This is a genomic window from Nocardia sp. CA-129566 (assembly GCF_050956075.1).
Taxonomy (GTDB): Bacteria; Actinomycetota; Actinomycetes; order Mycobacteriales; family Mycobacteriaceae; genus Nocardia.
The window spans coordinates 3,732,684-3,846,891 of the sequence record NZ_CP192085.1 but is presented as its reverse complement, the minus strand read 5'-3'; the positions used below and the strand labels follow the sequence as shown (position 1 = coordinate 3,846,891).

Here is a 114,208-nt window from a genome sequence, read left to right as displayed (position 1 = left end):
TGTGAATATTCGGCGGTCCGCTAGTCGACGGTCAGTTCGATGGGAATGGCGAACACGTCCACCATCGCACCGTTGCGCAGGACGGTCACCGGCATGGAGACGCCGATGGCATCGCCGAAGAGTTGGCGTTGGATGCCCTGGGCGTCGGCCACTTCGGAGCGGGCCACGCTGAGAACGAGATCGCCGCGGCGCAGGCCCGCGTGGTCGGCGGGGCCGCCACGAACCACCTCGACGATCCGGACACCGGCGTGCTGGCCGGTGCGGTCCGCCACCGACGCGGGAAGCGGGGCGGGGACACCGACGAGGCCGAGATAGGCGCGGCGGACTCGGCCGTCCTCGAGCAACGTGCTGATGATGCGCCGGGTGGTGGCATTGATCGGAATCGCAAGGCCCAGACCGACTCCGGCGACCGCGGTATTGACGCCGACCACACGGCCCGCCGAATCCGCGAGCGCACCACCGGAATTGCCGGGGTTCAGCGCGGCGTCGGTTTGGATCACGTCCTCGATCACCCGTCCGGCACGTCGGGAGGCGACCGGAACCGCGCGGCCCAGGGCGCTCACCACGCCCGCGGTCACCGAGCCCGCCAACCCCAGCGGGCTCCCGACCGCGACCACCAACTGCCCGACCACCAACTTGTCCGCGTCGCCGAGGACAACCGCGCCCGGAGCGCCAGCGCGCGCCCGCAGCACCGCGAGATCCGATAGCGGGTCGACGCCGACGATATCGATGCGTGACTCCACACCGTCGGCGAAGACGACATCGCCGCTGCCCGCCGAGCCGACCACATGCGCGTTGGTCAGTAGGAATCCGTTATCGGTGAACACCACCGCGGATCCACTCCCCCGCCGGGTCCGCACGCTCGCCACATGCGGGGTGACCGACGCCGCCACCGCGATGACGGTGCGCGAATACGCGTCCATCGCGGACTCGTCCAGATTGTGTTGTCGGGCGGCGTCGCCCTGGCCCGACAACGGGACCGACTCGTCGTCCACGCTGACCACCATCCTGCTCATCGGGCGCGCGCTCGATCCGGGGGCGCCCTTTCCAGCATGCCCCGCCGCCACCGCCAGTGCACCGTGTTCGCCACAGGCGCAACCGGATTCATCCGACGCCGACGAACGGGTACCGATGCGTTCGAAAACAGCGCCTTCATATCAATCCGCGCGAGAGGGTTGCCCCAACCGTCTGAGACGGTATCGTACTTGTAGTACCGCATACCCACGGTACCGAGCCCAATGAGGTGCGCAATGACGGAGCAGACCGTGCGGGCAAAGGGCCGTACGACCCCCGGATATCCCAAGGCCAGACGAGTCACCTTCCGCTTCGGCGAGCCGGAGCCGATGTCCAAGTACTTCGCGGACGGCGATATGGTCTTCAGCCATTTCATCGCCGGACTGTCGGCGGGCTTCCCGCCGGGTGAGGAGTCGTTCATCAGATCGGTCCGTAAATTCGCCGATCAGATCACCGATCCGGTGCTGAAGAAGCGGGTCGCCGGATTCATCGGCCAGGAGGCGACGCACGGCCAAGAGCACCGGCGCCTCAACGAGAAGCTGGTCGATATGGGATACCGCATCGAGTGGGTGGACGCCCCGGCCGTGATCGAACGACAGAAGCGCATCGAAGCGCGGCTGCCCGACAAGCTGCATCTGGCGGCCACGGCGGCGGCCGAGCATTACACCACGGTGCTCGCGGGCCGAGTGCTGACCAAACCGGAGATCCAGGCGCTGGCCGGTGACGACGAAGTCCGAAACCTGTTGAACTGGCATGCCCTCGAAGAGGTCGAGCACAAATCGGTGGCCTTCGACGTGTACCGCAGCGTTGGCGGCACCGAGGCCATGCGCATTCTCACCATGGCAACCCTGCTGGCGCTGACCGTTCCGCTCACCGCGGTCACCATGAGCCTGTCCCTCGGTCGCGACGCGCACGCCAGGCAGCACCCGATGGCGCTCGCCCGCGAGGCATACACCCTGTTCCGCGGCCCGATCTTCAAAGGCATCGGCCGCGAGCTCACGGTATACCTGCGTCCCGGCTTCCACCCGGACGATATCGATACCCGGGAACTGTTGCGGCGCTGGCAGCAGGAACTGTTCGGCGCGGACGGCGCGCTCGTCGATCACCTGAAGTAATAGCCGAACAACCCTTGAATCAACGGAGATTCACATGACCACCAGCGCGAATTCCAATGGCGCGTATCCGAGGGTGCGCCGCATGCGGTTCCGATTCGGCGATCCCGAACCGATGCGCAAACACTATGTCGAAGACGACATAGTCATGAGTCATCTGACGGCCCTGCTGTCCTCGGTCTTTCCACCCGGCGAGGAGTCCTTCATCCGATCGGTGCGACGGGTTTCGGGCCAGGTCACCGACCCGGTGCTGAAGAAGCGGGTGGCCGTTTATCGGCCAGGAGGCCATGCACGGACAGCAGCACCGCGTGCTCAACGACAAGCTGGTCCAGATGGGCTATGTGCTGGTGCGGTTTCCGAATTTTCCCGCCGACAGCTGGCGCGAGCGGGTCGTCATCAGTGCGGAGCGGCTGATCCCCGCCCGGCTACATCTGGCTGGGACGGCTGCGGCCGAACACTACACGGCCATGCTCGCACGACGGGTTCTGAGCAGCCCCGAACTACAGGCGATTCCAGCCGATCGGCAAGTGCGCGACCTGCTCAACTGGCACGCGTTGGAGGAGCTCGAGCACAAGTCCGTCGCCTTCGATGTCTACCGGGCCGTCGGCGGCACGGAACGGATGCGAATCGGGCTGATGATCTTCCCGTATGTCGGTGCCATTCCGCTGGTTTCTGCGGTCGTGCTGTTGTCGATCCTCACCGATCCCTCGGCCTGGCGGCCGATCACGGTGACCCGGCAGAGCCTTGCGGTGCTGCGCGGTCCGCTGGTGAAGGGACTTACCGCCGAGGTACGCGAATATCTGCGGACGGGTTTTCACCCCGATGACCTCGATACCGAACCGCTGGTGCGCGAATGGCAGCGCGAACTGTTCGGCACCGACGGCGAATTGCTGGACCGGGTCAGATAGGCGGAGCGAAATCATGACCGGACAGAACTGCCCGGACCACGAGGTGGTCGTGGTCGGCGCCGGATTCGGCGGTATCGGTGCGGCCATCGCACTGCAGCACAGGGGTATTCACGATTTCATCATGGTGGACAAGTGGGATCGGGTCGGTGGCACCTGGCATGCCAATACCTATCCCGGTGTCGCCGTGGATATCCCGTCGTTCATCTACAGCTTCTCCTATGAGCAGCGTGGCGACTGGTCGCGGATCTTCGCCCCGGGCCATGAGTTACGCGACTACGCCGACGATATGGTCGACAAATACAGGCTGCGCGATAAGTTGCGGCTCAACACCACGATCGTGTCCGCGGTCTTCGACGCCGAGGACGGCATCTGGCTGCTCGGCGCCGACAGCGGGCGAACCATTACCTGCCGCTTCGTGGTGATGGCCGTCGGCGGTCTCGAACGCCCTAAGATGCCCGACATTCCAGGACTGCACGATTTCGGCGGCACCCTGATGCACACCGCGCTATGGGACGACGATGTCGCGCTCGCGGGCAAGCGGGTCGCGGTGATCGGCACCGGGGCGACGGCGCTGCAATTGGTGCCGGCGATCGTCGATCAGGTGGCGCATCTGACCGTCTTCCAGCGCACGCCGATCTGGGTATTCCCCAAATCCGATGCGGCCGTGGGACGGATCGGACGGGCGATCCTACAGCGGCCGTGGCTGCGCTCGGGCATTCGGCTGGCGGGCACCCTCGCGACCGAGGTCGGCATGGGCGGGTTGGTCGTCGGCCCGACCTGGCTCAGCGATGCGGGCAGGCGGTTGGCCGAAATACCGGTACGGCGGTGGATGCGGGCGCAGGTGCACGATCCGGTCATTCGTGAGAAGTTGATACCCCGCTACGGACTCGGTTGCAAGCGGCCATCGATGTCCAACGACTATCTGTCGACATTCAATCGCCCCGATGTCGGTCTGGTCACCGAGCCGATCGAGTGCATCGACGAATACAGTGTCGTCACCGACGACGGCAGCCACCACGATGTGGATGTGCTGATCTGCGCGACCGGATTCAAACTGTGGGAGAAGGATTCGGTACCGCCGTTCCCGGTAGTGGGCCGCGACGGCATCGACCTCGCGCAATTCTGGGACCGGCATCGATTCCAGGCCTACCACGGGGTTTCGGTGCCCGATTTTCCGAATATGTTCACCATCACCGGTCCGTACGGTTTCGTGCTCGGCTCCTATATCTGGATGATCGAGGCCACGGCAGCACATCTGAGCCGCGCCATCGCCGAGACCAAGCGGCGCGGCGCGACCGTCTGCGAGATCAGCCGGGCCGCGCACGACGCGTACTTCGCGAAATGTCTACGACGCCAGCAGAAGAATTTCCTCTTCACCCCGACCTGCGCCGGCTCGAACACCTACTACATCAACAGCCACGGCGATTCACCGTTCCGTCCCTCGACACACGGCGAGATGTACTGGCAGAACCGACATTTCGATCTCGACGACTACCACTACGGCAATGGCGTCACCACCCGCAACACCGATTCCGTGCTCGAGGAGTCCGCATGAAGCTCGATACCCGCAGGCCCGAGCTGGTGGTGGTGACCGGTGCCGGCAGCGGCATCGGCCGCGCCACCGCGATCCGATTCGCCTGTGCCGGTGCGCATGTCGTGGTCTCGGACCGGAACCTGGATACCGCACGCGCGACCGAGGCGATGATCCACGCGCGCGGACTGCGGGCGTCCTCGGCGCGGCTGGATGTCACCGATCCGGACGCGTGGGCGGCGTTCGCCCGCGACGTGCTCGCCGACCACGGTGTCCCCGATGTGCTGGTCAACAATGCGGGCATGCTGGTCAGCGGCGCGTTCGTGGATCTGACACCGGCCGACTGGGACCGCCAACTGGCCGTCAACCTGCTCGGTGTGGTGCACGGGTGCCGGGTATTCGGTCGGCAGATGATCGAGAGCGGGCGGCGCGGTCATATCGTCAATATCGCCTCGGCGGCCGCCTTCACGCCGACGCCGGTGATGTCGGCGTATTCGGTGTCCAAGGCCGGGGTGAAGATGCTCACCGAATGTCTGCGACTCGAGTTCGGTCCCAAGGGGATCGGTGTCAGTGCGATCTGTCCCGGGGTGATCAATACCGATATCGGCGAACATGCGATTACCGTTGGTGTCGATCAGGAACTCGTCGATCGTGGCAAGCAGATCGCGCGCCAAATCCAGGACGTGGTGGCGAAGCTGCCGTTCTCGCCGCTGAGTCCGGAGCTGGTGGCGCGGGCGGCGCAGCGGGCCGTGCGCTACGACCTCGCGGTGGTCCCGGTGCGCGCCGAGGCGTGGCTCGGCTATTTTCTACTGCGGATCGCGCCGGGTGTGAATCGCCGGATCGCCCAACCGTTCTCGGTGCAGCTGCTGGAACGGCTCGGTCGGCGGGCGCTCGCCCTTATCGATCCGCAATCGACGAATCACCCGGTACCACAGAGTGATTCGCCGGTGCTCAGCACGAAGAGCTAGGGATGAACCCCCGCGCCCATACCGTGAAGGTCGCCGAGGTCATTGCCGAAACCGCGGATGCCATCACCCTGGTTTTCGATATCCCCGGCGATCTCACGGATCGATTCGCCTACCGGCCGGGCCAATATCTCATGCTGAAGGTGCCGAGTAACCGCGCCGGGTCGGTGGCGCGGTGCTATTCGCTGTGCAGTAGTCCGCGCTGTGACGACCGGCTCGCGGTGACCGTCAAACGCACGCCGGGCGGCTACGTATCGAATCTGTTGTGCGACACCATCGCCGTCGGTGACCTGATCATCGTTTCGGAACCCGCAGGTACCTTCGGACCGCGCGATTTCGATACCGATGTCCTGTTCTGCGCTGGTGGCAGCGGAATCACCCCGATCATGTCCATAGCGCGAACCATGCTGATCGCCGGACGCGCGAAAATCTTGCTTCTGTATGCCAATCGGGACCCGGAGTCGGTCATCTTCGGGCGACGGCTTCGGGAGCTGTCCGATCGGCATCCCGGTCGACTCCGCATCGTGCACTGGTTCGAGACCGATCGAGGTCTGCCGACCGGTGCCGCCATCGCCGACCTGCTACGACGGGACGCGCGACGCGAATGGTACGTATGCGGCCCGGTCGGATTCACCGACGTGATCCACCGCGCCGCCACCGTGCTGCGCGTGCCGCCACAGCGTGTGCATCGTGAGGACTACCGCTCGCTGGCCCGAAACCCATTCGAGAGCGTTTCGGAGACAACCGCATTCGCGCCGCGGAGTCCAGCAAATGCCGGCGACATCGGCGACTGCGCCGTATTGGAAGTCGACATCGACGGGCAGACACACATATTCGACTGGCCCAAGCGAACCAAACTGCTGGACCTGTTGCTGGACAAGGGCATCGACGCACCCTACGTCTGTCGCGAATCCGCCTGCGGCACCTGCGTCTGCTCGGTTAGGCAGGGTCGAACGCGAATGCTCCAGAACGAGGCCCTCATCGACGATGAACTGGCGCAGGGCCTCACTCTCGCCTGCCAAACCCTCCCGGCATCCCCCCGCGTGCACATCGCCTTCGACCAATAGGGATTCAGTTCGCCTCGAAGGCGAGATGCGCGGGTACAAGGCGGCATCGAAGAAACCCCGGGCACCCGCTCCCGATGCTCGCGCCAACGTTCGGTGCGAGCATCGGGGCGCGACGCGGCCGGAGTCGTGCCACGCGAAGCGCGCTGCTACAGCGGCGGTCACGGTGTCGTGGGTTTCACGCCCCTGGCACCCGATCCAGAAAGCCGTGCACACCGAGGATGCGGCCGTCCTCCGCCAAAGTGATCACATCGGTCCCGGCGACCGGCGCGCTCCCGTCGGCCACCGATACCAGCTCCCACGAGAAGCGGGCGGTGTCGTGGTGTCCATCCACCACGCCGAGCTGACGGAACTCGAAGCCGGGGAATTGCTGGTGCACTCCCCCGATGGCGGCGCTCAACTGCTCGTGCCCGGCGACATCGGCCAGCGGATCGGTGTAGAAACCGTCTTCGTGCCAGGCCGCGGCCACCGCCCGCGCCCGCACGTCATCGTCGGTGGCATTCCACGCCGTGAAGTACCGGCCGACCGCGTCCTCATAGTGCGACATAGTGAATCATCCTCTGCTGAAAGGTGTTTCGGTCATCCGTCGAAGTTCCGAAGCGGATACCTCAACCTTGCCCGCTGCCGATCGCGGAGTCGATTACGCGCGAGGTAAGGATTATCTGGCGAACCAGCGCGGCCACTGATGGCCGCGCTCCCACACCGTGTCCCCGGAGACCACGATGAGAGCGCAGACCTCGGTGACCGCCCGCCGCGACGCCCAGATGTGCTCTCGGCTCGGCACGAGCACCGCAAGTGCGCCGCTGCGCGCGATCGCCGTCAGCAGCCGCGCGACCGGATCACCCTGCGGACCCACCGTCATCGGGACCAGGTCGTAGCCGAGTCGAGCCGCACAGTTGCGGATACCCCGCACGTCGTGATCCACCATGGATCCGGAAATGTCCCACCGCACGAACCCGATCGCCCAGGGTTTCGTCGCCACCCCATTGCCAAATGCCCCCGTTTCGCCTCCCAACCCTCGACATCCTCCCATGGCTCGGACCCCGCTCATCTCGCACACCCTGTCTGCCGACACCTAGCTGAAACGGTAGGAAACCGGACTCCCGAGACACCATGGTTTTGCGGGGATTTGCGGAATCTGTTGACCCTCATCGCGCTGACCGGCGACGATTGGTCATAGCCAGCGCAATTCTCCACGCGAGACGAGGCCACTCTCATGCGTATACAACTGCTCGGCGGACCCACCAACAACACCGGCTCACCCCGGCTCTGGATCGATGAGGATCGACATCTGTATCTGGTCCAGGGCTACCGGGTGGCCCACCACGCCAACCACGTCGAAATACCCCATATGTTGCTGGGTTGGCTACAACCCGGCACGTACATCGGCGCTCCACTGCACGATTCCGGGCACGGATCCTTCACCCTCGCCGGGCAACCGGTCACCGATCCGGATGCCTTGGCGCACATGCGGATTCCCGATCACGAAACCGCGATCGCGGTACCGGTCGGACAGAGCCCGTGGGAATGGTAATGAAATGCTCTACTTCACCATCGAGGAAACCAACGATCTCATTCGTGAGACCCGAAGCGACGCTTTCCATCTCGAGGTGTCCGATGATCACTCCCAGGTCGCCGACGAGACCGAGCCGATGCGCCGAGTGCTCGCCGGGCTCCCACCCTTCGAGGAGCAATCCTATCCGCCTTCGTGGCGGGCCTGGGAGGAACTGACCAGCGAGGTCTCCGGGCGCGGGGTGCCGATCCGACGCGTTCGGGTGGTCTCGGAGCCGCTCACCGACTATGTTCGATTCCTACACGCACTCACCGACCGAAATCAGCGCTACGGCGAGGATATTCGCTGGCTGCCAAGACATCTCGCCGATCCATCGGAGTACACCGACGACGAGTGGTGGCTGCTCGACGAGACGGTCGCCTTTACCATTTTCACCAAGTCCGGCGATCTCGCGGGTGCCGCGGTAACCACCGACCCCGTATTGGTCGCACGATGCACGACAGTACGAGATACGCTGTGGAACAAGGCAATTCCCCACCACGACTACATGCCCGGCGGGCGGAGTGGATGACCGGTGTCGAGCAGTCCCGGCAAGCCTTCGGGGCGCGATTACGTGAACTGCGCAAGGCCGCACATCTGACCGGTGTGCAGCTGGCCGCCGATGCGGGCTGGCATTCGGCGAAGGTGTCGCGCATCGAGCACGGCAAGCAGACGCCGAGCGATAATGACCTGGTCGAGTGGTGCCGATTGTGCGGCGCCGAACTGCTGCTGCCGGATCTGCGTGCGACACTGGCGAATATCGAGGCGCTCTGGCAGGAGTGGCGGCGCATCGCCGCGACCGGACATGCCCAGCAGCAGCGCCGCCGCATCGAATTGGAAGCGCGCGCCAGCACGATCCGCAACTATGAGAACGCGGTCGTCCCCGGGCTGTTGCAGACCGAACAGTATGCCAGGGCGGTCCTGCAGCGCTGCATCGACTTCGTCGGCGGCATCGACGATATCGACCGCGCGGTGGCGGCACGTATTGCGCGCCAGCGGATTCTGCACCATGGCACCCATCGCATCTGCATCCTGCTGGCCGAGCAGGCGCTCTACACCACCGTCGGCGACGACGATGTGATGACCGGTCAGCTCGAGCGGCTGATCGATGTGATGCCGCTGCCGCGGCTCGGACTCGGCATCATTCCCCGGACCGCGGATTTCCTCTACACCACAACGTGTTTCGTGCTGCTCGACAAGCGCGTCGCCGAGGTGGAGACGATTTCGGCGGGCCTGACCATCACCCAGCCGCGGGAACTCGCGTACTACGAGAAGACGTGGTCGGCGCTGCACCGGCAGGCGCGTTATGGTGAAGCCGCCCGGGCCATGATCACCGATGCGCTGAAGCGGCGGCTGCACCAGTAGCGCTGCTACAGTGCCGCACGGAGTTTCGCGGCGTTCTCATAGTCGCGCTGCCATTGCGGGCTGGTCGGAGCGAGGATGACACGTTCGACTCCCGCATCCCGGTGCGCGGCGAGCAGTTCAGCGGCCGCGGCGTGATCTTCTGGCAAGGCTGGTGCGACGACGGTGACCGCGGGCACCGGTCGATCGAATTGCGCTGCGAGCGCGCGCAATTCGTCGATTTCGGTCGCCAACTGGGCGAGGCCGGGCTGCAGGGTGATCCAACCCTCGGCGTACTCCGCGGCCCGACGCCGCGCCCGAGGCCCGTTGCCCGCCACCAGAATCGGCGGCATGGCCGATCCCGGCGACAAGGCTACGTCCACACCGTTGACCGTGGCACTCGACCCCGTGACGAGATCGGGCAGCACCCGCAACGCCTCATCGGTGCGGCGGCCGCGATCCTCGAAGGCCATACCGGCCGCGCGCCAACCGATATCGCCGTGCGCCGGATTCCCGGTACCGATGCCGAGCAGCAACCGGTTACCCGATACGTATTGCAGCGTGCTGATCTGCTTGGCCGCCCAGGCGACCGGGCGCAGTGCGAGCAGCATGACGTTGTAGCCGATCCGGATCCGGTCGGTGACGGCCGCCGCCGTCGCGAGCGTCACGGTACTGTCCAGCATCGGCGCACTCGCCACGAGATGGTCTGTGGACCAGACCGATTCGAGTCCGAGCTGTTCGGCGAGCCGGGCGCTGGCGCGCACATCGCCAAGGATCGGCTGCGCGGGATCGGGTGTCGAGGTCGGGAGGATAACGCCGATTTCCAAGGTCATGAGCACAACGTTAGGTACCGGAGGTGAGCGTTCCAATGGCTTGGGCGCTCACTCCGATGTCCCGAACGCTCACTCCGCCGCAGCTGCCTGCTCGGCGGGCTTGCGTTGCAGTCCCTTTCGGTCGTAGTACAGCGTCACCGCGGCGCCGAGTGCCAGACCGATGCCCACACCGAGCACCGCCATCCAGCTGCCGCGCGCGAGCCCGGCGTCACCGTTGGCATTGAAGTACAGGATGGCGCGCACGCCGAGATAGACCTGGTGCATCGGTTCGAAGCTGGCCAGCCACGCGAAGTAGCCCGGCGTCGCTTCGATCGGCACGCTGCCGCCCGAGGAGGGCAGGCCGAGCACGATGAACAGGATCAGATTGACCAGCAGACCCGCGGTGCCGAGTGCGGCGAGCACCGACAGCGCGGTCAGCCCGACCGCGATGATCGCGAGCGCGCAGTAGAGGAACAGCGCGAGCGGATGATCCAGCGGCACATCCAATACCGCCGCGATGCCGAGAAATACCCCGGAGACGATGGGCGCGGTGACGATCAGGATCGCCCACTTCAGCAGCAGGGTGCGAAACCGGGAAATCGGCGCGGGCGGGTAGTGCAGGTACCACGGGCCGTATTCGGTCGGTGCGAATCCGAGTGCGGAGTCGGTCATCGAATGGATGATCATCGCGCCGGTGAATCCGGCGAGCAGCACCATGATCGTGTAGAAGAACGCGGACAGGCCCTGGCCGGTGCCGTCGGGCAGTGGCCGATACGGTGCGACCACCACTTGGATCGGGTGGGCCAGCATCAATTGGCTGGCCCCGGCCAGTTCGGGCGCCGCACCGCCCCCGGCGGGTCGCAGTTGGGCCTGCACGGTGTCGGTGAGTTGTTTGCCGACGGTCTCGTCCACGCGACTCAGCGCCTGTTCGGCGGTGCGCTGCATCACCCCCGTGGCGAAACTGCCCGCACGCGGATTCGTATGCACCGTGATGATCGGCTGCTCGACCTTGCCGGGCACCACCCCCGCCGCGCCGAGAATGGCCAGCCGCTTGGTGAAGTCACTGGGGATCACGATCGCGCCATAGGCCCGGCCCTGGTGCAGTTGCCGCTGCGCCTCGGCGAATCCGACGACCTGCAGGTCGATCTTGTCGGCGGGGATGCCGGCGAGCAGCGCCTCGGTGATCTGATTTCCGACGTTGGTCGGTTTGCCACCGAGGGTATCGCCGTCGTCCTGATTGACCAGTGCCACGCGGAAATCGTGCAGGTTCTTGGTCGGATTGACCACGTACGCAAGGTACATGGTGGCCAGTAGGGACATGAGCAGAGTGACCACGGCGATCGGGGCGATCCAGGCCCGGGGCCGCAGATGGCGGGCGGCTGTGTCGGCAGTCGTCATGGGCGCACGGTAATCCGTCGGACGGGTGTTTCGGTAGCGATCGGGCGTGGGTCGGCTGCTGGTCACATCGCGGGTCCGGTACCCATCAGCGAGACAGCCATCACAGCTGGGCGTATCGGGCCGGCTCAGGATGGATCAGGGGCGGGCAGGGGCCAGCGATCCACGGTGTGCAGGGTTGAACCGGCTTGCTGGGCATAGTGTTCGGCGTGCAGGGCACCCGGGTGGAATCTGCGCGAGGCGGCCAACCAGCCACCGGCTTGGCGCAGTACCTCTGCTCGGGTCAGCGGCGGGTCGGTGCCGAGCAGGAGGGCGCCGTGCTCCGGGGCGACGATCGCGGCGGAGCCGAGATGCTGCAGGCAGCGCCCGGTGCCGAGATCGTCGTCGAGTTCGCGATAGGCGGTGAGGGCGCGCTGCCAGTGCCGCAGCGCGCGCCGGGGTTCACCGCGTGCCCACCAGACGATGCCGAGCGTTTCGCGGGTGTGCGCGCGACCCGCGGGATCCCGGCCATCCCGCGTAAGGGATTCGGCCAGCTCCAGGTGTCCCTGGGCGGTGTCGAGGCGGCCCTGATGCAGATGGACGACCGCCAGATTGATCAGGGCGCAGACCTCCGCGGGCACATCCGTGCGGGGCAGCAGCCACCAGGCGGCCTCCAGCCGATCTTCCGCCTCGCTCAGCACGATCGGGCTCGGTGGCGCGGTGTCGAGCGAATGCAGTGCGGTGTAATGCGCCCAGCGCGCGGACAGACTGGTCGACAGGCCACGTGGACGATACTTCGGTGGCCGCACACGCAGGCGTCCGGCCCGCAGCAGAGCCAGATCGCGAGACAGTGGGAACTCGTCCGATTCGGTCAGGCGGCAGAGGGCCTCGGCCACACCGGATGCGTGCTCCGGCAGGCCCTTTCGGGCATACCACACGTCCAGGGCGTCGGCGATGCGCGCGAGCTCGTGCACCGCGACCCTCGGCACCGGCACCGTGGGTGCTGGAAACAATGTGCGCAGATACGGTTCCTGCGCCTCGAACCAGCGGCGGGCACCCTTGGCGAAACGAACCGTTTCCAGAGCGATCGCCCACCGGGTCGCGCGGTCGGCGTAGTGGTGCAGCAGCGCGGGCAACGCGGCCTGCCACCGTGGCCCGGCGACGACTTCCGCCGTCGCGGGCCGTCGGGGCTTCTTGCGCAGGCAATACCGATCAGCCCCGAGATATGTCACGATCCCGCGCACCTCGAGATCCTCGAGCAGCAATGCCGCGGTGCGCCGCTCCACGACCGAATCCGACGGCAACCGGGTGGGCGCGTCGAGAATCGCCGACAGCACGGCCAGCAGTGCGGCCGTCTCGAATTCGTGGACCGGCAGGTCCCGCAGTGCCGCCAGGATCGGATCGTGGTCCAATTCGGTGAGCTCTTGCGGCTCATCGGGACAGCTGGTGGCACCGACGAACCGGACCGGCTCACCCGGTTCGATCAGTTCCGCGATCAGGGCGAGTTCTCGTTCGGTGCGCACTCCTTCGCGAAACTTCTCGATGCGCCGGTAGGCGACGTACGCCCCTACCGCCAGCACCCCGACAACAGTCAGTCCACGCAGCAGTCCACTGATCACCTTGACGGCATCGTTGTCACCGAGCGAATTCACCACGATATTCCGGGCGAGCTCCAGCACCACGGCCCAGGCCACCACCTCGGCGGTGCCGAGCACGCCCTCCCAGATCGTCGACCGCGGTGTGCTCTGCTGTGGCGATTCGTGCCCACGTGGCTGTGTCATCGCAGCGTTCCCCCCGTCAGTCCGGGCACCAGCCAGCGCCGCCATGTCGAGAGCAACAGCAGCACCGGCAGCACGGCCGACAGCAGGGAGCCCGCCGCGAGTTGTGCGGCATTCTCGTTGAATTGCCGTGCCTCACCCCACAGCAGCAGCGACCACGGGCTCGCGCCCGCGCCGTTCATCATCAGCCCGATGAAGAAGTCGTTCCACACCTGGATGAATTCCAGCACCGCGACCGCGACCACGGCCGGACCCGCGGCGGTCAGCAACCGCCGCATGATGGTGCCCGGACTGGCCAGCCCGTGCAGCACATCATCGGCAGGACCGTCCAGCGGGGCCAGCATGGCACCGCGCAGGATCAAGATCGCGACCGGCAATCCGGCGGCGGCGTGCACGAAGATCAACGGAATTCTGGTGCCGGACAAGCCGAATGCGTCGATGAACGCGTCGAGCGAGCCGAGATAGCCCTGCGCGGGCAGCACCGACAGGACGACCAGCGATACCACCGCGATCCGCGTCATCGCTCGATCCGGGCCGACCGCGGCCAGTCGATGTGCCACCGGCAGCGCCGCGGCCACCACGACTACGGTGGCCAGCCCGGCCACCAGGAATGTCGTCTGCCAGGCATGACGAAAGGTCTGGTCCTGCCACATACCCGTGAGGGCGGCGAGATCGAATCCGGAAGGGCCGTCGAAACATACGACGATCAGCACCAGGATCGGAATCGATGCGAATACCGACACCAGCGCGATACCCGTCGCGCGCACCGGGCCGATCCGGAACCTGCCCGCCGACCCGGACGCCGTCGAGGAGGCCGTCCATCCGGTCCGATGCCCGCGCACGCCGGTCTGCAGCAGCCAGGCCACGAACCCCACCAGCACCGCCAGCGGCAGGGCGTAGGCGGCCGCCACACCCGCGCCGAGATCGGAGTCGGTGACCAGCCGCCACCACTGCACGGTCGCGCTATCGAGCTGATACTGCATCGACCCCGGCACCCCGATCAGCACCACATCGAAGACGCGGGCCGCCGCCACACCCACCACCAGACCGAGGATCAGCAATACCGGACGCACCAACTCCAGTAGGCGCAGCAACGGGAATCGCCGTCCCTGTCCGTGCAGATGGCCCGAGCGCACCGGGTCGGCCTCGATGGCCCGGATATCGGCGCGGAGCAGTCCGGTGAGGAAGCCGAGCCAGGTCCACAGGAAGGCGGAGCCGAGCATTATCGCGTACCACATCCGGTACCCGCCGACGCTGCGCATGCCGAACCGGTCGGCGAGATATTCGAAGATCAGCCGGAACGCGACGCCCGAGACGAACGCCGAGATGCCGAAGGGGACGATCAGCGGCACCCACAGCGCGCGCGAATTCCGCGACCACCATGCGATCACCAGCGCGGCGAACAGCAGCATCAGGCCGAAGACAACCCACAGCAGAGTGCGCACATATGCCCAGACTCCGTCCGTGCTCAGCGCCGCGCCCAGCGACCACAGCCCGAGCGCGGCGGTTGCGGCGAAGGCCGACCGCAGCGCCAGTCGGAGGCCACCGCGGCGGCGATGCCGGGATATCAGCGTGAACGTCACGGCAGCGACGGCGACGACGGTGCAGGAGACCACGATTCGCGGACGGGCCTGCACCGCGATCGCGACCGTCCACAGCGCGGGAGCCACCAGCAGCACCACGATCAGCCCGACCGCGAGCAGACCCGCCCAGCCGAACCAGCGGTGTGGACGGCCACCTGGTACGAGCGGGCCGCGCATCCGGCGGGTGGCCAGTTCCAGGCGCAGACCATTGGCCCGGAAGTCGGAGACACCCGTCATCGACGGCTCCGCTCGGCGGCGTCGAGTGCGGTGATCGCGGCATCGATCGCGGCATCCGGATGCTCGTTCGCACCGTCGCCGATCGTGGTGAGAAAGCTGGTCAGGATGCGCCACAACCCATTTCGGCCGCCAACGGCCCCGAGCTGGTCGGACAGGTCGAATGCGCTCCACGAGGTCTGCGATCGCGCGATCGGATCGAGCAACGCCGAATATCGTGCGGAGGTCCGCAGATTCGGGGCGATGAAGCCGCCCACACCCTCGATCCACGGCAGTGGCGCCTCGGGTGCGGCCAGCGCCGCCACCACCTCGTCGGCCCGCTGGTCGGCGTATTTGGTCACCACCAGGACATCGCCACCGACGATCCGCGGGCGCTCGCCGCCGAGACCGACCGATGGGAACTGCGCGATGCCGACAACGTCTTCGGAGCGCCGTCCGGCGGCCCGAAGGCTCTCGCGCACAATGGGTTCGGCGAAATCGGGGGCGATCACCATGGCGGCACGACGGTGTTCGAACACATCCCGGATGGCATCCGGGAATTGTCTGGTCAGGGCCACCGCGACACCGCCAGCGAAGGTGTGGCGCTGCCCCCACAGTCGAGCGAGGTGTCCGAATGCGGCGTGCACGGCGGGACGGTCCCAGGTCCGGTCCTTGCGCGGGCCCGCCAATTCGTCGTAGGTGCGCGATGATTCGGCGCGCAGCACATTCTCGAAGACGTCGGTCAGTACCCATCCGTCGCCGGCGGCGAGGGCGAGCAGTCGGATCGGCGTGTTCGCCAGCACCTCCATTCGGTCGATCCAGTCCGGGATCGTCCAATTGGCCGGATCGCCGAGACGATAGCGCTCGATTGCCTGCCGGTCGTACCAGACCAGCGATTTATCGGCGGCCTTGAACGGCACACCATACGGTTTTCCGCCCTGGTACAGCAGCTGCTGCCACGGTTGCGAATAGCGTGCCCCGTTCTCATCGGCCCAGAACCCCTCGGCGACCGGCCGCAGTTTGTCGTCTTCGACGAGGGTGCGGACCTGTCCCGCCTGCGGCAGCATGACGATATCCGGCGCCGACTTCCCGCCCGCCGTGAACGCGGTGCCGATTTCGTCGCCGAGCGGGATCACCTCCACCGACCCCGCAAACGGCAAACGCGCCAGGACCGATCGGAACGCCGACAATTCCGTCCCGCTCCACGACACCCCGATCCGGACCAGTCGCGAATCACCCCACAGCAATTGGGGAGCACACGCGGCCAGCGGCAGCACCAAACCCGCTTGCAGCAGTGCTCGTCTGGTCCCCATGCTCTCCCGACAGTGCCTCATGACAGTCGCCGAGAATTATTCCATCAACCCCACAGGGCCGGAGCGATTCCGGGCACACAGCTCGAAGGACAGGCCATTCAGCTGTGTGACGCCGACCCGAAACCGCCCTGGATCCAAGGGAATTCGACGCAGACCCGCCCGCCGTCACAGCCTCGGCGCAACCATCCCTTGCGTTTGATATAGACCAGCGGAATCACCGCCGCCACCAGGGGCATGCCACAGGGCGCAACGCCGGTCATGGCGACGCCGCCATCGGCAGAGCCACGCGCTCACGCCGATCGCGGCGGTCGCTCGCGGTTGTCGCCGGCCGCCGCATACAATATGGTAGTGATTCATAATGAATGACGTACACAATTCTCCCGAACGGACAGCACGCGGCGCGGACGGTCTGCTGTACGACCCCGGCGTACGGCGATCGATGCGAGTGCTGGCATCAGGCAAAGGAGTCGATGCACTGGAAACCGCCGCGGCACTGCGATCGGCGTGGCAAGCCGTCGATCGGCTGCGCTCACAGGGTGCGGGCGGTCGGGGGCTGAGCACCGGAGCGTTGGACGTGCTGGGCAGACTCGGTGTCGCCGACCACGAAATGAGCATCGGGGACTTGGCGCACGCCTGCGGCGTGAGTTCACGCAATGTCACCGGGTTGGTCGATACTCTCGAACGCAATGGCCTGGCCGAACGCGTTGCGGACCAACAGGATCGCCGCATTGTGCGGGTCACGATCACCGAAGCCGGACGCGACTGGCTCGTGTCCTTCCGTCAGCCGACCAACCGGGCAATGTCGGCCATCTTCGCCGGATTCACCACAGACGAGCTCGCGCAACTGCGCCACCTGTGTCTGCGGGTCGTCGACAACCAACACCGGATCGAGCAACACCTCGCATCCGACGCCACTGCGCAAACCGACCGCACCGCCCACACCCGAAGGACACGATGACCACCGCCGGATCACCCGCCCAGCAGGCCGTCCAGACATACCACCGCGCCCGCTTCCAAGGCGACATCCACACCGCCGCACAACAACTCGCCGACGAATTCCGCTTCCGCAGCCCATTCATCGAATCCGACAGCCCGACAGGTCACCTCGCAGGCATCGAGCAACTCGCCCAGATCATCGACCGTATCGACATGATCAGCGAGCTGTACAGCGACACCGACGCCGTGCTGATCTACGACCTCCACACAAAGTCCCCGGTCGGCGTCCAACACACAGCCGAGCACTTCCGCCTCCACGACGGACGCATCACCGCGATCAACCTCATTTTCGACGCAGCCCCCTGGAAAGCCATCATGGCCACCACCGACCTCGAAACACGCTGATACACCGCCCATCGGTCGCCCGTCCGGCGACTTCCGCACGCTGGTCGTAGCCGGACCAGCCCGCCTCCAGATCCTGTGGCTGCTCAGCCAGGGTGAACGCGATGTCGGCACCCTCGCCGCCGAAATCGGCCACACCGTGCCCGCGGTCAGCGAGCATCTGAGCAAACTCGAACTCGCCGGTCTGGTTCACGTCCGAAAACTCGGGCGGCGCAGCATCTACACCATCACCGATGCCGATATCGCCGCTCATGCGGCTCGCATTCCGCCACCACCAACTGCGCGGCGGACCGCCGGGTTCGGACGCGCGCTGACGGGCTGGCATCATGCGCTCTGTGAACCTTCGTTTCGGAATCCAGCTGGCGCCGACCGCCGACGAACTCCCCCGTCTTCGCGCGCTCGCCCGAGTCGCCGATCGGGAAGGGCTGGATCTGCTCGGAATTCAGGACCACCCGTACGCGGGTGGGCTCGCCGATACCTTCGCGGTCATCGCGACCGTCCTCGCCGAGACCGAGCGGCTGCGAGTCTTCCCCGATGTGGCCAGCCTGCCGCTGCGCGGTCCGGCGCTACTCGGCAAACAAGCGGCGACACTCGATCTGCTCAGCGGCGGACGGTTCGAGCTGGCCATGGGCGCCGGGGCTTTCTGGCCCGCCATCAGCGCGATGGGTGGTCCGTCGCGGACGAATCCCGAAGCGCTGCAGGCGCTCACGGAGGCCACCGAGATCATTCGGGCCATGTGGGTGCCGGGCGCCAAGGCCAAAGTGGCCGGTGCGCATTACGCCGTGCACGGTGTGCAGTCCGGTCCGGCGCCGGTGCATCCGGTCGGAATCTGGTTCGGCAGTGTCGGACCGAAGGCCAATGCACTGACCGGGCGGATCGCCGACGGCTGGGCGGCGCCGATCCCGCACTACCTGCCCTACGAGAAATGGCAAGACGCACAACAGATCATCTCGGCCAGCGCCCTCGATGCCGGACGCGATCCCGGCGACATCATGCGGATGGCGCAGCTGGTCGGCGATATCACCGAGGCGCCCGGCTCGGTGACATTGCGTGGCGAGGAGCCGATTCGCACCGATGCGGCCGGCTGGGCCCGGATCCTGGCCGATCTCGCTACCGACACCGGATTCGACACATTCGTCTACTGGCCGCAATCACCGGATGAGACCCAGTTGCGCCGATGGGTCGCTGAGGTAGTGCCGCGCGTGCGCGAACTCTGCGCCTGATCGAGCGCCCCCGTCCGCGGCGGCGCGCCCGGGTGCAGCGAGCGACCCGTCCATCATGGCTGCGCCGGGCCGATCGGCCACACTCGCGCCTTCCACCGTGCAGGTGTGTGGTTCACATGCGCTCAGGTGCCGCGATGCCCAAAAGACCGAGTCCGTGTGCGAGCGTTTTCGCGGTCAATTCGCAGAGTGCGAGGCGGTTTCCGCGGACGGGGTCGGGTGCGGTGAGCACCGGGCAGCTCTCGTAGAAGCCGGTGAAGTCGCGGGCGAGGTCGTAGAGATAGCCGCACAGCCGATGGGGTTCCAGGGTCGCGGCCACTTCGGCGACGACCGTGCCGTAGGCGTCGAGTTCCAGCGCAAGTGCCCGTTCGGCGGGTTCGAGCGCGATGCTGGCGTCGATGCATGACGTGCGGTCTTCGGCCTTGCGCAGAATGGACCGAATTCTCGCATGCGCGTATTGGAGGTAGACGCTGGTATTGCCGTGCAACGCAACCATGCGGTCCAGGTCGAAGGTGTAATCCTTGATCCGCGAGGTGGACAGGTCGGCGTATTTGACCGCGCCGATGCCGGTGGGTTCGGCGATCGCGTCGAGCTCGACGGCGGGCAGGTCCGGGTTCCGTTCGGCGACAACGGCTCTGGCCTTGGCGACGGCCTCGTCCAGCAGATCCGTCAACCGGACGGTGCCACCCGCGCGGGTCTTGAACGGCCGTCCGTCCGGGCCGAGCACCGTGCCGTAGGCGATATGCTCGGCATCGATATCATCGGTCAACCATCCCGCCCGCCGCGCGGCCTCGAAGACGAGCCGGAAGTGCAGGGCCTGACGGGAATCGGTGACATAGAGCAGCCGCTCGGCGCGCAGAGTATGTACGCGGTAGCGAATGGTCGCCAAATCCGTTGTGTCATAGCCATATCCGCCGTCTCGCTTGCGCACCATCAGCGGGACCGGCTGGTCATCGGGGCCGGTCACCTCCTCGGAGAACACAACGAGGGCGCCGTCGCTGTCGACCGCGATGCCCTTGTCGACCAACTCGGCGATGGTGTCGGCCAGCAGTGGGTTGTAGAACGACTCCCCGACATAGTCGTCCGGGGTGAGGAGTACGCCGAGCCGATCGTAGATTTCACCGAACGCCCGCTCCGATTCGGCGACGATCTCCCGCCACCGCTGCGAGGTGGCGGGATCGCCGGACTGCAGCGCCACCACCCGGGCCCTGGCGCGGTCCGCGAATGCCGAATCGCCGTCGAATTCCCCGCGGGCCGCCTTGTAGAGACCGTCCAGCGCCGACACCGCCGAGACACCACCGCTCAGCTCATCGTGGCGCCACCGCAGGTCTGGGTGCTCGTCCAGATACTGGATGAGCATGCCGAACTGAGTTCCCCAGTCCCCCAGGTGATTCTGCCGAATTACCGCGGCGCCGAGGAAGTCGAGCACTCGGGCGATGCTGTCGCCGATGATCGTCGTCCGCAGATGGCCGACGTGCATCTCCTTGGCGATATTGGGCGCCGAGTAGTCGACCACGGTACGGCGTCCGGCCTCGGCTGCCGGTACGCCGAGCCGATTATCGCCCGATCGCGCCGAAATCTGTTGCCAGACCGTACGATCCGCTACGGCGATGTTGAGGAATCCGGGCCCGGAAACCGTTGCCGTGAACCGCCCGTCGCCCGGCTCTGCCAATGCCGAGGCCAACTCCGCGGCGAACTCGGCAGGCCGCATCCCGACCCGCTCGGCCACCGCGAGCGCCACATTCGACTGGAAGTCCGCGCGTTCGGAGCGTCGCACCACCGGATCCGCGCCAGCCACCTGGGGGCGGACCCGCCCGATCGCCGCCGAAACCACGCCAGCAGCCTGGCCCAGCAATGGCAGCACTCCGGATTCAGCCACACGCTTCCCTCCTGTCGGTTCGGATCCGTGAGTATTCCAGTGCGGCTGTATCGCGCCGAATGATTTTCCGCGTCGACCGTCCTCGACAGCGGACCATGATCGGTCCGCACGCGTGCGGCCCCGCGCGGACTGCCCGGCCGAGCGAGCGCCGGTAGCCTTGGCGGGTACTCGCCGGGCTGGATTCATGGGAAGGGAGCGGACGTGGCCGCATTCCGCACACGCGGCATCGGACTGGCCGTTCTCGCGGTCGCCGGACTGCTGACCGGCTGTTCCGGCCATGGCACGCCGGATGCGGGTCCGACCGCCGCCCCCACCGCCAATTCCCTGACCAATTGCACGCCGCTGACCGATGAGCAGATCGGCCGCACCGCACAGGCCGATACCCTCACCGCACACCATCGTCCGCCGGTCTGCGTCTGGCAGGCGCAACGCGGCGATGACGAATCCGACCTCACCTTCACCTACACCGACCGCGAATCGCTGCAACAGACGTGGCAGCGGGCCGAGAACGACGGTTTCCAGAACCAACATCTGACCATCACCAGACAGATTTTCGGGACCACGGTCACCGCGACCGGCTTCTATATCCGCAATCCGCACGACCCCGGCGATTGCGCGGTCGCCGCCGCCGATAACGGCACCATCGTCTGGCGGGTGCAAAACCACTCGCACACCACGTCACCGGACCCCTGCGCCATAGCGCTGCAACTGGCAACGCTGACCATCGATCTCGCGCCTTAGCATCCGGCCGGATCCGCGCGGACCGCGCCGAACGAAGCGGCCCCGGACCTCTGGGTCCGGGGCCGCTCCCGTGTCGATTTCCTACTGTGACGGCGGCTGCCAGGGGCGGCCCTGCTGCCCGGGCCCGTCCGGGTGATACGGCTGCTGCGGCGGTACCTGCTGGGGCGGAATCGCCTGCTGTGGTGGCGCGACCTGTTGATACGGCGCGGGCTGCGGCTGGCGGGTCACCGGGGTGGCCATGCCCTCCACCGACGCACGGGCATCGGCCTCCGCGGCGCGGACCGCCTGTTCGATGGCCGGGTCACGGGCTGTATCGAACCAGCCCGCCACATCGGAATCGTCCTCCGGTTTGCTCTGCACATCGTCGGCCGGTGCGGGCTCGTAGCGGAATACCCCGTCCTCGCCCTTGGTCGCGAAGTTCTGGGCGAAACCTTCGAGGGCCTTGCCGAAATCGCTCGGCACCAGCCAGACCTTGTTGGCGTCGCCGCGCGCGACCAGCGGCAGGGTCTGCATGTATTGGTAGGCGAGCAGTTCCGGCGTCGGCTTACCGGATTTGATTGCGGCGAACACCTTTTCGATGGCCTTCGCCTGACCTTGGGCCTGTAGATAGGACGCGGCACGCTCACCTTGGGCGCGCAGAATGCGGCTCTGCCGTTCACCTTCGGCCGCCAGGATCGAGGACTGCTTGGCACCCTCGGCGGACAGGATCTGCGCCTGCTTGGCGCCCTCGGCGGTCTTGATCTGCGACTCCCGGGTGCCCTCCGCGGTGAGGATCATGGCGCGCTTCTCGCGATCGGCCTTCATCTGCTTCTCCATCGACTCCTGGATCGATGGCGGCGGATCGATGCTCTTGAGCTCGACCCGTGCGACGCGCAGACCCCAGCGCCCGGTCGCCTCGTCGAGCACACCGCGCAGCTGGCCATTGATCTGATCGCGCGAGGTCAGCGTCTGCTCCAGGGTCATACCGCCGACCACATTGCGCAGCGTGGTCACGGTGAGCTGCTCGACGGCCGCGATGTAGTTGCTGATCTCGTACACCGCCGCCTGCGGGCTGGTCACCTGGAAGTACACGACGGTATCGATATGCAGGGTCAGATTGTCCTCGGTGATCACCGGCTGCGGCGGGAAGGACACCACCCGCTCGCGCAGGTCCACCTTGGCCCGGATCCGGTCGGCGAACGGCACCAGAAAGGTCAGCTGACCGGACACTGTGCGCGAATATCGGCCCAGTCGCTCGATGACTGCCGCCTCCGCCTGCGGGACGAGGGCGATCGACTTGAAGACCACCACCACGACCAGCAGCACCAGGACGGCGGCAACGATCAGTACACCCATTAGGGCCCCTTCCAGACGACCGCGGTCGCGCCGTCGATCTTCATGACATACACCGTGGTTCCCTTCGGATACTCGACCGTTGTATCGAACGGCCGCGCGGTCCATTCCTCACCGCCGATTTTGACCAGGCCGCTGTGCTCGGCCACCTGTTCGAGCACCAGCGCCTGCTTACCCATCAGCGCGTCCACATTCGTCGGAATCGGCGGCGGAGTTCCGAAGCGGCGCCGCAGAACTGGACGCACGCCGAGCAGCAGAACCAGTGCCAGCACCGCGAAGATCACCGCGTCCACGACCAGACCCGTATCCGCCACCGCACTCACGCCCGCCGTGCCGAGCGCGGCGACGCCCAACATGAGCAGTGTGAGGTCCCCGGTGAGCATCTCCGCCGCCGCGAGCAGCAAACCCGCGACCAGCCAAACGATTGCGGCCACATGCCCACTGTAGTTGTCCGTGACACTTCTGTGGCGCGACAAACCGAGATCAACCGAAGTGGCAGTGCTAGTTTCGGCGGGTGAGCGGGCGTGACATGTATGGCGGCGATATCTTCTCCGGGCATTCGCGAGCGAAGAAGCCCGCGGTGCCGACAGTGACGGCGGAACGAGACCTCGTGGTGGAGGATGCGGCGAGCGGATTCTGCGGCGCCGTTGTCGGATTCGATCGCAGCTACGACGGTGAGTTCGTCAAACTCGAGGACGCGCAGGGTGCGGTGCGGTTGTTCGCATTGCGTGAGGCCGCATTCCTGATCGACGGTGAGCCGGTGACGCTGGTCCGACCCAAAACCGCGGCGCCCAAGAAGCAAACCCGGTCGGCGTCGGGCTCGACGCGCGTGGCGGGATTGCGCGCGCAGGTCGCCAAGACCAGCCGGATCTGGGTGGAGGGTGTCCACGATGCCGCATTGGTGGAGCGGGTCTGGGGGCACGATCTGCGGGTCGAGGGCGTGGTGGTCGAACATCTCGAGGGTTTGGACAATCTGGCCGAGCGGCTGACCGAATTCGCGCCGGGGCCGGGTCGGCGGGTCGGTGTGCTGGTCGACCATCTGGTGACCGGTTCGAAGGAAACCCGGCTGACCACGGGCCTCGGTAAATATGTGCTGGTCACCGGGCATCCTTATATCGATGTGTGGCAGGCCGTGCGCCCGGCGGCGGTCGGCATCGCGGCATGGCCGCAGGTGCCGCGCGGTGAGGACTGGAAGACCGGCATCTGCCGGCGCCTCGGCTGGGGCACGCCGCAGGAGGGGTGGCGGCGGGTCTACAACGCCGTCGAATCCTTCCGCGATCTGGAATCCCCCCTGATCGGCGCCGTGGAGCGGCTCATCGACTTCGTCACCGAACCGGAATGACCGGGCCTGCAAGATCAATTCCGGGTCCAAACGCTGAAATCATGTCCCACTAGGCGGAATTCGCCCCCGGTCGGCGTAACCGCGAAGCGGCGGCGGCCGGTCCGGCATTGCAGGTACTCGCGGTACCGCTCGACCGATCGATGCGCGCAGCTCACCGGGGTGTCCGGCATGATGCCCCCGAGTCGCAACCCTCCTTTATGCTCGATAATTATGTGCTCTCCTAGTGCCACGCTGACGGTGTGGGCCGGCTCATGGCTGGCCGGTCGCAGCGCGCCCGACGACATCCTGGAGGCGTTGTACGCCTGGGCGCCGCGGCACACGATCGCCGCGGGCGACCCGATCACCGGCGGTCGCGACGACCTGCCCTGGTCCTCCCGCGGCAATCTGTCCGGCACCGGAGTCATGGCACTGCTCAAGGTGATTCGCGAGGCAATGGCCCAGCCCGGTGCGCAACTGCGACTGGTGCTGCCGGTGCCCGGCGATGTGCGCGGCCTGCCGACCGGAACTGCCTTCGCCGCCGATGCCATCGAGGCGGGCGAGGGCATGCTGTTCGGCGTGCCCGGCAGCGACGGCACCGGACTGATCCCGCAGTGGGTCGATGACGACACCCTGCAGTGGTCCGTCTACAGCACGCCGATCCCCGCCACGCTCGGATCGGATATGTCGCTCGGCGAGACGGAGTACACCATGCGCGAGGCGGTGCGCGATGCCGCCGACGCCCTGATGCGCCTGCACACCACCGCCGTCGGCGCGGCCGATACCGACCCCCGTGAACTCATCGAGGCCGAACTCGCGGACTACTCCCGCCACGACTATCCGGATTCGATCCCGTTGCGCGCCAGGCGAATCCTCGATAGCGCCGATCATGTCGCCGCCATCCTCACTGTCGCCCAACGTGAACCGGCCTCCTCCCCCACCTCCGCCACCGCCATCGGCGCCCAGGAAGACCTGCTCCGCCCACTGTGGGACGCGATCCGCGCGGCACGGTTGGTGGCGGTACACGCCGCGGCCCGAGGCAATTCATAAGCACCGGCATTCGGCGCACCGGCCACCGGTCCCCGAAGGCCACCGGCGTCCTCTGGTTGAATAGACGACAGTTCGACTGAATCATCCGGGAGGCGGCATGTTCCGCATACATCGCATTGCCGCGGCTCTGACCACCGCAGTCCTATTCGGTCTCGGCATGCCAGCCGTTCCCGCCACGGCAATCGTGGGCGGCGATACCACCGAGGCGAGTGCCCACCCGTGGCTCGCCGCCGTCGGCTCCCCTTTGTTCTTCCCCCGACCCTCCGGACAGTTCTGCGGCGGTGCGCTCATCGCGCCCGATCGGGTGCTGACATCGGCGCATTGCGTCGTGTTGGCCCGGCTGCTGCCGCAGGCGATCACGGTCACCTTCGGGCGCACCGATCTGCGCTCGCACGACGGAGTCATCGTGGGGGTCAAGGAGATTCGCATTCACCCCGATTTCCGGGAGAGTGATTTCGAGGGCGAGACCGTGCACCACAATGATCTCGCGATCCTCATCCTCGATGAGCCGAGACCGGGGCCTTTCCTGGAAATAGCTGCGCCACAGGGTGATCCGCGCGCATACGGCGACACCGGCACCATTGTCGGCTGGGGCGCGACCAGCGAGACCGACACCTCGAATACGCACCTGCGATCAGCCACCGTCCCCATCCTCCCCAACTCCACGTGCGCCGAAGTCTATGGCTCCGCCTTCGATCCGGCCGATATGTTCTGCGCCGGATCCACCGCTGCCGATACCGCCGAATTCGACAGCGGCGACCCACTTCTCGCCTCGGGCCGCCTGCTCGGCCTCACCTCCTGGGGCAAGGGCAGCGCCCGCCCAGGGTTCCCCGGCGTCTACGCCTACGTCACCACCGTGAGCTTCTGACCCACCACGGAACCTCGCGCGACCAGGGGGATGAAATGCGATCAACGATGGTGTCAGCCGATGACGGGACCTTGCTGCACGTCGGTGTCACGGGACAGGGTCCCGATGTCGTGGTCCTTTCCGGCGGACCAGGCTGTGTCCACTACCTCGAGGATGACGAGCTGGCACCTCGCGGAATGCGGGCGTGGTACCCGGAGCCGAGGGGCGTCGGACGCTCCCAGGGTGGGCCGCACGACCTCGATCGGGCAGTCGCTGATATCGAAGCGGTGCGACGAGCCGCGGGTATCGACAGCTGGGTGGCGCTCGGCCACTCCTGGGGCTCGGACCTGGCGGTGCATTATGCGCTGGATCATCCCGACCGCGTCGAATCCGTGGTCGGTGTGGCCGGGCACGGACTACACAAGGACCGCACCTGGTCCCAGGCCTACGAGGCCGCGCGGCATCTGGAAGCCGATATCGAGATCGACTGGGAACCAGACGTTCACGCCGCGCTGAGCGCGTCGTTCGTGCAGTGGATTCACGAATCCGACCTGCTCCGCCGACTGGCCGACTCCACGGTGGCCATGACATTCATCGCCCCGCAGCACGACATCCGCCCGTCATGGCCCCTACGGCAACTCGCCGCCTTGATCCCGAACGGCAGATTCGAAGAACTGCCCGGAGTCGCGCACAACCTATGGGCAACCGATCCACCCGTATGGGTCGAGCTCGTGACAAGAATTTGCCGCACGCACATATGATCACCCGCTCCGAGTGAACGGGACGTTTTGCATCGCGCCGACCGCAGATCACCGGTTCAGTGGCGCCGGCGCCACTGAAAGACCATCTCGCCGTCGGCCGGACCGGCGCGTGTACATCGTCGACACACACCAATCCGCTGGTTGCGCCGGCAAGCGCCTGGCAACCGAGGTCACCAGGTGTCCGAATCATTGCGGCGACACAGCAACCCAGTCGTATACTCACGTCATGGCGGGTGAACCGTCTTCCACGGAATCCCTCGTGGCGCCAGTTCTTGTGGTGCAGACGAGAGACCGCGTCTATCGGCTACACGCTGGTGACGCTTACAACGTCGGTCGCGATCCGGCCGCCGACGTTGTGGTGAACGATCCGCGCGTGTCTTCGATCCACGCAGTTCTGGAGCTGGGTGCCGACGGCTGGGAAATCGAGGATGTCGGCAGCCGCAACGGCACCTTTTTCGCCGGGCGCCGTGTCGAGCGCATGGTGATCGACCACGACGAGACATTCCGGCTCGGGCACTCCGTGGACGGCGAACAGCTGGCCTGCTCGCCGGAGGCGCCGCCCGACGATAGCGGTGGCGAAACGGTGATCGTCCCCGATTACAGGCTCGACGAGGAAGCAACGGTCACAGCGTTCCAATCGGCCCTGCCCCGGCGAGCTTCGCGAGCGCCACGGCCGACCAGCCACCCCAGCGAGGTCGTCCGGATCACATCGGACAAGCTTCGCATCGGACGCGCCGCCGACAACGACGTCGTTGTGCCCGACCTGCTGCTCTCCCGCCATCACGCCGAGCTGCGCAGGCTCGGCGATGGCGGCTACCGGATCGTCGACCTCGACAGCCATAACGGCACCTACGTCAACGGCGCCCGGGTCGACGCCGCGGACCTGTCCGAATCCGATTTGATCGGCATGGGGCACACCACGTTCCGGCTCGTCGGCGACGAGCTGCGTGAGTTCGTCGACACCGGTGACGTATCGGTCTCGGTGCAGAACCTCATCGTGCGGACGCCTGAGGGCAAGGTGATCCTCGACGGGGTGAGCTTCCCCATCCCGCAGCGCTCGCTTGTGGGCGTCATCGGCCCCAGCGGAGCGGGCAAGTCGACGCTGCTCGGCGCGATCACCGGATTGCGGCCCGCGACGGAGGGGACGGTCCGCTACGACGGACGCGACCTGTACACCGATTACGACGAACTCCGGCACCGGATCGGGCTGGTCCCGCAGGAGGACATCCTGCACAACCAGCTTCCGATGCGGCGTGCGCTGCTCTACGCGGCCGAACTGCGCTTCCCCGGTGACACCCGCAGCGAGGAGCGCGAGCAGCGGGTCGACGAGGTCCTCGACGAGCTCGGCTTGGCGCGGCACGCCGACACCCGCATCGACCGGCTCTCGGGCGGGCAGCGCAAACGGGTGAGCGTCGCACTGGAGTTGCTGACCAAACCGTCCCTGCTGTTCCTCGACGAACCGACCTCCGGCCTCGATCCGGGCCTGGACAAGACGGTCATGGAAATGCTGTCCGAACTGGCGCACGACGGGCGGACCGTCATCGTCGTCACGCACAGCGTGGCGAATCTCGATTCCTGCGACCGTCTGCTGGTCTTGGTGCCCGGCGGTCGACTGGCCTATTACGGACCGCCCACGGAAGGGCTGCTGGAGTTCGCACAGCGCAGCTGGGCTGAGGTGTTCCAGGCCTTCGATCGCGAGCACGAGCGCGACTGGGCCGGTGAGTTCCAGACGTCGCCACGCTTCCAGAACTACGTGGCGGTCGGGCTGACCGACGATGTCGGCCCAGCGGAAGTGCACCCACCGGCGCCGCCGCCCGCGCAGCAATCCAAACTCGCCCAGCTCAGTACCCTGTGCCGCCGATATCTGGCGGTGATCGCCTCGGACCGGAGCTATTTGGCTCTCCTCGGCGTGATGCCCCTGCTGCTCGGTGCCTTGATCGCCGCAGTGCCGTCGGGCCAGGGATTCGCCGGGGCGCCGGGATCCAATATCGATGCCGCGACCAAGCTCATGATTCTGGCATTCGGTGCCTGCTTCGTCGGCACCGGCAACTCGATTCGCGAGATCGTCAAGGAACAGACGATCTATCGCAGAGAACGCGCGGCAGGCCTGTCAGCAGGGGTCTACCTGATGTCGAAACTGCTGGTCCTGGGCGTGATCACCGCCCTGCAGGCGGCGGTATTGGTCCTGATCGGCACCATCGGTGTGGCTATGCCCCCCAAGGGGCTCTTCACGTCGGTCGAGCTGGAGTTGATCCTGGCGATGGCACTGCTCGGCATCGCATCGCTAGCATTGGGCTTGCTGGTGTCGGTGTCGGTGAACACCTCGGAGAAGACACTGCCGCTGCTGATCGTGCTGTCGATGGCACAACTGGTACTCACCGGCGGGCTGGTGCGACTCCCCGGCACACCTGTCCTGGAGCAACTGGCGTACATATCGCCGGCCCGTTGGGGGTTCGGCGCCGGAGCCGCCACCGTCGACCTCGACACCCTCTCACCGCACGAGGGCGCGGCCGACCCGCTATGGAAACACACGATCGGTACCTGGCTGCTCGACATGGGAGTCGTCGCCGGGCTGGGGGCCATCTTCCTCGCGCTGGCCTGGTACCGCCTGTACCAGCTGCGTCCGCGGCGGCGCGGTGCCCGCCGCGCGATCTGACGCCCAAGACGTCCGCTTCAGAAGCTGGGCTAGTCTGCCGTGGCGGGACGACCGGGCGGGGTGCAGCAGCCGACCGCACAGGGTGCACCGTTTACGGTGCAGCCATAGCCCGGGATGTCGCCGAGGCGGCGCGGCGAACTGCCGGCCAGGTGCTCGTTGATCAATTCGACGACCAACCGTGCGAAGCGGGGATCAGTGCCGGGGGTGGCGGCCCTGGCGAACGCCATGCCCAGTTCCTCGGCCTTTTCCCTGGCTTCGTTGTCCAGATCCCAGATGACCTCGAGGTGATCGGATACGAACCCGACCGGACAGACCACGACCGCATCCACCCCCTTGCCGGACAGATCCTCGAGATGATCGACGATATCCGGATCGAGCCACGGGATCCGCGGTGGACCGGAGCGGGACTGCCACACCAGGTCATAGTCGGTGAATCCCGTTGCGGCGGCGCACAATCGGGCGGCCTCGGCGACCTGGCGACTGTAGAGGCGGCCACCATCGGCAGGCGGCCCCGCGGAAATATCGGCCGATACCGGAATCGAGTGCGCGGTGAACACCAGTCGAGCGCCGTCCCGGCGCTGCGCGGGCAGGGAATCCACCGCGGCACGAATAGCCGCGGCGAATGCCTCGATCAACAGCGGGTGGTCGAAGTACTGCCGCAACTTCACCAGTTCCGGCGCGTCCGGCCCGAAAGCCGCACGCGCCCTGCTGATGTCCTCGTCGTACTGCAGACAGCCGGAGTACCCGCCCCACGCCGAGGTCGGGAACACCAATGCCGACCGCACACCGTCGGCGGCCATCCGCGCGACGGTGTCCTCGACCATCGGGTTCCAGTTGCGGTTGCCGAAATAGACCGGTAATTCGATTCCGGCACCGGCCAATTCGCGCTGCACAGCGGCAATGATGTCGCGGTTGAGCGCATTGATCGGCGAGACACCCCCGAAGTGCAGGTAGTGCTGGGCTACCTCTGCCAGGCGTTCGCGCGGCACGCCCCGGCCCCGGGTGACGTTCTCCAGGAACGGCATGACGTCCTCGGGACGCTCAGGGCCGCCGAACGACAGCAGCAGCAGGGCGTCGGCGGCCCGAACCACGGTGTCTCCCTTCAAAATACGTCAATTGATCGACATGTTCTCCGGGAACCAGGTGTTGTGGCTGGCTCCGCCGTCGACATAGATGATCGAACCGGTGGTAGCCGGCAGCCAGTCCGAGAGCAGCGTGACGATCGACTTCGCGACTACGGTCGGATCATCGACATCCCAACCGATCGGCGAGGCACCGTCCCAGTAGGTGTTGAGCTGGTTCAGCTTGGCCGCATCATCGGTCGCGGTGCCCGCGATGGCCTTGGCCGCGAGAGTCTTGATCGGCCCGGCGGCGATCAGATTCGAGCGAATCCGCTTGGCAGTACCGACCTCGCGCGCCACATACCGGTTCACCGACTCCAGCGCGGCCTTGGCCACACCCATCCAGTTGTAGAACGGCATCGCGGTGCGCGGATCGAAGTCCATGCCGACGATCGAGCCGCCCTCGTTCATGACCGGCAGCACCGCGCGCGCCAACGAGGCATAGCTCCAGGCCGAGATCTCGAAGGCCTTGGCCGCGTCCGGACCGGGACCGTCCAGGAACGGACGCGCCTCCGGACCCATCAGCGTGCGCGGCGCGAAGGCGATCGAGTGCAGCACGCCGTCGACGCCCTCGGGCGCGAGCTCACGCACCTTATCGGCGAGCGCGCCGAGATCGTCCTCGCTGGTGACATCGAGCGGGATGGCCGGGCCGACCTCCTGCGGCAGCCGCTTGGCGATCCGATCGATCAGCCGCAGCCGCTCCGGAATGCCGGTGATGATCACCTTCGCGCCCTGCTCCTGCGCCACCGCGGCCGCGTGGAACGCGATCGAGGAATCGGTGATGATGCCGGTGATCAGTACGGTCTTGCCTTCGAGCAATCCGCCCATGGGTTTTCGGTTCTCCTGTAGTCGAAGTTCGTGAGGTTGCGCGACCGCCGAGGCGGCGCACCGTTTTCGGGTCGGCTCAGTGGCCCATGCCCATGCCGCCGTCGACCGGGATCACCGCGCCGGAAACATAGGCCGAATCATCGGAGGCCAGGAAGCTGATCACCGCGGCAACGTCTTCCGGCTGACCGAGGCGCTGCAGCGGAATGAACTTCTTCGCCGTGTCACGCAGATCGTCGGGCAGCTCGGCGGTCATATCGGTCTCGATGAAGCCGGGCGCGACGACATTCGCGGTGATCGAGCGCGAGCCGAGCTCACGGGTGATCGAACGCGCCAGACCGATCACACCGGCCTTTGACGAGGCATAGTTGATCTGGCCGGGGCCACCGCCGAGACCGACGACCGAGCCCAGGAAGATCATCCGGCCCCAGCGCGCCCGCAGCATCGCGCGGTTGGCCCGCTTCGCACAGCGGAACGCACCGGTCAGGTTCGCATCGATGACCCGGGTGAACTGCTCCTCGGTCATCCGCATCAGCAGGGTGTCGTCGGTGATGCCCGCATTGGCGACCAACACCTCGACCGGCCCCTGATGCTGTTCCACCTCGGTGAAGGCGGCGTCCACCGATTCCGCATCTGTCACATCGCATTTCACACCGAACAGACCGTCCGGAACCCCCGACCCGCGATGCGTGACGGCCACCTTGTGACCGTCGGCCAGCAGGCGCTGTGCGACCGCGAGGCCGATGCCGCGATTACCGCCGGTCACCAGGACCGACCGGGATGTGATGTTCGACATGAAGACCAACCTATCTGTTCGGGTTCGTGCGCCACGCCCGGGCCACATACAGTGCGCTATGCGGCGCCGGGCGCGTCGCGACGGCGGACATTGACGACTACGGCAGGCGTTGACGATAGAGCAAGCCGGTAACTACACCGGCAGCGACGACCAACATGCCGAGCAAAAGCCATGGTCGACTGGCATCGCCCCTGGTCATCTCGAAGCCGATCTGCTCTTCGAGGGTGTCGTAGACCGCGGTCAATTCGGTCAGGCTGGACGCGGTATAGAAGTCGCCGCCGGAGAGCTTGGCGATCTCGCGCAGCGCATCGTCGTCGACAGGCACCTTGACGCGCTGTGCGCCCCTACCGTCCTGGTCCGGGATCTCCACCGTGCCCCATGAGGTGCCGAACGAAATCGTCGACACCGGAACGCCTTTGTTCTTCGCCAAGCGGGCCGCGGTGAAGCCGTGCCGTGGATTGTCGACATCCTTATCGTCGGGCACGGTCTGCTTACCGTCCGACATCAGCACGATGCGCGCGGGCGGCGGCGTTTCCGCGCCGCCGAGCACCGTGGCGATGGTATCGATCGACTGCAGCGCGGTCAGAATGCCCTCACCGGTGGCGGTGCGCTCGGCGAGTTTGATGTTGTCGATAGCCGCCTTGACGGCCTCGCGGTTCGTCGTCGGCGGCACCATGACCGAGGCGGTGCCCGCGAAGGTGACGAAGCCGAGATTGATACCGGGCGGCAGTCCGTCGACGAATTCCTTACCCGCCTTCTGCGCCACCTTCAGCCGCGACGGCGGCACATCGGTGGCCTCCATGGACAGCGAAACGTCCATCACCAGAACGACTGTCGCGCGATTGCGCGGCACCTTCTTGACCGCGGTCGGCCCCGCGGCCGCGATGGTGAGGAAGACCAGACCGATCAGCATCAGCGCGATCGGCACATGCCGGATCGGACTCGGCCGGGACGGGGCGACCTTCTCCAGCAGTTCCATATTGCTGAACTGCAGCATGTGCCGGTGGCGGCTGCGTTGTACGAGGATATAACCCAGCGCGATCAGCACGACGACGGCGAGAAAGCCCAGCCAGATCAGCGCGGTGAAATGCGAAATGCTCACTGGCGCGGCGCCCGTCCGCTCGGGGCGCCGAACGCGTGGCGCCGGGTGGACACGAACCGGACCACATCCGAGATCCAGTCCCGATCGGTCTGCAGGGTGAGCACCGGTGCGCCGCAACTGCGCAGCGCCTGTTCGACCTGAACGCGATGGCGCTGGGCGGCGGCCGCGAAATCGGCGCGCAGCGAAGGAGTCACGCTGAATTCGCGGGTGCGCCCGGTCTCCGGATCGTGCAGCACCACATCACCCACATCGGGCAGCGACAGATCGCGCGGATCGAGCACCTCCACCGCGAGCAGATCGTGGCGCGCGGAGATGGCGCGCAGTGAGCGCTGCCAGTTGATGTCACCGAGGAAGTCGCTGATGATCACCGCGAGTCCGCGCTTGCGCTGCGGGCGGCGCAGCGATTCGATCGCCTCGCGCAGATCGCCGCGCACACCGTCGCGGGCATGCGGCGTTGTCGCGATCTCGCGCAGCATCGACTGCGCGTGCACCCGACCGCTGCGCGCGGGAATGCGCGTCAACTGCTCACCGGTCGCGACGACCGCGCCGATCCGATTGCCACCGCCACTGGTCAGATGGGTGATCGCCGCGGCGGCGGCGATCGCCAGATCGCGCTTCTGGCACAGCGCGGTGCCGAAGTCGAGGCTGGCCGACAGGTCGACCACCATCCAGGTCTCCAGTTCCCGGTCCGCGATCATCTGCCGCACATGCGGATGGGTGGTGCGGGCGGTGACCGACCAATCCATCTGCCGCACATCGTCGCCCGGCTGGTAGGTCCTGGCCTCGCCCGGTTCCGAGCCGGGGCCCGGAATCAATCCGAGATGATCGCCGTGCAGCACACCGTCGAGCCTGCGGCGCACGGTCAATTCCAGCGTTCTCAGCGCCGCCGTCAGTTTCGGATCGGACAGTTCACCCGATCGGAAGGACGGCGGTGCGTGGGATGACATCGGCACTGGTGGAACCGGATCCGATGCTGAGGTCACTTCGGCTGGTTATTGCTGGCGGCCGGGGACATCTGCGCCACCGGCGGCTGCGGCACCGCATCCTGAGGTGCGGGCGGCTGGGGAATCGGCGAGCCGTGCGGCCCCATCGCGGGCGGGGCGGCCGGCGCCGGCGCGGACGCGGCGCCCGGTGCGACCGCCTGCGGCGCGACCTGCGGCAGGCCGACCGTCTGCAGCACCCGCTTGATCACATCGTCCGGGCTGATCTCGTCGGCGAGTGCGTCGTAGGACAACACCAGACGGTGGCGCAGCACGTCCGGAATCACCTCGACGACATCCTGCGGCACCACATAGTCGCGACCGCGGATCAGCGCGACGGCGCGGGCGGCGGCGATGATGCCGAGGCTGGCGCGCGGCGAGGCGCCGTAGGCGATCCAGTTCGCCACATCCTGCATGCCGAAGTCGGCGGGCTTGCGGGTCGCCGCGATCACCCGGACCACGTAGTCGACCAGCGCGTGGTGCACGAAGGTATTCGCGGCCACCTGCTGCAGCCGGATCAGCTCGACCGGTTCCAGGATCGGCTTGGCCTCCGGCGGGGTGACACCCATCCGGTAGATGATCTCGCGCTCTTCCTCCACCGACGGGTAGTCGACGACGACCTTGAACAGGAAGCGGTCGCGCTGTGCCTCGGGCAGCGGGTACACGCCCTCGCTCTCGATCGGGTTCTGCGTCGCCATGACGAGGAACGGATCGGGCATCGGGTAGGTCTTGCCGCCGATCGACACATGCCGCTCGGCCATCACTTCCAGCAGCGCGGACTGCACCTTCGCGGGCGCGCGGTTGATCTCGTCGGCGAGGACGAAGTTCGCGACGACCGGGCCGAGTTCGGTATCGAATTCCTCGCGGCCCTGGCGGTAGATCCGGGTACCGATGAGGTCGGTCGGCACCAGGTCGGGGGTGAACTGGACGCGGGAGAACGAACCGCCGACCACCCTGGCGAAGGTCTCGACCGCAAGGGTTTTGGCGATACCCGGCACACCCTCGAGCAGTACGTGGCCGCGCGCCAGCACCCCGACGAGCAGCCGTTCGACGAGCCGATCCTGACCCACGATAACGCGCTTGACCTCGTATATCGCCTTTTCCAGGGTCTGGACGTCACGCTCCAGGGTGCTGGATGCGGGAGCAGCGGCCGCTTTCGCCAAATTTGCCCCGCTCACACCGTCCGTCGAAGTCACCAACATCCCCGCTTTCGCTTTGGTCCTGTGCGTGCTGCCACAACTATTCCAGGTGATGGCCGTATACGCCGCAACCGGACCCGAGATCACGGCAAATCAACAGATTCGCGCGTCGGGTTCGCGGCGTATGGCCCCAGCCTAGGGTCAGGTGACGATCCGCACCGCGTACGGCATGATGCCGCCCTCGCGCACCGGAGATACCCGCACGACCTCGCCGGATTGTGGCGCCTCGACCATCTTGCCGTTGCCGAGGTAGAGCGCGACGTGTTCACTGCCGTTCGGCCCCCAGAACAGCATGTCGCCGCGGGTGCGCTCGCCGATGGGCACCCGGGTGCCCGCGTTGTACTGGTAGCCGCTGTAGTGCGGCAATGACACGCCGATTCCGGCGAAGGCGTAGATCATCAGACCCGAGCAGTCGAAGCCGACCTTGCTGTAATCGCCGTAGCTGTCGGCGACGCCGCCGTCGTGGATGCCGAGGGTCGGCCCGTCCTCATCGCCGCCGCCCCAGGCATAGTCGACACCGAGCTGCGACATGGCGCGATCGACAACGGTTTCCACGGCCTCGGACCCGCGGATGGATGGCATGCTCGGCGCGGTGGTCCGCGGCCGGGTCTTGCGCGGTGGCGGCGAATCATCGAGCTGGACATGCGGTCGCCTGCCCTCACCCGCATGCGCCGCGCGATCCTTCGCGGCCTGATCCTGCGCGGCCCGCGCGGCGGCGGCCGCGGCGGCCGCGCGCACGGCGGCCTCCTCGGCCTTGCGCTGCTCGTCCCAGGCCAGATATGCCTCGCGTTGTCCTTGTAGCCCGGACACATTCGCACGCGCGACATCCAAACGTCCCTGTGCCGCCGAGCGCTCGCGCAGCAGGCCCTCCCGCTGTGCGGCCTGCTGATCCTGTTCGGCCTGCACCGCGGCGACGGCGTGCTCGGCCTCGGCCTTCTTCTGCTCGGCCGCCGCCGCGGCCGCGTCGGCAGCCGACTTCGCCTGGCGCGCAATGGAATTTCTATTGCCCTGATCGATCTGAGCGCGGCGCAACGAGTCCAGGACCGACTGCTGGTTCTTCGACACCAGGGTGAATATCTGAGCGCGGCCGAGTGCCAGGTCCGAAGTCGCCGAGGACAGATAGGTCACCACCGAGGTCGCCGCCGGCCGGGTGTAGGCCTGCACCGCGAACTGGTCGAAGTTGCGGCGGGCCTGTTCGACCTGGGCGCCGGCAGCGGCGAGTTCGCGCTGGGTGTCCACGACCGCCGCGGCGGCCACATCGGCCGCATCGCGCGCGTCCTGCAGATCGACGAGGGCCTTATTGACCTCTTCGCGCTTCTTGGCGACCACGCCGTCGAGTTCCTGCAGCTTCTGATCCGCGGCGGCGACCTGGTTGATCAGCGCGCCGACCTCGCCCACTCCGGCGTCGACCTGTGCTCCGGCAGCGGCGATCTGGTTGTCGCTCGGGTTGGGTGGGGCGGGCGGCACCGCTGCTACGGGTCCGGCCGTGACGAATACCGCCGCGGTGACCAGCAACCCCAGAGCGACCCACAGCGGACGCCGAGAACCGGCTACGCCGATGTTGCGCATCGCACCTCCCAAGGGACTCGATTCGGCTTAACCTCACGAGCCCCCTGCGAACCATCGCGCTCAGTGGTTGACAGATAGCTCTCTCAACACTTCTTCCCCATCAGGCATCATTCGAACCGTACGACACATCCTTCACCAAGGAAACTCTGGCAACAGAAATACAGCCGCGTAATTTACCCGTTGCCGTGCGATAGCCAGACGGGTACGAGGATTCGGCCGGAAAGAACAAACCGACCGTCAGGAAAAGTTGCGGAACGGATACCCGTTACGAAGTGGAGTCCAGGTCGTCGCCGCGCCCCGAAACCCCCACCGGAACCGGCTCCCCGGCAGCCCGACGAGACTTGATCCAATAGAGTCCGCCGACCACGACGGCCGTACCGACCAGCAACACACTGGTGATCGCAGTCCAGGAGAACGTCTCCGGCCGCTCCAACTGATCGACGAAAAGCTGCGCCGCCTGCGCCGAATTCCCCTGCGTGCTCTTGGAAAAGTCCTCGGCCCGTTCCAGCTTCACCCGGCTGATCGAATCGCTGTAGGTGCCGACCCAGTCGTCGCTGAACACCGCTATGGTTCCGTGCTCGGTCTTGCCGATCTCGGTGGCCAGGTCACGTAGATTGGAGTCGTGACCGGGATTGCCGGGAATCACCACGACGCTGAGCTCGATGCCATGGGCCCGAGCGTCGGCGACAACCGCTTCGAGTGCGTCCTGATCCTTACCCTTCGGGGTGGCGATGTGGTTGTCGACCACATCCTCTTTGATCTGAACCAAGGTCCTGTCGTCGATACCAGGCGGCAGTTCGGCGCGCATGGGGGTAAGAACCGAGGTGTACGAGACGGTCATCTTCCATCCGGTCTGTCGAGCCGCATCGGGACGCGAGGCGACGGGCATACAACACTGCGGGATCAACCGGTACCTGCCCACCGGTCGTCCCGACCAGCAAGCACAGTACGCGACGGAGTGTCGCGGCACCTTCGGACGGCGTGCCGAACGGCACCCGCGCGTTTCACAGGACAAGCGTACTGTTAGGCTCGAAGGCGCGAGGAGCCAGCACCTTCCAGCGCTGGAGCCCTCCAAAGACGTAACCGCAGCGACCGCTTTCGGGTCGCTCGGAAAGACCGGTCATCGGCACAGCCCCGCCGATGACCACCCTCACAGACGAGTGGAGCTGACGTGACGACAAGTATCGATACTTTCGGCGCCAAGGGCACCCTCGAGGTCGGAAGCAACTCCTACGAGATCTTCCGTCTCTCGGCCGTGCCTGGCACCGAGAAACTCCCCTACGCACTGAAGGTCCTCGCGGAGAATCTGCTCCGCACCGAGGACGGCGCCAACATCACCGCCGATCACATCCGCGCCATCGCGAGCTGGGATCCGTCGGCTCAGCCGAACACCGAGATCCAGTTCACCCCGGCCCGCGTGATCATGCAGGACTTCACCGGTGTGCCCTGCATCGTCGACCTGGCAACCATGCGTGAGGCCGTCGCCACCCTCGGCGGCGACCCGAACAAGGTCAACCCGCTCGCCCCCGCCGAGATGGTCATCGACCACTCCGTCATCATCGACGTATTCGGCCGTGAGGACGCCTTCGAGCGCAATGTCGACATCGAATACCAGCGCAACGGTGAGCGCTACCAGTTCCTGCGTTGGGGCCAAACGGCTTTCGACGATTTCAAGGTCGTCCCGCCGAGCACCGGCATCGTGCACCAGGTCAACATCGAGCACCTGGCCCGCGTCGTGATGGTCCGCAACGGCCAGGCCTACCCGGACACCTGCGTCGGCACCGACTCGCACACCACCATGGTCAACGGCCTCGGCGTACTGGGTTGGGGCGTCGGCGGTATCGAGGCCGAGGCGGCCATGCTGGGCCAGCCGGTCTCCATGCTCATCCCGCGTGTCGTCGGCTTCAAGTTGACCGGTGAGATCAAGCCGGGCGTCACCGCCACCGACGTGGTGCTCACCGTCACCGACATGCTGCGCAAGCACGGTGTGGTCGGCAAGTTCGTCGAGTTCTACGGCAAGGGCGTCTCCGAGGTGCCGCTGGCCAACCGCGCCACCCTGGGCAATATGAGCCCCGAATTCGGTTCCACCGCGGCGATCTTCCCGATCGACGCGGTGACCGTCGACTACCTGAAGCTGACCGGCCGCTCCGATGAGCAGGTCGCGCTGGTCGAGGCCTACGCCAAGGAGCAGGGCCTCTGGCACGATGCCGACAACGAGCCCGCCTACTCGGAGTACCTGGAGCTGGACCTGAGCACCGTGGTGCCGTCCATCGCAGGTCCGAAGCGTCCGCAGGACCGAATCCTGTTGTCGGAGAGCAAGACCGCCTTCCGCAAGGACATCCACAACTACACCAGCGATGCCGAGACCGGTCCGGCCGCCACTACCCCGCACACCCACCTGGACGAGGCCATCGAGGAGTCCTTCCCGGCCAGCGATCCTGCGGTGCTTTCCTTCGCCGAGGACGACGCCGTGCTGCCGTCGGCCGCGAACGGCGCGGTGGGCCGCCCGTCCAAGCCGGTCAAGGTCTCCACCGAGGAGTACGGCGACTTCGTGCTGGACCACGGCGCGGTCGTGGTCGCCTCGATCACCTCCTGCACCAATACCTCCAACCCGTCGGTCATGCTGGGCGCGGCCCTGCTGGCCCGCAACGCGGTGGAGAAGGGCCTGGCCCGCAAGCCGTGGGTCAAGACCTCGATGGCCCCGGGCTCGCAGGTCGTCAACGGCTACTACGAGAAGGCCGGCCTGTGGCCGTACCTGGACAAGCTGGGCTTCAACCTGGTCGCGTTCGGCTGCGCCACCTGCATCGGCAACACCGGCCCGCTGCCGGAGGAGATCTCCAAGGCGGTCAACGACAACGACCTGACCGTCACCGCGGTGCTTTCCGGTAACCGCAACTTCGAAGGCCGCATTTCCCCCGACGTGAAGATGAACTACCTGGCCTCGCCGCCGCTGGTCATCGCCTACGCGCTCGCGGGCACCATGGACTTCGACTTCGAGAACGACGCGCTCGGCAAGGACACCGACGGCAACGAGGTGTTCCTGAAGGACATCTGGCCCGCGCCGCAGGAAATCCAGGACACCATCGACCGGGTCATCTCCCGCGATATGTTCCTCGAGGACTACAAGGACGTCTTCAAGGGTGACGAGCGCTGGCGTTCGCTGCCGACCCCGGAGGGCAAGACCTTCGAGTGGGCCGAGGAGTCGACCTACGTCCGCAAGCCTCCGTACTTCGAGGGCATGCCGCAGACGCCGGAGCCGGTCGCCGATATCAAGGGCGCGCGGGTGCTCGCGCTGCTGGGCGATTCGGTCACCACCGACCACATCTCCCCCGCGGGCAACATCAAGCCGGGCACCCCTGCCGCGCAGTACCTGGAGGCCAACGGCGTCGAGCGCAAGGACTACAACTCCTACGGCTCGCGTCGCGGTAACCACGAGGTGATGATCCGCGGCACCTTCGCCAACATCCGGCTGCGCAACCAGCTGCTCGACGATGTTTCCGGCGGTTACACCCGTGACTTCACCCAGGACGGTGGCCCGCAGGCGTTCATCTACGACGCCTCGCAGAACTACCAGGCCGCGGGCATCCCGCTGGTCGTGCTGGGCGGTAAGGAGTACGGCTCGGGTTCCTCGCGTGACTGGGCCGCCAAGGGCACCTCGCTGCTCGGCGTGAAGGCCGTCATCACCGAGTCCTTCGAGCGCATCCACCGCTCGAACCTCATCGGTATGGGCGTCATCCCGCTGCAGTTCCCGGCCGGTGAGTCGGCCGCGTCGCTGAAGCTGGACGGCACCGAGACCTTCGATATCGAAGGCATCACCAAGCTGAACGAGGGTGCGACTCCGAAGACCCTGAAGGTCACCGCCACCAAGGAGAACGGTGATGTGGTCACCTTCGACGCGGTGGTCCGGATCGACACCCCCGGTGAGGCCGACTACTACCGCAACGGTGGCATCCTGCAGTACGTGCTGCGCAATATGATTCGCGGCTGATCGACCGTGCTGTAGTGGGTCCGCGCACCGCATTTGTGCGGTGCGCGGACCTCTTCACATTGCTTGCCCGCTTCGCTCGGAGGAGCCCGCCAGATGCCCAAGGTCAGTGACGATCACCTCGCCGCCCGGCGTAGTCAGATACTCGACGGGGCGCGGGCCTGTTTCGCCGAATACGGGTACGACGGCGCCACCGTGCGCCGCCTGGAGGAAGCCATCGGCCTGTCCCGTGGCGCGATCTTCCATCACTTCCGGGATAAGGACGCCCTGTTCCTCGCACTGGCACAGGAAGATGCCAATCGCATGGCCGACGTCGCGGCCAATCAGGGCCTCGTGCAGGTCATGCGCGATATGCTGGCCCATCCCGAGCAATTCAATTGGCTCGGAACACGTTTGGAGATCGCGCGGCGGTTGCGCACCGATCCGGAATTCCGCGCGGGCTGGTCGCAGCGCTCGGCCGAGCTGACCGCCGCGACCCTCGCCCGACTCGAACGCCGCAAGGCCGCCGGCGCTCTACGCGACGACGTGCCCACCGACGTCCTGCTCGGCTATCTGGACCTGGTGCTCGACGGGCTCATCGCCCGCATCGCATCCGGCCACACCAACGAAAACCTTTCCGCGGTACTGGATCTGGTCGAAGCCTCGGTGCGTCGCAAGGACTGAGTGCCGCAGCATCCCCCGCGCGGACCGTCTGGCGGCGGCGCGGAATCGACCTGTTCCGCGGCCGTCTCGACTGGCCGTGAAGGTTTCGCGCGACAGCAGCGAATAGACTTTGATGAAGTCCGCACCACCCTGCGAGGCGCGCCGCAACGCGGCCCTGGCCTCGGTATCGGTGGACACCACCTCCGAACCCCGGTGCTACGACAGGAGCGACCGGTGCTGCGCCTGATTTGTTGGCATGCAATGCCTTTCGAGCATCGACCAGCGGAATAGGCGGCCTGGCCGGACTATCCGACAGTTGACGATCCGGCGGGTATCGAGGTTCGTCGAACCGAACCTTCGCCATCACCCGCGTCGATGCGAACCAGATCGCCCATTACCTGGGCGCGGGCAAGCGCGTCCAATTCCGGGACGGAAGACAGCCGCCACGCAGGACGACACCGGGGGCGGCGAATGTCTCGCGAAATGCGGAATCTCGACAATAATCGTCGGCATGGACCTGAACGGAGCACGCGTACTGATCACCGGCGCGACCGGCGGAATCGGGGTCGCGATCGCGGCCGCGGTCGCCGCACGGGGCGCGAATGTGGTGCTGTCCGGACGTCGAGCCGAGGAACTCGATAAGGTCGCGACCCGGTTCGGCGCACGGGCGGTGGTCGCGGACCTCGCCGTGCCCGGCGGTGCCGAGAAGCTGCTCGAGCAGGCCGGTGACCTCGACGTCGTCATCGCCAACGCCGCACTGCCCGGTTCCGGCGATCTGCTCGACTATTCGCTGCCGGAGATCGATCGGGCGCTGGAGGTCAACCTGCGGGCCCCGATCGTGCTGGCCCGCCTCGCCGGTGGCCGAATGGCCGAACGCGGCAAGGGCCACCTGGTCTTCATCAACTCCCTGTCCGGCAAGGCCGCATCCGGCAAGGCGGCGATGTACAACGCGACAAAATTCGGACTCCGCGGCTTCGCCTTGGCCTTGCGCGCCGATATGGAAGAGCGTGGCGTCGGCGTCTCGTCGATCTACCCAGGATTCGTCAGGGACGCGGGCATGTTCGTCAAATCCGGCGCGGCCCTACCACGGGGCGTCGGCACCCGCAGCCCGGAAGACGTCGCCAACGCCGTGGTCCGAGCGATCGAACGCAATATCGCCGAAACAGACGTAGCCCCGCTGCCGGTCCGCCTGGGCGCAAGCTTCGCCTTGATCGCGCCCAATCTCTCGAACCGCGTCCAAGGCATCTTCGGCGCCGACAAGGTCATCACCGAACTAGCCGCCGGTCAACGCGACATGCGCTGAGTCCTACACCAGGATGCGACGCGGCTTCGACGCCGAATATCTCGCCCGCGACATCCAATGACGAACAACCCGTACGCAACCCGGTCGCCTTTGGTCAGTGGTGGGACAGGCGGCTGAAGACGATGCTGGCGCTGGCGAATCCGAGGAGACCGAGGATGAGGCACCAGAGGATGGCCAGCGCGGCGTGGTGTCCGGCGCCGGTGGAGTTGAGGAGGCCGCGCACCGTTTCGATGATGGGGGTGGCGGGTTGGTAGTCGGCGAAGCCGCGCAGCCAGTGCGGCATGGTGGTGGTTTGGACGAAGGCGCTGCTGATGTAGGGGATGAACATGATCGCGTAGGTGAGGCCGCCCGCGGCTTCCGGGTTCTTGGCGACGAGGCCGAGGGCGACCGCGATCCACGAGATGGCCGTGACGAACAGGGTGATCACCGCGAGGGCCGCCAGCCAGCCGAGTAGACCGGCCTGGGGGCGGTAGCCGAGCACGATCGCCACCGAAACCGCTATCGTGATCGCCGCGAGATTGCGCATTACTCCCTCTGCGACATGCCCGGCCAGGACCGCCTGCCGGAACATCGGCAAGGTGCGGAACCGGTCGATACTGCCCCTTGTCATATCGGTGGACACGGCGGTGGCGGTGATCGATGAACCGAAACCCGTGCACAGCAACATGATTCCGGGCACCACATAGTCCAGGTAGGGGCCGCCGACATCGATGGCCCCACCGAAGACATAGGTGAACAGCAACATCACCAGAATCGGCATGAGCAGCGAAATGATCAGCGTGTCCCGGCTGCGCAGCGTATGCCGGACACAGCGACGGAACATGACGGTGGTGTCGGCCAAGACAGCGACCGTCACCGGGCGGCGGCCTCTACGATATCCGCGGTGCGCGCGGCGGCGTCCTCGGTACTCAGCGTTTTGGCGAATTCCGCTGCGCGGGTGCGACGTTCGGGGGTCAACAATGACGCAACCCCCTGTTCGAGCCGCGCCTCGGTGAGCCGGGTGAACGGCAGATGCGCACCGACACCGAGGCGCTCGACCTGCCCACCCCACATCGGCTGCTCGAACGATACCGAGCAGACGAGTGTCGGCAATCCGGCGCGCAGACTCTCGAACAGCGTCCCGATACCACCGTGATGCACCGCGGCGGCACAGTGCGGAAAGACCAGGTCGTGTGCGAACGGACCGACGACCTTGACGTTCGGTCCGGCCTGCGCATCGGCGATATCCAGATCACTCCACCCCGCGCTCACCAGCGCGCGCACCCCCAGCCGAGCCGACACCTTCGACACCATCGCCAGCACCGCGGCGGTATCCCGGATCGGCATACTGCCGAAACCGAAGAATACGGGCGCTTCGCCCGCCTCGATCCAGGACAGGATCCCCGCATGGTCGCCGGCGAGATCGCCGACGGCCTCTCGGGCGCCGTGATCGAGGGTCAGAAATCCGGTGAACGGCCTGCGCTCATCCCATTGCTCCGGCAGTCCCGGAACCAGCGCCGGATCGTAGATCTGTACCTCGGGGACGTGCGCGCGGGCCAGCACGGCGGCCGTGCTCGCCCGCGATTTCGGCAGCCCGAGCGTTACCCGCAGATCATTGAGGTAGCGCATGAACACCACGCGGCGCAGGTTCTCCGCGATCGTCCAGGTCGCCCGATTCACGGCCGCGGGCGGATTCCACTGCGGCGGCAGCGCACCGGGAAACGGATACGCGCCATTGCTGCGGCACGGGAAGTAATGCAGGCTGACCAGCGGCACGCCCATCGCCTCGGCGACCGAACTGGCCCGGTCCTCGGTGACCGTGCTCGCCACGATCAGGTCGGCCCCCGCGCAGACATCGATGACCTCGCGATTCATCTGCTGGGCGTAATCGGCCATCTGACGGGCCACCAATTGCATCAGCCGCAGCGTATTTCCGGCCGCGAGTGCCTGCTGTCCGGCATCGGAACTGTAGAGCTGCTGGACATCGGGTCCGCAGGCGACGGCGGCGAGGCCGGTGGCCGTGGCGAATTCGACCAGATTCGGCGGCGCCCCCAACAGCACGTCGTGGCCACGGCGACGCAACTCCAGTCCCAGCGCTACGACCGGCTGGACGTCTCCACGAGTTCCGGTGAGCGGAATCGCTATTTTCAAGGCGGCTCTTTCGGGTATCGGTCACCTGCCCCGACTCCGAGCGGATAGTCCACAGAACTATGGGCTCTCGACGTAGGGCATGTATCAGTACAGTGCCATTGTGCACATCGCGATGTTCATGGACTACCACCCGACCACGCTGGGCGGGATCCAGACCGCGGTCGGCTCGCTGTGCCGCGGACTCGAACGCGCAGGTCACCGCGTCACCCTCTTCGTCGCGCCGCTATCGGGGGCGCATGCGGACCCGAATGTGGTCGAGCTGCGCGCCGTGGGCGGCCTCGAGGTGAACGGCTTCCCGGTCGTGCTGCCGACCGAGCGCAATGCCGAACTGATCGACGCAGTCTTCGCCGCACGCGGCCCGATCGACCTGGTGCACACCCACACCACCTACGGTGTCGCCATCGCTGGCATGAAGGCGGCACGGCGACACCGGATTCCGCTGATCCACACCGCCCAGAGCCGCGACGACGCGTTCATCGAGAACACCTCGCCCGCACCGTATCCGGCGGCCCTCGCGCTGCGCGCACTGCACGGCCGGTTCGTACCGCATCGCCAGCACATGCCGCACCGAGCCGAAAGCCGCGCGGCCCGCCATGCCTGGTGGACCATCGTCGGACAGGCGCAGGCGGCCGATCGGGTGATCGCGCCGACGCGGCACTTCGCCGATCTGCTGCTCGCGCACGGCCTGACCCGCCCGATTCGGGTGGTATCCAACGGTGTCGACGATGACCTGATCGAAAGCAGTAGCGGCACAAAGGGTTCCGATCGCGCGCCGGATGCACCGCCGCGCCTCATCTGGTGCGGGCGGTTGTCCGCCGAGAAGCGGCTGCTCGAATCGATCGACGCGGTGCGGCTGGTCGATGACTGCACCCTCGATATCTACGGTGACGGCGACCTACGCGGCGCGGCCGAGGCCGCTATCGCCGAACACCGTCTAGAGGACCGAATCCGCCTACACGGCAGGGTCACTCAGTCCGAATGCCTCGCGGCCATGTCCGACGGCGACGCTCTGCTATTTCCCTCGCACGGTTTCGACACCCAGGGCATGGTCGTCTTGGAGGCGGTAGCGGTGGGCCTGCCGATCATCTACTGCGATCCCGATCTGGACGAATCGGTGCCGACCGGTGGTGGCGTGCGTACCGCTGATCCGTCGGCCGTCGCGATGGCCGACACCATCGCGAAACTCGACGCCGATCGCACCGCCTTCGACGATATGCGCGAGGCCCTTGCCGCACACAGCGACTCCGTGCGGCAATCACAGCAGACCGGAGCGGTGCTCGAAATCTATCGCCAGGCCCGCGAAGAGTCCGCGCGGAGTCCAGAATTGGTCATGCCACAATCTCTTTCGGAGGTCCCGACCGCGCCCGGCGCGCTACCACTGGTGGGACACAGCCTGCGGGCCCTGCGCGACGCGCCCGGATTCGTCACCGCACTGGCCGACCTCGGGCCGATCGTGCGTATCCACTTCGGCCAGAAGACCGGATATCTGCTCACCACACCGGATCTCGTCCGCGAAGTCGGACTCGGCGAGGCCGAACTCAATCGCGATGACCTGCGTGAGGCGATCAAGGACGTGGCGGGCGGATCGGTGAACGTCCTGCGCGGCGAGGAACACAAACTGCGCCGCCGGATGATCGCCCCCGCGCTGCGGCAGAGCCGCCTCGCCGAATACACGAGCTCGGCCGCCGATATCGCCGAAACCTGGTCGGCGGGACTGCCTTCGGGTGGACGCGTGAACCTGATGGACGAGGCCCACGGCCTGATCCTCGACACCGTCTCCTCGACCCTGTTCACCGCCGACTTCAGCGATGACGCACGCCGCGAGATCCGGGACAACGTGCCGTGGCTGCTCGGTCAGGTCATTCTGCGCACCGCGTTACCGCCGCAGGTGCGCCGCCTGCGGCTCATCGCGAACTGGCGCTGGCGCAGGAAGGCACATCACCTGCGCGCCGCCATCGGCGATGTCATCGCCGAATACCGCCGCCGCGACGAGGATTTCAACGATGTGGTGTCCGCGCTGATCCGACATACCGACAGCGAGACCGGTGCGAAACTGTCCGACGAGCACATTATCGACGAGGCGATCCTCATGCTGGCCGGTGGCGTCGGCTCGATGGCCTCGCTGACCGGGTGGCTCTGGCACGAGGTCATGCGCCGCCCACACATCGCCGAGCGGTTGTACGCCGAACTCGACGCCGTCGTCGGATCGGGCCCGGTCCGGCCCGAACATCTCGGCGCCCTCCCCTATCTGAAACAGGTTGTGGCGGAGACACTTCGCTTCTGGGGCCCCTGGATCAGCGCGGGCACCGCCGACGGCGATGTCACCATCGGCGGACTGACCGTTCCCGACGGTACGGCGATCATGTTCAGCCCCTACCTGGTTCAGCACGACAAGCGGTACTTCACCGATCCGGAATCCTTCGACCCGGACCGCTGGTCGCCCGAGCGCGCCGCCGATATCGATAAGAAGGCCAACCTGTCCTTCGGCGTCGGCCGCCGCCGCTGCCTCGGCGACCATTTCGCCATGATCGAAATCGGCCTCGCCGCCGCGGCCCTGCTGGCCCGCTGGCGGCCGATTCCCGACCCTAACTATGTGGTACGCGCATCGAATCGGGACTTCGTCCTGTCACCGTCGGCGCTGCCGGTCACCCTGCGTCCACATTAACCACTTGCTTGGAGTGCACTCCAGGTGACTACCGTGATCACATGAGCAAAGTTTGGTTCATCACCGGAGTCTCACGAGGATTCGGCAGGGAATGGGCACTCGCCGCACTGGAGCGCGGCGACCGGGTGGCCGGTACAGCCCGCGATCTGAGCACACTGGAGGATCTGGTCGCCAAATATCCGGATACCTTCCTGCCGCTGCGGTTGGATGTCACCGATCGCGCCGACGACTTCGCCGCGGTCCAGCAGGCCGCCGAACGGTTCGGACGGCTCGATATCGTGATCAACAACGCGGGCTACGGCCAGTTCGGCATGATCGAGGAACTCAGCGAGGACGAACTCCGAGCGCAGTTGGAGACCAATGTCTTCGGCGCACTGTGGGTCACCCAGGCGGCGCTGCCGATTCTGCGAGCCCAGGGCAGCGGCCACATCATCCAGGTCTCCAGCATCGGCGGCATCTCGGCCTTCCAGAATCTCGGGGCATACCACGCGTCGAAGTGGGCGTTGGAAGGGTTCTCACAGGCCCTGGCACAGGAAGTCGCGCCGTTCGGCATCCATCTCACCCTGATCGAGCCGGGTGGTTTCGATACTGACTGGTCCGGTCCGTCCGCGCGTCACGCCACCCCGATTCCGGCCTACGATCCGGCCAGGGCAGCCAGGGCCGCACAGCGTTCCACGGTGCGCCGGGGCGACCCGGCCGCCACCCGCGGCGCCATCCTGGCCGTCGTCGACGCACCGGAGCCGCCGCTGCGGATCTTCCTCGGCGAAGTCCCCCTGGCGATCGCGACCGCGGATTACGAATCCCGCCTGGAACTGTGGCGCAAGTGGCAGCCGGTCTCCGTTGCCGCGCAGGGTGATTGAGCGGAATCAGTACGAGTGCGATGCCGCCGGGGAGAGTCGGGATATTGTGGTGGATCCCTCCCCGGCGGCGCCACTATCCGAGACCGCGCCGTCGCTGGCAGATGGCGCGGGTACAGGCCGAAAGGGTGCGGCCCGCCGCCGCCACGCCACCTGGAAGTCCCGGACGCCTCCGTGACCCCTCCATCGAAACCCGATGGCGCGTCAGCGAATTCAGACTCTACGATGCGACCACTCCCGACATAGCATCCTTGCAGCAAATTAGGGACTGTGACGCACGCAACTCCAAGCAAGAGCGCTGGTGATCACCGGAATTCGCGCCGCATTCGGATATTCGCCGACTTCCGGTACGAAAAACACCCTGGCACACGGCGTTCAGTAGGTGGCATTGAGGTAGTCGGCGGCATGGGTCGTCCACAGCACAGTGGTGCCGGGCATGTTGTGCCCGGAGTAGAGCACATGCTGACCGTCCGGCCACGGCGTGAGATAGCCGATGACGCCATCGACCGCGGCGGCATACCGGTTGAGGTTGGCGATCGGATCGTTCATCAGGAAGCGGAGCAGTTCGGCGAAGATCAGCGGAGTCACATTGCCGATGCGGGCGCCTTCCACAAAGGAGAACGGCGAAATGCCGACGTCGATCACGCGCAGTGGAGAGTCGCCGGGCGACGAGGTGATGATGTCACCCGGATTCGCGTACTCCTTGACGTCGAGCGCGGGCCAGGCGCCGCGTTCGCCATGCAGCCCATAGGTCGATGCCGGGCAGAGATTGCCGACCGACTGACCGCGCTTGCGCAGCGGGTTGGCGATATTGACCGCGAACGCGATCTCGAGCGGTGAGCCGTCGGTGTTCTTGTATTTCCCCGACCGCACTCCTTCCAGGATCTTGCTCGCGCAGATGCCGCCGAGCGAATAGCTCAACAGCCCACAGACATTCGGCGAGTCCTGAATCGCTGTGACGCCGGCGGCGACACCGAGGCGGATGGAGGTGTCCAGCGATGGACCCCACACATCCGGGCTCGGTCCGACCGAGGCGGGCCAGTCCGGCTCGAAGGCGGTGAAGCGGCCGGTATCGAGCAGTTTGGTGACATCGCGGAGCATCCCGGCCGGTGTCCCATTGCTGTTCCGCGGCTCGCCCGTGCCGCGGAGGGTGATGATATCGATCATCGGTAACCTCCCTGTGCATCGCGCTTCGGTGCGATAGCTCCAGGTTGAACCGATAACCTCGCTGGCACCCGAGTATCGGGCTACTTCATTTCCCGCCGTGTTCGAGGTTGCCGAGCAGTACCCGGACGATGCGGTCCAGATCGTTGCGGTCCTGCGCCGAAAGCACCGACAAGATGCGGGTTTCATTCTCGGTATGCGCGGTGACGACCTTGTCGATCAGCGCCCGACCGGCATCGGTCAGCGCGACCCGCACGGCGCGCCGATCCGCCGCGTCGGCGATGCGCCGGACCAACCCCGCGGACTCCAGGCGATCGAGCCGGCCGGTCATTCCGGCACGCGACATCATCAGTGTGTCGGCGAGCACCGACGGATTCAACTCGAACGGCTCCCCCGAACGACGCAGTGCGGCAAGCACATCGAACTCCCCGCGCTGCAGTCCGTGCGCGCCGAAGACCGCCTCGATATCCCGCTGTGCGAGGACGAACAGTCGGCCGAGCCGTCCGATCACGGCCATCGCCTCCAGTTCGAGGTCCGGCCTTTCCCGGCGCCACTGCCCGACGATCGCGTCCACCGGATCCGGCTCCATCTCACCCATGGACAAGATTCTATTCGATGAGATATAGTTCGGTAGCGAATTATCAACAAGCGAATCAACTGGAGAACATCATGAACGCCACCACCGACCGCAAGTTCGCCATCCGCCAGCCGCAGGATGCCGAGACGCTGGTGACCCCTTCGGTCACCATGCGCCTGCTCATCGACTCGAACGAGGCGGGCGGCGCGGTCAGCCACCTGGAGGTCAACATGGATCAGGGCGCCGACGGCGCGGCGCCGCACTACCACACCAAGTCGGACGAACTGTTCTACGTCGCCGACGGCGAACTGCAGGTCCTGGCCGGAGACGAGATCGTCACCGTCGCGGCGGGCGGATCTATCGTGGTGCCCAAACTCATGCCGCACGCCTTCGGCGCCACCCCGGACAGCTCGGCCCGGATCCTGATCGCCCTCATGCCCGCCGTCGAACGCTTCGGCTACTTCCGCCTGCTCGACCGTCTCGTCAAGGGCGAGGCCACCTTCGAGGAACTGCAGGCATCCCAGGAGGAGTTCGACAACTGGTTCGCGGACTCGCCGCAGTGGTGGGCCGAGCGCAATGCGAATCGCCGCAGCTGATCACGCGCGGCGGCACCGCGGTCGCGATCGAGCGCGAATTCGAGTGGGACGATATGACGGCCGCATCCGCACCCGCGGATGCACAGCCGCCAATCCCGGGCAATACCAATCGAACGACAACCGCCCAAGAGTTGCTAGATGATTGCGGGAACCGGTTTGCGTTCTTACCGAAAATCTTTCGGCGCTAGCGCATCCCGACGCTGAATCCGGTTTGCCAGCGGCGGCGAAATCTCCCGATCCGGACCGTGCGGGACCCCTCGCGCGTTATGATCCAGTTCCCGCTCGGGAGTCCTGGCAAATCGCGAGCAGATCGGAGAGCTCACTATGACCGACGCAATCCACCTCCCCGGTACCGCACCGACGGGTGACCGCGTCCCCGCGTTGCAGGGACTGCTGGTGGCCGAGTCGGAACGAGATTTCACCGTCAGAGTGACCGAAGGAACGTGGACCTTCCGCCGGGACGATGTACTTCGTGTAGTGGACTGGACCGATGGCGCGGCCACCGAGCGCGATGGCCGCCCGGTGCTCATGGATATCCGCCCCGGCGCCACCGCCGATTTCACCCGGCGCCTGCGCATCGACCTCGTCGACCGGCCGATGACATTGGCCGCGGGACCCTCCGCGGCGCTGGGAGATGAAGCGCTGCAACAACTCACCGCATCCTGGGCCGACGGCCTTCAGCTCGCCGATTACCCAGGGACCAGCGGAGCGACCTTCACCTACTGCCAAACCAAATCGCTCGCAACCAGCGACGACGGCATCAACTGCGACAGCCTCGACTGAACAGGACTGCGCATGGCGGCGCGCCGGACGGGTTCGGTCCTCATCGTCTCCGAATCCGATGATCTGCACGGCACCGCGATGGCGGCGACGTTGCGAGAACACCACGGGCTCAGCCCGATTCAGCTCGACCTGCGCGACTTCCCGCGCGAATCCGGAAGTTTCCGGCTCGATCGGCACGGCACCGCCCGTTCGCTCTCACATGTGATCGGGCTCGACGATGTGCAGTCGGTCTGGTGGCGAAGGCCGCATCCGGCACAGGTGCCCGCCGGTGTGCGCGCCTCGGATGACGCCTACCGCCAAGCCGAATGCGACGGCTTCATCCAGGGAATGCTGTGGTCGATACCGGCGTACTGGGTCAACGACCCCGGCGCCGATCGGACCGCGAGCCGCAAGATCGTGCAGTTGGAGACCGCACGGCGGGCCGGGTTCGCGATTCCGGAAACGCTGATCACCAATGATCCGGACGAGGCGCGCAGCTTCGTCGAATCACGTTCCGGCGCGGTCGTTTACAAGCGCACCGGCACCGGCCGCGCCGAATTCGCGGAGACCAGAATCATCACCAAGGCCGATTTCGGTCGACTCGCGGGCATCCGCTCCGCGCCGACCACCTTCCAGGACTACATCGAGGCCAGCTGCGATCTGCGGGTGGTGTGGATGGACGGCGTCGAATGGGCAGTCCGCATCGACTCGCAGTCCGGCGTCGGCCGGGTCGACTCGCGGCTGGATACCACCGTCGACTTCGCGCCCGAGCATCTGCCCGCGTCGGTCAGCAAATCGCTGGCGACGCTCATGGGAGCACTCGGCCTGAGCTTCGGCGTGCTCGATCTGCGCCTCGGCCTCGACGGCGAGTACTACTTTCTCGAGGTCAACCCACAGGGCCAGTTCGCGTATCTGGAGATCAAGACGGGCCTGCCGATGTTCCGCAGCCTCGCCAACCTGCTGGTCAACGGCGACGGCGCGGTACCTGGCTACTAGCGCGCTCGACTGTGCTCGGTGTCAGCGAAATCCATTCGCCGACACCGGGATCCAGATCCGTAACGCTACTGGCTCTTGCGGCGGTTGGCACCGCCGCGGCTGCGGAGCTGCACATGCGACTCCACCAGCACGTTGTGGATGAAACCGTAGGAGCGGCCGGTGGACCGGGCCAGCGATCGAATGCTGGCACCCGCCTCGTACTGCTTCTTCAGCTGGGTTTGCAAACGGTCTCGTGATTTCCCCGTGACGCGTGTGCCCTTACCCAGTGTGGCCTTGACTTGTGTGGGCCTGTCGCTCATGGCTTCCTCCGAGTCGCCGAGCCGCGTCCTTCCAGGCTAAACACTCAGCAAGCTGTGATCAACGGGTCTTTGTGATGAATATCACCGATCACCGGATTCGAGGGAGTGAAAACCTACCGCCCACAACGAAACTCCGTCGAGACGAGCCGCGATCAGGCCAGCTGAATCAGCTCCAAATACTCCGCCGACCAGTGATCTTCCTGGCCGTCCGGCAGCAAGATCACCCGTTCCGGGGACAGCGCCTCGGCCGCGCCCGGATCGTGGGTGACCAGGACGACGGCGCCCGCGTAGGTGCGCAGTGCATCGAGCACCTGTTCGCGCGAGATCGGGTCGAGGTTATTGGTCGGCTCGTCGAGCAGCAGCACATTGGCGGCCGAGGAGACCAGCCCGGCCAGCGCGAGACGGGTCTTCTCGCCGCCGGAGAGGGTGCCAGCGGGCTGTTCCAGCTGCGGTCCGGAGAACATGAACGCGCCGAGCAGACCGCGCAGCTCCTGTTCACCGGCGTCCGGTGCGGCGTGACGGATGTTCTCCCATACCGTGGCCTGGTCGTCGAGGGTGTCGTGCTCCTGCGCGAAGTAGCCGATCTTGAGCCCGTGGCCCGGGACGAGACCGCCCGCCGTCGGCGTCTCCACCCCGGCGAGCAGGCGCAGCAGCGTGGTCTTACCCGCACCGTTGAGGCCGAGCACCACGACACGGCTGCCGCGGTCGATGGCCAGATCGACGCCGGTGAAGATCTCCAGCGAGCCGTAGACCTTGGTCAGGTTCTCCGCCATCAGCGGCGTCTTGCCGCAGGCGGCGGGTTCGGGGAATTTGATCCGCGCAACCTTGTCGGCCACGCGCACGTCATCGAGTTCGGCCATCAAGCGGTCCGCGCGCTTGGCCATGTTCTGGGCCGCCGTGGCCTTCGTGGCCTTGGCGCCGAGCTTGGCCGCCTGCGCGCGCAGGGCGCCGGCCTTCTTCTCGGCATTGGCGCGTTCCCGGCGGCGGCGCTGTTCATCGGTGGCACGCGCGTCCAGATACTTCTGCCAGCCCATGTTGTAGACGTCGGCCTCCCCGCGCACCGCGTCCAGGAACCAGACCTTGTTCACCACATCGCCCAGCAGTTCGACATCGTGGCTGATCACGATCAGACCGCCGTCGTGGTTCTGCAGGAAGCCGCGCAACCAGGTGATCGAGTCGGCGTCGAGGTGGTTGGTCGGCTCGTCGAGCAACAGGATGGTGTCCGAGCGCCCGCCACTGCCGTCAGAGGCGGCGAACAGGATGCGCGCCAACTCGATTCGGCGACGCTGACCACCGGACAGGGTGCGCAGCGCTTGGCCCAGCACCCGATCGGCCAGGCCGAGACTGTTGCAGATGCGGGCGGCTTCGCTCTCGGCGACATAGCCACCCAGCGCCGAGAAGCGCTCCTCGAGGCGGCCGTACTTGCGTACCGCCTTCTCGCGTTCGGCGTCATCGACGACCTCGGCCATCAGCGCCTGCTGCTTCTCCATATCGCGCAGCAAGGTGTCCAGACCACGGGCGGAGAGCACGCGATCGCGGGCGAGTACGTCGAGGTCGCCCTCGCGCGGATCCTGCGGGAGATAGCCGATATCGCTGGAGCGCAAAATCTTTCCGGCGTAGGGCTCGCCCTCGCCCGCCAGAATGCGCAGCGTGGTGGTCTTACCCGCGCCGTTGCGCCCGACCAGTCCGATCCGGTCTCCGGCCTGCACCCGCAGCGCCGGCCCGGGGGCCGACAGCAGGGTGCGGACTCCGGCCCGGACCTCCAGGTCCGTCGCGGTGATCACAGGCTTCTCCTACGGGTACGTGGTGCTGGTCGGTTGCTGTTCGATTGTGCGACGCGAAGACACACAAGAACCACAGATTTTACCCGGCTCCAGAAGTGCTACCGACACCCCGCGAACCAGGTGTGACCGCGCTAACTCTCCAGGGCGGCGCGCTGCGGCGACCGGAATCGGCCCCGGTCAGAGATCCCGTTCTTTCGCTCGCACCGACGCCGCGTCGATCACCACCCGGCGACCAGTCGATCAAGCCTTGGCTGCCCAGCTCGTCGAGCACCACGCGGTGCAATCGGCGCCAGACCCCGGCCTCGGTTCACACTGAACCAGCGATGCGCGGTCGGCACCGTCACACCGAACGACGGCGGCAACATCCGCCACGCGCAACTGCTGGCCAGCACGAACACCACCACGGTGAACACCGCGGGCTGGTCGACTGGGGCCGTAACGCCATTCTGCGGGCGCACGATGAGCTTCGGCAGCATCGCTCGGCGAGAACCGACAACTCGTCCTGCACAAGACGACAACTCATCGACCACAAGTCGAACATTATGCGGCACAACTCATTCCGATACGCCCCAAACGAAGCACAACCAGGTAAGACAAGGGCGTAGCCGTGCTGGAGCACCATGACGGGCCATCGCAGGCCCCACGACCATTCCCAGGTCCGGGAACATCCGACAATCGACTTGTGTCGACATTGTCTGCCTGGATGAGAGCGAGGCGCCGATGAGCCCCGACGGCACCAAGCAGATGGGTGATTTACACGAGCTTCCGGACTGCGCGCCGGCGGGCTTGAAAGCCCTATTCAACGCAGCCGAGGGTGTTATTCAAAACCAGATCCAGCTGCTCGGGTCAGGCACACCGTCCAAGGCTCCCGATCTGCGCGAGATGCTGCGCAGCCAGGGAATCGCCGATCCCAAGGACGAGTCGATGATGATCGACAACTACAAGGATCACAAAAACAAGGTGCAGAATGCTGTATCGGGTATCCAGCGGAAGGACGACGGCATCGTCGTGAAAACCGCCGGAATCGGCGAAGTCGTGACGAATGCCTACGGTGCCATCGACACCTCGGTGGGGGACCTCAACACGAAGATCGACGCCTCCTTCAAGACCGTGCGGACCGTGACCGATAAGGACGGCAAAACCCACAAGGAACTGCCGAAAGATATAATTGACGGCCTGTTCAAGGGTGTCTGGGATACGTTGAACACGACGTACGATCAGGTCCACGGCGTCTCGGACAAGGCGGCCGCCGCGGCGCTCAAAATCAACGGCGACCCGCCGGCCTATACCCCTACCGGCGGTGCGACACCGATATCGTCCCCCACCTCGGGGTCGACTGGATCGGGCGGAACCACCCCGTGGAGCGGCAACTCGGGTTCGATGGGCACCGCGATCATCCCCACCGCGGACAAGCCCGACGCGATGGCGATGATGAAATACCTCATCGACACCTACCACTTCACCCCGGCACAGGCCGCGGGAATCGTAGCCAACGCGAAGTTCGAGTCGGATTTCAACGTCTCGGCCACGGGAGACAACGGATCGGCCCAAGGTCTGTTCCAGTGGCGTTTCGATCGACAGTCCGGACTCCGGGATTTCGCGAAGAAACCGGGCGAAAATATCGGCGACTGGCACACCCATCTCGATTACATGGTTCAGGAATTGCGAGGTGGCGGCTATCAGGAGGCCAATTCCGCCGTCAACGCGAACCCGAACGACGCCCGGGAGGTGGCGAAGTTCTTCGACTGGTACTACGAAAAGAGTTCCAGATCCACGACCGACGATCGGCGCAAGTATGCGGCTGGCCTTCTGGACGAGTACAACCAGTCTCATTCGAACGCCGCTGTATGAAGCCGGGGTTTGTGAGCGCGCATTTCAGCCGCAGCTCACCGGGACGTCACCCCGATTCCGTCGACGACGGAAGGCGACAGCCGTTATCGCACCTTCCGTCAATACCTCTCCGACAGCTCAATCGCAGCTAGGCGCCATGCTCTGACCATAGGATCCCCGCTGGCGGGAACAGAGCCGTTCCGGGTCGAAATCGCGCAAAACCGACCGGGTCTACTCGGCGGATTTCAACAGAGGTAGCGTGCCATCACATGACGACCGATTTGTTGGGCAAGAGCGCACTCGTTTCCGGAGCCAGCCGGGGCATCGGCAAGGCCGTCGCGGCGGAGCTGCTACGCCGGGGCGCCAATGTGCTGATCACCGCCCGCAAGCCGGAACCGCTCGAGGAGGCGGCCGCCGAGCTGCGGGCGCTCGGTCATCGGGGCGAGGTCAGCGCGCTGGCGGGCAATTCGGGTGATCCGGAGAGCCGGGCCGCCGCGGTGGGTCGGGTGGTCTCGGAATTCGGCTCGCTGGACATCCTGATCAACAACACCGGTATCAATCCGGTCTACGGCTCGCTCATGGACGCCGACCTGGAGGCGGTGCGCAAGATCTTCGACGTCAATGTCGTCGCCGCGCTCGGCTACGTGCAGGAGGCATACAGGGCGTGGATGCGCGAGCACGGCGGTGCGGTGGTGAATGTGGCCAGTGTCGCGGGCCTGCGTTCGACCGGCGTGATCGCGGCGTACGGCGCGTCCAAGGCTGCGCTGATCCGGCTCACCGACGAACTGGCCTGGCAGCTGGGCCCGAATATCCGCGTGAACGCGGTGGCGCCGGGCATCGTCAAGACCAAGTTCGCCGATGCGCTGTACTCGGCGGATGAGGAGCGGGCCGCGAGCGTGTACCCGATGAAGCGACTCGGTGCGCCGGAGGATGTGGCGCAGCTGATCGGGTTCCTGGTCTCGGACGAAGCAAAGTGGATCACCGGTGAGACGATCCGCGTCGACGGCGGATTGCTGTCGACCGGCGGAATCTGAACCGTCCCAACAGAACCGATGGCCGTGCGGCGAATACCGCACGGCCATCGGCGTTTCTATACTCGGGCTGGCTGGCGCAGATCATCTGGATCGGGCAGCGACGGCGCGGACGGTCCCTCGTCGAATCCGAAACGCTCGTGCAGCTTTTCGAGCGGACCCGGCGCCCACCAGTTCCAGTCGCCGAGCAGTTTCATGACGGCGGGCAGCAGGAAGCCGCGCACCAGGGTCGCGTCCACCAGCACCGCCAGCGGCAGGCCGATGCCGAAGGACTTCATGAAGGTGATGTCGGAGGCCAGGAATCCCAGGAACACCAGGGAGATCAGGACCGCGGCGGCGGTGACGATCCGGCCGATCTTCTCCAGTCCGTGCGCGACGGCGGAATCGTTCTTGCCGGTGCGTTCGTACTCTTCGAGGATCCGCGACAGCAGGAACACCTGATAGTCCATGGCCAGACCGAATGCGACGCCGAAGAGCATGACCGGCACCGTCGGCGGCAGATCGCCGGTCACGGTGAAATCGAGCAGACCCGACAGGTGACCGTCCTGGAAGATCCAGACCAGTGCGCCGAAGGTCGCGGTGAGACTGAGCGCGCTGAGCACGATCGCCACCAGCGGCAGCACCACACTGCCGGTCAGCAGGAACAGCACGATCACCATGATGATCACGACGTAGGCCAGGGCCACCGGCAGCGCCGAGGTCACCGCATCGAGTGAATCGGCGCTGGCCGCCGCGATACCGCCGACCAAACGCTGCGACGGTGCGGGCACGGCGCGCAGATCCTTCGCGACCCGGTCCAGCTGACCCGGATCGCTGGTATCCGGTGTCACCGAGAGGTATGCGGCATCCTTGGTCTCGAAGCGCGCGTGCTGCGCCGTGCCCGGGACGAGTTGACCGCCGTGCGCGTAACTACCGGTGGCGGTATCGACGCGGCGGACATTGTCGACCTCGGAGAGTTTGCGCGCGTAGGCATCGAGTCCGGACTTGCCGTCGGGCAGGACCACGAACAGCCCATTGGTCTCTGTCGCCGTGAAATCGCGCTGGATGATCTCGGTGATCTGCCGGTTGTTCATCGACTCCGGCAGTGCCCGCTGATCCGGGAAGCCCAGTTCGACCCCGAGGAACGGGGTACCGAGCAGCAGTAGGAAGGCCGCGACCGCAAGGCCGATGGGCATCGGCTTACGCATGACGAAGACCGCGAGCCGGTGCCAGAAGCCCTCGCCCGGGGCGGGCCGCTGCGGACGGAAGAACCAGCCGAGCTGACCGCGATCGATACGGCTGCCGAGCAGCAGCAGGATCGCGGGCAGCACCGTCAGCGAGACCGTCGCGGCGATGGCCGCGACCGCCAGACCCGCGTAACCCATGGAACGCACCGCCAGCAGCGGGAAGAACAGCAGACCCGACAGCGCCACCGCGACGGTGACGGCCGAGAAGGCCACGGTGCGTCCGGCCGAACGCATGGTCGCGGCCACGGCCGGTCCGGTCGGTGCGCCGGCGGCCAGTTCATCGCGGTAGCGGCTGATGATCAGCAAGCTGTAATCGATCGCTAGGCCCAGGCCGAGCAGCGTGGCGACATTGGTCGCGGTCGCGGCGAGATCGGTGACCAGTGTGATGAGCCAGAGCGCACCCATGGTGATCATCACGGTCACCGCGGCAACGACCAGCGGCAGGCTGGCCGCCACCAAACCGCCGAAGACGAACAGCAGCGCCACCAGCGTGATCGGGAAGGCGATGGATTCGCCGAGGGCGGCGTCCTTCTCGCTCTGTTTCACGGTCTCGTGCAACAACATCGCGTAGCCGCCGACCCGCACCTGGACCGGGCCGTGGGTGCCGCCGTAGCGATCCGCGAGCCCGCCGACCTTCTGGTCGACCTCGCCCTCCTCGCCGAGGATGCTGGCGACGATCAGGCCGGATTTGCCGTCGTCGCTGCGCAGCGCGGGTGACTTGTCCATCCAATAGGACATGACACCCGCGACGCCCGGTTCATCTTTGAGCTTCAGCGCCAATTTGACCGCGGCGGTGGCGGCGTCCGGATCGTCTACCGAGGTGTCGCTGTGCACCAGCAGCACCAAGTTCGGCGGCGCCTGGCCGAAGGTTTCGCGCAGAATCACGGTGGCCCGGCTGGCTTCGCCACCGGGATCGCTGTAGCCACCCCCCTGTACTTTGTCGAACAACGTCGAGCTGAGCATCCCCATCGCCAGCGCGAGCACGACGAATACGCCGAGTATCCACTTGCTGCGCCGCTTGGTCAGTTCGAACACCGCTACACCCTCATCACTCGTTAAGCCGCGCCGCGCTCGCTCCCTGACGAATCCGCGACGTGCCCGGATTGCACCTGCCTGGCCACCACCCGCATCGGCAGATGCTTCGGGTGCACCAGGGCGCCGATCACCGTCTCTTGCACCGCGATACCGGGCATCGGGCGCAGGCGCCAGCGCCCGCAAATCGTAGCAACCTGCAGCGCAACCTCGGTGAGCGAGAACACATTTCCCGGACACTGGCGGGTGCCCATGCCGAAGGGCAGGTAGGCGCCCTTGGGCCGGGACTCCATGGCCGCGGGCAGCCAGCGGTCCGGGTCGAACCGGTCCGGATCCGGGAACACCGCCGGATCCCGGTGCACCGCAACCGGACACACCAGCAGCATGGACCCCTTGGGCAGCGCCCGGCCGCCGAGTTCATAGTTCGCGGGCACATCGCGCACGGTGAGCCACGGCGAGTACACGCGCAGCGTCTCCATGACGATCCGCTTGGTCAGATCGAGCTGGGCCAGATCAGCGAATTCGGCGGGACGACCGCCGAGCACGGCGTCGATCTCCGCGTGGAAAGCGGCCTCCAGCTCGGGATTTCGGCCCAGTTCGTGGAAGACCCACGACAGCGTCATACCGGTGGCTTCGGTGCCGCCGACCAGGAAGTTGATCAGCTCATCGTGCACCTGGGCGTCGGTGAGCGCGACACCGTCCTCGTCGCGGGCCTTGATCAGGGTGTCGAGCAGGTCGCCGTGGTCGAGAGTCGGATCGGCGGCAAGGTCGGCCCGATATGCCGCGATGATCTTGCTGGTGGCCGACTTCATCCCGGCGACAAGACCTTCGAAGCGGCGGTTGCTCGGCAGCGGCAGCTTGTCGATCCAGGCCGGGCGGGTGACCCGGCGGGCGAGCAGCGTCATCACCGGCGTGAGCATCTCGTGGATTTCCGCGCCGGTCTCCGCACCGAGGTCCCCGGAGAACAGCGCTCCGGCGACGGTGCGCAGTGCGAGGTCGTGCATCTCGGTATTGACGACGACCATGTGGCCATCGCGCCAGGCATCGGCCTGTTCGGCACCGAGACGGGTCATCACGGTGGCGTACTGCGCGATGCGGCCGCGAGCGAAGGCCGGAGCGATCATTCGGCGTTCCCGCTTGTGCTGTGGACCGGAGAGCACGGTGACGCCAGCGCCGAGCAGCGCCTCGGCCCGATCGATCATCGAACCCTGATCGGAGAGACCGACGAAGGCCTCTCGGATCAGATCCGGTTCGGTGACGACGTAGGTGTCGTAACCGGGAATCTTCACCCGCACCACAGGGCCGAGCTCCGAGAGCGTCTGCAGGAAGCGGTAGGGCCTGCGGGCGAGGCGGTGCGAATGCCCGATGAGGGGTAGGGCGCCCGGTGCGGTCGGCACCGCGGCGGTGCCGGTCGGGCGGCTGGTCAGCCGGGTGGTCATCATGCGAGCCTCCTAGGCATGGATCGGCTTTCGCTCCGGGGCGGGCGGCGGCCGTAAGTCATCCGCGGGCGATCACGGCATCGACGCCACCGACCTGTTCGACCCAGTCGAGGTAGGCGGCAAGTCCGTCGGCCAGCGATACCGTCGGCGCGTAGCCGAAATCCCGTGCGGCGGCGCTGGTGTCGTAGGTGTTGGAAACGGTCAGTGCCGCCGTGGTCCAGCTCGACAGCGGCGGCGCGTAGCGCTCCTTGATCGCCGGCACCCGCCAGATGGTGTCGAAAACCGTGATGGCGGCGTCGAAAACCGGTTTCGGAATGGTGCGGGTCGGTGGCGTCAGGTCCAGCGCGACGGCGAGGTCCTTGACGAACTTCCACAGGTCGACGTCCTCGGGATCGGCGAGGAAGTAGGCATTGCCCGCGACCTGATCCGAGCGCGCCGCCTGTAGGCAGGCCTGGGCGGCGTGTTCGCAATAGGTGATCGACACCATGACGCTCTTGCCGCCGGAGAGGTCGGGCAGCCTGCCGGACTTCAGCTTGCGCAGCAGCAGCGTCATCCAGCCCGATGAGCGCGGCCCCCAGATCATCCGCGGCCGCAGCGCGCAGGTGACGAAATCGGGGGTATTGCTGGCCAGGACGAGTTGTTCCGCGGCGGCCTTGGTCGCCACGTACAGGCTCTTCGGATCGGTCACATACGGCTCGGACTCGTCGATGCCGAAGCGGTCGGTGTCGTAGGAGGTCGCGACCGAGGGACTGCTGACGAAGACGAACCGCCCGACACCGGCCTCCCGCGCGGCCCGCATCAGTCGCCGGGTGCCTTCGACATTGGCCTCCCAGAACTGGGCCCGGCTGCCGACCTCGGCGACCAGTCCGGCGCTGTGGTAGACCACATCGATGTCCTTACAGGCGGTGACCAGCGATTCGTAGTCGCCGAGATCGCCTGCCACCGTTTCGAGTTCGGGCACCGTCGACAGGTACCCGAGATCGCTCGACGGCCGGACGACGGCACGCACCTCGTCGCCCGCGGCGACCGCGGCGTCGACGATATGGCTGCCGAGGAATCCGGTTGCCCCGGTGACCAATGCCTTCATGGCCTCATACCCTTTCCGGCCCATTCGGCCAGTTCCTCGCGCCCGATCTTGGCGTTGTGCCGGATGTCGACCGGGAATCCCGGATGGACGCGGAATACCTTGATGGGCCTGGTGACTTCGCGTTCACGCGCGATGGACCACAGTTCCCGCTGCACCCGCGGGATCTCCGAGGTGGCGACGCCGGAGCGCAATTCGAAGCACAGCACCGGGATCTGTGCGCCCGGCTCGCCGACTCCGACGAGTGCGGTGCGGTGCACATCCGGATGGGTGTTGAAGATCTGCTCGCACTGGACGGTGAACAGGTCACCGGCCGCCGTGCGGACCCGCTGGGCCGCGCGGCCGCAGAACCACAGTCGTCCGGATTCGTCCTGCCAGGCCAGGTCTCCGACGCGGTGCCAGCGGCGCACGGTGCCGTCCGGGCGCTTCTCATCGATCTTGTTGCGGGCATCGGCGGTCGGGTTGCGGTGGTATGCGGTGCTGACCTGCGCACCGGTGGCGACGATTTCGCCGATCCGGCCCTGCGGCAGCACTAGATCGTCGTGCCAGGTCGGGATTTCGTCGTCGGAGATGGCGATGATGCGAACTCGAGTGTCACTCTCCGATTCCGCGATCGGGCGTCCGACACAGGTGCCGGCGCCCTCGGCGGTCTGCTTGCGCGTTTCGTCGAGTTCGGACCATTCGAGGGTGGTGAGCGGCAGCGCCTCGGTCGCGCCATAGGTGGTGAAGACCTGTGCCGTCTCGCCGAGCGCCGCCCGAGCATGGGCCAGTGCGTCCAGATTCGCGGGCGCGCCCATGGAGATGACCCGGACCAGGCTCGGCAGTGCCGTACCGGTCCGCGTCAGATATTCCCCGAGTGGCCCGAGCAATGCGGGCGATGCGGTGACATCCGTGGCTTCGAAGGACCGCACCACATCGGCGAGCAATGCCGGATCCGCCTTCGACACCCGCACCGGATCCACTGGTCCGAGCACCACATGCGCGCCCTGCAACAGATCGAAGATGCCGAACAGCGGTACCGAGGTCAGCGAGACGAAACCCGTTGGGCGGCCGTGCAACCGCTCGATCACCCGCAGCGAGGCGGCGAATCCGGCTCTGCTGAACTCCACGCCCTTCGCCGGTCCGGTACTGCCGGTGGTGAAGGCGATCATCAGCAGATCGTCGGGTGCGTGGGCGATCTCGGATGCGACCGCGCCGGGCGTCTGCCGCATGGCGAGCAACGTGTGCCCGCCCCAGTACGAACGTCCCGCGGTCACGTGCACCCGCACCGAACGGAAGGTACGTCGCGCCGCGAGCCGCACCAGATGCGCCAGCGGGATCCCGATGAACGCCTCCGCACCGACGCTGCGGAAGCAGTGCAGCATGCGGCGCACACCCATCCCGGGATCCACCACCACGGGCACGGCGCCGACCCGGAACAGCGCGAAGATCACCGCGAACAGATCGGGATCGGGCTTGACCATGACAATGGTCTTGACGCCCTTGGTGATCCCGATCCGTTCGAACGCCGCCGCATACGCCTGCACCCGCGCGCCCAGCTCGGCAAAGGTCAGCACCGCGAACCCGAGATCCGCCGCGCGCTGCGCACGCTCGGGGTGCGCGACCGTCGGATAGCTGATGGCGGGCAGATCGGCGCGCTGTCGGATCTGGTGATCCAGCAGCGCGCTCAGATCGGCAAGCTCCTGGCTCACCCCGCACCACCGGCGGGGACGGTGTAGCTCACACATCCGGCGATCGGACCGGATCCCGCCGCCACCAGCAGCAATTCGTCACCGGCCGACAGCGCACCGGTTTCCAGCAGTTGGTGATAGCCGATGATCAGACCCGAACTGCCCGCGTCCAGATCGCCGGTCGCGGCCTGATGTGTTCGGGCGAAACCGAATTCGCCCGCCAGGGTGGCCGCGAAGTCGGGCACCGGGTTATTGGTGACCAGCACGCGCCGCGCGTCCGGCCGCTCGGCGAGGTAGGAGCGGACCGCGGCAAAGGCCGCGCCGGTGACCAGTTCGGCGTAGTCGTCGGCGACATCGACGGTGATCGAACGCTGTCCGTCGTTGCCCATCGCCTTCAGATCGAGGTATCCGGCGACACCGGGATGGGTGCCGACCGCGCGCGGCAGCGGCGCCGGGATGTGCACCCGATCGAAACCGGTGCCCTCATCGATACCCTTGGTCACCAGCAGCGCCGCACCGACCGCGGCATAGCGGAAGTCGGCCGGTGCGTGCCCGACGCCGCCCGGATGGGCGTCACTGGCGACGATCAGCACTCGCTCCACCGTGCCGTTCTCCAGCAGCGCGCCCGCGGCCTGCAGCGCGTTGAGCACACCGCAGGACCCGTTGCGCAGATCGAGCGAGAACCCCGCCCGCGAGGAGCCCACCTGGTAGTCCAGGTGCATCCCCAGTTCCTTCTGGATCAGCGCCGCATTCGACGGTTCGACGATATTGCTGTCGCGGTAGACGCCCACATTGATCAGCACATCGATATCGTTCGGCGCCACGCCCGCCCCCGAGAGGCACTCCTCGCCCGCCCGCACCGCGTGATCGATGGAACCGAGGGTCGGGTCGGCGCTGACGGCGGACCGGCGAATAATGAACGTCATTTCATCCCACCAATGCACTGATCGTTGCCGACAAGACGCCGAAGACCATTCCCGACGCGGTCGGTACGAAACAGATCTTCGCGCCCTTCGGGAGCTCGCCACGGGAAATGTAGTCGTGCAGTACCAAGAAATGCGTACTTGCCCCGGTGTTGCCGTATTTCTCGACGGTCGCCAGGCGCGGCGGCATCTCGGTGCCATGAATCTTGCTGCCGGACTCGGCGAGCTTCTCGGTGAATCCGACACCGAGCTGATGGAACACGATGAAGTCGAACTTCTCGTCGGCGAATGTGGTGCCGCGTTTTGCGAGAATATCGCTGTGGAATTTCGCCCAGGTTTCACGGCGTGGCGCGGCCTGCATGGTGAGATTGTCGGTCAACATGATCATGTTCTCGCTGGCATCGCTCGGTTTGGCGATACATAGCGGCGAGTACTCGGCGCAGGTGGTCAGATCGACATAGTGCAGCACATCGTCTTCGTCGACCGCCGGGTCGAGAATGACCGCCACCGCCGCGTCCGCGAGGGTGAGTGCGGCGAACTGCCGATCGCGCACATCGATCGCCTCGGCGAGCGCGCCCTCGGTCACCGGCGAGATCACTTCGGGCGTGACAACCATGCCATTGCGGACAACACCGGCACGAATCATGTTGTCGAGCAGATAGATTCCGGTCATGGTGCCGCCGCAGGCATTCGCCACGTCATAACCGGAGGCATTGACCGCACCGATGCGCCGGGCGATCTCCTGCGATGCCGACGGTTCGAAGACCATATGGAAGCCCTCGTGCACCGTGGTGCCGCCGCAGATGATGATGTCCAGGTCGGCGGCGTCCAGGCCGGATTTGGCCAGTGCGTCCTGCGCGGCCCTCGCACCCAGGGTCAGCGTGTCCTCGACGGTGCGATCCACCATATAGCGGTGCGTGATGCCGGTAATTCGCTCGACGTCGAACTCGCCGCCGCTCGTCATCCGATCGAGTACTTCGGAGGTGGTGTATTCGCCGGCCGGAAGGGCGGCTCCAAGGGCGCGTAATCGGGAAGAATTCACCGTAGCGGTCCTTTCGACAGAGACAGGCAGCACGAACTGCCCATTGGCACGACAATGGCCTCGGGCAGGGGTGCGGGAATTCCGTTCCACAGAATTGGGGAACAGCGAGCTACGAAATCCACACTGATTTCGGCAATCACGTCCGGATTGCCCGACCCTGGGCAATCCATCCGACAACGCCGAGCATACGACGCACGGCACAAAGTGACCAGTCCGATTGCGACGCCGAGCTACTCGCGGGTCACATCAGTGCTGGAAAATCCAGATTCAACATGATCGCATTATGAAGAATGTCACCGTCGGTATCTGTGAACTATCACCACGCAACGGCGCCCGATCCGCCGCGCAGTAGGCTCCGCACGACCGACGAATCGATCCGCGAACGGAGGGATCCGCCCTGCATACCGCCGAACTCGCTGTGCCACACCGGCATCCGCATTCCGACTCGGCCGCGCGATGACCGCCGACATCATCGTCTGCGGCCTCGGCCCCGCCGGTCGCGCGCTCGCGCACCGCTGCCTCGCACACGGAATGTCGGTCACCGCCGTCGATCCGCTACCGGATCGCCGCTGGTCAGCAACGTATGCGGGGTGGTACGACGAGTTGCCGCGGTGGCTGGATCCGCAGGTCGTCGCCGCCACCGTCGATCGCCCCGCAGCCTGGGGCACCCGAATGCATCGACTCGACCGGACCTATGTCGTCTTCGATTCCGAACGGCTGCGAGATTCGCTGAATCTCGACGGCGCCCGCATATCGGCGGATCGCGTTGTCGAAATTCGGCACAACACAGTGACTTTGGCTTCGGGCACAATATATACCGCGAATCGTGTTATCGACGCACGAGGAATAGCCCGCTCGCCCGCGCTGGCCGAGCAAACCGCGTACGGCGTTGTCGTCCAACGGGATACCGAGATCGAGCCGCTGTTCATGGACTGGCGCCCCGACAACGGCGCGGAACCCGGTGCGCCCCCATCGTTTCTGTACGCGGTGCCGTTGGGTGCGCGGACCGTGCTGCTGGAGGAGACCTGCCTCGCCGGGCGTCCCGCCCTCGGCACCGCGGTCCTGCGCGACCGGCTGCACCACCGGTTGCGGGCGCGCGGGATCGAACTCACCGGGACCGAACCGATCGAGCGCGTGCGATTCCCGGTGCAGGGCGGGCGGCCGGGGCGACGCGGCTTCGGCGCGGCGGGCGGCTTCACCCATCCCGCAACGGGTTATAGCGTCACCGCCGCACTCGCCGCCGCCGATACGGTCGCGCTCGGAGCCACGGCATGGTCGATGCGGGCGCGCGCCGTCCATGCGCTGCGGGCGGCCGGTCTGCGGGCGCTGCTCGCACTGCCGCCCGCCGATATAGCGGTCTTCTTCGATGCCTTCTTCACGATGCCGCCGGAATTACAACGCGCGTATCTATCGGGGCGCACCGACTTCGGCGGCACTGTCGCCGCTATGCGCACCCTCTTCGCCGCCCTGCCGACTCCCCTGCGTCGGCGCGTCGCGACCGCGACACTCGGGATACCGATTCGCGCGCGCATTCGAATGGGTTCGTCCATGATGGAGTGATGGCACGAGCTATCTGGAAGGGCTCGATCGCATTCGGGCTGGTAAACGTCCCTGTCAAGGTGTACACCGCCACCGAGGACCACGATATCCGGTTCCACCAAGTGCATGCCAAGGACGGCGGGCGGATCAAGTACGACCGGGTCTGCACGGTATGCGGCAAGTCCGTGCAGTATGCCGATATCGACAAGGCCTACGAATCACCCGAGGGTGACAAGGTCATCCTGACCGACGAGGACTTCGGCAAACTGCCCGCGGCGGAGAAGCACGAGATTCCCGTGCTGCAGTTCGTGCCCTCCGACCAGATCGACCCGATCCTGTTCGAGAAGAGCTACTACCTGGAGCCCGATTCGAATACCCCCAAGGCCTACGTGCTGCTGGCGACCACGCTGGAACGCATCGATCGGACCGCCCTCGTGCACTTCACCCTTCGGCAGAAGACCCGGCTCTCCGCGCTGCGCGTGCGCGACGGCGTGCTGGTGCTGCAGACGCTGCTGTGGCCCGATGAGGTCCGCGCGGTCGACTTCGAATCCCTCGACGGCGTCGCCGAGCCGAAGCCGCAGGAGATCAAGATGGCCGAGACGCTCGTCGAAACCATGTCCGACGATTTCGATCCCGACCAGTACACCGACGAATACCAGATCGAGCTCAAGAAGGTGCTCGACGACGCGATCGCCAGCGGTACCGGAAAGATCGTCAGCCAGCCCGAGGCCGTGCCCGCCGAGATGGATGCCGAGGTCGTCGATCTGGTGGCGGCATTGCAGCGCAGCCTGGAGGCCAGCGGGCGGCGGGCCGCGGAAAGCTCCGCGAGCGCGGCCACGAAGCCGAAGGCCAAGGCGGCACCGGCGAAGAAGGCCACCAAGGCAGCCGCGAAGAAGACCGCCGCCAAGCCAGCCAAGAAGACCGCGAAGAAGACCGCCGCCCGCAAGGGCGCGTAACCGTCACCCGCACACCCCTGGCAAACTGGGCGGCATGGACCCCGCCATAGCGATCGTCCCGATGGGCCTCGGCCATCTGCGCCAAGTGCTGGATCTGGGACACGAGGTATTCGACACCACCGTCAAGCCGTACACCTCATGGTCGCTGACGTCGGTGGCCGAACATCTGGACAGCCCGGATAACGCGTGCTGGGTCGCTCTCGACTCCGATCGGGTGGTCGGATTCGTCCTCGGCTCGATGGAATTCGAACATCGTGACGACTGGGCCTATCTCGAATGGATCGCCGTCGCACCCGATATGCAGGGTCTCGGTATCGCCCGCCGCCTCGTCGACATCTGCTCCGATGCGCTGTTCGCACGCGGCGCACGACGCATCGTCACCGATGTCGAGCAGCGCAATACCGCCTCCGCGACGCTCATGACGCGCAACGGATTCCGGCCAGCGGCAACCGTGACGCTATTCGTCCGGCCGAATCCGGATGAGCCCGAACCGGATTCCGCTGACGAGGCCTTGCCCACGATGCCGCCGGGGGCCAAGCGAGCGCTGATCCGCCACGGCCGACTGGCCGGTGAGGGACGCGTCGCCCGCTGAACCCTAGTCTTCGCCGAGCGCCTGCGTCCGGGCGCTGAGCGAACGACCGAGCCTGGTCACCTCGGCATCGATTTCCGACAGCAGCGTCGGGGTGGTTCTACCGCTCTGACGCTCGGCGAACGGCGTCTGCAGCAGCGGTCTCAGCCAGCGCAGCACGCCGACCCAGGCGGGCACGTTGATCCGCCTGGCGCGCCGCTCGATTCCCCGCTCGAACCTGGCGGCGCACTCGTGCACCGAGGTCGTCTTGCGGATCGGGTTCGGCAACTCGGCGAGCGCCCGGGTGACCGCGGGCAGGTCCGCGAAACCTTCCCGCACGAGCGGGGTGTCGATCCACGACATGTGCGCGGACCCGACATCGACGCCGCGGTGTGCGACCTCGAGCCGAAGCGCGTTGGCGAAGTGCTCGATCCCGGCCTTGGAAGCATCGTAGGCCACCATCCCCGGCATCGCCATATAGGCCGCAATGGAGGAGACGATGAGCACGTACCCGCGCCGCTCGATGACCGACGGCAGGGCGGCGCGGACGGTGTGGAAACACCCGAGGAGGTTGACCTCGATCACCCGTCGGAAGGCGGCTGGGTCCACCCCCAGAACCGACCCGTAACTGGCGATGCCCGCGTTGGCCATGACGATGTCGATACCGCCGAATCGCGCGATCCCTCGGGCGACCGCGGCCTCCATTGCGGGAAGATCGCGCACATCGGCGGAGACCGCGACGACGTGCTCGTCGCCGCCCAGCTCCGCCGCGAGCTCCCGCAGCGGAGGCTGGTCGATATCGATGAGCACCAGGTGCGCGCCGCGCGCGCGCAATCGCCGGGCGACCTCTGCGCCGATGCCACTTGCGCCGCCGGTAATGAATGCGACCTTGCCGGTGAAGGCGGTCATGGTTCTAGAGCCTAAACCCCTTGGCCGTGTTTCAGTAATGATTCAGCAACCACGTGCGGCCTGGCCGGGCACTCCGGTGTCACCACTCGAAACACTGCCTAGCCGGATCAGAACATTCCGTGCGGGATCTGATCGTCGTCGGGTACCGGTTGTACGACATCCCAGTGTTCGGTGATCACGCCGTCGACCAGTCGCCAGATGTCCACCACCGCGATGCCGCGCGCGTCGTCGGGCGCAATCATGTGGTAGTGCACGACGGCGTAGTCGTCGTCGGCGATGACCCGTTTGATCTCCAGTCGAGCCTTGGCCACCGGCGAATTCGCGGTGAATTCGATGAAGGCGTCACGGCCGGACGGGTTCCCGGGACTGTGTTCGATGAAGTTCTCGTGCAACAGGGTTCGCAGCACCTCGATATTGCCGTTGGTGAACTCGGCGAGGCTGCGCAGCAGGAGTTCTTTATTGCGGGTTGCCAGATTGTTCGTCATGCGGGTAACCGTCCCAGCAGGGTGGTAAGCCTGTCGATTACCAGGCATGTAATGGCGCGGCGCGGCAACGCGGTGATACTGGTGTGCGTGGACCGAGATCGGCACGTGGGTGTGCTGTTGCGCGAGTGGCGGACGCGGCGCAGGATCAGTCAGCTCGAGTTGTCGGCGCAATCCGGAATTTCCACGCGGCATATCAGTTTTGTCGAAACGGGGCGGACCGTGCCGAGTCCAGCGATGATCGAGCGATTCGCCGAGCACCTGAGTATTCCGCTACGGGAACGCAACCGCCTACTGGTGGCGGCCGGTCACGCACCGACCTATCGACACCGGACGCTGGACGATCCGGATCTGGCCGAGGCACGGGCCGCGGTGCAGCGGGTGCTGCGGGCACATGAGCCGTTCCCGGCGTTGGCCATCGACAGCCGCTGGAATCTGTTGTTCGCCAACGCGGCGACCGAGGTGTTCTTCGATGAGGTCGATCCGGCGCTGCTCGAACCACCCATCAATATGATGCGAGTCGGGCTGCACCCCAAGGGTTTCGCGCCGCGCGTGCGCAATATCGATCAGGTGCGCGGATTTCTGCTGCCGCGTCTCGCCAGGCAGGCCGCACAGACGGGGGATCCCGAATTGGCCGCGCTGTATGGGGAATTGAGTGCGTTCGCACCCGATGCCGGTCCCCCGCGGATCGATCCCGCGGATATCGCACTGCCCATCCACATCCGCCATCGCGGTACGCAGCTATCGTTGTTCAATACGATCATGCGGTTCGGCGCGGCCTTCGATGTGACGCTCGACGAGATCGCGATCGAATCCTACTTTCCGGCCGACCCCACCACCGCCGCCTACCTGCACTCGCTCGCCGGGTAACGGCTGCGGGGTCACCCCTCCGAGGCCCGGGCCCTCCCCTCGGCGAAGAAGTCGAGCAGGCTCGCGACCGTGTCGACCTCCTCGCGGGGGCGCAGTGCACCGAAGGAGGTATTCCAGAAATCGCCGCTGCGCGGTGTCCACGGGCCGACATAGGCGTATGGCCCAGGATGTGCGGAATCACCTGGCGACACACCGTAATTGACTTCGTGCACCGTGCTGGACAGGTCGAAATGCTCCGGCCAGAGCACCGGAATGACATCGGGGGCCGCGCAGCGCAATGCGGCATCGCCGAGCGCGAACCAGTCCGCGATCTGCGTCGCCGCCTCCGGATCGACCTGGATCGCATCGCCGGGATCGGTTCCGGTGGTGTCGACGTAGACCCCCTCCGGGGCCTGCGCCTCGAATCCCGCGCTGGCCGCCACCTTGTCGTAGGTCCCCGCCAGCGGCGTGCGCCCCTCCGGCCACACCAGATCGGCGCCGATCACCGATACCGGCCATTGCGCACCGCCGAAGCCGCCGTGGACGACGCGCATGCGGATGGTCCCGAACCGCCGAAACTGCGGTCCGGCGATCAACAACTCCCCCGCCGCGTGCAGGGCGAGCCGGGTGTCCCGATACGTTGTGTCGTCCACTCCAGCATCATGGCCGTCACGGGCCGCGCGCGCCATACCCCGCCGGATATGCCCCGAGGTCATTTCTCGTGCGCTGACCAGCAGCACCCGGGCAAGCAGCGCTTACTATCGAGATGTCGAAGAGGGAGGACACCAGCGATGGAATTCCATGTGCCCGTCATCGATATTTCGCCCTACGTCGACGGCGGTTCCGACACCGAGCGCCGACCGGTGGCCCGTGCGATCGATGCGGCCGCGAGCACCGTCGGCTTCCTGCAGATCACCGGTCACGCGATCCCGCGGCAGGTGCTCGACGACTTCGCGGCCGCCGTCGACTCGTTCTTCGACCTCGATCCGGCGACGAAACGGGACTATCGCACCCCACCCGAGATCAACCGCGGCTACTCCCCGCCCAACAGCGAAAACCTCAGCCTCAGCCTCGGCGTCGAATCCGCGGCTCGCATGAACGACTTCTTCGAGGCCTTCAATGTCGGCATTTCCGCGGCCGCCTACCCGCACGTCGCGTTTTCGACGTACGACTACGCCGAAAACCTCTGGCCGACACAGGTTCCCGGCTTTCGTGCACCGGTGGAGGCCTACTTCGCGCACGCCGCCCGCATCGCCAGAACCCTCACCACCGCCTTCGCGGACGCCCTCGAACTGCCGCCCGGCTATTTCACCCGGTTCACCGACCACTCCCTCGACGTCCTGCGGATGAACAACTACGCACTGCCACCGGGCGCCATCCATCTCGACGGCGAACTCACCGGCATGGGCGAGCACACCGATTACGGCATTGTCACCGTCCTGTGGGCCGATCAGGCCCCCGGTCTGCAGGTTCTCGGCGCGGACACCCGCTGGCACGATGTGCAACCCGCCGACGACGCCCTCCTGGTCAACCTCGGCGACCTGATGGCGCGCTGGACCAATGAACGCTGGCTGTCCACCCTGCACCGCGTCATGCCGCCCATCACCGATGGCACCATTCAGCGACGCCGCAGTGCGGCCTTCTTCCACGATGGCAACCCCGACGCCCGCATCGAAACCCTGCCTTCCTGCATCGGTGCGGGCAGTAAGTACGAGCCGATCACCGTCGCCGAACATCTGCGCGCAAAACTCGGGGGTTCCCGTGCGCTGCAACCGAATACGAACGCCACCCGAGAGGCCGCCCGCGTCCTGGCGGCAACCTCCGGCGATACCGCCCCGGTCGAGCGATAGGTCGAATCACCGACTTATTCAACCAATCGGTTGACTGTTGGGTACTGTGCGGGCAGACTCACCATGTGGTTGAGGATGAAGCCGGGCTGGATACGTTGTTCCATGCGCTGTCCCACCCCACGCGGCGCGCGATGCTGCGGCAACTGGCCGATGGTGAGCACAGTGTCGGCGAATTGGCCGAGCCGTATGCGATGTCGCTGGCGGGGGCGTCCAAGCATATCCAGGTGCTGGAGCGGGCCGGGCTGGTCGAGCGCATGGTGCGCGGGCGGGTTCATATATGCCGCCTCGATGCGCGGCCGATTCGCGGTGGCGTCGAGTGGATGCGCTTCTACGAGCGCTTCTGGACCGAACGACTCGATCGACTCGAAGAAATCCTGCGACGGGAGGACGAATCATGACGATGCGCGACGGCGATTACGGGACGCTGGTCGAACCGGGAACGGTGCGGCTGGAGCGGCTGCTGCCCGGACCGATCGAACGGGTATGGCGCTACATCACCGATGCCGAGCTGCGCCGAACCTGGCTGGCCGCAGGCGATATGGAGTTGCACGCGGGCGGTGCTGTCGAATTGGTATTCCGCAATTCCGAACTCACCGATGCCGACGATCCGGCACCCGCGGAGTACGCCGGAGAGCACCGCGAGCCCGGTGTGATCCTCGCCTGCGATCCGCCGAAGCTGCTCACCTTCACCTGGTCCGACGGTTCCGAAGTGACCTTCGAGTTGACCAGCGTCGAGGACGAGGTCCGCCTCGAGCTCACCCATCGCAAACTCCCCGACCGCTCCCGGGTGCTGAATGTCTCCGGCGGCTGGCACAGCCACCTCGACCTGCTCGCCGCACGGCTGGCGAACCGCACGCCGGAACCGTTCTGGCCCAAATTCGCACGGCTGGCCACCGAATACGCCGAACGCATTCCGGAGTGACCGCTACTTGCGAAACTTGGTTTGCAGCTCGGCCAGCGTGGCCTGTAGATCCGCCGGATCGTTGGTCTTGAAGATGCCCTGATATCCGGATTCGGCCCGCACCGCCGCCTCGACCTCCGGATCGTGGTAGAGCTTGGCCAGCGCGAGCAGTTTCGGATTGTCCTTGTCTTCGGCTCGGGCGGCGAAGACATTGATGTACTGCTTCAACTCCGGGCGCTCGGGATCGTCGGTGAAGATGGTCTCGTTCTTGGTGAGACCGGCCGGACGCGCGAAGGTGTCGTCGACGAATGCGGCATCGACGCTCTCCAGCGATTGCGCGGTCAGCGTGGGATCGATGGTCTTCAGGCTCACCTTCGAGGCGTCGGTGTCCACATCCTCGATCTTCGAATCCCAGCTCGCGCCGCCCTTCAGCACGATCAACCCGGCGGCGGCCAGGCCGAGTAGCGGTCGGACCTGATTGGCCGGATTGTTGCTCAGCGTGATCTGGCCGCCCTTGGGGATCTCGGCCACCGATTTGTGCTTACGCGAGTACAGGGTCAGCGGGAAGATCTCGGTCGCACCTATCGGCACCAGGGTGTCGTTATTGCGGACGTTGTAATTGGCCAGGTATCGCACGTGCTGGAACTTGTTGAGGTCGATCCGGCGCTGTGCCAGTGCCGGATTCGGCTGGTTGTAGTCGGTGAAATTGACGAACTCGACGGCAATGCCCTGTTCGGCGGCCTTCTTCCGATAGACGTCCCAATGTGGCAGCGAGATATCGTTCACGCCGATGCGCACCACGTCGTCGTGGTGCTCCCGGCCACACGCGACTCCGCCAGCGGTCAGGGCAAGAAGCAGGGGAATCACCAGAACATGGCGCAGCAATCGCATTGCAGGCAACCTAGACGTACGTCCAACTAGTTGCCAGAGTTTCGCTCAGCTCAATCCAAACCGTTGCCCGACAGCCGGAGACATCGCTTGGATTACCGGGTTCATACTGCGACAAGCATTTCGGGAGCACGAGTGAAATTCCATCGGGTACTGGCGATCCCGGTCCTGGTAGCCACCTCGGCCCTCACCCTGACGGCGTGCGGCAGCGACGACAAGGCTTCCTCGGACAACGTAGTGCGCATCGGCACCACCGACAAGGATCACGCCTGGGACGTCTTCGAGGAGAAGGCGAAATCGCAGGGCATCACCCTGCGGATCACCAACTTCTCCGACTACAAGCAGCCGAATCTCGCACTGTCGCAAAAGCAGATCGATCTGAATCTGTTCCAGCATCTGCAGTTCCTCGGCGCCTACAACGTCGCCAATAACGACACCCTGACCCCCATCGCCTCGACCTATATCGTGCCGCTCGGGCTCTACTCCAAGAAGCACAAGTCGCTCGCGGACCTGCCGCAGGGCGCCGAGATCGCGATCCCGAATGATCCGACCAACCAGGCGCGGGCGCTGTTCGTCCTGCAGGCCGCCGGTTTGCTGAAGCTTTCCGGTGACAGCAAGGCGCCGACACCCGCCGATATCGATAAGGGCGCGTCCAAGGTCAAGGTGACCCCGGTCGACGCGGCGCAGACCGCGCTCTCGCTCGCCTCGGTCGACGGGTCGATCATCAACAACACCTTCCTCGACCGCTCCGGCATCGACCCCAATTCGGCGCTCTACAAGGATGATCCGAAGAATCCGGCCGCCGAACCGTATATCAATGTCGTGGTGTCCAGGGCTGCGGACAAGAACAATGAGCTCTACCAGAAGGTGGCCCAACTCTGGCACGACCCCGATGTGCAGCAGGCGCATGCCCAGGTCACCAAGAACACCGCGGTCGAGGTCAAGCGCACCGGTCCCGAGCTGGAGCAGATTCTGGCCAGGGTGCAGCAGACCATCAAAGACGGCAAGTGAGCCACACATCGGTTCCCGCGGTCGAATTCCGGTCGGTCACCAAGGTTTTCGGCAAGGGCGCGGATAAGCATATCGCGCTGGACGCCATCGACCTGCGCATCGAACAGGGCGAGATCTTCGGTGTGATCGGCTATTCCGGCGCCGGTAAGAGCACCCTGGTCCGACTGATCAACGCATTGGAGAGGCCGACCACCGGCACCGTCGAGGTCTGCGGCACACCCATTACGGGCGTGCGGGAGGCCGAGGTCCGACGCATCCGCCGGGATATCGGCATGGTTTTCCAGCAGTTCAACCTGTTCCGATCGCGCACGGCCGCGGGCAATATCGAATATCCGCTGAAGGTGGCGGGTTGGCAGCGCGCCGAACGCAAGGCACGGGTCAAGGAGCTGCTGGAGTTCGTCGGGCTCGCCGATAAGGCCCGCAGCTATCCCGATCAGCTCTCGGGCGGTCAGAAGCAGCGGGTCGGCATCGCGCGGGCGCTGGCGACCTCACCGTCGCTGCTGCTCGCGGACGAATCGACCTCGGCACTGGATCCGGAGACCACCGGTGAGGTGCTGCGGCTGCTGAAGAAGATCAATCGCGAACTCGGCGTCACCATTGTGGTGATCACCCACGAAATGGATGTCATCCGCGCGGTGGCCGATCGGGTCGCGGTGCTCGCCGAGGGGAAGATCGTCGAACTCGCCAGCACCTTCGAGGTTTTCGCGAGTCCGCAGGCACCGCCGACGCAGTCGTTCGTGGAGACCGTGCTGCACAATCGGCCCGACGCCGCGGAACTGCGGCGACTCGGCGAGCTGCACGGTGGCCGGTTGGTCACGGTGGATATCGATGACCAGCGCGGGATCGGCGCGGCGTTGGCCACCGCCGCGCACGCGGGTGTCGAGTTCGAGGTGGTGTACGGCGGGGTGAGCACGTTGCAGGACCGGACCTTCGGCAGTGTGACGCTGGCCCTGCACGGTTCGGATGACGACGTGGACAAGGTGATCGACGCACTCGATCGCCGCTAGCGCCTGCTCGCAGGTCGATAGAAACGATCTGCGTCGGCTGAAAGGACTAGCCGTGCATACGGATTGGGACAAACTCCGACCGGTACTGACCGAGGCCATCGGCACCACCATCTACTTGGTGCTGCTCACCTTTGTGGTGGGCGGATTGATCGGGCTGTTCCTCGGCACCGCCCTCTACACCACCCGCAAGGGCGGACTGCTGGCGAATGCGCCGATCAACCTGCTGCTCAATGTGCTGGTGAATGTGGTCCGGCCGATCCCGTTCATCATCCTGCTCGCGGCACTCGGCCCGGTCACCCTCGAGGTGGTCGGGACGACGATCGGAACGGAGGCCGCGGCCTTCGTCATGATCGTGGCGGCGTCGTTCGGCATAGCCCGGATCGTGGAACAGAATCTGGTCACGGTGGATCCGGGCGTTATCGAGGCGGCCAGGGCCGTCGGGGCCGGGCCGCTGCGGATCATTCTGACACTGCTGATCCCGGAAGCGTTGGGGCCCTTGGTCCTCGGCTATACCTTCGTGGTGATCGCCATTGTCGATATGTCGGCCATGGCGGGCACGGTCGGCGGTGGCGGGCTCGGCGATTTCGCGCTGGTCTACGGGTATCAGCGCTTCGACTGGCAGGTGACCCTGGTCGCCACGCTCATCATTATCGTTGGCGTGCAGGGCATTCAGTTTCTCGGCAACTTCGTCGCCCGAAAGGTGCTGCGCCGCTGAGTCTTCGGCGTGGGCCTTGCGGAATCAGTGCGCTCTCGACGCGGATCGCGTCGAGAGCGCGCTCGGTCGGTCAGGACGTCAGCCCGCGTTCGCGGTGCACTGCGAATCGACGATGCGCGGTCCGCGCGGCACCGAGCTGCCGAAGTTCAGCAGCGGCGGCGGTGCGGTCGGCCCGGCATTGGCGATCGCCTGCTGTTCGGCCTCGGCCCGCGTCGGCGCCCAGGCCCAGCCCAAGTGCTCATCACCGTTGCGAGCCACGGCCGCGCAGCCATTGGCGAACTGGACGATGACGTGGCAGCTGGACAGGCCGCACTGCTGCACGGCGGCACGATCCGAATCAGCCCAGTTCGAGTAGTTGTACGCCCATCCGAGGGTCGCATCGCCCCGCGGCGAGGTCGAGATCGCCAGCGAGCCGTAGAGGCCCCCATCCGCCTGTGCGGCACCGGCACCAGCGGCGATGCAGGCACCAGCGGATGCGGCCACCAGACCCATGGCGGCCTTGGACGACAGTGACATGTGATATCTCCCCAGTTCAGAAAATCGCCTCGGATCGAGGTCGTGCTCGGCCCGATCCGAATTGTCCAGACCTTTCTAGCACCGGGATCCGACAAACCGGGAATCAGCGATCCCGCAGCACCACCGCACCGCTCGCCGCGGCTGCGACCCGGCCCCACGGCGGCACCACATCTCGCCAGTCCGCGGGCCAATTCGCCAGCGCGACAATCATCATGATCACCAGATGAATCGGCGCGGAGGTGCCCTGCCAGAACGGCGCGTCATCGATGAGATGCGTGGTCACCGCCCCGGTCAACACCAGCACCAGCATGGCCGCACCCAAGAATCTGCTCTCCCGGCGCGGAATCACCAGCAGCACAGCGGCGATCAACTCCAGCGCGCCGACCACGAACCGCATATTCGGATGAAACCCCCAGTCCGCGAACTTCTCCGCATACGCGGGCCCGAAAAATGTAGACCCGGGCCAGAACTTGGTGGCGAAGCCGACGAAGAACTCGAATCCGAGAAACCAGTAGAGGCCGGTCCGTAACCGTCCCGAGCGCGAGCGTTGCGACATATTTCTCTCTCCAACAGATCATCCGCCGCGGCGGTGACGGGCGCCTCCCCGTCACCGCTATGACCAGCGCCACCCGCAGAATGTGACGGCGGCCGGGACTCCTCCATACCGCCGCCGTGCTCATCCCATGGCGGCGTCGGTATGCTGGTCGCCGCGGCACTCCCATCTGCCGACGCACTGAAACAGTCACACCTTTTGTCGCCAAAACCCTGCTCTTTGTATGCCTTTCGCATTCTCGCGAGCCGTCTGGGATGAATACCGTGGTGGGGTCGACTGTGCGAGCGAGACGGAAGAGTTACCTCGATGCTGGTTGTCAACGAAGGGTCGACGCGACGACCCGAACAGTGTGTGCTCGATTGGCTACGGACTTGGAACGGCCAATACGTCATTGTGGGGCTTGCTGTTTCGGGGTATCCCATACCCGACGGCAACCCGAGTGGCGCCACACGGCAGATGGACGTGGTGGTCATTACTCCGCGCGCTGTGGCTGTGATCGAAGTCCAGGAGATCGCTTCGGAGGTGACCGGCGGGGCCCTGTCGATGGGGGCCGACGGGCGCTGGCAGCTTTCCGGATTCGATGGGGAGCCGGTTCCCCGCCGCGACGGTGATCCATTCGACAAGGTGACGAGCAATGCGAACCTGCTGAGCCAGATAGTGCGCAGGCGGCACCCGGATGCCCACGCCGACAAGCTGATCGTGGTCGTGCCGCCCCGAGAAGCGACCATCACACTGGACATCGAATCGCGAAAGCCCGGCGGCACCGTGGTCCTCGACTCGTCGGCGGGGTTGCGAGCCTGGTTCCTTCGAACGGCGAACCGTAAGCTGATCTGGACCGCGGAGCAGGCCTACGAACTGCTCGGCGAGCTCGGCCTTTCCCCTGTGGTCACGATGGAAGATCTTGTGGCCGAAGGGTTTCCGTCGCAAACCAGACGACCCCAGCGTCCCGCGTCGAAGGTGCTGGTGCAAGCCCATGCGTCGTCCGCGCTCGGCGCCGTCGACCTTGCCGACGACGGTCGGACGTCGTCGGAGCTGTCGCATTCCAGTACTCCATATCCACCATGGCTCCCGACCGATATCGACGAGGAGCCTTCGACGGACGTGGCACATTCGCTACCCGACATCGGTACCGATACGGATGCGCATGCCAAGGTATCCGCGCCGCCGCCGGAGCCGGTGGAACGTCCGGATGCGCTACGGCCGCCGTCGCCTCGGCAGGCTCCGCAGTTGTCGTCGGCATTCACGGGCCAGTGGTCGTCGTGGATCGAGTCCGGTAGGTCGTCGGACGAGCCGCTGTCCCGCGGTGACCTCGACCGTCGAAGTCGATCGGTGCAAGCGCGGCAGCGTTCGACCGAGGCCGAGGCGGAGTCCGTGTCGGAGATGCAGCCGCAGACATTGTCGACAGCACTGGCCCAGCCTTCGGCAACGGTTGCGGCGCAGCCTGTTTCGGAGGAAGAGCCCCTGCCTTCGTCGACGGTTGCGCCGGAACCGCCGCCGCGGGCCGAGCCGCAACCCATGCCATTGGTGCGGCCGGACAGCGCACCCGCCGCCGAGCCCACGCATCGGGCTTCGGCTCCGCGGCTGGCGTCCGTGGTGCGCATCTGCGTTCTCACCGTGTGCGCCAAAGCGGTGAAGCTGATCTCGGGCCTGCCGCAACTACTCGCGACGGTGGTGGTGGTCGGGGTGATAGTCGGCACGACCTGGCTACTTATTTCCGAAGGTATGGACCCGACCCCTACTGTCGTCGAGCCACGCCCGGGATCGAGCATCGAGCCGACTGGTCCGCCGCAACCACCACCGTCCGAACCGCCTTCGGCGCCGTGCTTCCCATTCCAACAGCAGTGCTGATCGGCGCGCTGTTCTCAGGGCAATCCCGTCACATCCGCGGCGACGGACTCGTCGCGGCGGTGTAGTCGCGGTTCTAGACCGTAAAGCCCAAGGCGCGCAGCTGTTCGCGGCCGTCTTCGGTGATCTTGTCCGGGCCCCACGGAGGCATCCAGACCCAGTTGATCTTGAGGTCTTCGGCCAAGCCGGAGCGGACCAGGGCGTTGCGGGACTGATCCTCGATGACATCGGTCAGCGGGCAGGCCGCCGAGGTGAGGGTCATATCGAGGGTGACGATATTGTCCTGGTCGACGCTCATGCCGTAGACCAGCCCGAGGTCGACAACATTGATGCCGAGTTCGGGGTCGACGACGTCGCGCATCGCCTCCTCGATATCCTCGAGCTGCTTGATGTCCTCGGCCGAAAGTTCGACCTGCTCGGTCATTTCGGTCGCTGGTGTCTCGCTCATGACGGCTTTCCATTCGTGGAGATATCGCTGCTCATAGTCCGCTTGGCCTCTTCGGCGGAGGTTATCCGAATCACCGCATCCTTGAACGCCAGCCAACCCAGCAGCGCGCATTTGACCCGTGCCGGATACTTCGACACTCCGCCGAGCGCGATGCCGTCGCCGATCATGTCCTCATCGCCCTCGACGGTGCCGCGGCTCGAGATCATCTCGCTGTAGGAGTCGACGACCTTCAGCGCCTGCTGGACTGGTAGTCCGATGACCTGGTCGGTGAGGATCGAGGTGGCGGCCTGACTGATCGAGCAGCCCTGGCCGTCATAGGACACATCGGCGACATCACCGTTGTCGTCGAGCTGGACGCGCAAGGTCACCTCGTCACCGCAGGTCGGGTTGACGTGGTGCACCTCGGCACCGAACGGCTCCCGCAGCCCGCGGTGATGCGGGTGCTTGTAGTGGTCCAGGATCACTTCCTGGTACATCTGCTCCATGCGCATGTCTTATGCAACTCCGAAGAAGCTCTGTGCCTTCCGCACGGCGGCTACCAGCTGGTCTATCTCGTCCAGGGTGTTGTAAACCGCGAACGACGCGCGGGCCGTCGCTGGCACGCCGAGGCGGCGCATCAGCGGCCACGCGCAGTGGTGGCCCACACGCACGGCGACGCCCTCGTCGTCCAGAATCTGCCCGACGTCATGGGCGTGGATGCCCTCGACCACGAACGACACCGCACCGCCGCGGTCGATATTCTCGGCCGGGCCGATGATCCGCACGCCCGCGATCGCGGCGAGTCCGTCCAGTGCCGCACCGGTGAGCGCATGTTCATGTGCCGCAACGGCTTCCATGCCGATCGCTTCGAGATACCGCACGGCCGCGCCCAATCCGACCACCTGCGAGGTCATCGGCACACCGGCCTCGAAACGCTGCGGCGGCGGCGCGTAGGTGCTGCCCTCCATGGTGACGGTCTCGATCATCGAACCGCCGGTGATGAACGGCGGGGTCTCCGCGAGCAGCGCCCGCCGCCCGTAGAGCACGCCGACACCGGACGGTCCGAGCATCTTGTGCCCGGAGAACGCGGCGAAGTCGACACCGAGTTCACCGAAGTTCACCGGCATATGCGGCACCGACTGGCAGGCGTCGAGCACCGTCAGCGCGCCGACTTCCTTTGCCCGGCGGACCATTTCGGCGACATCGCTGACCGCACCGGTCACATTCGACTGGTGCGTGAACGCGACAACCTTGGTGGCGGGCGACAATTCGAGCGAATCGAGATCGATGCGGCCGTCATCGGTGATGCCGTACCACTTCAGGGTCGCACCGGTACGGCGCGCGAGTTCCTGCCACGGCACGAGATTCGCGTGGTGTTCGAGCTCGGTGATGACGATCTCGTCGCCCGGCCCCACGTGGTACGGGAAGCGATTGTCGGAGAACGCGTACGTCACCAGATTCAGCGATTCGGTCGCATTCTTGGTGAACACGATCTCATCGGCGTACACGCCGACGAACCGGGCGATATCGGCCCGCGCGCCCTCATAGGCGTCGGTGGCCTCCTCGGCCAGTTGGTGCGCACCGCGGTGCACGGCCGAATTGCGCTCGATGAGGAATTCACGTTCGGCGTCGAGCACGGCGAGAGGACGCTGCGAGGTCGCGCCGGAGTCCAGGTACACCAACGGTTTCCCGTCCCGAACCGTGCGGCTCAGGATCGGGAAGTCGGCCCGGATCCGGGCGACGTCGAGGGTACGGACCGTGGCGGTCATATCAGGCTCCAGCGGTAGCGGACTGGGGGACGGCAGTCGGCGCAGCCGACGGGGTGGGTGAGCCCTGGGTGAAGCGGACGTAGCCGTTGGCATCGAGTTCTTCGGCCAGCTCGGCGCCGCCCTCGGCGACGATGCGGCCGCCGACGAATACGTGCACGAATTCGGGCTGGATGTAGCGCAGGATGCGGGTGTAGTGCGTGATCAGCAGGATGCCGCCGTGCTCGCGCTCCTTGTACCGGTTCACGCCCTCGGAAACGATGCGCAGCGCGTCGACGTCCAGGCCGGAGTCGGTCTCGTCCAGGATGGCGATCTTGGGCTTGAGCAGACCCAGCTGCAGGATCTCGTGGCGCTTCTTCTCACCACCGGAGAAGCCCTCGTTCACGCTGCGCTCGGCGAAGGCGGCGTCGATGTCCAGCTCGTTCATCGACTCCTTCACCTCCTTGACCCAGGTGCGCAGCTTGGGGGCCTCGCCGCGGACCGCGGTGGCGGCGGTGCGCAGGAAGTTCGACATCGAGACGCCGGGAACCTCGACCGGATACTGCATGGCCAGGAACAGACCCGCACGCGCCCGCTCATCGACGGACATCGCGAGGACGTCCTCGCCGTCGAGGGTGATCGAGCCGGAGGTCACCGTGTACTTCGGGTGTCCGGCGATCGCGTAGGACAGCGTCGACTTGCCGGAGCCGTTGGGGCCCATGATCGCGTGCGTCTCACCGGATTTGATGGTGAGGTTCACGCCCTTGAGGATCTTGATGGGCTCGGCGGTCTCGTCCGGGTTGGCGACCTCGGCGTGCAGGTCCTTGATTTCCAGGGTGGTCATCGAATTCGGATTCCTTACTGACAAAGGGTTTGGTTGGTCATGCGCCGATCGCGGCGAGTTCGGCCTCGATGGCCGACTCCAGCCGCTCCCGGACCTCGGGGACCGCGATCTTCTGGATGATCTCGTGGAAGAAACCGCGCACCACCAGACGGCGGGCGGCGTCCTCCGGGATACCGCGGGCGCGCAGGTAGAACAGCTGCTCGTCATCGAAACGACCGGTGGCGCTCGCATGGCCGGCGCCGACGATCTCGCCGGTCTCGATTTCCAGATTCGGCACCGAATCGGCACGCGCGCCATCGGTGAGCACCAGGTTGCGGTTCACCTCGAAGGTGTCGGTGCCCTCGGCGGCCGCGCGGATGAGCACGTCGCCGACCCACACCGTGCGGGCATCGCCCTTCGGTGAATGCGGATCACCTTGCAGCGCACCCTTGTACAGCACATTGGACTTGCAGTGCGGGACCGCGTGGTCGACGAGCAGGCGCTGCTCGAAATGCTGACCGGCGTCGGCGAAGTAGAGGCCGAGCAGTTCGGCATCGCCGCCGGGACCCGCGTAGCGGACATTGCCGGTGAGGCGCACCAGATCACCGCCGAGGGTGACCGAGGTGTGCCGCAGGGTGGCATCGCGGCCGAGCTGGGCGTGGTGCGCGGTGGCGTGCACGGCGTCGTCGGCCCAGTCCTGGATCGCGACCACGATCAGCTTGGCGCTGTCGCCGAGCACGAATTCGATGTTCTCGGCGTAGGTTCCGCTGCCCCGCTGGTCGATGACCACGGTGGCGACGGCGAAGTTGCCGAGCCGGACCTGCAGGTGGCCGTATGCGGTCTTACCCTCACCCGGACCGGTGACGGTAACGGTGACCGGTTCGGCGACTTCGGTTTCCGAACCGACCGAGATCACGGTCGCCTCTTCGAAACCCGAATAGGCCTGGGCCGCAACCCGATCCGACGGCACACCGGCAGCGCCGAGGCGAGAGTCGGTGCGCGCCACCGTTTCCACCGTCACGCCGGCGACCGGTGCGACCTCGACGGTGACCGATCCGTCCCGAACGGCGGTGCCGTCCTGTAGGCCGCGCAGGCGGCGCAGCGGGGTGAACCGCCACGCCTCATCCTTGGCCGAGGGCACTTCGAAGGCGTCCACGTCGAAGGAAGTGAATACCTCCCCCTTGTTGACTGCCGGGGTGCGAGCCTCAGCGGCCGCGGCAACGTTGTCCAGGGCTGCCATCAGCCGACGGCTCCTTCCATCTGCAGTTCGATCAGGCGGTTCAGCTCGAGCGCGTACTCCATCGGGAGTTCCTTGGCGATCGGCTCGACGAAGCCGCGCACGACCATCGCCATCGCCTCGTCCTCGGTGAGGCCGCGGCTCATCAGGTAGAACAGCTGGTCCTCCGACACCTTCGAAACGGTGGCCTCATGGCCCATCGTCACGTCGTCCTCGCGGATATCGACGTAGGGGTAGGTGTCGGAGCGGCTGATCGTATCGACAAGCAGCGCATCACATTTCACGGTCGACTTGGAACCGTGTGCACCCTTGTTGACCTGGACCAGGCCGCGGTAGGAGGCCCGGCCGCCGCCGCGCGCCACCGACTTCGACACGATGGTCGACGAGGTGTGCGGCGCCAGGTGCAGCATCTTCGCGCCGGTGTCCTGGTGCTGGCCCTCGCCAGCGAACGCGACCGAGAGCACCTCGCCCTTGGCGTACTCACCCATCATCCACACGGACGGGTACTTCATGGTGACCTTGGAGCCGATATTGCCGTCGATCCACTCCATGGTCGCGCCCGCCTCCGCCTTGGCCCGCTTGGTGACCAGGTTGTAGACGTTGTTCGACCAGTTCTGGATGGTGGTGTAGCGGCAGCGGCCGCCCTTCTTCACGATGATCTCGACCACCGCGGAGTGCAGCGAATCCGACTTGTAGATCGGTGCGGTGCAGCCCTCGACGTAGTGCACGTAGGCGCCCTCGTCGACGATGATCAGGGTCCGCTCGAACTGGCCCATGTTCTCGGTATTGATCCGGAAGTACGCCTGCAGCGGGATGTCGACGTGCACGCCCGGCGGCACGTAGATGAACGAACCACCCGACCACACGGCGGTGTTCAGTGCGGAGAACTTGTTGTCACCGGCCGGGATAACCGTGCCGAAGTACTTCTCGAAGATCTCCGGGTGCTCGCGCAGACCGGTGTCGGTGTCCAGGAAGATCACGCCCTGGGCCTCCAGATCCTCACGGATCTGGTGGTAGACGACCTCGGACTCGTACTGGGCGGCGACACCGGCGACCAAGCGCTGCTTCTCCGCCTCCGGGATGCCGAGCTTGTCGTAGGTGTTCTTGATGTCCTCGGGCAGATCTTCCCAGCTCTCGGCCTGCTTCTCGGTCGAGCGCACGAAGTACTTGATGTTGTCGAAGTCGATGCCATCGAGGTTGGAGCCCCAGCTCGGCATCGGCTTGCGGTCGAAGATGCGCAATGCCTTGAGCCGGTGCTCGAGCATCCACTCGGTCTCGTTCTTCTTGGCCGAGATGTCGCGGACGACAGCCTCGGACAGGCCTCGTTGCGCGCTGGCACCGGCCACATCCGAATCGGCCCAGCCGTAACCGTATTTACCCAGGGAAGCGATGGTTTCTTCCTGAGTGAGCGGTTGCACCTGGTCGGTGGTCGTCGTCATTCGGCACTCCTTCCGGAGTCGTTCGTACGTCCCGCTGCGGGCTGTGCAGCGGCCTTATGGGAAGCGTTGTCGGTATCGGTAATGGGCAGAACGAACAGCGGCACATGGGTCGTGCACGCGCAATCGCCGTTGGCGATCGTCGCAAGCCGCTGTACATGGGTGCCGAGCAGGTCCCGGAAAGCCTCGAGTTCGGCCTCGCACAGCTGTGGGAATTCCTCGGCGACGTGTGCCACCGGGCAGTGGTGCTGGCAGATCTGGACGCCAGCGCCGACCTTGCGGGTAGACGCGGCGAATCCGGCATCGGTGAACGCCTCCGCGATCTCCTCCGCCTTGGCGGTGGTGTTTTCCGCGGTGTGCTCGGCGACCGGTTCGATGCCCTTGACGACGGTCCTGGCCTGCCGGCGCGCGAATTCGGTGATGGCCTGCTCGCCGCCGATCTCACCGAGCTGCCGAATCGCTGCCCCGGCCAGATCGTCATAAGCGTGGCCCAGCCGTCCCCGGCCGACGGCCGTGAGCTGGTATTGCTTGGCCGGGCGGCCGCGACCCTTCTGCTGCCACGGCGCCGAGCGGCTCGCCCGCGCCTGACCGGATTCGATCAGCGCGTCCAGGTGCCGACGAACACCCGCTGGCGTCAGGCCGAGCTTGGTGCCGATCGCGGTCGCGGTGATCGGCCCCTCTTCGAGCAGCAGTTGGACAACGGCGGCTCTTGTATGTCCCTCACCGCCCGTGACCAGGGCCGCGGGCGCAGCAGAAGCGGCGGCACCGGTACGGCGACCGGTGCCTCCATCCTCGTCGTGCGGCAAACCCACGGTTTTCACAACACCAGTGTGACGGAATTATTTCCCGGAATCTAATAAGGGTGCCCTGAGTTGCCATGCCGATGACCTGCGCGGAAGCACTCCGGCGGCGGACAGGAGACCGCAACGAGTTCACCACCTGCGCCTACCGCGCCACCGCGGGGCCGCGCGCCGGACAGAATTGCGAGTGCGATTTAGGACACACCTAGGTACTGAAAATCCCCTGGCACTGTTCAGCGGACCGCGACCAGCTTCATCGGGGTCGCGAGCAGCGCGTCGATGGCGTCCTCCCAATCTGCGGTAACGGTTGTGACGAGGGCCGGGTCGAACCGACCGGCGGCGACCAGGTCGAGGACGGCCGGAATCGCGGGGCGGACGTGGGCGCGGCCGGTATGGAAGGTGCAGCAGCGCGAATACATCGCGAAGATCGGGAGCGCGACGTCGTTCAATTGGACGCTTGCGCTGGTGCACCAGCCGTCGTAGGCAGTGGCGTCGATCGCGGCGCGCAGCGCCGTGGCGCCGCCCGCGGTCTCGACGGTGATCGGGAAACGCCCAATCCGGGCGTCGCGTTCAGCCTCGATCGCTTCCGCACCGAGCTTGCGCGCGATCTCCAGACGGGCCGGATCGGTATCGAGGTAGACCGCGCGCGACGAGCCGAGCGCGACGGCGAGACCGGCCGCGTAGAGACCGATCGACGGGGCCGCCGGGCCGCCGATGACCAGCACTTCCGCACCCGGATTTTCCGCCAATTGCGGTGCGACGCAACGGTATGCGTCCGGGATGTTATCGCTGGCGCTGGCCACGGCGACCGGATCGACACCAGCGGGGACCGGGACGAGCATGGCATCGGCGTGCGGGATCAATGCCAGATCCGCCCACAGACCACCCCAGTCGAGACCGCCGATCGTGCCGAGTCCGAAAGTGGACAGCGGTGGATGGCTCGAGCAGTTGCCGGTCCGGCCGCGCAGGCAGGGGCCGCAAGTTCCACACGAGATCTGGAACGGAACGACCACACGATCGCCGACCGCGACCGTGCGCACCTCGTTGCCGACCGCCACTACCTCGGCGACGCCTTCGTGCCCGAATGGATACGGGCCCGCCATCGGGAATGCCCCGCGCAGCACCGCCGGGTCGATATCGCAGGTGGCCAGTGCGACCGGGCGAACAAGAGCCTGACCAGGGCCGGTCAGCTGGGGTTCTGGCGCTTCTTCCCAGCGCAGGTCACCGGGGCCGGACAGTATCAATCGCTGCATTGTCCGAGTGTCGCTAGAACGTTCTTTCTAGTCAAGACCGTCAGAGCTGATCGCCCTGCGCGCCAGCCACTTCAGGAACATTTCCGGCAGCGGGCACATCCGAGATGCCCGCCTCGGCCAGCGTCAGCTCGATCAGCCGCTCCATCGCCACCGCCACCGTGCGCAATGGTTCGTCGGAGCGGCGGACTCGGGACAGGATCGTCGCGCCTTCATAGGCGGCGACCACCGTGGTCGACAGATCCCGCGCCTCCCCCGCCGCCAGCCCCACTTCCGTGAGTAGCTTCGTGAATGCTCGCTCCATCAATTCGAACGCGGACACACAGGCATTGCGCACTGCCTCGACATCACTGCCACCGTCGAGGGCAGGTGTACCGACCGGACAACCTTCGGCCCATTCCGAACCGGCCAGCTTGGTCACCATGAATTCGAACATCGTCGCCGTCGTCGCGAACACATCGGTCGGCGCCTGCGCGATCAACCGACCGGACACCACCCCGGTCCCGGTGATAGCCGCAACCGCGATCTCCTCCTTTCCACCCGGAAAGTGGTGATAGATCGATCCGTATGGCAACCCGGCCGCTGCACTCAACGACTTCAACCCGAACCCGTGATACCCGTGCCGCGCGAGCAACCCCGCCGCCGCGACCTCGATCCGCCGCCTGGACTCCGAACCCATCCTCCGATTCTGCCCGGATCCGATCGTGGCGAGAACGTGCCCCGCAGTCCGTCCCGCAGGGCATCGGCGGTGCCGCTGGCATCGGCTACGCTGGCCGCGTGATGTCAGGCGAGCACGGCGAAGAAGGTGTCGAACGCCGGTCGAACACCTCGAGCACCCTGATTCGACTGCGCCGGACCACACCGATCAACACCGCCGTTTCGCTGGGTCGTCGCATCATCGGACTCGATGTGCCGCCGGACCACACCGTCGGCGACACCTTGCACGTCAACGAACCCGAAGCGGCCGAGCTCAACCCGCAGGAGACCGCGCAACTGCGCCGGGTCCGGCTGCTCGGCGCGACCGGCTCGGTCATGATGGCCATCGGGGCCCTCGGGCTCGGCGCCCAGCCCACGCTGCAGAATCCGACCTACGGCCGGGCCATTCTCGGGCTGCCCGCGCGGGTACACAATTCCGGACTGGCGACGACCATGGTCGGCACGGTCATCGTGATGTTGGCCTGGTTGCTGCTCGGCCGCTTCGCACTCGGCCTGCAGTCCAATCGCATTCGCCGCATCAGCCGTTCGCAGTTGGACCGCACCCTGCTGCTCTGGATCATCCCGCTGTCGGTCGCGCCGCCGATGTTCAGCCAGGACGTCTATTCCTATCTGGCGCAGGGGGAGATCGCGGCGAACGGGCTCGACCCCTATGACGTGGGTCCGGTACAGGGCCTCGGCCAGGACCATATTCTGACTCGCAGCGTTCCGAATATCTGGCAGAATTCGCCCGCGCCGTACGGGCCGCTATCGATCTGGCTGGGCAAGGGCATCGCCGAAATCGTCGGCGACAATATGCTCGCCGGAGTACTGCTACACCGCATGCTGGCACTCATCGGTGTCGCCTGCATCGTCTGGGCCTTGCCCCGACTGGCACAGCGGTGCCGGGTATCGCCCGTAGCCGCGCTGTGGCTCGGTGCGGTCAACCCGCTGGTGATATTCCATCTGGTCTCCGGCGTGCACAACGAGGCGATGATGCTCGGCCTGATGCTGGTCGGGTTGGAATTTTGCCTGGCGGCCCTGAGCAATACCGGCCCGATGCGCGGACACACACTCGTGTTGCTCTTAGCGGGCACCACCCTGATAGCGCTGTCCACCACCGTCAAGATCCCGTCGATGCTGGCGCTGGCGTTCGTGTGGATGGCATTGAGCCGAAAATGGGGCGGCGATATGCGCGCCGTACTCAGCTCGGCGCTGTTGCTCGGCTGCGTCACCGGGGCCGTCATGCTCGCGGTCTGTCTCGGCAGCGGTCTCGGATTCGGGTGGATAGACACCCTGACCATGGCCAACTCCGTACGCAGCTGGATGTCGCTGCCCACCGCACTCGGGGTCGCCACCGGATTCGGCGGCGTCCTGCTGGGATTGGGCGACCACACCACCGCCCTGCTGAGCATTACCCGCCCGATCGCGGCGGCCGCGGCAACACTGGTCGTGGTGCGGCTGATGGTGGCCACCTGGCGCGGTCGGCTGCATCCGGTGGGTGCGCTCGGTGTCGCCTTCGGCGCGGTTGTCCTGCTGTTTCCGGTGGTGCAGCCCTGGTATCTGCTGTGGGGCATCGTCCCGCTGGCGGCTTGGGCCAGCCGACCCGCCTTCCGCGTTCCTGCGACGATCGCCTCGGCGGCGATCAGCGTCATGCTTATGCCGTCGGGTAGCGAAATCCCCCCGTTCGTCCTTATCTATGCGGCCTGCATCACGGTCCTCACGTGTGCGTTGATGATCCTGGCCACCCGCAAGTCACTGCCATGGCGGCTGCACCAGTCCGGCGCCGACTCCGCGGCCACCGCGGCCGGTCCGGCCGGACCATCGAGCTGACTTGGCAGGGGTGTCGTCCCGGTCACATCCGTCGACCGCTTACGGTGTGACACCGTGAGGGAGCGAAGCGAGCGAGCAATGGGCACAGCCCCCTTGGACGCGACGGAGCCGAGCACCGAGGCGCGATGGTGACCGCAGCCTCGGGACCCGCCGTCTGTATCGACGGCGTCGTCAAGCGATATGGCGCGACCACCGCGGTCGACGGGATCAGCTTCGCTGTCGAACGGGCCCAGGTGCTGGCCCTGCTCGGACCGAACGGGGCGGGCAAGACCACGACCGTGGAAATGTGCGAAGGCTTCCACGCTCCGGACACGGGTTCGGTCCGGGTGCTCGGACTCGATCCGATCGCCGATTCCGACCGGCTGCGCCCGCGCATCGGCGTCATGCTGCAGGGCGGCGGCGCGTATCCGGGCGCGCGGGCGGGCGAAATGCTCGATCTGGTCGCCGCCTATTCGGCGGATCCGCTCGATCCGGACTGGTTGCTGAAAACCCTTGGCCTACAGGACAACCGGCGCACCCCCTACCGTCGCCTCTCCGGCGGTCAGCAGCAGCGGCTCGCCCTGGCCTGCGCGCTGGTCGGGAAGCCGGAGATCGTCTTCCTCGACGAGCCGACCGCGGGCCTGGACGCACAGGCCCGACTCATCGTATGGGAGCTCATCGACGCGCTGCGCCGCGACGGGGTGAGCGTACTGCTCACCACGCACATGATGGACGAGGCCGAGCAACTCGCCGACCAGCTGGTGATCATCGATCACGGGCAGATCGTCGCGTCCGGAACACCCGCCGAGGTGACCGCACACGGCGCGGCCGGGCAGCTGCGCTTCACCGCCCCACCGAAACTCGATCTGCGTCTGTTGAAAACCGCACTGCCGGAAGGCTTCTCGCCGCGCGAGACGACACCGGGATCGTATCTGGTGGAGGGCGAGATCAACCCGCAGGTGCTGGCGACGGTGACCGCGTGGTGCGCACAGCAGAATGTGCTGGCCACCGATATCCGGATCGATCAGCGCCGCCTCGAAGACGTCTTCCTGGAACTGACCGGACGGGACCTACGCGGATGAACCAGCCAGATCGCGTCGAGAACCGCTTCGCACCGGGAACCTTCACCCCCGATCCGCGCCCGAGCAGCCGCATCGCGATGATGACCGCGCAGACCCGGCTCGAGCTGATCCTGTTGCTGCGCAACGGCGAACAACTGCTGCTGACCATGTTCATTCCGATCACCCTGCTGGTCGGGCTCAGCCTGTTGCCCTTCGGCGACCTCGGTACCGACCGGGTCGACAAGATCGTGCCCGCGGTGATGATGGTGGCGGTCATGTCGACCGCCTTCACCGGACAGGCCATCGCGGTCGGATTCGACCGGCGCTACGGCGCGCTCAAGCGCCTCGGAGCCACCCCGCTTCCCCGCTGGGGCATTGTCGCGGGCAAGAGCGCCGCGGTCCTGATCGTGGTGGTGCTGCAGGCAATCCTGTTGGGCGCCATCGGATTCGCGCTCGGTTGGCGACCCGACGTCGCCGGGCTCGGGCTCGGCGCGCTGGTGATCGCGCTCGGCACCGCTACCTTCGCGGCGATGGGGCTGCTGCTGGGCGGCACGCTCAAGGCGGAGATCGTGCTGGCGTTGGCGAATATCCTGTGGTTCGCCATGCTCGGCATCGCGAGCGTGGTGTTCGCATCCGACGATCTGCCGTCGGCAGTGAATGTGCTTGTGCGGCTGGTGCCCTCGGGGGCGCTGGCGGTCACTCTCGAAGACGCCATGCGCAGCAGCGTGGACTGGTTCGGTATCGCGGTGCTCGCCGCGTGGGGCGCGGTCAGCGGCTTCCTTGCTACCCGTTTCTTCCGTTTCGACTGAGCTTCGCCCCGGCCGCGCGTTCGAGTCGAATCCGGCGCTCACCTTCCCGCGAAAGCGCAGGCCAAGGTAGTCCGGACTCGCAACGACGAGATGTAGTAGACCGCCTGCAGGCGGTCCAACCGGCCCGGCTACCATCGTTGCGTGCTGTATCGCGCATTTCTGCGACTCGTTGATCTGCTCCCGCTGCCCTCGTTGCGGGTGCAGCGATTGATCGCCGTCGCGGTCATCGTCTCCCAGGCCGGGATCGCCGTCACCGGCGCGATCGTGCGCGTCACCGCGTCCGGACTCGGCTGCCCGACCTGGCCGCAGTGCTTCCCCGGCAGCTTCACCCCGACCGGAGTCGCCGAGGTTCCAGTACTGCACCAGACCGTCGAGTTCAGCAATCGCATGTTGACCTTCGCGGTGACCCTGTGCGCGGCGCTCATCGTGCTCGCGGTCACCAGGGCCCGCCGCCGTCGCGAGGTGCTGGTGTACGCATGGCTCATGCCCGGCGGCACCGTGCTGCAGGCGATCATCGGCGGTATCACCGTGCGCACCGGCCTGCTGTGGTGGACGGTCTCGGTGCATCTGCTGGCGTCGATGCTGATGGTGTGGGTCTCGGTCGTCATGTTCGCGAAGATCGGCGAACCCGATGACGGCATCGAGGTGGCCCAGGCGCCCACACCGCTGCGCTGGTTGACCGGGCTGAGCGGTATCGCACTCGCCGCCGTACTCATCGCGGGCACGCTGGTCACCGGTGCGGGACCGCATGCGGGCGATAAGAGCATCGAGCGCCCCGTGGAACGCCTCCAGGTCGAGATCGTCACCCTGGTGCACCTGCACTCACAACTGCTGGTCGGCTATCTCGCGCTGCTCATCGGCCTTGCCTTCGGCCTCTTCGCGGTAGGCATCACCCCCGCCGTGCGCACCCGCCTTTTCGTACTGCTCGGTCTGGTTTGCGCGCAATCCCTGGTCGGTGTCGTGCAGTACTTCACCGACGTCCCGGCCGCCTTGGTCGCCACCCACGTGGGTGGCGCCGCCGCCTGCACCGCCGCCACCGCGGCACTGTGGGCTTCCTTGCGCACCCGCGAACACATCTCGGCACCGGTCCCGGACCCGGCCGAGCAGTCCGCGTAGTCAGCTCGACTCCGGAGTGCTGTATCGCTCCCGAACTCCCATCGACACGGGGATGCAATACCCCGCGCGCCCTGGCGCACCGGATGCATACGCATCACGGCGTGCCAAAGGCGGGCAGTGGATCCCATTCGACCGGCAAGCTGGCATTGAGCCACCAGCTGCCGAGGGCATCCGAAGTGGCGAAACCGCCTATGCTCGATGACGGGCGTCCTGCTGCGCGAGGCGCACGAGCTCGCGGGAATCCCGGCGGCGCTGATTCACAGCGCCTCGACCTGTCCGGCCCCCTTTATTCAGGGTGGCAATTGGCGCGAGTTCGGCCGAGCGTCGAGCTGCGCGTAATCGATGACTCCGGCCATACCGGCAGTCCCGCCATGGACCGCGCGATCCCGGAGGCACGGGCCCGCTTCGGCAGTGCCGGAGGTTGATATCACGGGATAGATCCGATGATCGGATGCAATCGCGACCGGAACGGCGGGCGCGGTTAGTCTGGCAGACATGCCGGTCACCGTCCTTGTGCCAGATGATTATGGAGTCGAGGTGCTGGCCTGGCTCGATGGGGTTCGCCCGGTGCGATACACGGTGGGTGAACCGTTGCCCGCCGGAGCGGAATTGGCGGAGGTGCTGGTTCCGGCGTTTCTGACGGGGCCCGAATCGATCGATCTGGCCGCATTGCCGAAGCTGCGGCTGGTGCAGATGCTCACGGCCGGGACCGAACGGTGGGTCGGTCGGCTGCCGGATGGGGTCATGCTGTCGAATGCCCGTGGCGCGCATGGCGGCAGTTCGGCGGAATGGGTTGTCGCGGCGCTGCTGACGATCTACCGCGAGCTGATCGAGTTCGCCGATGCGCGGCGGCAGCGCCGCTGGCAGTATCACCCGACCGATACGCTGGCTGGCAAGCGAATTCTGGGCATCGGCGCGGGTGATCTCGGTATCGAATTGCGCCGCAGGCTCGAGGCTTTCGATGCGACCTTGACGCTGGTCGGCACAACGGCCAGAGACGGGGTGCACGGCGTCGACGAATTACCGGGACTGCTCGGCGATTTCGACGCCGTCGTACTGATGGTTCCGGTGACCGACCAGACCATCGGCATGGTCGACGCGCAATTCCTTGCCGCGATGGCCGACGGCGCGGTATTGGTGAACGTCGCCCGGGGCCCCATCGTGCACACCGATGCGCTACTCGCCGAACTCGAGTCAGGACGGCTGCGGGCCGCCTTGGACGTCACCGCCCCGGAGCCGCTGCCATCGGATCACCCGCTCTGGACCGCGCCCGGCCTACTGCTGACGCCGCACGTCGCGGGCAGCAGCCGCGGCAGTCTCGAACGCGCCTACGCCGTCGTCACTGCGGAAATCACGCGATACGCGGCGGGGGAAGTACCGAAGAACCTCGTGCGCGGGGACTACTGACAGCCCGAATTTCTCCAGCGCCGAAGCCTCGACCAGCAGCTCATCGCGGTGGGCGAAACGGCTCGATAGTGCAGGCGCAACGCTGCCGGACCGCCCGGACGCGATGGATAGACCTCGGGCGCATCACGGCCATGGCCGCGTCACCCGCGCGAGCGTCCTGATCAATGCATCCGATGCCAGCCGCGCACGCTGGATGCGCAATCCCGCGTAGCACGGATCGCCGTCCTCGACGAGGCCGACGATCATCGGCTCGTCCAAATGTTCCGCGGCGAAGGCGTAGACGTGCTCGAGCTTGGGGACGATCAGTCCGTAGTCGAGCGCCCGCGCGACACGGCCCTCGAGCGCGAGCACCGCGTCGACCGACAACTCCGTCAGCGGATACACCTCGGGAAATACATTGCGCAGGTCGAGGAACAGGCGAACCGAGCTGCGCCGCGGATCGGCCGACCAGCCGCCGAGACGGCCGAACCTTCCCAGCGCCAGTGTCGGCCGCGCAACCAGCACATGGGTGAACAGCACCCGCATGAGCGTCACGTTGATCATCAGTCGCTCGGCGGGCAGCTCGGCCTCGGCCAACTCCTGATGCGCCAAATAGCCGGAGACGATGCTGCGGTTGTGCGCCCGGTACCACGCCGCGGGAGAAGGCGAGACGAGGAATTCGAGCCAGAGCCGGGCGCCTGGCGTCGATGCGTCGCGGATACCGTCCCGATGGAGCAGCGCGGCCTCTAGTTTGTCGTGTAGCAGACGGTCGTTGATGGCTCGCCACCATGGGCTGCCGGCGTCCGGATCGAGGACGCCGCGCGCGAGTTCCCAACGCAGGAAAGCGATTTCGGCGCGGCTGTAGCCGCGCAGCGCCGGTGGATAGCAGCTCTCGGCCAGCGCGACACGTTGGTGTGCGTCGGCGCGCGCGGCACCGACCCGTCGAGCCGCCAGCTCACTCGCCTTATCCGCGTTCATCGTCACCTACTCTACGAGTCGAACACGAGACCGGGCACCCATCACCATTCCGATGTCACTGACTCGAGTTCCTATTGATACTTCGATGAACAACGGCCCACCGTTCGCAGCGCATTCCGCTGCCCCACGAGCCCTCGTCGACCTGTCGAAATCCATGGCGATATCGCCGACAGCCCCCGCCAGCTGATCTTGGTCTCCCACCTCGCACGGCCGGACGAACCGGGGAAATCCAGTTGGTGCGAATCGGCGTCAAGGGCGCGAGACTGGAAGGCATAAGGGATTCGTAAAGATCGCTTGCGCGAACGGCTGGCGAATTTCGCGAGGTCTACCGTGGAGTGGTCGAACCGCGGCAGGGAGGTGTCGGTGGCGACAGACGTGATCGGCAAGATCGCCCGGGTGACCGCGACGATCAAGCCGGACCATCTCGGTGAGGTTTTGATCGAGGTGCGGGCGGGGACAGAGCGATTCCTCGCGCGTCCTGCTGACGGGGAGACAACCATTCCGAGGCATACCCAGGTGCTCGTGGTCGGGAGCCTGGGTGGGCGAACGGTTGAAGTCACTCCCTTGAAATGAAGGTTCATCATGGACGTCCTGCTAGTGGTCGTCGTCGGCATCGCCGTTGCGGTGCTGTTCCTGGCCGCCATCATGTTCCGGCTCTCCTGGCGAGTCGCCGAACCCGATGAGGCGCTGATCATTTCCGGTTTCCGCGCGGGCGAAGGGCAGGCCTTCGGCGAGAGCATGGGGTTCCGGATCGTCACCGGACGCGGCAGTCTGGTCGCGCCCGGATTGACCAAGGTGCGTCGAATCTCATTGGAGGCGCACGAAAGTCAGATCACCGTGCCCTGTGTGAGTCAGCAGAAGATCAGTCTGCAACTGGCGGGTGTGGTGGTCTACAAGGTCGGCGACGACTATCGGTCCATCGCGAACGCGGCCCGCCGCTTCCTGGATCGACCGGCCGACGAGCTGGAAACCAAGGTGCAGAACGTCTTCGTCGGACATCTGCGCGCGATCGCGGGCTCGATGACGGTCGAGGAGATGATCAGCGATCAGGACAAATTCTCCGAGCAGGTCCGCGACCGCTGCTCCCAGGAGATGGAATCGTTCGGTCTGGTGATCGACAGCTTCCAGATCCAGTCCATTTCCAGCGGTTCGAATTACATTGCCAACCTTGCGATTCCGCATCAGGCGGCGGTGGAACAGAAGGCGCGCATCGCCCGCGCCAATGCCGAGCGCGAGGCCATCGAACAGGAACAGGCCGCGCAGGCACAGATCGCACTCGCGGTGCGCGACACCCAGATCAAGAAGGCCGGATATCAGGCCGAGGTCGACAGTGCGAGTCAGGAGGCCGCCCAGCAGGGCCCGCTCGCCGATGCCACCGCCCGGCAGGCCGTCGTCGAAATGGAAACGCGGGTAGCACAACTCGAGGCGCAGCAGAAGGAACAGCGGCTGCAGGTCGAGATCCGCAAGCCCGCCGACGCCGAGGCCTATCGCCAGACCACCCTGGCCACCGCGGGCCGCGACGCCCGGATCAGCCAGGCCGAGGCCGACGCCCAGGAGACCCGCCTGCGCGCGGAAGCTGCTGCGGCACAGACGAAGATGCAGGCCTTGGCCGAGGCCGATGCGATCAAACTGCGCGCCGCCGCGCAGGCGGAGGCCACCCGGCTCACCGGTCAGGCCGAAGCCGACGCCATCAAGGCCAGGGGGCTGGCCGAGGCCGATGCGGTCCGTGCGCATATGGCCGCCGAAGCGGCGGGTATCCAGCAGCGCGCCGAGGCGATGAGCCAGAACCAGGAGGCCGTCATCGCACAGCAGATCGCCGACAAGCTCCCCCAGATCGTCGCCGCGGCGGCGGCTCCGTTCGAACACGTCGACCAATTCACGGTGCTGAACGGTGCGCAGGGGGTGACATCGGCGCTCGCCGAGATCATCCAGCAGGCCGGTGCGCTCACCTCGATCGCACGCGAATCCCTGCTTCCTGCAATGAATCTCAGCGCAAACGGACAGCAGAACGGCGAGGTCGATCTGCCGAAGTAGGCGGTGCGTCAGCGGCGAGCCCGCGACGGCCCGCCGCAGTACCTCCCGGTAAGGGCCGTTGGTCCCTTGTTCGGCATCGGTGGCTCTGCGAATCTGATATGTCCGATCGTCGGCAAGCCGAAAGCGAACTCGCCGTGACATCGCTGTTATGGATCGCCCTGCCCTACGGCGCGTTTGTCTCGTTCATCCTGGGGCACGTGTGGCGCTACCGGCGCGATGGCTTCCGCAGCTACACCAATTCCCTGGAGATGGACCGCGAACAGCGCTTCGGGACGACCGCGTTCCGGTCCGGGGTGTGCCTGATCGTCATCGCACGCGTCAGCAATATGCTCGCCGCACAACCGCATGCCCATCCGGCCGGTGCGATCCATGTCGTGATCACGATCGTGCTGCTCGTCGGTGGCGCGGCGGCGGCGATCGGCGCGGTGCTGCTGTTCCTGCCCGACCTGATCGCGGGCCCGGCCCAGCCCCTGATCACCCCGCTCGATCGCATTACCTTCCCGGCCTTGGCGGCCGCGGTGCTGTCCGGGGTGCTCATCGATTTCGATCCGGCCTCCAGACGCGAATACCGAACCGGTGAAACACTTTTCGCCTGGTTCCGCTCGCTGTTCACGATCAATCCGTATCCCGAGGCCATGCACCACGCCCCGCTCATCCACCAGGGGCGCGGTCTGATCCTGCTGCTGATCATCGGGATCTGGCCCTACACCCGACTCGCGGGCATCTTCGCGAGCCCGGTCGTGCGGCTGGCCCTGCGTGTGCTCCCGCGCCGAGCCCGCCCATTCGAGGGCGCGAGCGCGGGAGCGTGAACGGCTCAGCGCTCGTTGCGCGCCTTCGGGAAACGGGTCTGGCGGGCGACCCAACCGGCCATCTTGGCCCAGTGCCCGGTGCGCGGGGTGACGATCGAGGTCAGCTCGCGATCCCATTCGTCGGCCTCGGTGAGTCCGTTGACGGTGGCCACCAATTCCTTGGCCGTCGCCAGGTCGGCGACCACGCGGTCACCGAGAACGCCGTCGGAGCCGACCAGCGTGACGCGCACGCCGAGGCGGCCGATGGGCTGCAGGACGGCAGTGGCGGAACCGCCGTGCTCGGCGACGAATCCCTTGACCGAGTCCACGACGGAACCCGATAGTTTCTCTGGGGCCAAGGCGACATCAGAAGTCATGGCGGCTAGTTTACTGGCCGGTACATTCGGGGCCACCCCGCGTGGGTGTAGAACGGATCTCATGCGCGCTATTCAGGTTTCCGAGCACGGTGGTCCCGAGGTCCTGAACTACGTCGAGGTGCCGGATCCGCAGATCGGTCCGGATCAACTGCTCGTCGACACCGAAGCGATCGGCATCAACTTCATCGACACCTACATCCGCACCGGCCGATACCCCCAGGCGGTCCCCTATGTTCCCGGTGCCGAGGGCACCGGTGTGGTGGCCGAGATCGGCGCGAATGTGACCGACTTCGCGGTCGGCGATCGGGTGGCCTGGGCCGCGGCACCCGGCAGTTACGCCCAGCGGGTCGCGGTTGCGGCCGCGGTCGCGATCAAGGTGCCCGATGGTGTCGACGCCCCGGTTGCCGCCTCGGCGCTGCTGCAGGGCATGACCGCGCATTACCTCATCGAATCGATCTACAAGCCCGAACCCGGCGAAACCGTGCTCGTGCACGCGGGTGCGGGCGGTGTCGGCCTGCTGCTCACCCAGCTCGCCGCCGCGCGTGGGGTCCGGGTGATCACCACCGTCTCCTCCGACGCGAAGGAAAAGCTGTCGCGCGAAGCGGGCGCCACCGAGGTGCTGCGCTATACCGACGACCTGGCCGAGCGGGTCCGCGCGCTGACCGATGGCGTCGGCGTCGCCGCGGTATACGACGGCGTCGGCGCGGCCACCTTCGAAGCCAGCCTCGCATCGCTGCGCATCCGTGGCACGCTCGCCCTCTTCGGCGCGGCCAGCGGCCCGGTACCGCCGTTCGACCTGCAGCGCCTGAACCCCGCGGGCTCACTGTTCGTCACCCGCCCGACGCTGGTGCACTACACCCGCGACCGTGCCGAATTGGTCTGGCGCGCAACCGATATCCTCACCGCCATCGCCAATGGCACGCTACATGTCCGGATCGGCGCGACCTATCCGCTGGCCGAGGCCGCACAGGCGCACCGCGATCTCGAGGGCCGCAAGACCACCGGGTCCATCGTGCTGCTGCCCTGACCGGTGTCCAACGGCCGCGCACCGGGCGCGGGGTGTTGGTCTGGAATCCATTGCCCGTCAGCGTGATCCGAGCCGATCAGTAGTCCTGTCCGGTCAGGCCGCGGTAGATGAACCGTGTCAGTCCCTCGATCGCCTGCTCATCGGTCAGCTGGACGGTCCCGTCCTCGACCGCCGTCAGCATGCCCTGAGCCACCTGGAACATCATCGCCAGGCTGGCATCGACAGAGCTCGGCAGCCGTAATCCCTTGTCGGCCAGGCCATCCAGATGGTCGGCGATATCCGCGCGCTGCTCGACACCGAACCGCCCGATGACGCGGGCGAAGTCCGCGCTCACGATCGCCGCCTGACTGATCGCGCGCAGCACGGCGGCGTGCTCCCGCGAGAAGGTCCAGTACCCGGCGACGTGGTACCGCACCGCCGCCGGATCACTGAAATCGGGATTGTGCTCGGGCTGCTCCGCGCGCTCATCCCCCGCCGAGGCCAGATCGTTCAGCAGCGCCTGGAGTAGCTCCTCCTTGCTCGCGAAGTGGTTGTAGAACGACCCCGCCGCCCGCCCTGCGGCGGCGGTGATGTCGGTGATCTTGGTGTTCAAGTAGCCGCGTTCGGCGAATACCCGCCGCGCCGCCTCCTTCAGTGCCTGTTCGGTCTCTGCGGACCTCTCCCGGCGACTCGACGTCACTCGCACCCACCTCCTTGACAAGAAAACCTATCAACCTCCATACTGAATTTAGATTCAGTGAATTTCAATTCAGAATGGTGGAGATCATGAAGGCAGCCGTCCTGCGCAGCGCTGGCGAAGTTCCCGCGTACGCCGACTTCGACGAACCGCAGGTGACCGAGGGTCGGGAACTCGTCGACCTGGTCGCGGCCGGAATTCATCCGATCGTGCGCTCGCTGGCGGCCGGTACGCACTACGGCAGCACCAACGCCTACCCGCTGATCCCGGGCATCGACGGAGTCGCCCGCACCGCCGACGGCGCGCTCGTCTACACCGGCTTCCCGCAGGCGCCCTACGGCACGCTGGCCGAGCGCATGTCGGTGCCATCGCGGATGCGGATCCCGCTCCCGGCCAGCGCCGATCCCGCACGGATCGCCGGTGGTCTCAACCCCGGGTTGTCCTCCTGGCTGATCTTGCGCGAGCGACGCGACGCACTGCGCGCCTCGGACGGCGAGAAATCACTCGGCACCGTGCTGATCCTGGGCGCCACCGGGGCCGCGGGTCTGCTGGCCGTGCAGAACGCATTTCTGGTCGGCGCGGATCGGGTGATCGCGGCGGGACGCAATCCGGAGGCACTCGCGCGCGCGGCCGGATACGGCGCGACCACCGTCACCCTCCTGGACGACAAGGACGCCACCGCGGCGGCGCTGGCCGAGGCGATCGGCCTCGAGGCGCCGAGTCTCGTACTCGACTATGTGTGGGGCGCACCGGCCGAAGCCGCTTTCGCGGCGCTCGGGCGTCAGGGCCTGACCGAGGACGACGCGGATATCTCCTATGTCCAGATCGGTTCCATGGCGGGCGCGGAAGCGGCGGTCCCGGCAGCGCTGCTGCGCAGCCGGCGCATCACCATCTCCGGCAGTGGCGCGGGATCCGCTTCGGTGCAGTCGATCCTGGCCGCGATTCCGGAGTACATGCAGTTCATTGCCGACGGCCGGGTCGACATCGCCGTGCAGGAGTTCCCGCTGTCGAAGATCGAGGACGCGTGGGCGGCCGCACAGTTCGGCGCCGCTCGGGTCGTGGTGGTCCCGGACTAGTCCGCGACGCATACCGAAAGTTCGGGTGGGCCGCAATTGCGCGGCCCACCAAGTCAATTCAGTTCGGAGTTATCGTGAACAACCACATCGTCGACCATCCTCAGGTACTCATCACCGGTGCCGGACCCACCGGCCTGACCCTTGCCATCGACCTGGCCCGCCGCAATATCCCGGTGCGCATCATCGACCAGGCCACGGCATTCTTCGCGGGCTCGCGCGGCGACGGCATCCAGCCGCGCACGCTCGAGGTCTTCGACGATCTCGGCGTACTGGACGCGGTGCGCGCGGCCGGAGCACCGGCACCGGTGATGCGCGCGTACTCCGGCGGTGAATTCGCGGGCGAACATCGCATGGCCGAACCGGTCGAGCCGACGCCCGCGGTCCCCTACCCCAATCTTTGGGTGCTCGGTCAGTCGCGAACCGAGGCGATTCTGCGCGACCGGCTCGCACAGTTCGGTGTGCGCGTCGAACTGGCAACGGCGCTGGTGTCTTTCGAACAGGACGAGACGGGCGTCACCGCCGAACTGGCGCACGACGGTAGCATCGAAACTGTGCGTGTCGCCTACTTGATCGGTGCGGACGGCGGCCGCAGCACGGTCCGCAAAACGCTCGGCATCCCGTTCGAGGGCAATACCGACGATTCGATCCGAATGCTGCTCGGCGATGTCAGCGCGAACGCGCTCGATCACGACTACGGCTACTGGTTCGCCGCGGTCGGCCACCCGATGGAGGGAATCGCGTTGTCTCCGTTGCCCGGTGGCAGCCAGTTCCAGTTCGGCGCACCGCTGAGCGAGGACGTCGAACCCTCGCTCGAGGTGCTGCAGCAGCTCGTCGACCAGTACTCCGGCAATCCGGATATCGTCCTCACCGATCTCACCTGGGCCACGGTCTGGCGGCCGAATATCCGTCTGGCACAGCGATTCCGGGAGCAGCGCGTATTCCTGGCCGGTGACGCCGCGCACGTCCATCCGCCCACCGGCGGGCAGGGTATGAACACCGGCATCCAGGACGCCTACAATCTCGGCTGGAAGCTCGCCGCTGCCCTGGCGGGGGACGAATCACTACTGGACAGTTACGAGTCCGAGCGGCAAACGGTGGCCGCCCGGGTGCTCGGTATCAGCACCGAGTTGCTGGACAAGCTGGTCGACGGCCATGCGGACGCCATGGACCGTGGCGAGCAAACCCGCCAATTGGATATCAGCTACCGGGATCCCGCAGATCAAGGTGTACTGGTCGCGGGTGATCGCGCCCCCGATGCCCCATTGAAAGATGAGGCGGGGCAATCGATCCGACTGTTCGACCTGTTCCGCGGACCGCATGCCACCGTGCTGTCCTTCGGTGCGAGCAACGAACATGCCGACCAACCCGGCACAGAGCGTTACGAGGTGATCCGCCCCGGCGATCACTCGAGCGGGCGCTATGTCGTAGACGTCGACGGCCACGCCCATGCCGCCTACCACGCGGTCCCCGGCACTACCGTCCACATCCGACCGGACGGCTATATCGCCACCGCCCCGGCCCACCGACCGGACTAGCCGAAGAAGCTGCCGACCGTATCCCACCCGAGCACCGAGTCCACGGCGAGTCCGCAGAACACCACCGCGAGATAGTTGTTGGACTGCAGGAACAGGCGCAGCGGCTTCACCGATTCACCGCGCCGCACACCGGAGTACAGCTGGTGCGCCATGAGCAGGAACCACGCTCCGGCCACCAGCGCCACGGCGGCGTAGACCACGCCGGTCGCGGGAACCAGCGCGAGCGTGGTGAGCACGGTGAGCCAGGTGTAGATGACGATCTGCTTGGTGACGACCTGCTCGGTGGCCACCACCGGCAGCATCGGCACTCCGGCCGCGCGGTAGTCCTCCTTGTAGCGCATGGCCAGCGCCCAAGTGTGCGGCGGCGTCCAGAAGAAGATGACGCCGAACAGCGCGATCGCGGGCCAGCCGACGGAGCCGGTCACCGCCGACCAGCCGACCAGGGCGGGCATACAACCGGCCGCGCCGCCCCACACCACATTCTGCGAGGTGCGGCGCTTGAGCCCGAGCGTGTAGACGAAGACGTAGAAGAGGATGGTCGCCACGACCAGCGCACCGCTGAGCAGATTCGCCTGCCACCACAGCCAGGCGAACGAGCCGATGCCGAGCACCACGCCGAAGACGAAGGCATGCGAGGTGGGCACGGCCTCCCGGGCCAGCGGGCGCTTGGCGGTCCGCTTCATCACCTTGTCGATATCGGCGTCGGCGACGCAGTTGAGCGTGTTCGCGCTGGCGGCGCCCATCCAGCCGCCGAACAGGGTCGCCAGGATCAGGCGGATATCGACGTGGCCGCGGTCGGCCAGCAGCATCGTCGGAATGGTCGCGACGAGCAACAGTTCGATGACACGCGGTTTCGTCAACGCGATATAGGCGAGCGGTCGCCGCAGTAGTCGGGACAGCAGGCCATCGCCGGTCAACCGGTCGGCCAGCGCCGTCGCGGAGGAGCCGTGTGCGCCATTGCCACCCGGCTGTTGCCCAATCCGCACTGTCTCTCCTCGCACGCTGTGCATCGCATCCGGCATGGAACAGCAGCGCGCTGTTCCCTGCTCGTGCTGGTGCGGCGCGGCTACTACTACACACGATGGTAGACCCAGCCGCACAGCGTTCTTTCCATAGCCCCTCGCTCATGCCCGGCGCCGGAGCGATTCCACACCACCCCGCGACCGGTCGGTACCCGGCCACGAATGGGTAACCCCGTGGTCTGCGACGGGGAATGAAATACGACACATAACCGGAGTAAGCCGGGTTCCTCACATGCCGGTCACCGGGCACATCTAGGGTAGTTGGGGTACACCCGGTTCGCATTCCACGCCCCCGCGCGTGCATCCTCCCGCCACCGTCGACGAAACCAATGTCAGGAGAACCTCGGTCGTGTCAGTCACAGACGACATCCGCGCCCTCACTCAGCCGAACCACCCGGACGACTGGACGGATCTGGACACCAAGGCCGTCGACACCGTTCGGGTTCTAGCCGCCGACGCGGTGCAGAACGCCGGGAACGGGCACCCCGGCACCGCGATGAGCCTCGCACCGTTGGCCTACACGCTCTACCAACGCACCATGCGCCTGGACCCGAGCGATCCGAGCTGGGTCGGTCGGGATCGCTTCGTCCTGTCCTGCGGTCACTCCAGCGTGACCCAGTACATCCAGCTCTACCTGGCCGGTTACGGCTTGGAGCTCGACGATCTCGAGCACCTGCGCAAGTGGGGCTCGCTGACCCCGGGCCACCCCGAATTCCGCCACACCGACGGCGTCGAGATCACCACCGGCCCGCTGGGTCAGGGTCTGGCCTCCGCGGTCGGCATGGCGATGGCGGCGCGACGCGAGCGCGGACTCTTCGATCCGGACGCCGCGCCCGGTACCAGCCCGTTCGACCACTTCATCTATGTGATCGCCTCCGACGGTGATATGGAGGAGGGCGTCACCTCCGAGGCGTCCTCACTCGCGGGCACCCAGCAGCTGGGCAATCTGGTCGTGATCTACGACGACAACAAGATCTCCATCGAGGACGACACCACCATCGCCTTCACCGAGGACGTCGCCGAGCGCTACGCGGCGTACGGCTGGCACGTGCAGGTGGTCGAGGGCGGCGAGGACGTGGTCGCCATCGAGGCGGCGCTGGCCGCGGCCAAGGCGGAGACCGGCAAGCCGTCGATCATCGTGCTGCGCACCATCATCGGCTACCCGGCCCCGAACAAGATGAACACCGGTGCCGCACACGGCGCCGCGCTCGGTGCCGACGAGGTGGCCGCCACCAAGAAGATCCTCGGCTTCGATCCGGAGCAGAACTTCCAGGTCGATGACGAGGTCATCGCGCACACCCGCAAGGTGATCGAGCGCGGACAGCAGGCGCATGCGGCCTGGCAGCAGCAGTTCGACGCGTGGGCCGGCGCCAACCCGGAGCGCAAGGCACTGTTCGATCGGCTCGTCAAGCGTGAGCTGCCCGCGGGCTGGGCCGCGAATCTGCCGACGTACGAGGCGGATCCGAAGGGTATGGCCACCCGCAAGGCGTCCGGCAAGGTGCTCGCCGCGCTCGCGCCGGTACTGCCCGAACTGTGGGGCGGTTCGGCCGACCTCGCCGAATCCAACAACACCACCATGCCCGACGCACCGAGCTTCGGTCCGGAGTCGATCTCGACCGGCATGTGGAAGGCCAACCCGTACGGCCGCACCCTGCACTTCGGTGTGCGCGAGCACGCCATGGGCGCGATCCTCAACGGCATCGCACTGCATGGACCGACCCGTCCGTACGGCGGCACCTTCCTGGTGTTCTCCGACTACATGCGTCCGGCCGTGCGCCTGGCCGCGCTGATGCGGGTGCCCGCGATCTACGTCTGGACGCACGACTCCATCGGCCTCGGCGAGGACGGCCCGACCCATCAGCCGATCGAGCATCTGGCCGCGCTGCGCGCCATCCCCGGCCTCAACGTGGTCCGCCCCGGCGACGCCAACGAGACCACCTACGCCTGGCGCACCATCCTCGAGCGCGACAGCAGCGAGCACACTTCGCACTTCTCGGTCTCCGAGCCCGCCCACCAGGACGGACCTTCCGCACTGGCGCTCACCCGCCAGGATCTGCCGATCCAGGAGGGCACCAGCTACGAGGGCGTCAAGAAGGGCGGTTACGTGCTGGCCGAGGCGTCCACCGGCATCCCGCAGGCGATCCTGATCGCCACCGGTTCCGAGCTCCAGCTCGCCGTGGCCGCCCGCACTACGCTGGAGGCGCAGGGCATCGGCACCCGGGTGGTCTCGATGCCGTGTGTGGAGTGGTTCGACGCGCAGGACAAGGCTTACCGGGACGAGGTGCTGCCGCCCGCGGTCGCCGCTCGGGTGGCCGTCGAGGCCGGTATCGCAATGCCGTGGTACCGGTTCACCGGCGATGCGGGCGAGATCGTGTCGATCGAGCATTTCGGCGCCTCGGCCGATTTCAAGACCCTGTTCCGCGAGTTCGGGATCACCGCGGAAGCCGTAGTCGCTGCCGCGCAGCGCACCCTGGAAAACGTGAAGGGATAAGAGCTCATGGCACAGAACGAAAATCTCGCCGCTCTCTCGGCCGCGGGGGTATCGGTGTGGCTCGATGATCTGTCGCGGGACCGGATCCAGTCCGGCAACCTCGCCGAGCTCATCGAGACCCGCAGCGTCGTCGGCGTCACCACCAATCCGACCATCTTCCAGGGCGCCCTGAGCAAGGGCCACGCCTACGACGGACAGGTGAAAGAGCTTGCCGCCCAAGGCGCGGACGTGGATTCCGCGATCCGCACCATCACCACCGACGACGTGCGTGCGGCCTGCGATGTGCTGGCCGGGGTCTACGAGGCTTCCAACGGCGTCGACGGCCGGGTCTCCATCGAGGTCGACCCTCGGCTGGCCTTCGACGCCGACGGGACCGTCGCCCAGGCCATCGATCTGTGGAAGACGGTGGACCGGCCCAACCTGTTCATCAAGATTCCGGCCACCGAGGCGGGCCTGCCCGCGATCACCCGGGTGATCGCGGAGGGCATCAGCGTCAATGTGACCCTGATCTTCTCGGTCAAGCGCTACCGCCAGGTGATGGGCGCCTACATCGACGGTCTGCGCAATGCCAAGGGCGCCAGCCACGATCTGGCCAAGATCCATTCGGTCGCTTCGTTCTTCGTCTCCCGGGTGGATACCGAAATCGATAAGCGGCTCGAGGCCATCGGCACGCCGGAGGCGCTGGCACTGCGCGGGCAGGCGGGCGTCGCGAACGCGCGCCTGGCCTACGCCGAATATCAGGACGTCTTCGATGGTGGCGCACACACCTCGACCTACGCGCACCTGGCCTCGGCGGGCGCGAATCGGCAACGGCCGCTGTGGGCTTCGACGGGTGTGAAGAATCCGGACTACTCCGACACGCTGTATGTCACCGAGCTGGTGGCGGCGAATACCGTGAACACCCTGCCGGAGAAGACCCTGGAGGCCATCGCCGATCACGGCGAGGTCCGCGGTGACACCGTCAGCGGTACCGCCGCGGCGGCGCAGGCGGTCTTCGACCAGCTCACCGCGGTCGGAATCGACCTGGACGACGTGTTCGACGTGCTCGAGCGCGAGGGCGTGGAGAAGTTCGAGAAGTCGTGGGAGGAGCTGCTCACCGCCACGGCAGGCGAACTCGCTGGTGCCAATTCGGCAGGATCGGGTCCCTCCGTGGCCACGCAAGCTACCGCCTCCGGGCCTGCCGATCCTGCCGGGTCCGGGGAAAACTGACCCGATGGCTGGCACACAGACGAATACCTGGAAGAACCCGCTCCGCGACGAGCGGGATAAGCGAGTGCCCCGCATCGCGGGGCCGTGCAGCATGGTGATCTTCGGCGTCACCGGCGATCTGTCCCGGAAGAAGCTGATGCCGGCCATCTACGATCTGGCGAACCGGGGGCTGCTGCCCCCGGGCTTCGCACTGGTCGGCTTCGCCCGCCGGGACTACGCGGATGAGGATTTCGCGAAGGTCGTGCTCGAGGCGGTAAGGGCCCATGCGCGCACGCCCTTCCGTCAGGAAGTCTGGGACCACCTGGCCGAGGGCATCCGGTTCGTGCAGGGCTCCTTCGACGACGATGCCGCCTTCGCCAAACTCGCCGACACCCTGGCGAAGCTGGACAAGGACCGCGGCACCGGCGGCAATCACGCCTTCTACCTGTCGATTCCGCCGAATATGTTCCCGGTGGTGCTCGATCAGCTCTCCGAACACAAACTGGCGCAACCGTCGACGACCGATGCCGAGGGCCGCAGGCTGTGGCGCCGGGTGGTGATCGAGAAGCCGTTCGGACACGATCTGGACAGCGCGGTCGAACTCAATGCGCTGGTCAACCGGGTTTTCCCGGAGGAGACGGTGTTCCGCATCGATCACTATCTCGGCAAGGAGACGGTGCAGAACATCCTGGCGCTGCGCTTCGCCAACCAGCTCTACGATCCGATCTGGAACGCCAACTACGTCGACCACGTCCAGATCACCATGGCCGAGGACATCGGATTGGGCGGGCGCGCAGGTTATTACGACGGCATCGGTGCCGCCCGCGACGTCATCCAGAATCATCTGCTGCAGCTGCTCGCGCTGACCGCGATGGAGGAGCCGATCAGCTTCGAGCCCAAACAGCTGCAGACCGAAAAGATCAAGGTGCTCTCGGCGACCAAACTCGTTGAACCCCTTGATGAAACCACCGCACGCGGCCAGTACGCGGAGGGCTGGCAGGGTGGCGAGCATGTGGTCGGACTGCTCGACGAGGAGGGCTTCGACCCGCAGTCGCGCACCGAGACTTACGCGGCGATCACCCTCGAGGTCGACACCCGGCGCTGGGCGGGCGTCCCGTTCTACCTGCGCACCGGAAAACGCCTGGGCCGCAGGGTGACCGAGATCGCGGTGGTGTTCAAGCGGGCGCCCCATCTGCCGTTCGACAATACGATGACCGAAGATCTCGGGCAGAACGCCCTGGTGATCCGGGTACAGCCCGATGAGGGCATCACCACGCGCTTCGGTTCGAAGGTGCCCGGGTCGAGCATGGAAGTGCGCGACGTCAATATGGATTTCAGCTACGGCGAGTCGTTCACCGAATCCTCTCCCGAGGCCTATGAACGCCTGATCCTCGACGTACTGCTCGGGGTGCCGTCGCTGTTCCCGGTGAACGCGGAGGTCGAATTGTCCTGGCGCATCCTGGATCCGGTGCTCGAGCACTGGTCCACCGAAGGCAAACCCGAACAGTACGAGGCGGGTACCTGGGGTCCGGCCTCGGCCGACGAAATGCTCGCCCGCACCGGGCGCGAATGGCGGCGGCCATGATCGTGGATATGCCGCAGACCACGACCGGCGAGGTCACCAAGCGGCTGGTGCGGCTGCGCGAGAGCAATGGCGTGATCACCATGGGCCGGGTGCTGACCCTGGTCGTATGCACCCTGGACAGTTCCGAGGCAGAGGACGCCATCGATGCGGCCAATGACGCCAGTCGCGAACATCCCTGTCGGGTGGTCGTGCTGGCCCGTGGCGATCGGGAGGCCGAGACCAGGCTGGACGCCCAGATTCGCGTCGGCGGCGATGCCGGTGCGGCCGAGGTGATAGTGCTGCGGCTACAGGGCGATCTGATCAATCACGAGAGCAGCGTCGTCATCCCGTTCCTGCTGCCGGACACCCCCGTGGTCGCGTGGTGGCCGCGCGGAGCCCCGGAGTTCCCATCCAAGGATTCGGTGGGGCGCTTGGCGACTCGCCGCATCACCGATGCCACCTTCGCCGCCGACCCGCAGGCGACGATCAAGAAGCGACTCGGTAGCTACGCCTCCGGGGACACCGATCTGGCGTGGAGCCGCATCACCTATTGGCGGGCGCTGCTCGCGGCCGCCATGGACGAACCGCCGTTCGAGCCGGTGGATTCGGTGACCATCTCCGGACTGCATGACGAACCGGCGCTGGATATGCTCGCCGGATGGCTGGCCGCCCGGCTCGAATGCCCGGTGCGGCGGCGTTCCGGCGCGTTGCGGGTGGAGGTGCATCGCCCGACGGTGTCCATCGCGATCGAGCGGCCGCAGACCGGCCGGACCGCAACACTCACCCGCACGGGTGATCCGGATCAGCGAATCGCCTTGGCGCGTCGAGAAACTCGCGATTGCCTCGCCGAAGAACTGCGACGCCTCGACGCCGACGAAATCTACGCCGAGGCGCTCGCCGGAATCGAGAGGGTGACCTATGAGTGAGGACTCGGCAACACCCACGGTCGCGCTGCACGACGATACCGATGCGCTGGTGGCCGCGGCGGCGGTCCGATTCGTCGAGGTCGTGGTGGCCGCGCAGACCGCCCGTGGCTCCGCGTCGGTCGTACTGACCGGCGGCGGTACCGGGATCGGACTGTTGGAGCTGGTTCGCAAGTCGCCAGGGGATATCGACTGGTCGCGGCTCGATGTGTTCTGGGGTGACGAGCGATTCGTGCCCGCGGGCGATTCGGAGCGCAATGATCTGCAGGCGCGCCAGGCGTTGCTCGATCACGTGCCGGTCGATCCGTCCCGGGTGCATCCGGTTGCCACATCCGACGGCGAGTATCCGGATCCGGTCGAGGCCGCCGCGGAGTACTCGACGGCGGTGCACGCGCATCTCGCCGAGCACGGGGCATTCGATCTGCATCTGCTCGGTATGGGTGGTGAGGGACACGTGAATTCGCTGTTCCCGCACACAGATGCGGTTCGGGAACAGCACGAACTCGTTGTCGCGGTACCGAATTCGCCGAAGCCGCCGCCGGTGCGGGTCACGCTGACGCTGCCCGCGGTGCGGCATTCACGGCATGTCGTACTGGTTGTCGGCGGTGCGGCCAAGGCCGACGCCGTGGCCGCGGCGCTCGCGGGTGCCGACCCGGTCGATATCCCCGCGGCGGGCGCTATCGGATCGGAATCCACGACGTGGCTGCTGGATCGAGAGGCTGCCGCCGCGCTGCCGTAGCGCCCGGCTAGTTCAGCAACTGCTGCACTGTTGCGCCGAGGACGAGTTCACGCACCTGCGGGGAGCGCGTGGCTCGTTCGACGGTGGTGCGCGCGAGGAGCGGGTCGCCGTAAGGGGCGTCCGAGCCGAAGAGGGTGCGCTCGGGAATTTCGGCGATGGCCAGGCGGACCGCGAAAACGATACTGGCAGTGGACAGTTCGAGGTACATATTCGGGGTGTCGCGGACCAGTTCGATCGCGTCCATCCAGTGCGCGCCGCCGAGTTGGGATACCACGAGGGGCACGCGCGGGTAGCGTCGTGCCAGCTCGGTCAGGGTGCGCAGATCGGCAGCGGTGGTGGGCGCGGCGCCGTGGACGACGACGGGGAGCCCATGGTGATCGTTGGCGGCACGGAGTACCGGCTCGATCAGGACGGCCTGGTCGGGCGGCGGGGTCAACTCACCGATGCCGCGCAATCCGTGGCCGACCACATCGCGGTCGACAATAACATCGATATCGGGTGCGTCCAGCGGTACCGAGGCGAAGCCGATGAAGCGGTCCGGGTATGCGGTGAGTGCCGCGTCGAGTTCGCGCCGAGCCGTTTCGCGACCGAGGCTGCCGCCACCAGCCAGCGCTTGGTGCAGGCGATCCATCTCCTGGCGCAGTTCGGTGAGGTCTCGGGCGCGTTCGGGATGCGGTCTGGTCATGAAGAGCACGGTTTTGTCCACGCCCGCCTCATCGAGTAGCGCGATGTGGTCGGTGAGCGGATCGTGTACATGGCTGTGTGCGTCGATGATCAATGGTTCTCCTCAGGAATCGAGCTGCGGCGCTCAGTGTTGATCCCTGACACCATGAGAAGGTCAAGTCATGCTGATCGGTGAGCTGGCCAGCCGCACGGGTACCAGCGAACGGCTGTTGCGGTATTACGAGCGCGTCGGACTGCTCTCGGCCGAGCGCCGCCATAACGGATATCGCGAGTACGACGACGGGGCCGAGGAGCGTGTCGCGCGGATTCGCGCCTTGCTCGCCGCGGGACTCTCGACCCGGGTGATCGGGCAGGTGCTGCCGTGCACCGATGACGGCGGTGCGTTGCGCGCCTGTCCCGGGGTGCTGCCCGCGCTACAGGAGCGACTGGCGGAGCTGGATCGGCGTGCGACCGAACTGGACGCGGCTCGCGACTTACTGCGACGCACGATCTCGGAGACGGAACAGTCGCGTTGACGGCGCGCGTCGCCCTCCGCGCTCTGGTCTCGGTTGACCGGCCGCACTGCTATCGCCGATAAATCCCGGATCCAAGACCAGGATTTCACGGAGAAATTCCTTGCGACTGCCGTGGTTATCAAAATATTTTCAGAAATACGGTCCAAATGCGATACCCGAGGCCGCGTTCGTCGGAGATGATCACAGGGTGAGCGAACAGCGAGTCGACCTTGATGAGCGGTTTCGTGCCGAGGTATCGGCGCTGACACCGCAGCCGCGCCGTGCCGTCGAGCAGCCGCTCGAGCCGGGTGCCGGGCTGACCGGAACCCAGTGCCTGGAGCTGTTCGAATCGCAGGCGACGAGCAGGCATCTCGACCTGGCGGCGCGCCGTTTGGGCAATGCGAAACGCGGCTACTACAGCATCGGATCCTCCGGGCACGAGGGCAATGCGGCGGTGGCGGCGGCCCTGCGCCCCACCGATCCGGCATTGCTGCACTATCGCTCCGGCGCGTTCTTCGTGCACCGGGCCAGGCAGGTGCCCGGCCTCGACCCCATCCGAGATGTGCTGCTCGGTGTCGTCGCCGCGGCCGCCGAACCGATATCCGGCGGCAGGCATAAGGTTTTCGGCAGCAAACCGGCGTCGGTGATACCGCAGACCTCCACCATCGCCTCGCATCTGCCGCGCGCCGTCGGACTCGCCTTCGCGATCGAACGCGCGTCCCGACTCGGCGTCGCCTGCGAATGGCCGTCGGATTCGGTGGTGATCTGCAGTTTCGGTGATGCCTCGGCCAATCACTCCACGGCCACCGGTGCCATCAATGCTGCGATTCATACTGCGCACCAAGGGGTTGCGCTGCCGCTGCTGTTCGTCTGCGAGGACAATGGCATCGGCATCAGCGTCCCGACGCCACCGGATTGGATCGAACAGGCCTACGGCATCCGCGTCGGCCTGCGGTACTTCGATGCGGACGGCTGCGACCTCCTCGACGCCGCGCTGACCGCCGTCGAGGCGGCCGATTGGGTTCGCGAAACCCGTAAACCCGCCTTCCTCCACCTGCGTACCGTGCGCCTGCTGGGTCATGCCGGATCCGATGTCG

106 protein-coding genes and 3 pseudogenes (1 of these 109 running past the window's edge) are annotated in these 114,208 nt (G+C 66.3%); 57 read left to right on the top strand and 52 right to left on the bottom strand.

The annotated features are described in order from the left end of the window. Positions 1-20 precede the first annotated feature (20 nt). Positions 21-923 (bottom strand): S1C family serine protease, encoded by a 903-nt coding sequence (locus ACQP0C_RS16720; RefSeq protein ID WP_433734572.1) that lies wholly within the window; start codon positions 921-923, stop codon positions 21-23. Between the two features lie 327 nt (positions 924-1,250). On the opposite strand from ACQP0C_RS16720, the gene ACQP0C_RS16715 reads away from it, so the two are divergent. The 5 genes and pseudogenes from ACQP0C_RS16715 (at position 1,251) to ACQP0C_RS16695 (ending at position 6,597) form a co-directional block, all read left to right on the top strand. Further along, entirely contained in the window at positions 1,251-2,129 is an 879-nt protein-coding gene (locus ACQP0C_RS16715) for a metal-dependent hydrolase (protein ID WP_433733795.1), read from the top strand. A 34-nt stretch (positions 2,130-2,163) separates the two neighbouring features. Continuing rightward, a pseudogene (locus ACQP0C_RS16710) lies at positions 2,164-3,034 on the top strand (metal-dependent hydrolase). A 13-nt stretch (positions 3,035-3,047) separates the two neighbouring features. Next, positions 3,048-4,589, top strand: coding sequence for a flavin-containing monooxygenase (locus tag ACQP0C_RS16705; RefSeq protein WP_433733794.1), 1,542 nt, complete (start codon positions 3,048-3,050; stop codon positions 4,587-4,589). Continuing rightward, positions 4,586-5,533: an SDR family NAD(P)-dependent oxidoreductase gene (locus ACQP0C_RS16700; protein WP_433733793.1), complete on the top strand. Its 948-nt coding sequence runs from the start codon at positions 4,586-4,588 to the stop codon at positions 5,531-5,533. Before ACQP0C_RS16705 ends, ACQP0C_RS16700 begins: the two co-directional genes overlap by 4 nt. A gap of 2 nt (positions 5,534-5,535) precedes the next feature. Beyond that, positions 5,536-6,597 carry a 2Fe-2S iron-sulfur cluster-binding protein gene (locus tag ACQP0C_RS16695; protein ID WP_433733792.1) on the top strand — a complete coding sequence of 354 codons (1,062 nt, stop codon included), beginning with the start codon at positions 5,536-5,538 and terminating at the stop codon, positions 6,595-6,597. Positions 6,598-6,772: 175 nt separating this feature from the next. On the opposite strand, the gene ACQP0C_RS16690 is transcribed toward ACQP0C_RS16695, so the two are convergent. Further along, positions 6,773-7,141 carry a nuclear transport factor 2 family protein gene (locus tag ACQP0C_RS16690; protein ID WP_433684482.1) on the bottom strand — a complete coding sequence of 123 codons (369 nt, stop codon included), beginning with the start codon at positions 7,139-7,141 and terminating at the stop codon, positions 6,773-6,775. Between the two features lie 111 nt (positions 7,142-7,252). Then, positions 7,253-7,576, bottom strand: a complete 324-nt coding sequence (locus ACQP0C_RS16685; protein ID WP_433733791.1) for a hypothetical protein — start codon at positions 7,574-7,576, stop codon at positions 7,253-7,255. A gap of 234 nt (positions 7,577-7,810) precedes the next feature. On the opposite strand from ACQP0C_RS16685, the gene ACQP0C_RS16680 reads away from it, so the two are divergent. Genes ACQP0C_RS16680 through ACQP0C_RS16670 form a run of 3 tightly spaced genes read left to right on the top strand, consistent with a single transcriptional unit; the run spans position 7,811 to position 9,511 of the window. Further along, positions 7,811-8,128, top strand: a complete 318-nt coding sequence (locus ACQP0C_RS16680; protein ID WP_433192451.1) for a hypothetical protein — start codon at positions 7,811-7,813, stop codon at positions 8,126-8,128. Between the two features lie 4 nt (positions 8,129-8,132). After that, complete coding sequence (locus ACQP0C_RS16675; protein WP_433733790.1) at positions 8,133-8,678, top strand: DUF6879 family protein; 546 nt, start codon at positions 8,133-8,135, stop codon at positions 8,676-8,678. Beyond that, positions 8,675-9,511 (top strand): helix-turn-helix domain-containing protein, encoded by an 837-nt coding sequence (locus ACQP0C_RS16670; protein WP_433733789.1) that lies wholly within the window; start codon positions 8,675-8,677, stop codon positions 9,509-9,511. Before ACQP0C_RS16675 ends, ACQP0C_RS16670 begins: the two co-directional genes overlap by 4 nt. A 5-nt stretch (positions 9,512-9,516) precedes the next feature. On the opposite strand, the gene ACQP0C_RS16665 is transcribed toward ACQP0C_RS16670, so the two are convergent. The 5 genes from ACQP0C_RS16665 to ACQP0C_RS16645 form a co-directional block, all read right to left on the bottom strand. Then, positions 9,517-10,320 carry an LLM class flavin-dependent oxidoreductase gene (locus tag ACQP0C_RS16665; RefSeq protein WP_433733788.1) on the bottom strand — a complete coding sequence of 268 codons (804 nt, stop codon included), beginning with the start codon at positions 10,318-10,320 and terminating at the stop codon, positions 9,517-9,519. Positions 10,321-10,389: 69 nt separating this feature from the next. After that, positions 10,390-11,697 (bottom strand): YhgE/Pip domain-containing protein, encoded by a 1,308-nt coding sequence (locus ACQP0C_RS16660; protein WP_433733787.1) that lies wholly within the window; start codon positions 11,695-11,697, stop codon positions 10,390-10,392. Positions 11,698-11,822: 125 nt separating this feature from the next. Further along, entirely contained in the window at positions 11,823-13,454 is a 1,632-nt protein-coding gene (locus tag ACQP0C_RS16655; RefSeq protein ID WP_433733786.1) for a tetratricopeptide repeat protein, read from the bottom strand. Continuing rightward, on the bottom strand, positions 13,451-15,271 hold the full coding sequence (locus ACQP0C_RS16650) for a hypothetical protein (protein WP_433733785.1): 1,821 nt from the start codon (positions 15,269-15,271) through the stop codon (positions 13,451-13,453). Before ACQP0C_RS16650 ends, ACQP0C_RS16655 begins: the two co-directional genes overlap by 4 nt. Beyond that, complete coding sequence (locus ACQP0C_RS16645; protein ID WP_433733784.1) at positions 15,268-16,560, bottom strand: ABC transporter substrate-binding protein; 1,293 nt, start codon at positions 16,558-16,560, stop codon at positions 15,268-15,270. Before ACQP0C_RS16645 ends, ACQP0C_RS16650 begins: the two co-directional genes overlap by 4 nt. Positions 16,561-16,918: 358 nt before the next feature. On the opposite strand from ACQP0C_RS16645, the gene ACQP0C_RS16640 reads away from it, so the two are divergent. From ACQP0C_RS16640 to ACQP0C_RS16625, 4 genes and pseudogenes are all read left to right on the top strand, one after another. Further along, positions 16,919-17,518, top strand: coding sequence for a MarR family winged helix-turn-helix transcriptional regulator (locus tag ACQP0C_RS16640; protein WP_433733783.1), 600 nt, complete (start codon positions 16,919-16,921; stop codon positions 17,516-17,518). Next, on the top strand, positions 17,515-17,901 hold the full coding sequence (locus tag ACQP0C_RS16635) for a nuclear transport factor 2 family protein (RefSeq protein ID WP_433733782.1): 387 nt from the start codon (positions 17,515-17,517) through the stop codon (positions 17,899-17,901). The genes ACQP0C_RS16640 and ACQP0C_RS16635 overlap by 4 nt, the downstream gene beginning before the upstream one ends. A gap of 10 nt (positions 17,902-17,911) precedes the next feature. Beyond that, positions 17,912-18,085, top strand: a pseudogene (locus tag ACQP0C_RS16630) (ArsR/SmtB family transcription factor); the annotation flags it as partial. 148 nt (positions 18,086-18,233) lie between these two features. Next, complete coding sequence (locus tag ACQP0C_RS16625; RefSeq protein ID WP_433733781.1) at positions 18,234-19,121, top strand: LLM class flavin-dependent oxidoreductase; 888 nt, start codon at positions 18,234-18,236, stop codon at positions 19,119-19,121. A 112-nt stretch (positions 19,122-19,233) separates the two neighbouring features. Here ACQP0C_RS16625 and argS read toward each other — a convergent pair whose 3' ends face one another. Further along, positions 19,234-20,997, bottom strand: coding sequence for an arginine--tRNA ligase (argS, locus tag ACQP0C_RS16620; RefSeq protein WP_433733780.1), 1,764 nt, complete (start codon positions 20,995-20,997; stop codon positions 19,234-19,236). A 201-nt stretch (positions 20,998-21,198) separates the two neighbouring features. On the opposite strand from argS, the gene ACQP0C_RS16615 reads away from it, so the two are divergent. After that, positions 21,199-21,738 carry a DUF3558 family protein gene (locus tag ACQP0C_RS16615; protein WP_433733779.1) on the top strand — a complete coding sequence of 180 codons (540 nt, stop codon included), beginning with the start codon at positions 21,199-21,201 and terminating at the stop codon, positions 21,736-21,738. 81 nt (positions 21,739-21,819) lie between these two features. Here the strand turns inward: ACQP0C_RS16615 and ACQP0C_RS16610 are convergent, their stop codons facing one another. Together ACQP0C_RS16610 and ACQP0C_RS16605 are read right to left on the bottom strand one after the other, a co-directional pair. Then, positions 21,820-23,073 (bottom strand): SPFH domain-containing protein, encoded by a 1,254-nt coding sequence (locus tag ACQP0C_RS16610; RefSeq protein ID WP_433733778.1) that lies wholly within the window; start codon positions 23,071-23,073, stop codon positions 21,820-21,822. Then, positions 23,073-23,504, bottom strand: coding sequence for an NfeD family protein (locus ACQP0C_RS16605; RefSeq protein WP_433733777.1), 432 nt, complete (start codon positions 23,502-23,504; stop codon positions 23,073-23,075). Before ACQP0C_RS16605 ends, ACQP0C_RS16610 begins: the two co-directional genes overlap by 1 nt. 80 nt (positions 23,505-23,584) lie before the next feature. On the opposite strand from ACQP0C_RS16605, the gene ACQP0C_RS16600 reads away from it, so the two are divergent. From ACQP0C_RS16600 to ACQP0C_RS16580, 5 genes are all read left to right on the top strand, one after another. Further along, complete coding sequence (locus ACQP0C_RS16600; RefSeq protein ID WP_433733776.1) at positions 23,585-24,412, top strand: DUF3097 domain-containing protein; 828 nt, start codon at positions 23,585-23,587, stop codon at positions 24,410-24,412. Positions 24,413-24,622: 210 nt separating this feature from the next. Next, positions 24,623-25,438, top strand: coding sequence for a hypothetical protein (locus tag ACQP0C_RS16595; protein ID WP_433733775.1), 816 nt, complete (start codon positions 24,623-24,625; stop codon positions 25,436-25,438). Positions 25,439-25,535: 97 nt separating this feature from the next. Further along, complete coding sequence (locus tag ACQP0C_RS16590; protein ID WP_433733774.1) at positions 25,536-26,306, top strand: S1 family peptidase; 771 nt, start codon at positions 25,536-25,538, stop codon at positions 26,304-26,306. A 47-nt stretch (positions 26,307-26,353) separates the two neighbouring features. Further along, positions 26,354-27,046 carry an alpha/beta fold hydrolase gene (locus ACQP0C_RS16585; protein WP_433733773.1) on the top strand — a complete coding sequence of 231 codons (693 nt, stop codon included), beginning with the start codon at positions 26,354-26,356 and terminating at the stop codon, positions 27,044-27,046. A gap of 226 nt (positions 27,047-27,272) precedes the next feature. Further along, entirely contained in the window at positions 27,273-29,702 is a 2,430-nt protein-coding gene (locus ACQP0C_RS16580; RefSeq protein WP_433733772.1) for an FHA domain-containing protein, read from the top strand. A gap of 29 nt (positions 29,703-29,731) precedes the next feature. Here ACQP0C_RS16580 and ACQP0C_RS16575 read toward each other — a convergent pair whose 3' ends face one another. From ACQP0C_RS16575 to ACQP0C_RS16540, 8 genes are all read right to left on the bottom strand, one after another. Next, positions 29,732-30,793: a ferrochelatase gene (locus tag ACQP0C_RS16575; RefSeq protein ID WP_433733771.1), complete on the bottom strand. Its 1,062-nt coding sequence runs from the start codon at positions 30,791-30,793 to the stop codon at positions 29,732-29,734. 21 nt (positions 30,794-30,814) lie between these two features. Then, positions 30,815-31,651, bottom strand: coding sequence for an NADH-dependent enoyl-ACP reductase InhA (gene inhA, locus ACQP0C_RS16570; protein WP_433733770.1), 837 nt, complete (start codon positions 31,649-31,651; stop codon positions 30,815-30,817). A gap of 76 nt (positions 31,652-31,727) precedes the next feature. Beyond that, positions 31,728-32,444, bottom strand: coding sequence for a 3-oxoacyl-ACP reductase FabG1 (gene fabG1 / locus ACQP0C_RS16565; RefSeq protein WP_433684459.1), 717 nt, complete (start codon positions 32,442-32,444; stop codon positions 31,728-31,730). 97 nt (positions 32,445-32,541) lie between these two features. After that, entirely contained in the window at positions 32,542-33,546 is a 1,005-nt protein-coding gene (locus ACQP0C_RS16560) for a VWA domain-containing protein (RefSeq protein WP_433733769.1), read from the bottom strand. Continuing rightward, positions 33,543-34,493, bottom strand: a complete 951-nt coding sequence (locus ACQP0C_RS16555) for a DUF58 domain-containing protein (protein WP_433734571.1) — start codon at positions 34,491-34,493, stop codon at positions 33,543-33,545. Before ACQP0C_RS16555 ends, ACQP0C_RS16560 begins: the two co-directional genes overlap by 4 nt. Positions 34,494-34,525: 32 nt before the next feature. Then, positions 34,526-35,728 carry an AAA family ATPase gene (locus ACQP0C_RS16550; protein WP_433733768.1) on the bottom strand — a complete coding sequence of 401 codons (1,203 nt, stop codon included), beginning with the start codon at positions 35,726-35,728 and terminating at the stop codon, positions 34,526-34,528. Positions 35,729-35,866: 138 nt separating this feature from the next. Next, on the bottom strand, positions 35,867-37,294 hold the full coding sequence (locus ACQP0C_RS16545) for an NlpC/P60 family protein (RefSeq protein ID WP_433733767.1): 1,428 nt from the start codon (positions 37,292-37,294) through the stop codon (positions 35,867-35,869). A 265-nt stretch (positions 37,295-37,559) separates the two neighbouring features. Beyond that, positions 37,560-38,135 carry an Rv1476 family membrane protein gene (locus tag ACQP0C_RS16540; RefSeq protein WP_433733766.1) on the bottom strand — a complete coding sequence of 192 codons (576 nt, stop codon included), beginning with the start codon at positions 38,133-38,135 and terminating at the stop codon, positions 37,560-37,562. Positions 38,136-38,465: 330 nt separating this feature from the next. On the opposite strand from ACQP0C_RS16540, the gene ACQP0C_RS16535 reads away from it, so the two are divergent. From ACQP0C_RS16535 to ACQP0C_RS16525, 3 genes are all read left to right on the top strand, one after another. Beyond that, positions 38,466-41,282, top strand: a complete 2,817-nt coding sequence (locus ACQP0C_RS16535; RefSeq protein WP_433733765.1) for an aconitate hydratase — start codon at positions 38,466-38,468, stop codon at positions 41,280-41,282. Positions 41,283-41,375: 93 nt separating this feature from the next. Further along, entirely contained in the window at positions 41,376-41,942 is a 567-nt protein-coding gene (locus ACQP0C_RS16530) for a TetR/AcrR family transcriptional regulator (RefSeq protein WP_354958395.1), read from the top strand. Between the two features lie 490 nt (positions 41,943-42,432). Beyond that, positions 42,433-43,224 carry an SDR family NAD(P)-dependent oxidoreductase gene (locus ACQP0C_RS16525; protein WP_433733764.1) on the top strand — a complete coding sequence of 264 codons (792 nt, stop codon included), beginning with the start codon at positions 42,433-42,435 and terminating at the stop codon, positions 43,222-43,224. A gap of 94 nt (positions 43,225-43,318) precedes the next feature. Here ACQP0C_RS16525 and ACQP0C_RS16520 read toward each other — a convergent pair whose 3' ends face one another. Then, positions 43,319-44,080 carry an ABC transporter permease gene (locus ACQP0C_RS16520; protein ID WP_433733763.1) on the bottom strand — a complete coding sequence of 254 codons (762 nt, stop codon included), beginning with the start codon at positions 44,078-44,080 and terminating at the stop codon, positions 43,319-43,321. Continuing rightward, positions 44,077-45,354, bottom strand: coding sequence for a glycosyltransferase (locus tag ACQP0C_RS16515; RefSeq protein ID WP_433733762.1), 1,278 nt, complete (start codon positions 45,352-45,354; stop codon positions 44,077-44,079). Before ACQP0C_RS16515 ends, ACQP0C_RS16520 begins: the two co-directional genes overlap by 4 nt. Before the next feature lie 100 nt (positions 45,355-45,454). Here ACQP0C_RS16515 and ACQP0C_RS16510 point away from each other — a divergent pair, with 100 nt between their 5' ends. Further along, entirely contained in the window at positions 45,455-48,019 is a 2,565-nt protein-coding gene (locus tag ACQP0C_RS16510; RefSeq protein ID WP_433733761.1) for a cytochrome P450, read from the top strand. 41 nt (positions 48,020-48,060) lie between these two features. Beyond that, the gene (locus tag ACQP0C_RS16505) at positions 48,061-48,879 is read left to right on the top strand and encodes an SDR family oxidoreductase (protein ID WP_433733760.1); all 819 of its coding nucleotides are present in this window, start codon (positions 48,061-48,063) and stop codon (positions 48,877-48,879) included. 372 nt (positions 48,880-49,251) lie between these two features. Here ACQP0C_RS16505 and ACQP0C_RS16500 read toward each other — a convergent pair whose 3' ends face one another. Together ACQP0C_RS16500 and ACQP0C_RS16495 are read right to left on the bottom strand one after the other, a co-directional pair. Then, positions 49,252-50,043, bottom strand: a complete 792-nt coding sequence (locus ACQP0C_RS16500; protein ID WP_433733759.1) for a hypothetical protein — start codon at positions 50,041-50,043, stop codon at positions 49,252-49,254. A gap of 85 nt (positions 50,044-50,128) precedes the next feature. After that, a complete protein-coding gene (locus ACQP0C_RS16495; protein ID WP_433733758.1) occupies positions 50,129-50,638 on the bottom strand; it encodes a MarR family winged helix-turn-helix transcriptional regulator in 510 nt (169 codons plus the stop codon). 149 nt (positions 50,639-50,787) lie between these two features. Here ACQP0C_RS16495 and ACQP0C_RS16490 point away from each other — a divergent pair, with 149 nt between their 5' ends. The 3 genes from ACQP0C_RS16490 (at position 50,788) to ACQP0C_RS16480 (ending at position 52,971) form a co-directional block, all read left to right on the top strand. Beyond that, entirely contained in the window at positions 50,788-51,213 is a 426-nt protein-coding gene (locus ACQP0C_RS16490; protein WP_433734570.1) for a cupin domain-containing protein, read from the top strand. A 324-nt stretch (positions 51,214-51,537) separates the two neighbouring features. Beyond that, on the top strand, positions 51,538-51,996 hold the full coding sequence (locus ACQP0C_RS16485; RefSeq protein ID WP_433733757.1) for a hypothetical protein: 459 nt from the start codon (positions 51,538-51,540) through the stop codon (positions 51,994-51,996). 12 nt (positions 51,997-52,008) lie between these two features. Beyond that, positions 52,009-52,971 carry a hypothetical protein gene (locus ACQP0C_RS16480; protein WP_433684445.1) on the top strand — a complete coding sequence of 321 codons (963 nt, stop codon included), beginning with the start codon at positions 52,009-52,011 and terminating at the stop codon, positions 52,969-52,971. Positions 52,972-53,036: 65 nt separating this feature from the next. Here ACQP0C_RS16480 and ACQP0C_RS16475 read toward each other — a convergent pair whose 3' ends face one another. The 3 genes and pseudogenes from ACQP0C_RS16475 to ACQP0C_RS16465 form a co-directional block, all read right to left on the bottom strand. Then, a complete protein-coding gene (locus ACQP0C_RS16475) occupies positions 53,037-53,270 on the bottom strand; it encodes a helix-turn-helix domain-containing protein (RefSeq protein WP_063043281.1) in 234 nt (77 codons plus the stop codon). 152 nt (positions 53,271-53,422) lie between these two features. Continuing rightward, positions 53,423-55,054, bottom strand: coding sequence for an ABC-F family ATP-binding cassette domain-containing protein (locus tag ACQP0C_RS16470; RefSeq protein WP_433733756.1), 1,632 nt, complete (start codon positions 55,052-55,054; stop codon positions 53,423-53,425). A gap of 148 nt (positions 55,055-55,202) precedes the next feature. After that, positions 55,203-55,530 (bottom strand): annotated as a pseudogene (locus tag ACQP0C_RS16465) (transposase); the annotation flags it as partial. Positions 55,531-55,774: 244 nt separating this feature from the next. On the opposite strand from ACQP0C_RS16465, the gene ACQP0C_RS16460 reads away from it, so the two are divergent. Both ACQP0C_RS16460 and ACQP0C_RS16455 read left to right on the top strand, forming a co-directional pair. Continuing rightward, the gene (locus ACQP0C_RS16460; protein ID WP_433733755.1) at positions 55,775-56,905 is read left to right on the top strand and encodes a phage tail tip lysozyme; all 1,131 of its coding nucleotides are present in this window, start codon (positions 55,775-55,777) and stop codon (positions 56,903-56,905) included. A gap of 248 nt (positions 56,906-57,153) precedes the next feature. Next, positions 57,154-57,918 carry an SDR family oxidoreductase gene (locus ACQP0C_RS16455; RefSeq protein ID WP_433733754.1) on the top strand — a complete coding sequence of 255 codons (765 nt, stop codon included), beginning with the start codon at positions 57,154-57,156 and terminating at the stop codon, positions 57,916-57,918. 56 nt (positions 57,919-57,974) lie between these two features. Here the strand turns inward: ACQP0C_RS16455 and ACQP0C_RS16450 are convergent, their stop codons facing one another. The 6 genes from ACQP0C_RS16450 to ACQP0C_RS16425 are packed head-to-tail and all read right to left on the bottom strand — an operon-like array spanning position 57,975 to position 66,331. Beyond that, the gene (locus ACQP0C_RS16450; RefSeq protein ID WP_433733753.1) at positions 57,975-60,176 is read right to left on the bottom strand and encodes an MMPL family transporter; all 2,202 of its coding nucleotides are present in this window, start codon (positions 60,174-60,176) and stop codon (positions 57,975-57,977) included. Between the two features lie 20 nt (positions 60,177-60,196). Beyond that, positions 60,197-61,615: a cytochrome P450 gene (locus ACQP0C_RS16445; RefSeq protein WP_433733752.1), complete on the bottom strand. Its 1,419-nt coding sequence runs from the start codon at positions 61,613-61,615 to the stop codon at positions 60,197-60,199. A 55-nt stretch (positions 61,616-61,670) separates the two neighbouring features. Further along, a complete protein-coding gene (locus ACQP0C_RS16440; RefSeq protein ID WP_433733751.1) occupies positions 61,671-62,723 on the bottom strand; it encodes an NAD-dependent epimerase/dehydratase family protein in 1,053 nt (350 codons plus the stop codon). Further along, a complete protein-coding gene (locus ACQP0C_RS16435) occupies positions 62,696-64,387 on the bottom strand; it encodes a fatty acid CoA ligase family protein (protein ID WP_433733750.1) in 1,692 nt (563 codons plus the stop codon). The genes ACQP0C_RS16440 and ACQP0C_RS16435 overlap by 28 nt, the downstream gene beginning before the upstream one ends. Next, positions 64,384-65,292, bottom strand: coding sequence for a hypothetical protein (locus ACQP0C_RS16430; RefSeq protein ID WP_433733749.1), 909 nt, complete (start codon positions 65,290-65,292; stop codon positions 64,384-64,386). The genes ACQP0C_RS16435 and ACQP0C_RS16430 overlap by 4 nt, the downstream gene beginning before the upstream one ends. Before the next feature lies 1 nt (position 65,293). Beyond that, a complete protein-coding gene (locus ACQP0C_RS16425; RefSeq protein ID WP_433733748.1) occupies positions 65,294-66,331 on the bottom strand; it encodes a 3-oxoacyl-ACP synthase III family protein in 1,038 nt (345 codons plus the stop codon). 456 nt (positions 66,332-66,787) lie between these two features. Here ACQP0C_RS16425 and ACQP0C_RS16420 point away from each other — a divergent pair, with 456 nt between their 5' ends. Genes ACQP0C_RS16420 through ACQP0C_RS16410 form a run of 3 tightly spaced genes read left to right on the top strand, consistent with a single transcriptional unit; the run spans position 66,788 to position 69,418 of the window. Beyond that, positions 66,788-67,891: a lycopene cyclase family protein gene (locus ACQP0C_RS16420; protein ID WP_433733747.1), complete on the top strand. Its 1,104-nt coding sequence runs from the start codon at positions 66,788-66,790 to the stop codon at positions 67,889-67,891. After that, a complete protein-coding gene (locus ACQP0C_RS16415) occupies positions 67,891-68,826 on the top strand; it encodes a Ku protein (protein ID WP_433733746.1) in 936 nt (311 codons plus the stop codon). The genes ACQP0C_RS16420 and ACQP0C_RS16415 overlap by 1 nt, the downstream gene beginning before the upstream one ends. A 34-nt stretch (positions 68,827-68,860) precedes the next feature. After that, positions 68,861-69,418, top strand: coding sequence for a GNAT family N-acetyltransferase (locus ACQP0C_RS16410; RefSeq protein ID WP_433733745.1), 558 nt, complete (start codon positions 68,861-68,863; stop codon positions 69,416-69,418). 3 nt (positions 69,419-69,421) lie between these two features. On the opposite strand, the gene ACQP0C_RS16405 is transcribed toward ACQP0C_RS16410, so the two are convergent. Then, complete coding sequence (locus ACQP0C_RS16405) at positions 69,422-70,303, bottom strand: SDR family oxidoreductase (protein ID WP_433733744.1); 882 nt, start codon at positions 70,301-70,303, stop codon at positions 69,422-69,424. Between the two features lie 107 nt (positions 70,304-70,410). Next, entirely contained in the window at positions 70,411-70,788 is a 378-nt protein-coding gene (locus tag ACQP0C_RS16400; RefSeq protein ID WP_433733743.1) for a nuclear transport factor 2 family protein, read from the bottom strand. 87 nt (positions 70,789-70,875) lie between these two features. Here ACQP0C_RS16400 and ACQP0C_RS16395 point away from each other — a divergent pair, with 87 nt between their 5' ends. Next, entirely contained in the window at positions 70,876-71,655 is a 780-nt protein-coding gene (locus tag ACQP0C_RS16395) for a helix-turn-helix domain-containing protein (RefSeq protein ID WP_433733742.1), read from the top strand. An 11-nt stretch (positions 71,656-71,666) separates the two neighbouring features. Here the strand turns inward: ACQP0C_RS16395 and ACQP0C_RS16390 are convergent, their stop codons facing one another. Beyond that, positions 71,667-72,287: a hypothetical protein gene (locus ACQP0C_RS16390; protein ID WP_433733741.1), complete on the bottom strand. Its 621-nt coding sequence runs from the start codon at positions 72,285-72,287 to the stop codon at positions 71,667-71,669. 138 nt (positions 72,288-72,425) lie between these two features. Here ACQP0C_RS16390 and ACQP0C_RS16385 point away from each other — a divergent pair, with 138 nt between their 5' ends. From ACQP0C_RS16385 to ACQP0C_RS16375, 3 genes are all read left to right on the top strand, one after another. Beyond that, positions 72,426-73,484, top strand: a complete 1,059-nt coding sequence (locus ACQP0C_RS16385; RefSeq protein WP_433733740.1) for an isopenicillin N synthase family dioxygenase — start codon at positions 72,426-72,428, stop codon at positions 73,482-73,484. 65 nt (positions 73,485-73,549) lie between these two features. After that, positions 73,550-73,882 (top strand): ArsR/SmtB family transcription factor, encoded by a 333-nt coding sequence (locus tag ACQP0C_RS16380; RefSeq protein WP_433733739.1) that lies wholly within the window; start codon positions 73,550-73,552, stop codon positions 73,880-73,882. After that, on the top strand, positions 73,879-74,406 hold the full coding sequence (locus ACQP0C_RS16375; RefSeq protein WP_433733738.1) for an SRPBCC family protein: 528 nt from the start codon (positions 73,879-73,881) through the stop codon (positions 74,404-74,406). Before ACQP0C_RS16380 ends, ACQP0C_RS16375 begins: the two co-directional genes overlap by 4 nt. A 3-nt stretch (positions 74,407-74,409) precedes the next feature. Here the strand turns inward: ACQP0C_RS16375 and ACQP0C_RS16370 are convergent, their stop codons facing one another. Then, positions 74,410-75,276: a MetQ/NlpA family ABC transporter substrate-binding protein gene (locus tag ACQP0C_RS16370; protein WP_433733737.1), complete on the bottom strand. Its 867-nt coding sequence runs from the start codon at positions 75,274-75,276 to the stop codon at positions 74,410-74,412. A gap of 132 nt (positions 75,277-75,408) precedes the next feature. On the opposite strand from ACQP0C_RS16370, the gene ACQP0C_RS16365 reads away from it, so the two are divergent. The 3 genes from ACQP0C_RS16365 to ACQP0C_RS16355 are packed head-to-tail and all read left to right on the top strand — an operon-like array spanning position 75,409 to position 78,006. After that, a complete protein-coding gene (locus ACQP0C_RS16365; protein WP_433733736.1) occupies positions 75,409-76,284 on the top strand; it encodes a MetQ/NlpA family ABC transporter substrate-binding protein in 876 nt (291 codons plus the stop codon). Continuing rightward, positions 76,281-77,291 (top strand): methionine ABC transporter ATP-binding protein, encoded by a 1,011-nt coding sequence (locus ACQP0C_RS16360; RefSeq protein ID WP_433733735.1) that lies wholly within the window; start codon positions 76,281-76,283, stop codon positions 77,289-77,291. Before ACQP0C_RS16365 ends, ACQP0C_RS16360 begins: the two co-directional genes overlap by 4 nt. A 52-nt stretch (positions 77,292-77,343) precedes the next feature. Then, positions 77,344-78,006: a methionine ABC transporter permease gene (locus ACQP0C_RS16355; RefSeq protein ID WP_433192508.1), complete on the top strand. Its 663-nt coding sequence runs from the start codon at positions 77,344-77,346 to the stop codon at positions 78,004-78,006. 78 nt (positions 78,007-78,084) lie between these two features. Here the strand turns inward: ACQP0C_RS16355 and ACQP0C_RS16350 are convergent, their stop codons facing one another. Together ACQP0C_RS16350 and ACQP0C_RS16345 are read right to left on the bottom strand one after the other, a co-directional pair. Continuing rightward, positions 78,085-78,522, bottom strand: coding sequence for a DUF4189 domain-containing protein (locus ACQP0C_RS16350; protein ID WP_433684421.1), 438 nt, complete (start codon positions 78,520-78,522; stop codon positions 78,085-78,087). Between the two features lie 103 nt (positions 78,523-78,625). Then, entirely contained in the window at positions 78,626-79,078 is a 453-nt protein-coding gene (locus tag ACQP0C_RS16345) for a DoxX family protein (protein WP_433733734.1), read from the bottom strand. A 303-nt stretch (positions 79,079-79,381) separates the two neighbouring features. Here ACQP0C_RS16345 and ACQP0C_RS16340 point away from each other — a divergent pair, with 303 nt between their 5' ends. Next, complete coding sequence (locus ACQP0C_RS16340) at positions 79,382-80,923, top strand: NERD domain-containing protein (RefSeq protein ID WP_433733733.1); 1,542 nt, start codon at positions 79,382-79,384, stop codon at positions 80,921-80,923. Positions 80,924-80,996: 73 nt separating this feature from the next. Here the strand turns inward: ACQP0C_RS16340 and ACQP0C_RS16335 are convergent, their stop codons facing one another. The 9 genes from ACQP0C_RS16335 to ACQP0C_RS16295 form a co-directional block, all read right to left on the bottom strand. Beyond that, positions 80,997-81,368 carry a metal-sulfur cluster assembly factor gene (locus tag ACQP0C_RS16335; protein ID WP_433733732.1) on the bottom strand — a complete coding sequence of 124 codons (372 nt, stop codon included), beginning with the start codon at positions 81,366-81,368 and terminating at the stop codon, positions 80,997-80,999. Continuing rightward, positions 81,365-81,859, bottom strand: coding sequence for a Fe-S cluster assembly sulfur transfer protein SufU (sufU, locus tag ACQP0C_RS16330; protein WP_433733731.1), 495 nt, complete (start codon positions 81,857-81,859; stop codon positions 81,365-81,367). Before sufU ends, ACQP0C_RS16335 begins: the two co-directional genes overlap by 4 nt. Before the next feature lie 3 nt (positions 81,860-81,862). Further along, positions 81,863-83,116 carry a cysteine desulfurase gene (locus tag ACQP0C_RS16325; protein ID WP_433733730.1) on the bottom strand — a complete coding sequence of 418 codons (1,254 nt, stop codon included), beginning with the start codon at positions 83,114-83,116 and terminating at the stop codon, positions 81,863-81,865. 1 nt (position 83,117) lies between these two features. Further along, on the bottom strand, positions 83,118-83,936 hold the full coding sequence (sufC, locus tag ACQP0C_RS16320) for a Fe-S cluster assembly ATPase SufC (protein ID WP_433733729.1): 819 nt from the start codon (positions 83,934-83,936) through the stop codon (positions 83,118-83,120). 37 nt (positions 83,937-83,973) lie between these two features. Then, entirely contained in the window at positions 83,974-85,155 is a 1,182-nt protein-coding gene (sufD, locus tag ACQP0C_RS16315) for a Fe-S cluster assembly protein SufD (RefSeq protein ID WP_433733728.1), read from the bottom strand. Then, positions 85,155-86,591, bottom strand: coding sequence for a Fe-S cluster assembly protein SufB (sufB, locus tag ACQP0C_RS16310; protein ID WP_433733727.1), 1,437 nt, complete (start codon positions 86,589-86,591; stop codon positions 85,155-85,157). The genes sufD and sufB overlap by 1 nt, the downstream gene beginning before the upstream one ends. Further along, entirely contained in the window at positions 86,588-87,409 is an 822-nt protein-coding gene (locus ACQP0C_RS16305; protein WP_433733726.1) for a helix-turn-helix transcriptional regulator, read from the bottom strand. Before ACQP0C_RS16305 ends, sufB begins: the two co-directional genes overlap by 4 nt. A 212-nt stretch (positions 87,410-87,621) precedes the next feature. After that, the gene (locus ACQP0C_RS16300; RefSeq protein WP_433733725.1) at positions 87,622-88,641 is read right to left on the bottom strand and encodes a zinc-dependent alcohol dehydrogenase; all 1,020 of its coding nucleotides are present in this window, start codon (positions 88,639-88,641) and stop codon (positions 87,622-87,624) included. 40 nt (positions 88,642-88,681) lie between these two features. Next, positions 88,682-89,317, bottom strand: a complete 636-nt coding sequence (locus ACQP0C_RS16295) for a TetR/AcrR family transcriptional regulator (protein WP_433733724.1) — start codon at positions 89,315-89,317, stop codon at positions 88,682-88,684. Between the two features lie 101 nt (positions 89,318-89,418). Between ACQP0C_RS16295 and mptB the strand changes: the two genes are divergently transcribed. From mptB to ACQP0C_RS16270, 5 genes are all read left to right on the top strand, one after another. Beyond that, positions 89,419-91,164, top strand: a complete 1,746-nt coding sequence (gene mptB, locus ACQP0C_RS16290; RefSeq protein ID WP_433734569.1) for a polyprenol phosphomannose-dependent alpha 1,6 mannosyltransferase MptB — start codon at positions 89,419-89,421, stop codon at positions 91,162-91,164. A 125-nt stretch (positions 91,165-91,289) separates the two neighbouring features. Beyond that, positions 91,290-92,225, top strand: coding sequence for an ABC transporter ATP-binding protein (locus ACQP0C_RS16285; protein ID WP_433733723.1), 936 nt, complete (start codon positions 91,290-91,292; stop codon positions 92,223-92,225). Further along, positions 92,222-93,013: an ABC transporter permease gene (locus ACQP0C_RS16280; protein WP_433684408.1), complete on the top strand. Its 792-nt coding sequence runs from the start codon at positions 92,222-92,224 to the stop codon at positions 93,011-93,013. The genes ACQP0C_RS16285 and ACQP0C_RS16280 overlap by 4 nt, the downstream gene beginning before the upstream one ends. Positions 93,014-93,154: 141 nt before the next feature. Then, positions 93,155-94,129, top strand: coding sequence for a COX15/CtaA family protein (locus ACQP0C_RS16275; protein WP_433733722.1), 975 nt, complete (start codon positions 93,155-93,157; stop codon positions 94,127-94,129). 495 nt (positions 94,130-94,624) lie between these two features. After that, entirely contained in the window at positions 94,625-95,536 is a 912-nt protein-coding gene (locus ACQP0C_RS16270; protein WP_433733721.1) for a 2-hydroxyacid dehydrogenase, read from the top strand. A 123-nt stretch (positions 95,537-95,659) separates the two neighbouring features. On the opposite strand, the gene ACQP0C_RS16265 is transcribed toward ACQP0C_RS16270, so the two are convergent. Then, positions 95,660-96,493, bottom strand: coding sequence for a hypothetical protein (locus ACQP0C_RS16265; protein WP_433733720.1), 834 nt, complete (start codon positions 96,491-96,493; stop codon positions 95,660-95,662). A gap of 363 nt (positions 96,494-96,856) precedes the next feature. On the opposite strand from ACQP0C_RS16265, the gene ACQP0C_RS16260 reads away from it, so the two are divergent. From ACQP0C_RS16260 to ACQP0C_RS16250, 3 genes are all read left to right on the top strand, one after another. Further along, on the top strand, positions 96,857-97,066 hold the full coding sequence (locus tag ACQP0C_RS16260; protein WP_354958579.1) for a hypothetical protein: 210 nt from the start codon (positions 96,857-96,859) through the stop codon (positions 97,064-97,066). A gap of 9 nt (positions 97,067-97,075) precedes the next feature. Next, on the top strand, positions 97,076-98,527 hold the full coding sequence (locus ACQP0C_RS16255; protein ID WP_433733719.1) for a flotillin family protein: 1,452 nt from the start codon (positions 97,076-97,078) through the stop codon (positions 98,525-98,527). Between the two features lie 98 nt (positions 98,528-98,625). Further along, a complete protein-coding gene (locus ACQP0C_RS16250) occupies positions 98,626-99,336 on the top strand; it encodes a respiratory nitrate reductase subunit gamma (RefSeq protein WP_433733718.1) in 711 nt (236 codons plus the stop codon). Positions 99,337-99,341: 5 nt separating this feature from the next. Here the strand turns inward: ACQP0C_RS16250 and ACQP0C_RS16245 are convergent, their stop codons facing one another. Further along, positions 99,342-99,692, bottom strand: a complete 351-nt coding sequence (locus ACQP0C_RS16245) for a hypothetical protein (protein WP_433733717.1) — start codon at positions 99,690-99,692, stop codon at positions 99,342-99,344. Between the two features lie 61 nt (positions 99,693-99,753). Between ACQP0C_RS16245 and ACQP0C_RS16240 the strand changes: the two genes are divergently transcribed. Continuing rightward, positions 99,754-100,719 (top strand): quinone oxidoreductase family protein, encoded by a 966-nt coding sequence (locus ACQP0C_RS16240; RefSeq protein WP_433733716.1) that lies wholly within the window; start codon positions 99,754-99,756, stop codon positions 100,717-100,719. Between the two features lie 76 nt (positions 100,720-100,795). Here ACQP0C_RS16240 and ACQP0C_RS16235 read toward each other — a convergent pair whose 3' ends face one another. Next, positions 100,796-101,398 (bottom strand): TetR/AcrR family transcriptional regulator, encoded by a 603-nt coding sequence (locus ACQP0C_RS16235; RefSeq protein ID WP_433733715.1) that lies wholly within the window; start codon positions 101,396-101,398, stop codon positions 100,796-100,798. A gap of 86 nt (positions 101,399-101,484) precedes the next feature. Here ACQP0C_RS16235 and ACQP0C_RS16230 point away from each other — a divergent pair, with 86 nt between their 5' ends. Beyond that, entirely contained in the window at positions 101,485-102,471 is a 987-nt protein-coding gene (locus ACQP0C_RS16230) for a zinc-binding dehydrogenase (protein ID WP_433733714.1), read from the top strand. A gap of 74 nt (positions 102,472-102,545) precedes the next feature. Then, a complete protein-coding gene (locus tag ACQP0C_RS16225; RefSeq protein WP_433733713.1) occupies positions 102,546-104,006 on the top strand; it encodes an FAD-dependent monooxygenase in 1,461 nt (486 codons plus the stop codon). Here the strand turns inward: ACQP0C_RS16225 and ACQP0C_RS16220 are convergent. After that, on the bottom strand, positions 104,003-104,992 hold the full coding sequence (locus ACQP0C_RS16220; RefSeq protein ID WP_433733712.1) for a heme o synthase: 990 nt from the start codon (positions 104,990-104,992) through the stop codon (positions 104,003-104,005). The two genes, ACQP0C_RS16225 and ACQP0C_RS16220, sit on opposite strands and share 4 nt — an antisense overlap. Positions 104,993-105,377: 385 nt before the next feature. On the opposite strand from ACQP0C_RS16220, the gene tkt reads away from it, so the two are divergent. From tkt to pgl, 5 genes are read left to right on the top strand one after another with little or no spacing between them, the layout of a single operon-like run. After that, complete coding sequence (gene tkt, locus ACQP0C_RS16215) at positions 105,378-107,519, top strand: transketolase (protein WP_433733711.1); 2,142 nt, start codon at positions 105,378-105,380, stop codon at positions 107,517-107,519. 6 nt (positions 107,520-107,525) lie between these two features. After that, a complete protein-coding gene (gene tal, locus ACQP0C_RS16210) occupies positions 107,526-108,728 on the top strand; it encodes a transaldolase (protein ID WP_433733710.1) in 1,203 nt (400 codons plus the stop codon). 4 nt (positions 108,729-108,732) lie between these two features. After that, positions 108,733-110,292 (top strand): glucose-6-phosphate dehydrogenase, encoded by a 1,560-nt coding sequence (zwf, locus tag ACQP0C_RS16205; RefSeq protein WP_433733709.1) that lies wholly within the window; start codon positions 108,733-108,735, stop codon positions 110,290-110,292. Then, positions 110,289-111,197, top strand: coding sequence for a glucose-6-phosphate dehydrogenase assembly protein OpcA (gene opcA, locus ACQP0C_RS16200; protein ID WP_433733708.1), 909 nt, complete (start codon positions 110,289-110,291; stop codon positions 111,195-111,197). The genes zwf and opcA overlap by 4 nt, the downstream gene beginning before the upstream one ends. Further along, positions 111,190-111,933, top strand: coding sequence for a 6-phosphogluconolactonase (gene pgl, locus ACQP0C_RS16195; RefSeq protein ID WP_433733707.1), 744 nt, complete (start codon positions 111,190-111,192; stop codon positions 111,931-111,933). Before opcA ends, pgl begins: the two co-directional genes overlap by 8 nt. A 7-nt stretch (positions 111,934-111,940) precedes the next feature. Here pgl and ACQP0C_RS16190 read toward each other — a convergent pair whose 3' ends face one another. Further along, positions 111,941-112,711 carry an amidohydrolase family protein gene (locus ACQP0C_RS16190; protein WP_433733706.1) on the bottom strand — a complete coding sequence of 257 codons (771 nt, stop codon included), beginning with the start codon at positions 112,709-112,711 and terminating at the stop codon, positions 111,941-111,943. A 67-nt stretch (positions 112,712-112,778) separates the two neighbouring features. Between ACQP0C_RS16190 and ACQP0C_RS16185 the strand changes: the two genes are divergently transcribed. After that, on the top strand, positions 112,779-113,132 hold the full coding sequence (locus ACQP0C_RS16185; protein WP_433733705.1) for a MerR family transcriptional regulator: 354 nt from the start codon (positions 112,779-112,781) through the stop codon (positions 113,130-113,132). A gap of 187 nt (positions 113,133-113,319) precedes the next feature. After that, positions 113,320-114,208, top strand: the 5' portion of a protein-coding gene (locus ACQP0C_RS16180) for a thiamine pyrophosphate-dependent enzyme (protein WP_433733704.1). The gene runs 1,523 nt beyond the window's last position; only the first 889 of its 2,412 coding nucleotides appear in the window; the start codon lies at positions 113,320-113,322; its stop codon lies beyond the right edge, outside the window.

Excerpts from the sequence above, each read along its gene's own strand:
- ACQP0C_RS16595 (WP_433733775.1), top strand. The coding sequence starts at position 24,623 with ATGTGCTCTCCTAGTGCCACGCTGACGGTGTGGGCCGGCTCATGGCTG.
- sufB (WP_433733727.1), bottom strand. The coding sequence starts at position 86,591 with ATGACGACGACCACCGACCAGGTGCAACCGCTCACTCAGGAAGAAACC.
- ACQP0C_RS16635 (WP_433733782.1), top strand. The coding sequence starts at position 17,515 with ATGACCACCGCCGGATCACCCGCCCAGCAGGCCGTCCAGACATACCAC.
- ACQP0C_RS16695 (WP_433733792.1), top strand. The coding sequence starts at position 5,536 with ATGAACCCCCGCGCCCATACCGTGAAGGTCGCCGAGGTCATTGCCGAA.
- ACQP0C_RS16670 (WP_433733789.1), top strand. The coding sequence starts at position 8,675 with ATGACCGGTGTCGAGCAGTCCCGGCAAGCCTTCGGGGCGCGATTACGT.
- ACQP0C_RS16455 (WP_433733754.1), top strand. The coding sequence starts at position 57,154 with ATGACGACCGATTTGTTGGGCAAGAGCGCACTCGTTTCCGGAGCCAGC.
- ACQP0C_RS16255 (WP_433733719.1), top strand. The coding sequence starts at position 97,076 with ATGGACGTCCTGCTAGTGGTCGTCGTCGGCATCGCCGTTGCGGTGCTG.
- ACQP0C_RS16650 (WP_433733785.1), bottom strand. The coding sequence starts at position 15,271 with ATGACGGGTGTCTCCGACTTCCGGGCCAATGGTCTGCGCCTGGAACTG.
- ACQP0C_RS16460 (WP_433733755.1), top strand. The coding sequence starts at position 55,775 with ATGAGCCCCGACGGCACCAAGCAGATGGGTGATTTACACGAGCTTCCG.
- inhA (WP_433733770.1), bottom strand. The coding sequence starts at position 31,651 with ATGGGCGGATTGCTCGAAGGCAAGACCGTACTGATCACCGGCATCATC.
- opcA (WP_433733708.1), top strand. The coding sequence starts at position 110,289 with ATGATCGTGGATATGCCGCAGACCACGACCGGCGAGGTCACCAAGCGG.
- ACQP0C_RS16540 (WP_433733766.1), bottom strand. The coding sequence starts at position 38,135 with ATGACCGTCTCGTACACCTCGGTTCTTACCCCCATGCGCGCCGAACTG.
- ACQP0C_RS16325 (WP_433733730.1), bottom strand. The coding sequence starts at position 83,116 with ATGACCGCCACGGTCCGTACCCTCGACGTCGCCCGGATCCGGGCCGAC.
- ACQP0C_RS16335 (WP_433733732.1), bottom strand. The coding sequence starts at position 81,368 with ATGAGCGAGACACCAGCGACCGAAATGACCGAGCAGGTCGAACTTTCG.
- ACQP0C_RS16240 (WP_433733716.1), top strand. The coding sequence starts at position 99,754 with ATGCGCGCTATTCAGGTTTCCGAGCACGGTGGTCCCGAGGTCCTGAAC.
- ACQP0C_RS16675 (WP_433733790.1), top strand. The coding sequence starts at position 8,133 with ATGCTCTACTTCACCATCGAGGAAACCAACGATCTCATTCGTGAGACC.
- zwf (WP_433733709.1), top strand. The coding sequence starts at position 108,733 with ATGGCTGGCACACAGACGAATACCTGGAAGAACCCGCTCCGCGACGAG.
- ACQP0C_RS16490 (WP_433734570.1), top strand. The coding sequence starts at position 50,788 with ATGCGCCTGCTCATCGACTCGAACGAGGCGGGCGGCGCGGTCAGCCAC.
- ACQP0C_RS16715 (WP_433733795.1), top strand. The coding sequence starts at position 1,251 with ATGACGGAGCAGACCGTGCGGGCAAAGGGCCGTACGACCCCCGGATAT.
- ACQP0C_RS16700 (WP_433733793.1), top strand. The coding sequence starts at position 4,586 with ATGAAGCTCGATACCCGCAGGCCCGAGCTGGTGGTGGTGACCGGTGCC.
- ACQP0C_RS16295 (WP_433733724.1), bottom strand. The coding sequence starts at position 89,317 with ATGGGTTCGGAGTCCAGGCGGCGGATCGAGGTCGCGGCGGCGGGGTTG.
- ACQP0C_RS16375 (WP_433733738.1), top strand. The coding sequence starts at position 73,879 with ATGACGATGCGCGACGGCGATTACGGGACGCTGGTCGAACCGGGAACG.
- ACQP0C_RS16585 (WP_433733773.1), top strand. The coding sequence starts at position 26,354 with ATGGTGTCAGCCGATGACGGGACCTTGCTGCACGTCGGTGTCACGGGA.
- mptB (WP_433734569.1), top strand. The coding sequence starts at position 89,419 with ATGTCAGGCGAGCACGGCGAAGAAGGTGTCGAACGCCGGTCGAACACC.
- ACQP0C_RS16480 (WP_433684445.1), top strand. The coding sequence starts at position 52,009 with ATGGCGGCGCGCCGGACGGGTTCGGTCCTCATCGTCTCCGAATCCGAT.
- ACQP0C_RS16665 (WP_433733788.1), bottom strand. The coding sequence starts at position 10,320 with ATGACCTTGGAAATCGGCGTTATCCTCCCGACCTCGACACCCGATCCC.
- fabG1 (WP_433684459.1), bottom strand. The coding sequence starts at position 32,444 with ATGTCGAACATCACATCCCGGTCGGTCCTGGTGACCGGCGGTAATCGC.
- ACQP0C_RS16680 (WP_433192451.1), top strand. The coding sequence starts at position 7,811 with ATGCGTATACAACTGCTCGGCGGACCCACCAACAACACCGGCTCACCC.
- ACQP0C_RS16370 (WP_433733737.1), bottom strand. The coding sequence starts at position 75,276 with ATGCGATTGCTGCGCCATGTTCTGGTGATTCCCCTGCTTCTTGCCCTG.
- ACQP0C_RS16500 (WP_433733759.1), bottom strand. The coding sequence starts at position 50,043 with ATGATCGATATCATCACCCTCCGCGGCACGGGCGAGCCGCGGAACAGC.
- ACQP0C_RS16415 (WP_433733746.1), top strand. The coding sequence starts at position 67,891 with ATGGCACGAGCTATCTGGAAGGGCTCGATCGCATTCGGGCTGGTAAAC.
- ACQP0C_RS16720 (WP_433734572.1), bottom strand. The coding sequence starts at position 923 with ATGGACGCGTATTCGCGCACCGTCATCGCGGTGGCGGCGTCGGTCACC.
- sufC (WP_433733729.1), bottom strand. The coding sequence starts at position 83,936 with ATGACCACCCTGGAAATCAAGGACCTGCACGCCGAGGTCGCCAACCCG.
- ACQP0C_RS16420 (WP_433733747.1), top strand. The coding sequence starts at position 66,788 with ATGACCGCCGACATCATCGTCTGCGGCCTCGGCCCCGCCGGTCGCGCG.
- ACQP0C_RS16705 (WP_433733794.1), top strand. The coding sequence starts at position 3,048 with ATGACCGGACAGAACTGCCCGGACCACGAGGTGGTCGTGGTCGGCGCC.
- ACQP0C_RS16250 (WP_433733718.1), top strand. The coding sequence starts at position 98,626 with ATGTCCGATCGTCGGCAAGCCGAAAGCGAACTCGCCGTGACATCGCTG.
- ACQP0C_RS16645 (WP_433733784.1), bottom strand. The coding sequence starts at position 16,560 with ATGGGGACCAGACGAGCACTGCTGCAAGCGGGTTTGGTGCTGCCGCTG.
- ACQP0C_RS16280 (WP_433684408.1), top strand. The coding sequence starts at position 92,222 with ATGAACCAGCCAGATCGCGTCGAGAACCGCTTCGCACCGGGAACCTTC.
- ACQP0C_RS16655 (WP_433733786.1), bottom strand. The coding sequence starts at position 13,454 with ATGACACAGCCACGTGGGCACGAATCGCCACAGCAGAGCACACCGCGG.
- ACQP0C_RS16610 (WP_433733778.1), bottom strand. The coding sequence starts at position 23,073 with ATGGGTGTACTGATCGTTGCCGCCGTCCTGGTGCTGCTGGTCGTGGTG.
- sufD (WP_433733728.1), bottom strand. The coding sequence starts at position 85,155 with ATGGCAGCCCTGGACAACGTTGCCGCGGCCGCTGAGGCTCGCACCCCG.
- ACQP0C_RS16350 (WP_433684421.1), bottom strand. The coding sequence starts at position 78,522 with ATGTCACTGTCGTCCAAGGCCGCCATGGGTCTGGTGGCCGCATCCGCT.
- ACQP0C_RS16285 (WP_433733723.1), top strand. The coding sequence starts at position 91,290 with ATGGTGACCGCAGCCTCGGGACCCGCCGTCTGTATCGACGGCGTCGTC.
- ACQP0C_RS16550 (WP_433733768.1), bottom strand. The coding sequence starts at position 35,728 with ATGTTGGTGACTTCGACGGACGGTGTGAGCGGGGCAAATTTGGCGAAA.
- ACQP0C_RS16545 (WP_433733767.1), bottom strand. The coding sequence starts at position 37,294 with ATGCGCAACATCGGCGTAGCCGGTTCTCGGCGTCCGCTGTGGGTCGCT.
- ACQP0C_RS16690 (WP_433684482.1), bottom strand. The coding sequence starts at position 7,141 with ATGTCGCACTATGAGGACGCGGTCGGCCGGTACTTCACGGCGTGGAAT.
- ACQP0C_RS16385 (WP_433733740.1), top strand. The coding sequence starts at position 72,426 with ATGGAATTCCATGTGCCCGTCATCGATATTTCGCCCTACGTCGACGGC.
- ACQP0C_RS16555 (WP_433734571.1), bottom strand. The coding sequence starts at position 34,493 with ATGTCATCCCACGCACCGCCGTCCTTCCGATCGGGTGAACTGTCCGAT.
- ACQP0C_RS16230 (WP_433733714.1), top strand. The coding sequence starts at position 101,485 with ATGAAGGCAGCCGTCCTGCGCAGCGCTGGCGAAGTTCCCGCGTACGCC.
- ACQP0C_RS16345 (WP_433733734.1), bottom strand. The coding sequence starts at position 79,078 with ATGTCGCAACGCTCGCGCTCGGGACGGTTACGGACCGGCCTCTACTGG.
- ACQP0C_RS16440 (WP_433733751.1), bottom strand. The coding sequence starts at position 62,723 with ATGGGCCGGAAAGGGTATGAGGCCATGAAGGCATTGGTCACCGGGGCA.
- pgl (WP_433733707.1), top strand. The coding sequence starts at position 111,190 with ATGAGTGAGGACTCGGCAACACCCACGGTCGCGCTGCACGACGATACC.
- ACQP0C_RS16590 (WP_433733774.1), top strand. The coding sequence starts at position 25,536 with ATGTTCCGCATACATCGCATTGCCGCGGCTCTGACCACCGCAGTCCTA.
- ACQP0C_RS16580 (WP_433733772.1), top strand. The coding sequence starts at position 27,273 with ATGGCGGGTGAACCGTCTTCCACGGAATCCCTCGTGGCGCCAGTTCTT.
- ACQP0C_RS16430 (WP_433733749.1), bottom strand. The coding sequence starts at position 65,292 with ATGACGTTCATTATTCGCCGGTCCGCCGTCAGCGCCGACCCGACCCTC.
- ACQP0C_RS16475 (WP_063043281.1), bottom strand. The coding sequence starts at position 53,270 with ATGAGCGACAGGCCCACACAAGTCAAGGCCACACTGGGTAAGGGCACA.
- ACQP0C_RS16525 (WP_433733764.1), top strand. The coding sequence starts at position 42,433 with ATGGACCTGAACGGAGCACGCGTACTGATCACCGGCGCGACCGGCGGA.
- ACQP0C_RS16300 (WP_433733725.1), bottom strand. The coding sequence starts at position 88,641 with ATGCAGCGATTGATACTGTCCGGCCCCGGTGACCTGCGCTGGGAAGAA.
- ACQP0C_RS16410 (WP_433733745.1), top strand. The coding sequence starts at position 68,861 with ATGGACCCCGCCATAGCGATCGTCCCGATGGGCCTCGGCCATCTGCGC.
- ACQP0C_RS16245 (WP_433733717.1), bottom strand. The coding sequence starts at position 99,692 with ATGACTTCTGATGTCGCCTTGGCCCCAGAGAAACTATCGGGTTCCGTC.
- ACQP0C_RS16505 (WP_433733760.1), top strand. The coding sequence starts at position 48,061 with ATGAGCAAAGTTTGGTTCATCACCGGAGTCTCACGAGGATTCGGCAGG.
- ACQP0C_RS16445 (WP_433733752.1), bottom strand. The coding sequence starts at position 61,615 with ATGATGACCACCCGGCTGACCAGCCGCCCGACCGGCACCGCCGCGGTG.
- ACQP0C_RS16185 (WP_433733705.1), top strand. The coding sequence starts at position 112,779 with ATGCTGATCGGTGAGCTGGCCAGCCGCACGGGTACCAGCGAACGGCTG.
- ACQP0C_RS16270 (WP_433733721.1), top strand. The coding sequence starts at position 94,625 with ATGCCGGTCACCGTCCTTGTGCCAGATGATTATGGAGTCGAGGTGCTG.
- ACQP0C_RS16265 (WP_433733720.1), bottom strand. The coding sequence starts at position 96,493 with ATGAACGCGGATAAGGCGAGTGAGCTGGCGGCTCGACGGGTCGGTGCC.
- ACQP0C_RS16530 (WP_354958395.1), top strand. The coding sequence starts at position 41,376 with ATGCCCAAGGTCAGTGACGATCACCTCGCCGCCCGGCGTAGTCAGATA.
- ACQP0C_RS16485 (WP_433733757.1), top strand. The coding sequence starts at position 51,538 with ATGACCGACGCAATCCACCTCCCCGGTACCGCACCGACGGGTGACCGC.
- sufU (WP_433733731.1), bottom strand. The coding sequence starts at position 81,859 with ATGCGCATGGAGCAGATGTACCAGGAAGTGATCCTGGACCACTACAAG.
- tal (WP_433733710.1), top strand. The coding sequence starts at position 107,526 with ATGGCACAGAACGAAAATCTCGCCGCTCTCTCGGCCGCGGGGGTATCG.
- ACQP0C_RS16640 (WP_433733783.1), top strand. The coding sequence starts at position 16,919 with ATGAATGACGTACACAATTCTCCCGAACGGACAGCACGCGGCGCGGAC.
- ACQP0C_RS16405 (WP_433733744.1), bottom strand. The coding sequence starts at position 70,303 with ATGACCGCCTTCACCGGCAAGGTCGCATTCATTACCGGCGGCGCAAGT.
- ACQP0C_RS16660 (WP_433733787.1), bottom strand. The coding sequence starts at position 11,697 with ATGACGACTGCCGACACAGCCGCCCGCCATCTGCGGCCCCGGGCCTGG.
- ACQP0C_RS16400 (WP_433733743.1), bottom strand. The coding sequence starts at position 70,788 with ATGACGAACAATCTGGCAACCCGCAATAAAGAACTCCTGCTGCGCAGC.
- ACQP0C_RS16340 (WP_433733733.1), top strand. The coding sequence starts at position 79,382 with ATGCTGGTTGTCAACGAAGGGTCGACGCGACGACCCGAACAGTGTGTG.
- ACQP0C_RS16495 (WP_433733758.1), bottom strand. The coding sequence starts at position 50,638 with ATGGGTGAGATGGAGCCGGATCCGGTGGACGCGATCGTCGGGCAGTGG.